Origin of the sequence: Streptomyces sp. NPDC050625 (assembly GCF_040654755.1) — a bacterium.
Classification (GTDB): domain Bacteria; phylum Actinomycetota; class Actinomycetes; order Streptomycetales; family Streptomycetaceae; genus Streptomyces.
The window spans coordinates 342,107-455,005 of record NZ_JBFAIQ010000004.1 but is presented as its reverse complement, the minus strand read 5'-3'; the positions used below and the strand labels follow the sequence as shown (position 1 = coordinate 455,005).

105 protein-coding genes and 6 pseudogenes (2 of these 111 only partly in view) are annotated in these 112,899 nt (G+C 69.6%); 63 read left to right on the top strand and 48 right to left on the bottom strand.

Annotation, left to right across the window (positions count from 1 at the left end; genetic code table 11):
• The 3 genes in view from AB0I54_RS12500 to AB0I54_RS12490 are tightly spaced (each overlapping or abutting the next) and all read right to left on the bottom strand, a layout consistent with a single transcriptional unit that may run on beyond the window.
• On the bottom strand, positions 1-629 hold the 5' portion of the coding sequence (locus AB0I54_RS12500) for a phosphatase PAP2 family protein (RefSeq protein ID WP_363295914.1). It extends 232 nt beyond the left edge of the window; 629 of the gene's 861 nt are visible here — the first part of the coding sequence; its start codon is at positions 627-629; its stop codon lies off the left edge, out of view.
• The gene (locus AB0I54_RS12495) at positions 626-1,432 is read right to left on the bottom strand and encodes a polyphosphate polymerase domain-containing protein (protein ID WP_363295913.1); all 807 of its coding nucleotides are present in this window, start codon (positions 1,430-1,432) and stop codon (positions 626-628) included. Before AB0I54_RS12495 ends, AB0I54_RS12500 begins: the two co-directional genes overlap by 4 nt.
• Complete coding sequence (locus AB0I54_RS12490; protein ID WP_363295912.1) at positions 1,429-1,881, bottom strand: DUF4956 domain-containing protein; 453 nt, start codon at positions 1,879-1,881, stop codon at positions 1,429-1,431. Before AB0I54_RS12490 ends, AB0I54_RS12495 begins: the two co-directional genes overlap by 4 nt.
• Between AB0I54_RS12490 and AB0I54_RS12485 the strand changes: the two are divergent.
• Positions 1,810-2,115: pseudogene (locus tag AB0I54_RS12485) on the top strand (NAD(P)H dehydrogenase); the annotation flags it as partial. The gene AB0I54_RS12490 and the pseudogene AB0I54_RS12485 overlap by 72 nt on opposite strands.
• A gap of 20 nt (positions 2,116-2,135) precedes the next feature.
• Here the strand turns inward: AB0I54_RS12485 and AB0I54_RS12480 are convergent.
• Complete coding sequence (locus tag AB0I54_RS12480) at positions 2,136-2,936, bottom strand: thioesterase family protein (RefSeq protein ID WP_363295911.1); 801 nt, start codon at positions 2,934-2,936, stop codon at positions 2,136-2,138.
• A gap of 55 nt (positions 2,937-2,991) precedes the next feature.
• A complete protein-coding gene (locus tag AB0I54_RS12475) occupies positions 2,992-4,251 on the bottom strand; it encodes a hypothetical protein (protein ID WP_363295910.1) in 1,260 nt (419 codons plus the stop codon).
• 122 nt (positions 4,252-4,373) lie between these two features.
• Between AB0I54_RS12475 and AB0I54_RS12470 the strand changes: the two genes are divergently transcribed.
• Positions 4,374-5,054: a rhomboid family intramembrane serine protease gene (locus AB0I54_RS12470; RefSeq protein WP_363295909.1), complete on the top strand. Its 681-nt coding sequence runs from the start codon at positions 4,374-4,376 to the stop codon at positions 5,052-5,054.
• Between the two features lie 102 nt (positions 5,055-5,156).
• On the opposite strand, the gene AB0I54_RS12465 is transcribed toward AB0I54_RS12470, so the two are convergent.
• The 6 genes from AB0I54_RS12465 to AB0I54_RS12440 form a co-directional block, all read right to left on the bottom strand.
• Positions 5,157-6,158 carry a zinc-dependent alcohol dehydrogenase family protein gene (locus AB0I54_RS12465; protein WP_363295908.1) on the bottom strand — a complete coding sequence of 334 codons (1,002 nt, stop codon included), beginning with the start codon at positions 6,156-6,158 and terminating at the stop codon, positions 5,157-5,159.
• Positions 6,155-7,030 carry a carbohydrate ABC transporter permease gene (locus AB0I54_RS12460; RefSeq protein ID WP_363295907.1) on the bottom strand — a complete coding sequence of 292 codons (876 nt, stop codon included), beginning with the start codon at positions 7,028-7,030 and terminating at the stop codon, positions 6,155-6,157. Before AB0I54_RS12460 ends, AB0I54_RS12465 begins: the two co-directional genes overlap by 4 nt.
• On the bottom strand, positions 7,027-7,980 hold the full coding sequence (locus tag AB0I54_RS12455; RefSeq protein WP_363296079.1) for a sugar ABC transporter permease: 954 nt from the start codon (positions 7,978-7,980) through the stop codon (positions 7,027-7,029). Before AB0I54_RS12455 ends, AB0I54_RS12460 begins: the two co-directional genes overlap by 4 nt.
• Before the next feature lie 94 nt (positions 7,981-8,074).
• Complete coding sequence (locus AB0I54_RS12450; RefSeq protein WP_363295906.1) at positions 8,075-9,442, bottom strand: sugar ABC transporter substrate-binding protein; 1,368 nt, start codon at positions 9,440-9,442, stop codon at positions 8,075-8,077.
• Between the two features lie 119 nt (positions 9,443-9,561).
• Positions 9,562-10,323, bottom strand: coding sequence for a DeoR/GlpR family DNA-binding transcription regulator (locus tag AB0I54_RS12445; RefSeq protein ID WP_363295905.1), 762 nt, complete (start codon positions 10,321-10,323; stop codon positions 9,562-9,564).
• Positions 10,324-10,873: 550 nt separating this feature from the next.
• Positions 10,874-11,437: an SMI1/KNR4 family protein gene (locus tag AB0I54_RS12440; RefSeq protein WP_363295904.1), complete on the bottom strand. Its 564-nt coding sequence runs from the start codon at positions 11,435-11,437 to the stop codon at positions 10,874-10,876.
• Between the two features lie 399 nt (positions 11,438-11,836).
• Here AB0I54_RS12440 and AB0I54_RS12435 point away from each other — a divergent pair, with 399 nt between their 5' ends.
• Positions 11,837-12,307, top strand: a complete 471-nt coding sequence (locus tag AB0I54_RS12435; RefSeq protein WP_363295903.1) for a VOC family protein — start codon at positions 11,837-11,839, stop codon at positions 12,305-12,307.
• A gap of 84 nt (positions 12,308-12,391) precedes the next feature.
• Here AB0I54_RS12435 and AB0I54_RS12430 read toward each other — a convergent pair whose 3' ends face one another.
• Positions 12,392-12,757: a hypothetical protein gene (locus tag AB0I54_RS12430; RefSeq protein WP_363295902.1), complete on the bottom strand. Its 366-nt coding sequence runs from the start codon at positions 12,755-12,757 to the stop codon at positions 12,392-12,394.
• A gap of 460 nt (positions 12,758-13,217) precedes the next feature.
• On the opposite strand from AB0I54_RS12430, the gene rox reads away from it, so the two are divergent.
• On the top strand, positions 13,218-14,645 hold the full coding sequence (gene rox, locus AB0I54_RS12425) for a rifampin monooxygenase (RefSeq protein ID WP_363295901.1): 1,428 nt from the start codon (positions 13,218-13,220) through the stop codon (positions 14,643-14,645).
• 30 nt (positions 14,646-14,675) lie between these two features.
• Here rox and AB0I54_RS12420 read toward each other — a convergent pair whose 3' ends face one another.
• Complete coding sequence (locus AB0I54_RS12420; protein WP_363295900.1) at positions 14,676-15,524, bottom strand: LysR family transcriptional regulator; 849 nt, start codon at positions 15,522-15,524, stop codon at positions 14,676-14,678.
• A gap of 106 nt (positions 15,525-15,630) precedes the next feature.
• Between AB0I54_RS12420 and AB0I54_RS12415 the strand changes: the two genes are divergently transcribed.
• The 5 genes from AB0I54_RS12415 to AB0I54_RS12395 all read left to right on the top strand — a co-directional run bounded on the left by AB0I54_RS12415 (position 15,631) and on the right by AB0I54_RS12395 (position 20,983).
• Positions 15,631-16,356, top strand: a complete 726-nt coding sequence (locus tag AB0I54_RS12415; RefSeq protein WP_363295899.1) for an SDR family oxidoreductase — start codon at positions 15,631-15,633, stop codon at positions 16,354-16,356.
• A gap of 164 nt (positions 16,357-16,520) precedes the next feature.
• Positions 16,521-17,606: a substrate-binding domain-containing protein gene (locus AB0I54_RS12410; protein ID WP_363295898.1), complete on the top strand. Its 1,086-nt coding sequence runs from the start codon at positions 16,521-16,523 to the stop codon at positions 17,604-17,606.
• Positions 17,603-18,826, top strand: a complete 1,224-nt coding sequence (locus AB0I54_RS12405; RefSeq protein WP_363295897.1) for a toxic anion resistance protein — start codon at positions 17,603-17,605, stop codon at positions 18,824-18,826. Before AB0I54_RS12410 ends, AB0I54_RS12405 begins: the two co-directional genes overlap by 4 nt.
• Entirely contained in the window at positions 18,823-20,370 is a 1,548-nt protein-coding gene (locus AB0I54_RS12400) for a VWA domain-containing protein (RefSeq protein WP_363295896.1), read from the top strand. The genes AB0I54_RS12405 and AB0I54_RS12400 overlap by 4 nt, the downstream gene beginning before the upstream one ends.
• Positions 20,357-20,983 carry a hypothetical protein gene (locus AB0I54_RS12395; protein ID WP_363295895.1) on the top strand — a complete coding sequence of 209 codons (627 nt, stop codon included), beginning with the start codon at positions 20,357-20,359 and terminating at the stop codon, positions 20,981-20,983. The genes AB0I54_RS12400 and AB0I54_RS12395 overlap by 14 nt, the downstream gene beginning before the upstream one ends.
• On the opposite strand, the gene AB0I54_RS12390 is transcribed toward AB0I54_RS12395, so the two are convergent.
• Positions 20,973-22,703, bottom strand: a complete 1,731-nt coding sequence (locus tag AB0I54_RS12390; RefSeq protein WP_363295894.1) for an Ig-like domain repeat protein — start codon at positions 22,701-22,703, stop codon at positions 20,973-20,975. The genes AB0I54_RS12395 and AB0I54_RS12390 overlap by 11 nt on opposite strands.
• A 213-nt stretch (positions 22,704-22,916) precedes the next feature.
• Here AB0I54_RS12390 and AB0I54_RS12385 point away from each other — a divergent pair, with 213 nt between their 5' ends.
• Together AB0I54_RS12385 and AB0I54_RS12380 are read left to right on the top strand one after the other, a co-directional pair.
• Positions 22,917-24,230 (top strand): cytochrome P450, encoded by a 1,314-nt coding sequence (locus AB0I54_RS12385; RefSeq protein WP_363295893.1) that lies wholly within the window; start codon positions 22,917-22,919, stop codon positions 24,228-24,230.
• A 76-nt stretch (positions 24,231-24,306) separates the two neighbouring features.
• On the top strand, positions 24,307-24,822 hold the full coding sequence (locus AB0I54_RS12380) for a hypothetical protein (protein WP_363295892.1): 516 nt from the start codon (positions 24,307-24,309) through the stop codon (positions 24,820-24,822).
• Positions 24,823-24,893: 71 nt separating this feature from the next.
• Here the strand turns inward: AB0I54_RS12380 and AB0I54_RS12375 are convergent, their stop codons facing one another.
• Together AB0I54_RS12375 and AB0I54_RS12370 are read right to left on the bottom strand one after the other, a co-directional pair.
• The gene (locus AB0I54_RS12375) at positions 24,894-25,088 is read right to left on the bottom strand and encodes a hypothetical protein (RefSeq protein ID WP_363295891.1); all 195 of its coding nucleotides are present in this window, start codon (positions 25,086-25,088) and stop codon (positions 24,894-24,896) included.
• A gap of 119 nt (positions 25,089-25,207) precedes the next feature.
• Complete coding sequence (locus tag AB0I54_RS12370; RefSeq protein WP_363295890.1) at positions 25,208-25,741, bottom strand: nucleoside-triphosphatase; 534 nt, start codon at positions 25,739-25,741, stop codon at positions 25,208-25,210.
• A gap of 70 nt (positions 25,742-25,811) precedes the next feature.
• Between AB0I54_RS12370 and AB0I54_RS12365 the strand changes: the two genes are divergently transcribed.
• Positions 25,812-26,264: a YbhB/YbcL family Raf kinase inhibitor-like protein gene (locus AB0I54_RS12365; protein ID WP_363295889.1), complete on the top strand. Its 453-nt coding sequence runs from the start codon at positions 25,812-25,814 to the stop codon at positions 26,262-26,264.
• Positions 26,265-26,349: 85 nt separating this feature from the next.
• Here the strand turns inward: AB0I54_RS12365 and sph are convergent, their stop codons facing one another.
• A complete protein-coding gene (gene sph / locus AB0I54_RS12360) occupies positions 26,350-27,333 on the bottom strand; it encodes a sphingomyelin phosphodiesterase (protein ID WP_363295888.1) in 984 nt (327 codons plus the stop codon).
• 658 nt (positions 27,334-27,991) lie between these two features.
• Between sph and AB0I54_RS12355 the strand changes: the two genes are divergently transcribed.
• The 8 genes from AB0I54_RS12355 to AB0I54_RS12320 all read left to right on the top strand — a co-directional run bounded on the left by AB0I54_RS12355 (position 27,992) and on the right by AB0I54_RS12320 (position 34,970).
• Positions 27,992-28,330: an antibiotic biosynthesis monooxygenase family protein gene (locus tag AB0I54_RS12355; protein ID WP_363295887.1), complete on the top strand. Its 339-nt coding sequence runs from the start codon at positions 27,992-27,994 to the stop codon at positions 28,328-28,330.
• Entirely contained in the window at positions 28,327-29,214 is an 888-nt protein-coding gene (locus AB0I54_RS12350) for an NAD(P)-dependent oxidoreductase (protein WP_363295886.1), read from the top strand. The genes AB0I54_RS12355 and AB0I54_RS12350 overlap by 4 nt, the downstream gene beginning before the upstream one ends.
• Complete coding sequence (locus tag AB0I54_RS12345) at positions 29,211-30,209, top strand: amidohydrolase family protein (protein WP_363295885.1); 999 nt, start codon at positions 29,211-29,213, stop codon at positions 30,207-30,209. The genes AB0I54_RS12350 and AB0I54_RS12345 overlap by 4 nt, the downstream gene beginning before the upstream one ends.
• A complete protein-coding gene (locus tag AB0I54_RS12340) occupies positions 30,206-31,447 on the top strand; it encodes a cytochrome P450 (RefSeq protein WP_363295884.1) in 1,242 nt (413 codons plus the stop codon). Before AB0I54_RS12345 ends, AB0I54_RS12340 begins: the two co-directional genes overlap by 4 nt.
• 218 nt (positions 31,448-31,665) lie before the next feature.
• Positions 31,666-32,805: an inorganic phosphate transporter gene (locus AB0I54_RS12335; protein WP_363295883.1), complete on the top strand. Its 1,140-nt coding sequence runs from the start codon at positions 31,666-31,668 to the stop codon at positions 32,803-32,805.
• Positions 32,806-32,849: 44 nt separating this feature from the next.
• A complete protein-coding gene (locus AB0I54_RS12330; protein ID WP_363295882.1) occupies positions 32,850-33,080 on the top strand; it encodes a hypothetical protein in 231 nt (76 codons plus the stop codon).
• A gap of 317 nt (positions 33,081-33,397) precedes the next feature.
• Entirely contained in the window at positions 33,398-33,634 is a 237-nt protein-coding gene (locus tag AB0I54_RS12325) for a hypothetical protein (RefSeq protein WP_363295881.1), read from the top strand.
• Positions 33,635-33,905: 271 nt separating this feature from the next.
• The gene (locus tag AB0I54_RS12320) at positions 33,906-34,970 is read left to right on the top strand and encodes an IS110 family transposase (protein WP_363295880.1); all 1,065 of its coding nucleotides are present in this window, start codon (positions 33,906-33,908) and stop codon (positions 34,968-34,970) included.
• A gap of 24 nt (positions 34,971-34,994) precedes the next feature.
• Here AB0I54_RS12320 and tnpA read toward each other — a convergent pair.
• Positions 34,995-35,412: pseudogene (tnpA, locus tag AB0I54_RS12315) on the bottom strand (IS200/IS605 family transposase).
• A 27-nt stretch (positions 35,413-35,439) separates the two neighbouring features.
• Between tnpA and AB0I54_RS12310 the strand changes: the two are divergent.
• Positions 35,440-36,684 carry an RNA-guided endonuclease TnpB family protein gene (locus AB0I54_RS12310; RefSeq protein WP_363295879.1) on the top strand — a complete coding sequence of 415 codons (1,245 nt, stop codon included), beginning with the start codon at positions 35,440-35,442 and terminating at the stop codon, positions 36,682-36,684.
• A 121-nt stretch (positions 36,685-36,805) separates the two neighbouring features.
• Positions 36,806-37,243: a hypothetical protein gene (locus AB0I54_RS12305; RefSeq protein ID WP_363295878.1), complete on the top strand. Its 438-nt coding sequence runs from the start codon at positions 36,806-36,808 to the stop codon at positions 37,241-37,243.
• Here AB0I54_RS12305 and AB0I54_RS12300 read toward each other — a convergent pair.
• Positions 37,224-38,183 (bottom strand): LysR family transcriptional regulator, encoded by a 960-nt coding sequence (locus tag AB0I54_RS12300; protein WP_363295877.1) that lies wholly within the window; start codon positions 38,181-38,183, stop codon positions 37,224-37,226. The genes AB0I54_RS12305 and AB0I54_RS12300 overlap by 20 nt on opposite strands.
• Before the next feature lie 115 nt (positions 38,184-38,298).
• On the opposite strand from AB0I54_RS12300, the gene AB0I54_RS12295 reads away from it, so the two are divergent.
• From AB0I54_RS12295 to AB0I54_RS12270, 6 genes are read left to right on the top strand one after another with little or no spacing between them, the layout of a single operon-like run.
• Complete coding sequence (locus tag AB0I54_RS12295; RefSeq protein ID WP_363295876.1) at positions 38,299-39,171, top strand: xanthine dehydrogenase family protein subunit M; 873 nt, start codon at positions 38,299-38,301, stop codon at positions 39,169-39,171.
• A gap of 1 nt (position 39,172) precedes the next feature.
• Positions 39,173-39,715 (top strand): (2Fe-2S)-binding protein, encoded by a 543-nt coding sequence (locus AB0I54_RS12290; protein ID WP_363295875.1) that lies wholly within the window; start codon positions 39,173-39,175, stop codon positions 39,713-39,715.
• On the top strand, positions 39,712-42,084 hold the full coding sequence (locus tag AB0I54_RS12285) for an aerobic carbon-monoxide dehydrogenase large subunit (protein WP_363295874.1): 2,373 nt from the start codon (positions 39,712-39,714) through the stop codon (positions 42,082-42,084). The genes AB0I54_RS12290 and AB0I54_RS12285 overlap by 4 nt, the downstream gene beginning before the upstream one ends.
• Positions 42,085-42,094: 10 nt before the next feature.
• A complete protein-coding gene (locus tag AB0I54_RS12280; RefSeq protein ID WP_363295873.1) occupies positions 42,095-43,021 on the top strand; it encodes an XdhC family protein in 927 nt (308 codons plus the stop codon).
• Positions 43,014-43,922 (top strand): MoxR family ATPase, encoded by a 909-nt coding sequence (locus AB0I54_RS12275; RefSeq protein ID WP_363295872.1) that lies wholly within the window; start codon positions 43,014-43,016, stop codon positions 43,920-43,922. Before AB0I54_RS12280 ends, AB0I54_RS12275 begins: the two co-directional genes overlap by 8 nt.
• Positions 43,915-45,159: a VWA domain-containing protein gene (locus AB0I54_RS12270; RefSeq protein WP_363295871.1), complete on the top strand. Its 1,245-nt coding sequence runs from the start codon at positions 43,915-43,917 to the stop codon at positions 45,157-45,159. Before AB0I54_RS12275 ends, AB0I54_RS12270 begins: the two co-directional genes overlap by 8 nt.
• A 626-nt stretch (positions 45,160-45,785) precedes the next feature.
• Here the strand turns inward: AB0I54_RS12270 and AB0I54_RS12265 are convergent.
• A complete protein-coding gene (locus AB0I54_RS12265; protein WP_363295870.1) occupies positions 45,786-46,034 on the bottom strand; it encodes a PQQ-binding-like beta-propeller repeat protein in 249 nt (82 codons plus the stop codon).
• Positions 46,035-46,291: 257 nt separating this feature from the next.
• Between AB0I54_RS12265 and AB0I54_RS12260 the strand changes: the two genes are divergently transcribed.
• Together AB0I54_RS12260 and helR are read left to right on the top strand one after the other, a co-directional pair.
• The gene (locus tag AB0I54_RS12260) at positions 46,292-47,524 is read left to right on the top strand and encodes a glycosyltransferase (RefSeq protein ID WP_363296078.1); all 1,233 of its coding nucleotides are present in this window, start codon (positions 46,292-46,294) and stop codon (positions 47,522-47,524) included.
• A 120-nt stretch (positions 47,525-47,644) separates the two neighbouring features.
• Positions 47,645-49,822 carry an RNA polymerase recycling motor ATPase HelR gene (gene helR / locus AB0I54_RS12255; RefSeq protein WP_363295869.1) on the top strand — a complete coding sequence of 726 codons (2,178 nt, stop codon included), beginning with the start codon at positions 47,645-47,647 and terminating at the stop codon, positions 49,820-49,822.
• On the opposite strand, the gene AB0I54_RS12250 is transcribed toward helR, so the two are convergent.
• Both AB0I54_RS12250 and AB0I54_RS12245 read right to left on the bottom strand, forming a co-directional pair.
• Positions 49,809-50,564: a 1,4-alpha-glucan branching protein gene (locus tag AB0I54_RS12250; protein ID WP_363295868.1), complete on the bottom strand. Its 756-nt coding sequence runs from the start codon at positions 50,562-50,564 to the stop codon at positions 49,809-49,811. The genes helR and AB0I54_RS12250 overlap by 14 nt on opposite strands.
• Before the next feature lie 68 nt (positions 50,565-50,632).
• Positions 50,633-51,067, bottom strand: coding sequence for a VOC family protein (locus AB0I54_RS12245; RefSeq protein WP_363295867.1), 435 nt, complete (start codon positions 51,065-51,067; stop codon positions 50,633-50,635).
• 183 nt (positions 51,068-51,250) lie between these two features.
• On the opposite strand from AB0I54_RS12245, the gene AB0I54_RS12240 reads away from it, so the two are divergent.
• Positions 51,251-53,905, top strand: a complete 2,655-nt coding sequence (locus tag AB0I54_RS12240; protein WP_363295866.1) for an NACHT domain-containing protein — start codon at positions 51,251-51,253, stop codon at positions 53,903-53,905.
• Between the two features lie 57 nt (positions 53,906-53,962).
• Here the strand turns inward: AB0I54_RS12240 and AB0I54_RS12235 are convergent, their stop codons facing one another.
• Entirely contained in the window at positions 53,963-54,412 is a 450-nt protein-coding gene (locus AB0I54_RS12235) for an SRPBCC family protein (RefSeq protein ID WP_363295865.1), read from the bottom strand.
• A 134-nt stretch (positions 54,413-54,546) separates the two neighbouring features.
• Positions 54,547-55,230 carry a methyltransferase domain-containing protein gene (locus tag AB0I54_RS12230; protein ID WP_363295864.1) on the bottom strand — a complete coding sequence of 228 codons (684 nt, stop codon included), beginning with the start codon at positions 55,228-55,230 and terminating at the stop codon, positions 54,547-54,549.
• A 93-nt stretch (positions 55,231-55,323) separates the two neighbouring features.
• Between AB0I54_RS12230 and AB0I54_RS12225 the strand changes: the two genes are divergently transcribed.
• Both AB0I54_RS12225 and AB0I54_RS12220 read left to right on the top strand, forming a co-directional pair.
• A complete protein-coding gene (locus AB0I54_RS12225; RefSeq protein ID WP_363295863.1) occupies positions 55,324-55,962 on the top strand; it encodes a TetR/AcrR family transcriptional regulator in 639 nt (212 codons plus the stop codon).
• 169 nt (positions 55,963-56,131) lie between these two features.
• Positions 56,132-58,255, top strand: coding sequence for a SpoIIE family protein phosphatase (locus AB0I54_RS12220; RefSeq protein ID WP_363295862.1), 2,124 nt, complete (start codon positions 56,132-56,134; stop codon positions 58,253-58,255).
• Between the two features lie 128 nt (positions 58,256-58,383).
• On the opposite strand, the gene AB0I54_RS12215 is transcribed toward AB0I54_RS12220, so the two are convergent.
• The gene (locus AB0I54_RS12215; protein WP_363295861.1) at positions 58,384-58,974 is read right to left on the bottom strand and encodes a TetR/AcrR family transcriptional regulator; all 591 of its coding nucleotides are present in this window, start codon (positions 58,972-58,974) and stop codon (positions 58,384-58,386) included.
• 158 nt (positions 58,975-59,132) lie between these two features.
• On the opposite strand from AB0I54_RS12215, the gene AB0I54_RS12210 reads away from it, so the two are divergent.
• Positions 59,133-60,152, top strand: coding sequence for an aldo/keto reductase (locus AB0I54_RS12210; RefSeq protein WP_363295860.1), 1,020 nt, complete (start codon positions 59,133-59,135; stop codon positions 60,150-60,152).
• Between the two features lie 56 nt (positions 60,153-60,208).
• A pseudogene (locus AB0I54_RS12205) lies at positions 60,209-60,761 on the top strand (LLM class flavin-dependent oxidoreductase); the annotation flags it as partial.
• Positions 60,762-60,776: 15 nt separating this feature from the next.
• On the opposite strand, the gene AB0I54_RS12200 reads toward AB0I54_RS12205, so the two are convergent.
• Both AB0I54_RS12200 and AB0I54_RS12195 read right to left on the bottom strand, forming a co-directional pair.
• Positions 60,777-62,657, bottom strand: coding sequence for a propionyl-CoA synthetase (locus AB0I54_RS12200; RefSeq protein WP_363295859.1), 1,881 nt, complete (start codon positions 62,655-62,657; stop codon positions 60,777-60,779).
• A gap of 145 nt (positions 62,658-62,802) precedes the next feature.
• On the bottom strand, positions 62,803-63,411 hold the full coding sequence (locus AB0I54_RS12195; protein ID WP_363295858.1) for a helix-turn-helix domain-containing protein: 609 nt from the start codon (positions 63,409-63,411) through the stop codon (positions 62,803-62,805).
• Between the two features lie 81 nt (positions 63,412-63,492).
• Here AB0I54_RS12195 and AB0I54_RS12190 point away from each other — a divergent pair, with 81 nt between their 5' ends.
• From AB0I54_RS12190 to AB0I54_RS12175, 4 genes and pseudogenes are all read left to right on the top strand, one after another.
• The gene (locus AB0I54_RS12190) at positions 63,493-63,918 is read left to right on the top strand and encodes a DUF4345 domain-containing protein (RefSeq protein ID WP_363295857.1); all 426 of its coding nucleotides are present in this window, start codon (positions 63,493-63,495) and stop codon (positions 63,916-63,918) included.
• Between the two features lie 196 nt (positions 63,919-64,114).
• Positions 64,115-65,749: pseudogene (locus AB0I54_RS12185) on the top strand (NPCBM/NEW2 domain-containing protein); the annotation flags it as partial.
• Between the two features lie 33 nt (positions 65,750-65,782).
• A pseudogene (locus tag AB0I54_RS12180) lies at positions 65,783-66,208 on the top strand (NPCBM/NEW2 domain-containing protein); the annotation flags it as partial.
• 101 nt (positions 66,209-66,309) lie between these two features.
• Positions 66,310-67,782, top strand: coding sequence for a phosphatidylinositol-specific phospholipase C domain-containing protein (locus AB0I54_RS12175; RefSeq protein ID WP_363295856.1), 1,473 nt, complete (start codon positions 66,310-66,312; stop codon positions 67,780-67,782).
• A 22-nt stretch (positions 67,783-67,804) separates the two neighbouring features.
• Here the strand turns inward: AB0I54_RS12175 and sbnB are convergent, their stop codons facing one another.
• Genes sbnB through AB0I54_RS12155 form a run of 4 tightly spaced genes read right to left on the bottom strand, consistent with a single transcriptional unit; the run spans position 67,805 to position 74,906 of the window.
• Positions 67,805-68,875, bottom strand: a complete 1,071-nt coding sequence (sbnB, locus tag AB0I54_RS12170; RefSeq protein WP_363295855.1) for a 2,3-diaminopropionate biosynthesis protein SbnB — start codon at positions 68,873-68,875, stop codon at positions 67,805-67,807.
• Positions 68,872-69,876, bottom strand: coding sequence for a TauD/TfdA family dioxygenase (locus AB0I54_RS12165; protein WP_363295854.1), 1,005 nt, complete (start codon positions 69,874-69,876; stop codon positions 68,872-68,874). Before AB0I54_RS12165 ends, sbnB begins: the two co-directional genes overlap by 4 nt.
• 38 nt (positions 69,877-69,914) lie before the next feature.
• Positions 69,915-72,443 (bottom strand): amino acid adenylation domain-containing protein, encoded by a 2,529-nt coding sequence (locus AB0I54_RS12160; protein ID WP_363295853.1) that lies wholly within the window; start codon positions 72,441-72,443, stop codon positions 69,915-69,917.
• A gap of 42 nt (positions 72,444-72,485) precedes the next feature.
• The gene (locus tag AB0I54_RS12155; RefSeq protein WP_363296077.1) at positions 72,486-74,906 is read right to left on the bottom strand and encodes a Pls/PosA family non-ribosomal peptide synthetase; all 2,421 of its coding nucleotides are present in this window, start codon (positions 74,904-74,906) and stop codon (positions 72,486-72,488) included.
• Positions 74,907-75,240: 334 nt separating this feature from the next.
• Between AB0I54_RS12155 and sbnA the strand changes: the two genes are divergently transcribed.
• The 3 genes from sbnA (at position 75,241) to AB0I54_RS12140 (ending at position 79,291) form a co-directional block, all read left to right on the top strand.
• Positions 75,241-76,227 carry a 2,3-diaminopropionate biosynthesis protein SbnA gene (gene sbnA / locus AB0I54_RS12150; protein ID WP_363295852.1) on the top strand — a complete coding sequence of 329 codons (987 nt, stop codon included), beginning with the start codon at positions 75,241-75,243 and terminating at the stop codon, positions 76,225-76,227.
• 608 nt (positions 76,228-76,835) lie between these two features.
• Complete coding sequence (locus tag AB0I54_RS12145) at positions 76,836-78,479, top strand: serine/threonine-protein kinase (protein ID WP_363295851.1); 1,644 nt, start codon at positions 76,836-76,838, stop codon at positions 78,477-78,479.
• On the top strand, positions 78,476-79,291 hold the full coding sequence (locus tag AB0I54_RS12140; protein ID WP_363295850.1) for a hypothetical protein: 816 nt from the start codon (positions 78,476-78,478) through the stop codon (positions 79,289-79,291). The genes AB0I54_RS12145 and AB0I54_RS12140 overlap by 4 nt, the downstream gene beginning before the upstream one ends.
• Here the strand turns inward: AB0I54_RS12140 and AB0I54_RS12135 are convergent.
• Positions 79,272-80,036: a helix-turn-helix domain-containing protein gene (locus tag AB0I54_RS12135; RefSeq protein WP_363295849.1), complete on the bottom strand. Its 765-nt coding sequence runs from the start codon at positions 80,034-80,036 to the stop codon at positions 79,272-79,274. The genes AB0I54_RS12140 and AB0I54_RS12135 overlap by 20 nt on opposite strands.
• Positions 80,037-80,158: 122 nt before the next feature.
• On the opposite strand from AB0I54_RS12135, the gene AB0I54_RS12130 reads away from it, so the two are divergent.
• From AB0I54_RS12130 to AB0I54_RS12110, 5 genes are all read left to right on the top strand, one after another.
• A complete protein-coding gene (locus tag AB0I54_RS12130) occupies positions 80,159-80,701 on the top strand; it encodes a DUF2231 domain-containing protein (protein ID WP_363295848.1) in 543 nt (180 codons plus the stop codon).
• 31 nt (positions 80,702-80,732) lie between these two features.
• Positions 80,733-81,191: a hypothetical protein gene (locus AB0I54_RS12125; RefSeq protein ID WP_363295847.1), complete on the top strand. Its 459-nt coding sequence runs from the start codon at positions 80,733-80,735 to the stop codon at positions 81,189-81,191.
• Positions 81,192-81,324: 133 nt separating this feature from the next.
• Positions 81,325-81,669 (top strand): hypothetical protein, encoded by a 345-nt coding sequence (locus tag AB0I54_RS12120; RefSeq protein ID WP_363295846.1) that lies wholly within the window; start codon positions 81,325-81,327, stop codon positions 81,667-81,669.
• Positions 81,666-82,112 (top strand): MerR family transcriptional regulator, encoded by a 447-nt coding sequence (locus tag AB0I54_RS12115; RefSeq protein ID WP_363295845.1) that lies wholly within the window; start codon positions 81,666-81,668, stop codon positions 82,110-82,112. The genes AB0I54_RS12120 and AB0I54_RS12115 overlap by 4 nt, the downstream gene beginning before the upstream one ends.
• A complete protein-coding gene (locus AB0I54_RS12110; protein ID WP_363295844.1) occupies positions 82,093-82,407 on the top strand; it encodes a hypothetical protein in 315 nt (104 codons plus the stop codon). The genes AB0I54_RS12115 and AB0I54_RS12110 overlap by 20 nt, the downstream gene beginning before the upstream one ends.
• Before the next feature lie 20 nt (positions 82,408-82,427).
• Here AB0I54_RS12110 and AB0I54_RS12105 read toward each other — a convergent pair whose 3' ends face one another.
• Positions 82,428-83,024, bottom strand: coding sequence for an NAD(P)H-dependent oxidoreductase (locus tag AB0I54_RS12105; RefSeq protein ID WP_363295843.1), 597 nt, complete (start codon positions 83,022-83,024; stop codon positions 82,428-82,430).
• Positions 83,025-83,137: 113 nt separating this feature from the next.
• On the opposite strand from AB0I54_RS12105, the gene AB0I54_RS12100 reads away from it, so the two are divergent.
• The 3 genes from AB0I54_RS12100 (at position 83,138) to AB0I54_RS12090 (ending at position 86,489) form a co-directional block, all read left to right on the top strand.
• Positions 83,138-83,974, top strand: a complete 837-nt coding sequence (locus AB0I54_RS12100) for a helix-turn-helix transcriptional regulator (RefSeq protein WP_363295842.1) — start codon at positions 83,138-83,140, stop codon at positions 83,972-83,974.
• Between the two features lie 88 nt (positions 83,975-84,062).
• Complete coding sequence (locus tag AB0I54_RS12095; protein ID WP_363295841.1) at positions 84,063-84,716, top strand: maleylpyruvate isomerase N-terminal domain-containing protein; 654 nt, start codon at positions 84,063-84,065, stop codon at positions 84,714-84,716.
• Between the two features lie 150 nt (positions 84,717-84,866).
• Entirely contained in the window at positions 84,867-86,489 is a 1,623-nt protein-coding gene (locus AB0I54_RS12090) for an alpha/beta hydrolase (RefSeq protein ID WP_363295840.1), read from the top strand.
• On the opposite strand, the gene AB0I54_RS12085 is transcribed toward AB0I54_RS12090, so the two are convergent.
• Both AB0I54_RS12085 and AB0I54_RS12080 read right to left on the bottom strand, forming a co-directional pair.
• Positions 86,490-88,106: a cation acetate symporter gene (locus tag AB0I54_RS12085; RefSeq protein ID WP_363295839.1), complete on the bottom strand. Its 1,617-nt coding sequence runs from the start codon at positions 88,104-88,106 to the stop codon at positions 86,490-86,492.
• Positions 88,103-88,639: a DUF485 domain-containing protein gene (locus AB0I54_RS12080; protein WP_363295838.1), complete on the bottom strand. Its 537-nt coding sequence runs from the start codon at positions 88,637-88,639 to the stop codon at positions 88,103-88,105. The genes AB0I54_RS12085 and AB0I54_RS12080 overlap by 4 nt, the downstream gene beginning before the upstream one ends.
• Positions 88,640-88,882: 243 nt before the next feature.
• Here AB0I54_RS12080 and AB0I54_RS12075 point away from each other — a divergent pair, with 243 nt between their 5' ends.
• The 4 genes from AB0I54_RS12075 to AB0I54_RS12060 all read left to right on the top strand — a co-directional run bounded on the left by AB0I54_RS12075 (position 88,883) and on the right by AB0I54_RS12060 (position 93,317).
• Entirely contained in the window at positions 88,883-89,890 is a 1,008-nt protein-coding gene (locus tag AB0I54_RS12075; protein ID WP_363296076.1) for an NADP-dependent oxidoreductase, read from the top strand.
• Positions 89,887-90,702: an SDR family NAD(P)-dependent oxidoreductase gene (locus tag AB0I54_RS12070; RefSeq protein WP_363295837.1), complete on the top strand. Its 816-nt coding sequence runs from the start codon at positions 89,887-89,889 to the stop codon at positions 90,700-90,702. Before AB0I54_RS12075 ends, AB0I54_RS12070 begins: the two co-directional genes overlap by 4 nt.
• Positions 90,703-90,954: 252 nt before the next feature.
• Positions 90,955-92,523 carry a carbohydrate-binding protein gene (locus tag AB0I54_RS12065; RefSeq protein ID WP_363295836.1) on the top strand — a complete coding sequence of 523 codons (1,569 nt, stop codon included), beginning with the start codon at positions 90,955-90,957 and terminating at the stop codon, positions 92,521-92,523.
• Between the two features lie 443 nt (positions 92,524-92,966).
• Positions 92,967-93,317: a hypothetical protein gene (locus AB0I54_RS12060; protein WP_363295835.1), complete on the top strand. Its 351-nt coding sequence runs from the start codon at positions 92,967-92,969 to the stop codon at positions 93,315-93,317.
• Between the two features lie 42 nt (positions 93,318-93,359).
• Here the strand turns inward: AB0I54_RS12060 and AB0I54_RS12055 are convergent, their stop codons facing one another.
• Together AB0I54_RS12055 and AB0I54_RS12050 are read right to left on the bottom strand one after the other, a co-directional pair.
• Complete coding sequence (locus tag AB0I54_RS12055) at positions 93,360-93,812, bottom strand: DUF5707 domain-containing protein (protein ID WP_363295834.1); 453 nt, start codon at positions 93,810-93,812, stop codon at positions 93,360-93,362.
• Between the two features lie 301 nt (positions 93,813-94,113).
• The gene (locus AB0I54_RS12050; protein WP_363295833.1) at positions 94,114-94,452 is read right to left on the bottom strand and encodes a hypothetical protein; all 339 of its coding nucleotides are present in this window, start codon (positions 94,450-94,452) and stop codon (positions 94,114-94,116) included.
• Between the two features lie 207 nt (positions 94,453-94,659).
• Here AB0I54_RS12050 and AB0I54_RS12045 point away from each other — a divergent pair, with 207 nt between their 5' ends.
• Positions 94,660-95,121, top strand: coding sequence for an HD domain-containing protein (locus tag AB0I54_RS12045; RefSeq protein WP_363295832.1), 462 nt, complete (start codon positions 94,660-94,662; stop codon positions 95,119-95,121).
• A gap of 88 nt (positions 95,122-95,209) precedes the next feature.
• Here the strand turns inward: AB0I54_RS12045 and AB0I54_RS12040 are convergent, their stop codons facing one another.
• On the bottom strand, positions 95,210-97,261 hold the full coding sequence (locus AB0I54_RS12040) for a TerD family protein (protein ID WP_363295831.1): 2,052 nt from the start codon (positions 97,259-97,261) through the stop codon (positions 95,210-95,212).
• 202 nt (positions 97,262-97,463) lie between these two features.
• On the opposite strand from AB0I54_RS12040, the gene AB0I54_RS12035 reads away from it, so the two are divergent.
• Positions 97,464-98,102 (top strand): hypothetical protein, encoded by a 639-nt coding sequence (locus tag AB0I54_RS12035; RefSeq protein ID WP_363295830.1) that lies wholly within the window; start codon positions 97,464-97,466, stop codon positions 98,100-98,102.
• Here the strand turns inward: AB0I54_RS12035 and AB0I54_RS12030 are convergent.
• The gene (locus AB0I54_RS12030; RefSeq protein ID WP_363295829.1) at positions 98,090-98,383 is read right to left on the bottom strand and encodes a hypothetical protein; all 294 of its coding nucleotides are present in this window, start codon (positions 98,381-98,383) and stop codon (positions 98,090-98,092) included. The two genes, AB0I54_RS12035 and AB0I54_RS12030, sit on opposite strands and share 13 nt — an antisense overlap.
• A 232-nt stretch (positions 98,384-98,615) precedes the next feature.
• Here AB0I54_RS12030 and AB0I54_RS12025 point away from each other — a divergent pair, with 232 nt between their 5' ends.
• The 3 genes from AB0I54_RS12025 to AB0I54_RS12015 are packed head-to-tail and all read left to right on the top strand — an operon-like array spanning position 98,616 to position 101,476.
• A complete protein-coding gene (locus AB0I54_RS12025) occupies positions 98,616-99,725 on the top strand; it encodes an aliphatic sulfonate ABC transporter substrate-binding protein (RefSeq protein ID WP_363295828.1) in 1,110 nt (369 codons plus the stop codon).
• 40 nt (positions 99,726-99,765) lie between these two features.
• Entirely contained in the window at positions 99,766-100,563 is a 798-nt protein-coding gene (locus AB0I54_RS12020; RefSeq protein WP_363296075.1) for an ABC transporter ATP-binding protein, read from the top strand.
• Positions 100,550-101,476 carry an ABC transporter permease gene (locus AB0I54_RS12015; protein ID WP_363295827.1) on the top strand — a complete coding sequence of 309 codons (927 nt, stop codon included), beginning with the start codon at positions 100,550-100,552 and terminating at the stop codon, positions 101,474-101,476. The genes AB0I54_RS12020 and AB0I54_RS12015 overlap by 14 nt, the downstream gene beginning before the upstream one ends.
• A 156-nt stretch (positions 101,477-101,632) precedes the next feature.
• Here the strand turns inward: AB0I54_RS12015 and AB0I54_RS12010 are convergent, their stop codons facing one another.
• The 4 genes and pseudogenes from AB0I54_RS12010 to AB0I54_RS11995 form a co-directional block, all read right to left on the bottom strand.
• On the bottom strand, positions 101,633-102,766 hold the full coding sequence (locus AB0I54_RS12010) for an IS630 family transposase (RefSeq protein ID WP_363295826.1): 1,134 nt from the start codon (positions 102,764-102,766) through the stop codon (positions 101,633-101,635).
• A gap of 27 nt (positions 102,767-102,793) precedes the next feature.
• Entirely contained in the window at positions 102,794-103,552 is a 759-nt protein-coding gene (locus AB0I54_RS12005; protein ID WP_363295825.1) for a hypothetical protein, read from the bottom strand.
• A 40-nt stretch (positions 103,553-103,592) separates the two neighbouring features.
• Positions 103,593-104,003 carry a hypothetical protein gene (locus AB0I54_RS12000; protein WP_363295824.1) on the bottom strand — a complete coding sequence of 137 codons (411 nt, stop codon included), beginning with the start codon at positions 104,001-104,003 and terminating at the stop codon, positions 103,593-103,595.
• Between the two features lie 46 nt (positions 104,004-104,049).
• Positions 104,050-105,040, bottom strand: a pseudogene (locus AB0I54_RS11995) (IS5 family transposase).
• 1,411 nt (positions 105,041-106,451) lie between these two features.
• On the opposite strand from AB0I54_RS11995, the gene AB0I54_RS11990 reads away from it, so the two are divergent.
• Positions 106,452-106,631: a hypothetical protein gene (locus tag AB0I54_RS11990; protein WP_363295823.1), complete on the top strand. Its 180-nt coding sequence runs from the start codon at positions 106,452-106,454 to the stop codon at positions 106,629-106,631.
• Positions 106,632-106,649: 18 nt separating this feature from the next.
• On the opposite strand, the gene AB0I54_RS11985 is transcribed toward AB0I54_RS11990, so the two are convergent.
• Together AB0I54_RS11985 and AB0I54_RS11980 are read right to left on the bottom strand one after the other, a co-directional pair.
• Entirely contained in the window at positions 106,650-107,762 is a 1,113-nt protein-coding gene (locus tag AB0I54_RS11985; protein WP_363295822.1) for a histidine kinase, read from the bottom strand.
• Positions 107,759-108,424 (bottom strand): response regulator transcription factor, encoded by a 666-nt coding sequence (locus AB0I54_RS11980; RefSeq protein ID WP_363296074.1) that lies wholly within the window; start codon positions 108,422-108,424, stop codon positions 107,759-107,761. Before AB0I54_RS11980 ends, AB0I54_RS11985 begins: the two co-directional genes overlap by 4 nt.
• A 217-nt stretch (positions 108,425-108,641) precedes the next feature.
• Between AB0I54_RS11980 and AB0I54_RS11975 the strand changes: the two genes are divergently transcribed.
• Positions 108,642-109,916: a DUF418 domain-containing protein gene (locus AB0I54_RS11975; protein WP_363295821.1), complete on the top strand. Its 1,275-nt coding sequence runs from the start codon at positions 108,642-108,644 to the stop codon at positions 109,914-109,916.
• Between the two features lie 72 nt (positions 109,917-109,988).
• Here AB0I54_RS11975 and AB0I54_RS11970 read toward each other — a convergent pair whose 3' ends face one another.
• The 3 genes from AB0I54_RS11970 to AB0I54_RS11960 all read right to left on the bottom strand — a co-directional run bounded on the left by AB0I54_RS11970 (position 109,989) and on the right by AB0I54_RS11960 (position 112,135).
• Complete coding sequence (locus tag AB0I54_RS11970) at positions 109,989-110,543, bottom strand: DUF4262 domain-containing protein (RefSeq protein WP_363295819.1); 555 nt, start codon at positions 110,541-110,543, stop codon at positions 109,989-109,991.
• A gap of 92 nt (positions 110,544-110,635) precedes the next feature.
• Positions 110,636-111,577: a TIGR01777 family oxidoreductase gene (locus tag AB0I54_RS11965; protein WP_363295818.1), complete on the bottom strand. Its 942-nt coding sequence runs from the start codon at positions 111,575-111,577 to the stop codon at positions 110,636-110,638.
• Between the two features lie 69 nt (positions 111,578-111,646).
• Positions 111,647-112,135, bottom strand: coding sequence for an N-acetyltransferase family protein (locus AB0I54_RS11960; protein ID WP_363295817.1), 489 nt, complete (start codon positions 112,133-112,135; stop codon positions 111,647-111,649).
• A gap of 31 nt (positions 112,136-112,166) precedes the next feature.
• Between AB0I54_RS11960 and AB0I54_RS11955 the strand changes: the two genes are divergently transcribed.
• Positions 112,167-112,775, top strand: coding sequence for an XRE family transcriptional regulator (locus AB0I54_RS11955; RefSeq protein WP_363295815.1), 609 nt, complete (start codon positions 112,167-112,169; stop codon positions 112,773-112,775).
• Positions 112,772-112,899 carry the 5' end (the start) of an MFS transporter gene (locus AB0I54_RS11950; RefSeq protein ID WP_363295814.1) on the top strand. It continues 1,066 nt past the right edge of the window, so the window shows 128 of its 1,194 coding nt (coding positions 1-128); it begins with the start codon at positions 112,772-112,774; its stop codon lies off the right edge, out of view. The genes AB0I54_RS11955 and AB0I54_RS11950 overlap by 4 nt, the downstream gene beginning before the upstream one ends.

The window sequence follows — 112,899 nt, the reverse complement described above, 5'->3', positions numbered from 1 at the left end:
GGCTTGATGTGCTTGTCGGGGCGCAGGCTGGGGTCGAGGACGAAGGGCGCGGGCTGCTTGTCCTTGGCGGCGAGCTGGTCGCTGATCGTCTTGGCCAGCTTCAGTGCCGACTTCAGCTCGGCCTTCTCCGCGGTGCCCTGCTGGGCGGGGATGAGCTCGCGCTGGTCGTGGAGGTAGAGCTTCCAGATGTCCTTCTTGCCGTAGAGCTCCAGCCAGGTGGCGGCCTTCTTGCCGGCGGCGGTGCGGGTCTTGCCGAGCTGCTGGACCTCGCGCAGTTCGGTGGCGCGCTCGGCGGCGGTGGGCGGGGCGGGGACCTGCTGGGCGGCCCAGGCGGCGAACGCCTTGTCGTCGCGGGCGGTGCCGTGCTCGGCCTTCCACTGGGCGAAGACGGCGTCGGCCTTCTTGCGCTGGGCGGCGGCCTGCTTGCCGATCGGGGCGATGGCGGCGTCGGTGAAGAGCTTCGGGGGCGGGTTCTGCTTGATGCGTTCGGTGGCTCCGGGCTTCTTCTTCGCGGTGGTGGACGCGGCGGCCGGGCTGGTCTGGGGCCGGAGCACGCCGAAGGCGGCGGCTGCGACGGCGAGGAGGGCGATGACGGCGTACGGCCATGGGATGCGGCGCGGGGCGTTCATGCGGCACGGGTCCTTTCGAGGTGCGGGACCGTCTGGAAGTGGGTGCGAAGGACGCGGCGGACGTCGTTGTCGGGCAGGCCGGGGGTGAGCAGGGACTGGCCGACGATGTACTTGCTGAGGGAGACCGGGCGGGCGCCCAGGCGCAGGAGCAGCCGGTCGGCGGGGGCGGGGCGGATGCCGCCCTTGGTCTCGACGAGGACCGTCTGCGGGTCGAGGAGGGCCGTGCGGTGTCCGTGGTGGCAGGTGAGGGTGCCGTCGAGGGTGACGCGGCTGCCGTGGTGGAGGTCGGCGAGGGCGGCGCGGACGTAGCGGATCTCGGCCGCGGGTCCCAGGTCGGCCGTGGTGACCGGAACGGCGGCCTGGTGCAGCACGTCGTCGATGAACTCGGCGGCTTCGGTGCCGAGTCGGCCGTACGTGTGCGGCTCGGTCTTCAGGGCGTGCTTGACCGTGGCGCCGCGTCCGTCCTTGGTCTTGACCTCCACCCGGCACAGCCCGTCCTCCGCGTACAGGCGGGTGCGGACCTTCCAGCGTCGCCGCCGGCGCTGGATGTGAGCGTGCCAGGCGCCCAGCTGCGGGGTGTCGAAGTAGGTGCTGAGGTAGCTGGTCGTACGCCGTCCGTCGAGGTCGAGGACGTGGTGGCTGTCCGCCAGCCGGTCCACGAAGGCGCGGGCGCGGTCGAGCGGGAGCAGGTACTTGCGGTCGGTGCGGTGCTGGAGGGCGGCGACCGCGTCGACCTCGGCGAGCGTGGCACCGCGCAGGGCGGGCAGGCCCAGTCGGGCCTCGAAGGCGGACGCGGCGGTCATGGAACCACCACCGGCTCGTGCGGTTCGGCGTCCACGGCGGTTGCGGGCTCGTCGGGCCCGGCGGGGTAGCGGGCGGAGACGCGCGTGGTCTCGCGTACGTAGTCCACCTCGTCCACCTCCACGGACACCGGAGCCTGCCCGAAGCGGAACGCCACGTCCTGGGCGATGAGCGCGGGCTCGGGGTAGATCCGGTCGAGGGTCAGCTTCACGGTCCGGGTCGGCGGCTCGTACCTGCCGGGGTCGTCGACCAGCAGCACGGCCACCAGAACCGCCACGCCCAGCACGGCGACGAGCCAGATCTGGCGCTGCGGCAGCCCGGCGCACAGGGCGATGACCAGGGTGACGAAGGTGTAGGCGACGTCGCGTAGGGTGAACGCGGCCCGCTGTGGTTCCAAGGCAAGCTCGCGGACAAGGTGTACTCGGCCTTCACCGCGTCCAACACCGCCCACGGCGGGCAGGAATCGACCCTCCTGGCGCTGGCGAACACGTTCTGCCACTGGGGCGGCATCATCGTGCCTCCTGGCTACACCGACCCCATCCAGTTCAAGTCGGGCAACCCCTACGGCACTTCCCATGTGGCTGGCGACGGCCCGCCCGGTGAAGTGACCCTGCAGGCGGCACGCCACCAGGCTCGCCGTGTCGTCGACACCGCGGCCGCGCTCAAGGCCGGCCGCGCCGCCTGATCGAGGAGGCCCTGCTCGGCTCAGGTGCGCTCGGCCACGTACAGGCTCTGCGTACTGCGGCCGAGCGGGCCCTTCTCGTCGTGCAGGGCGGACTCGGCGAGGCCGATGCCCGCGCCGTCCACCATCGTCCGGGCGTCCAGGCAGACCCATTCGCCCTCGGGCTGGCGGTGCAGATTGACGCTGAGGTCGGCGTTGATGAACACATAGCGGTGGAAGTCGAGTGCGGCACTGACACCGTTGCCCGAGTCGGCGGCCGTCAGCACCCTGCTGAGCGGTGTGATCTCCTCTCCGGCGACCAGGGGAACCCGCATCCGCATCCACGCCGTGGCCGGTCCGGGCTCCAGGAACGAGCCGCCCGCGAAACGTATCTCCATGGCCGTGTGGTAGCCCTGGTCCCAGGGGACCGGGAAGAACGCCTTTTCGGATACGGTCCCGGGCCCGGGCACCTGCCGGCCCGGCGACACCTGCGGCACCGAGTCCGGCGCCGTCTTCATCAGCAACGCCGTCGCCCGCATCACTTCCTGGCCGCCGTCGGGTGTCAGAGCCACCTCCACGAGCTCGACACTGCGCCCGGCACGCAGCAGGCGCGTGGTCACGGTCAGCGGCCGTATCGGAACCGGGCGCATGATGTCATAGGTGAGCCGGGCGACCCGCATGTCCGGGCGTCCGCCCGGCCGTTCCTCGACGGCCAGGGCGAGCAGGGCGGCCGGCGGCCCTGCGTGCTGGGAGTCGGCGTCCCAGGGGCCCCGGGTACAGGCGCTGGGAAGGAACCGGTCGTCGGCCTCCCGCTCGTAGAAGGCCTCGACTTGCGACATCGACATGACTGTCCCTCCCTGCCAGATGGACTACCCGCAGACCATCTTACTAAGCGCTTGCTCACTCCGCTCCGCAGTCTGCCGCAGGGAGCCCGATGTACGCGCGCAGCCCTGCATGAGTGGCCGGAAGCCCATATGTGGTCAGGTTCTCGCCGATGTCACCCGCCGAGTTCCACCATCCTTCGCCGAGGTCGGCGAGGGCATACAAAAGCTGCTGCTGGGGACGGGTGAGGCTCGCGTACACAGGGCGGGGATCGGGCAGGGGGCCTGGGAACAGGTCCGGCAGGACCGCCTTCGCCTTGAACGCCCTCTGCCACGGGCTGACGGACGGCAGACAGGCGGCGACCGCGGCGCGCGAGGTGGGGGAAGGCGGGAGGGCCAGCAGAATGTCGGCGGTGTGCCCGTGGAAGTCGCCCAGGTTGTAGTCGGTCGCGGGTACGGGCGTGGGGGCCGCCGCCGCGGCCGCGAGTTCGGCCACGGCCCGGTCGAGGAGCGGGCCGTCGAGTTCCGCGTCGGCGCTTCGGGCGGTCTGGGCGACAGCAACGGCCGCCGCCCAGCGTACGAGGCTGTCCTCGGCGTCGAGATCGGCGGCGAGGGTCTCCGCGACAGCGGTCGTGCCGAGGATGCCGACAGCTACGAGCGAGGTGGCCTTGGCGACCGCATCGCGCTCGTGTGCGGCAAGGTCGAGCAGGAGCGGCAGAGTGGTGTCCGCCCGTTCGGGAAACCAGGCCAGCAGATAGGCGGTCCGGGTCCGGACCCGGGGGTCGTCGTCGTCGAGGAGGGTCAGCAGGGCGGGAAGCTCGGCGAGGACGGCGTCGTACGAACGCATCGTAGAGTCACGGGCGTCGATCGGATTGCCGGCCGCCACCCAGTCCCGGATGTCTTGCAGGTTCCGGCGTCGCCGCTCGTCCTGCTCGGTGGCCAGAGCCTCCTCGTACAGAGGGAGGAGGTTGTCGGAGGAGTTCTCGGCGGCCTCCGCGCGCCAAGCGGAGATGTCGGCCCCGTCGATGATCTCGCGCTCCTCGTCCCAGTTGACCGCGAGGCCGGTCAGGAGCTGCACCACGTGCTCACGCGCCGGCCTCGGGCCGGCCAGAGCGATCCGGGCAAGGAACGGCACCGCGTGCGGAGACGCCTGGCAGCGGGTGCCCTGGTGCACGAGATGATCGAACAGACTGGCGAGGGCCTTCTGCTGTGCCGACTCGTCGTCTCCGCACAGGGCGCGCAGTTGGCCGGGGACATCGTCGGCCGTCCCGTAGGCGTGGTTGAGGTTCGCCCAGTCCACTTCGTCCAGGCCGGCCAGCAGGTTGTCCGCGGTGATCACGGCCGCATGATGTCAGAGCCATAGAATTCGCAGCATGCGGATACGGATCCGCCGGGGAGGGGGCTGCCATGGGTGGGGCGGATCAGGATCGGGCGGGCAGAGGGCCGGTCGGGCCTGAGCAGATGATCGCGGAGGCGCGGAAGGCGTTCTTCGTGATGTTCGGGTTCCTTTTGGCCGTCTGGCTGGTGCAGTTGATCAACTATGCCGACCACTACTCCCTCTCACGGGACTACGGCGTGATGTCCGGCGACCTGGGCACGCTGCCCGACATACTCATCGCGCCCTTCCTGCATTGGAGTTGGGCACACATCGAGAGCAACTCCGGGCCTCTGTTCGTCTTCGGATTCCTCGCCGCCTACCGAGGCGTGGTCCGCTTCCTCGGGTTGAGTCTGCTGGTGGCGGTGACCAGTGGGCTCATGGTGTGGTTCCTCGAAGGAAGCGGTGTGGAGACGGTCGGTGCCAGCGGTCTGATCTTCGGGTACTTCGGCTACGTCGTGGTCCGCGGGCTCTTCGACCGGCATCTGATCGACACGTTGATCGGTGTCGTCATGGGGGCGTCCTTCGCCTACATGCTCACCGTTGCCGTACCCGGGACACCGGGAGTGAGCTGGCTCGGACACCTCGGAGGACTGATCGGCGGTCTGGCCGGAGCCTGGCTTTTCCGGGATCGCCGCGCACGGCCCCGCCCGACCGCCCACTCCGACGGCACCCCTGGGACGGCCGCTGTCCGCGCCCCACAGGTACACGCCGACAATCCCCGCGCGGACCTGCACAAGGAACTCGGCGATCTCGGCCTCCTCTAGCCCAGCGCGCCCCTGCCGCGGGTGGGTGGTTGGGCGAATGCCGCCACTGCCCGGTTGAGCGAGTGGGCGTGGCGGCCTCGTGTGTTCTGTCTGCCGGGGTGATCAGACGCCCAGGCCCGGCTGCACCTGTATCTTGCGGCCCTCGCCCGCCTGGAATCGCTTGAGTGCTTCGCTGTAGGAGGCGAGCGGCAGGCGGTCGCTGATGAAGATCTCCGGGTCCAGCACGCCGGCGGCGAAAAGCTCTGCGGCGCGTTCGAAGCTGTGCAGAACCGCCATCGAACCGGTGATGGTGATCTCCTGGTTGTAGATGCGGTAGGGCTCGATCGTCGCCCGGGCGGCGTAGTCGGAGACGCCGAACTGCAGATAGGTGCCGCCCTTGCCGACCCTGCCCAGGGCGTCCTGGATCGCGTTCTCGTTCCCCGTGGCGTCGATGACGAGATCCCAGCCGCGGGGCATGTCGATCTGGTCCGCGGATGTCACGGCGTTGCCGCAGCCCAGCGTCCGCGCCGTCTCCAGGCGTGCGGGGTTGATGTCGATGACGTCGACACTGGCCGCACCGGTGCGCTTGGCCAGCTCCAGCATCATCAGGCCCATCGTGCCCGAGCCGTAGATGAGCACGTGGTTGGCGAGATTGCTGCGCAGGACGTCGTACCCGCGTATCGCGCAGGCCAGCGGTTCGATCAGGGCAGCGTCGTGGGTGGAGACGTGGTCGGGCAGGACGACGCAGTTGGCGACCGGTGCTACGGCGTATTCCGCCGCACCGCCCGCGGTCGTGACCCCGATGGCCGCCCAGCGCTCACACAGGTTGTTCCTGCCGAGGCGGCAGTAGTAGCACTCGTTGCAGCTCAGTGAGGGGTCGACGGCGACGCGGGCACCCACGGCCAGTTCGGTGACGTCGCGGCCGACGGCCACCACCTCACCGGCGAACTCGTGGCCGGGAACGATGGGCAGTTCGGGGGCGAATTCGCCTTGCTGGATGTGCAGGTCCGTGCCGCACAGGCCGCAGGCGGCCACGGCCACGACGACCTCTCGGGGGCCGGGAGTGGGATCCTCCACGGTGACCATCTCGATGGTCCCCTGCTCGGTGATGAGTGCGGCCTTCATTTGACGGCTCCCATGGTCAGACCCTGGACCAGGCGGTCCTGAGCGGCGAATCCGGCGATGAGAACCGGGATGGACACAGCGACGGCCGCGGCACAGACCTTGGCCAGGAACAGACCTTGGCTGGTGACGAAGCTGGTCAGGAAGACCGGCCCGGTCGAAGCCTGGACCCCGGTGAGGACCTGGGCGAACAGCATCTCGTTCCAGCTGAAGATGAAGCAGATCAGTGAGGTGGCGGCGATACCGGGCGCCGCCATCGGGATGATGATCCTGCGGAAGACGGTCGGCAGGCCGGCGCCGTCGATCGCGGCGGCCTCCAGGATCGCCACGGGGATCTCCGCGAGGAAGGACCGCATCATCCATACGGCGATCGGCAGGTTCATGGTCGTGTAGAGGATGACCAGGAGCCAGATGTTGTCCAGCAGCCCGAGGTTCTGGGCGGCCAGGTAGATCGGGAGCAGGCCCGCGACTGCGGGGAGCATCTTGGTGGACAGGAAGAAGAACATCACGTCGGACCACTTGCGCACCGGTTTGATCGACAGTGCGTAGGCCGCGGGGATGGACAGCGCGAGGACGAGCAGGGTCGAAAACACGCTTGCGGTCGCGGAGTTGATCAGAGCGGGCCAGGGGCTGGCCCCTGTCGAGGCGCCGAAGAACTCGCGATACCCGTGCAGGGTCAGATGCGCGGCGAGGGAGGGCGGATTGGTGGCGGCGTCCGTCTCACTGTGGAAGGAGGTCAGGACCATCCACGCGAACGGCGCGAAGAAGAGCAGGCCTACGGTCCAGCCGGCCAGTCCGATGACGGCCTTGGTGTGGTGCCTGAGGAAGGGGTCGCGCTGCCGGCGGGGCCGGGGACGGGCAAGGGTGGTGCTCATGAGGTCTTCTCCTCCCGCAGGAGCGTCGACACCGTGCGCAGTGCGAAGGTGGCCACCACGATGGTGCCCAGCACGACGATGACGCCGGCGGCGGAGGCACGACCGTAGTCATGTGCCTGATAGAAGGTCTGGTAGATGGTGTAGGGAAGGTTCGCGGTGCCGAGCCCGCCCGATGTGATGGTGAAGACCGCGTCGAAGTTCTGCACGATGTAGATGGACCCGAGCAGGGCCGCCAGCTCCATGTACCGGCGCAGGTGCGGCAGCGTCAGATGGCGGAATATCTGGAAGGCGTTGGCACCGTCCACCCGGGCGGCCTCGATGATCTCCAGTGGGCGGCTCTGCAGTCCGGCGAGCAGGATCAGCATCATGAAGGGCGTCCACTGCCAGATCAGGGAGACGGCAACGGCGGCCAGGGGTGAGGAGCTGATCCAGTCGGGCTGTGGCGGGTTGTCCGAGCCGAACAGCGACCAGATCCAGGTCAGGGCGCCGTTGAGGAGACCGTACTCAGGGTTGTAGAGCGCATGCTTCCACAGCAGTGCGGCCGCGACGGGCACGACGAGGAACGGGGCGATCATCATGGTCCGCACCGCTCCGCGCCCGCGGAACTTGTGGTCGAGCAGGAGCGCCACACCCAGGCCGAGCAGCAGGCTCAGCAGCACCACACCGGCGGTGAGCCACACCGTAGTGATCACCGAGGCGCGCATGTCCGGGTCGTTGAACACCAGTTTGTAGTTGGCGAACCCGGCCCAGCCGCGCTCCTCGGGCCGCAGCGCGTCCCAGTTCATGAAGGAGATCACCAGTGTGGCGGCGAACGGCAGCTGGGTGACGATCACCATGTACACCAGCGCCGGCATCATCGGGGCGCGCCTGGCCCATGCCCTTGCGCGGCCCGACCGTTGACGAGAAACCGCGGCCGCATGTGGCCCGGCGGGACGTCTTGATTTCTGCATCAGGGCACTACTCACTTGTGTCTCTCCGCTCCGTGGGGCCCCCTTGCCCCTGTGCGAGGGGAAGAGGGCCGCACAAGGGGCATGGGGATTGCGGTCAGTTGTTCTGGTACTTGGAGGCGACCTGCTCGGCCAGCTTCTGGCCCTTGTCGAGGGCCTGCTTGACCGACTGGCGTCCGGCGATCGCGGCGGACACTTCCTGGGTGACCTTGGTGCCCAGGTCCTGGAACTCGGGAATGGTCACGTACTGCACGCCGACCGTGGGACGAGGCTGTGTCCCGGGGTTCTTCGGGTCGGCCTCGCTGATGGCGGTCAAAGTGGCCTGGTAGAAGGGCGCCGCGGCCTTCTGGTAGTCCGGGTTGTCGTAGGTCGACTTCCGCTTGCCGGCCGGGACCCGGGACCAACCGAGCTTCTCACCGACGAGCTTCTCGTAGTCCTGGCTCGCGGCCCACTGGACGAACTGGGCGCCGGCATCCTGGTGCTTGCCCGCCTTCGGCTGCGCAAGGGCCCAGGTCCACAGCCATCCGGAGGCCTTGGTGTCGGTCACCGGTGCCTGCGCGTAGCCGACCTTGCCGGCGACGGGCGAACTGGGGTCCTCCAGGAGGCCCGCTGCCGATGTGGCGTCCATCCACATGGCGGTCTTGGACTGCGTGAAGTTGTTGAGGCACTCGGCGAATCCGGCCTGCGGGGCGCCGGCCTCGCCGTGCTTGCGGACGAGATCGACGTAGTCCTCGGTCGCCTTGGTGAAGCCTTCGCCGTTGACCTGGGCCTTCCAGTCCTTGGTGAACCAGGTGCCGCCCTCGGTGTTGACCACGGTGGTCAGGGCGGCTCCGAGCTCACCCCAACCCGGCTTGCCCCGCAGGCAGATGCCCTTCATGCCCTTCTGGGCGCCGTCCGCCTTGGCGGCCAGGTCGGCGACCTGCTTCCAGGTCGGACGGTCCGGCATGGTCAGGTGCTTGGCGTCGAAGATGTCCTTGCGATACATCAGGAAGGAGGACTCGCCGTAGAAGGGCTCGGCGTAGAGCTTGCCGTCCGCGCCGCGCAGCCCGTCCGTCATGGACGCGAAGACATCGTCCTGCTTGAAGGAGGGGTCCTTGGCGACGGTGTTGTCCAGCGGTGACAGCCAGCCGTTCTTGGCCCACAGCGGGACCTCATAGGCGCCGACCGTGACCACGTCATAGCCGCCCGCCTGTGTTGCGACATCCTGCGTGATCTTGTCCCGCACCTCGTTCTCCGGCAGGACGGTGAAGTTGACCTTGATGCCGGTCTTCTTGGTGAACTGATCCTTGGTCAGCTTCTGGAGGTCGAGCATCTGAGGGTTGTTGACCATGAGTACGTTCACGGTCTTGTCGCCGTCGCCCCCGCCACTGCCTCCCGCACCGGCGCAGCCGGCGAGCAGGGCGGTACAGGTGAGGCCGGTCAGGGCCGCCGTCGTCAGTCTGGCCCTGGTGGGTCCGTAGCGCATGGGAGCACCTTTCTTGGGGGAACAGCGAGCTGGGAACGGGGTCTTACGCCGAGGAATGACGGCGTGCTTGAAAGAGCCGGCGAGGAAAAGACCTCGGGCTTGGCGGCTCGGGCAGGAACTCAGACCCGGATGACGTTGGGTCCGTGCAGGGAGTAGCGATGAGCTTCGGCAACCGGCAGGCCGGTGTCGGTGATGATGGTTTCGAAGTCGCCGATCTTGGCGAATCGGCAGAAGCTCTGCGCTCCGAATTTCGTGTGGATTCCGACGAGTATCCGGCGATGGGAACTGCGGATCGCCTGGGCTTTGACGTCGGCCACCACCGGGTCGGGTGTGGTGAGGCCGGCGTCGCGGGAAATGCCGTTGGCTCCCAGGATCGCCAGGTCGATGACGAAGCTGGACAGCATCTGGTTGGTCCAGGATCCGACGGTGGCCAGGGTGCGGCCGCGGACCTTGCCGCCGAGCAGCAACACCGTGGCCTGGGAGGCTTCCGCCACCGCCGCGGCGGTGGGCAGGGAGGCGGTGACCACGGTCAGATTCCGGTCGGAGGGCAGCAGGTCGGCGATGAGGCGGTGGGTGTAGCCCTCGTCGATGAACACCGTCTCCGCCTCGCCGAACAGGTGCACGGCAGCGGCGGCGATACGGCGCTTGTCCTCCACATGGTGAGTCTCACGCTGGGCCAGCGAGGTCTCGAACCCGGCGCTTTCCACCGGGTAGGCACCGCCGTGGCTCCTGCGGACCAGACCGCCTCGCGCGAGTTCGTTCAGATCCCTGCGGATCGTCTCCGGCGCCACCCGGAAGTCGGCGGCCAGGGCGGACACCTCCACTCTTCCGCTGCGGCGGGCGAGAGCCAGGATCCGATGCTGTCGCTCTTCGGCTTTCACGCGCAAGCACCTCCCTGGTTTTCCCGTTCGGGCGAACATTGCCCGTCTGTTTCGGCCATGGATTTATATCGCCGTACTTCACCGGGTGAGACGCCCGTTCCTTCATGGATATTGCCCGATTGGGTGTGCGCGCCGGACGGGATTTCTGCAGGTCATCGGATTGCAAGTGGCATGATCGCCGTCCCCTGCCAACCGAATCGGGTGGCAGCGATGCCCGAATCCACGACAGCCACGAGCCGGACGACGCTCGTCCGGGTCGCCCGGGTCGTCCGAGGCGGTAGTCGGCGACGGCGGTATCGATGACGATGCCGGTGGCGGCCTGCTCGGCTCCGTCGGCCGAATGGATCACCGTGGGAATGCGGCGCAGCTGGTCGAAGTGATGGTGATCGACCGTTCGGTCACTTCTGGGCCGACGACCCGGCCGTGGTCCGACAGCTCCACGGGGAGCGCTCCGTCAGGGCAGCGTCCGCATCGTCTCCGTCAACTGCGGCACGTGGTCCTCCGCCCTGCAGCAAACTGCCGAGGTCCGCCGGCAGCGGCGGGCAAGGGGTCAGCGAACCCAAGAACCGGGGAGGTCTGCACGGATGACCTCAAGGTCGGCAACCGCGCATCCGCATGCGTGGATCCAGCAGTGGTCCTGCAGGCCGTCCCGGCGCAGCAATCGGCCAGGGGCCGCGTACCAGCGTACGGGTGAGTCCTCCTCGCTCGCCCACATCGCGTAGTCAGGCAGTTCGACCCGGGCGTATCGAGCGTGGAGGCGCGGCGCCAGCGCGTCCGGTAGCTCGCAGGAGCCCTGGTGCGATTCCACCACCCCCGGAGGATCGTCCTGCTCGATCTGAGCGAGGGGAATCGCCCACGACGCGCAATCCTGGTTCTCGCGGCGGAAGACCAGGACGCCTCCCTGGGCGTCGTCGACATAGAGCCCGGCCTGGGGTACCAAGGGGTCCTGCTGTCGGGTCAGGTCGTCTCGGCGACCCAGAAGTGCGCATACCTCCCGCAAGTTGGCGGGGAGTTCGAAGCCGAGGTCGCTCTCCGCGGCTCTCAACTCGTCCACAGAGCAGCCGTCTTCGGACTGCAGAGGGCTGCCGATCCACTCACCAGCGAACCAGCGCACGAAGTCCTAAGCCTCCGAGCGGCCGGTCAGCCGAGGAGGCTATGCTCGCCGGACCCGGAACCTCACCTCGGAGCCAGTGTGAGGAGGTGGGGGGTGGGGAAACGGCAAGACATCTCCAGTCCCGAGCCGGCTGCCGGGGCCTGTACGACCCACCCCCCATGGCCGCGAGTCCCTCACGATCTCCGTCCGGCCCATCGCACCGCACCGTATCCCCCACCACTGACAACACAGCCAGTCTGGCGACGGCCTTGCCTTGGAGGCCAACTCGACGCGGTGGGCGGAGATATCCAAGCGAAGGCGTCTGCTGTTCGGACAGCCAGCGACGATTCACCGATGAGTTCCGCCGCCCGGGCCGGTCTACCGGACGTACGCCATCGAGACGCCGACTGGAGACCCACCATGACCAATCCCGCACACCCCGGCCGCATGCTGTTCGTGAACATCCCCGTAGCGGACCTCGAGCGCAGCAAGGCGTTCTTCGCCAAGCTCGGGTTCGGTTTCAACCCGAAGTTCACCGACGAGACCGCCGCCTGCATGCTGGTCGGCGAGCACGCCTTCGTCATGCTGCTCAGCCGCGAGAAGTTCGCGGAGTTCTCGAAGCTGCCGATGGCCGATCCCACCACGCACACGCTGGCGTTGTACTGCTTCAGCGTGTCGTCCCGCGATGAGGTCGATGCGGTCAGCGCCGCTGCGCTCGCGGCGGGCGGCTCCGAGGCGGATGGCGCCGAGGACTACGGCTTCATGTACTCACGCAGCTTCTTCGACCTCGACGGCCATGGCTGGCAGGTCATGTGGATGGACCCGGCGGCGGCGGAGCAGGGCCCCGAGGCGTTCTCGGCCTCCACGCAGGACACCGACACCCCGGCCTGACCCATCGCCGCACAAGGCACGTGCGCCGTTGAAGTGCCGTACGGGCCGCAGTGAGTCGCATCGGCAAAATCATCGGGTGCCGCTTCAGGAGGGCGGGCAGCCGAACCAGTGCACCGTGCCGTTGTCGGAGGTGTAGCCCATGCACCTGACGGTGCTGTCGTGCACGGTCTCGGTCCGGGCTACGCCTTCGTCCAGATGCTCCGACTTGTAGTAGGTCTCCACGAGGGTGTCGATCTCGATGGTGTACCAGCGGCGCTTGTTGTTCGGGATGCTGCAGTTGTGGCCGATCACGTCGGTGCCGGGCCCCTCGTGCCACATGTCCCGTTCGGCGCGGTCGCAGTACGCCCTGCCGGTGGCGTTGGCGGTGCCGGCACCGGTGCCGAGCAGGGCCGTGGTGCCCATGGCCACCGCCGCAGCAGCGCCGAACAGGCGCTTCAGAGTGAGATTCATCGATTGGTCCTCCTGCCAGCCGTGGTGACGGTCGGGAGTCCCCACGTCACCTTAAGGTGATGATCACACTCATCCGGGACATCCGGCCCGGCAGCCGACGGCGCAGTCCCCCGACCCGGTGATGTCGGTAATGCCAATGCAGCAGGCCGCGGTCGCGCCCTCGGCCGGTCTCCAGGCGGAGGTGAGCGGCTGGTGGTCCTGCCTGGAGGGTCAGACCCGCCAAGAGGTCGACTCGGGTAGACCCACGGGGGGTTCCGGCCGGGAACAAGCCCCAGGGCAAAAGCAAAGGCAAGGAGGTCAGCCACTCCTTGCCACTCTCAACGTATAGCGCACAGGGGGCCTTGCGGCAAGGCCCCGGTCGTGCTGCACAATCTCCGGCCGAAGCCAGAACCTGCGGAAATCGGGGCTCCGCGATGCGCTTGCGGGCACACGCCGCAGGGCCTTTTGAATGGGGGACTTGATGATCGACGTGATCATTGCCGGTGGCGGACCGACCGGCTTGATGCTGGCCGCAGAACTGCGGCTGCACGGCGTGCAGGTGCTCTTGCTGGAGAAGGATGCGGAACCGGCCCCGTACGTCCGGGCGCTGGGCCTGCACGTGCGCAGCATCGAGGTGATGGATCAGCGCGGTCTGCTGGAGCGGTTCCTCGCGCACGGCAAGCAGTACGGGGTCGGCGGCTTCTTCGCCGGTATGGCCAAACCCGCGCCCGAACGGCTGGACACCCGGCACGGCTACGTCCTCGGCATCCCGCAGACTGTCACCGATCGCCTGCTGGCCGAGCACGCCGTCGCCGTCGGCGCCGAGATCAGGCGCGGCTGCGAGCTGGTCGGGCTGAGCCAGAACGAGGACGGGGTGAGTGTCGAGCTGGCCGACGGCACGCGGCTGCGCTCGCGCTACCTCGTCGGCTGCGACGGCGGCCGCAGCACGGTGCGCAAGCTGCTCGGCGTCGGCTTCCCCGGTGAGCCGACCAGGGTCGAGACGCTGCTGGGCGAGATGGAGGTGGCCGTACCAGCGGAGGAGGTCGCCGCCGTGGTGGCCGAGGTCCGCGAGACTCACAAGCGCTTCGGTCTCGGGCCCTTCGGGGAGGGCGTGTACCGCGTCGTCGTACCCGCCGACGGGCTGGCCGAGGACCGCTCGGTCCCGCCGACCCTCGACGAGTTCAAGCAACAGCTGCGGGTGTTCGCGGGCACCGACTTCGGGGTGCACTCACCGCGCTGGCTGTCCCGCTTCGGTGACGCCACCCGGCTGGCCGAGCGCTACCGGGTCGGCCGGGTGCTGCTGGCCGGCGACGCGGCGCACATCCACCCGCCGACCGGCGGGCAGGGGCTCAACCTCGGCATCCAGGACGCGTTCAACCTCGGCTGGAAACTGGCCGCCGAGGTGAGCGGCTGGGCACCGGAGGGGCTGCTGGACAGCTACCACACCGAACGGCACCCGGTGGCCGCCGACGTGCTGGCCAACACCCGCGCGCAGATGGAGCTGCTGTCCCCCGAGCCGGGTCCCCGGGCAGTGCGCCGACTGCTGTCGGAACTGATGGACTTCGAGGAGGTGAACCGGTACCTGATCGAGAAGATCACTGCGATCGGGGTCCGCTACGACTTCGGCGAGGGCCATGACCTGCTCGGCCGGCGGATGCGGGACGTGGAGCTGAAGCGGGGGCGCCTGTACGCGCTGATGCACGACGGCCGGGGACTGCTGCTGGACCAGACCGGGCGGCTCTCGGTGGCGGGCTGGGCGGATCGTGTCGACCACGTCGTCGACGTCAGCGAGGACCTGGACGTGCCGGCGGTACTGCTCCGGCCGGACGGCCACGTGGCGTGGGTCGGCGAGGATCAGCAGGATCTGCTCGGCCGGCTGCCCAAGTGGTTCGGCGCCGCCGTCCGCTGAGCGCGTGCATGTGTCCGGCGGCATTGCCCGTCAAAGACGTGACGCGGTCCGGACGAGGCCGGCCACCGCTCTCGACCGGCTGTGCGGTGGCCATGCGATCACCGTCGTGACCGTCGGCGCGTCCAGTACCGGCACGGCCGCGATGTCGCCCCGCAGGTGGGCCCGTGACGACTCCGGCGCGATCACGCAGGCACGGCCGAGCGCGACCAGCTGGAGCAACTGCGTGTGGTCGCGAACTTGGGGGCCGGGGCCGTCCGGGTACGTACCGTCGAGGCGGGGCCAGCGCGGCAGGGGCAGGCCGGGCAGCTCGGCGACGTCGGCCATGCGCAGGTCTGTCCGGCCGGTGAGGGGATGCCCGGCCGGCAGGACCACGACCTGTCCCTCCGTGCACAGCTCCTCGGTGTCGAACCCGGTCGTCGAGTCGAACGGCCGGTGCAGCACCGCCACGTCGGCCCGGCCGTCGCGCAGCAGCCGTTCCTGCTCGCCGGGCCCGCACAGGAGCACATCGACGGTGACGGCGTCGGGTTCGGCGGCGTAGGCGTCGAGCAGTTTCGCCAGTAGTTCGCTGGACGCGCCGGCCTTCATGGCAAGGACCACTTCGGCGTGGCCGGTCGCGGCGAGGGCAGCGCGGCGGGTGCGACGTTCGGCGGCCTCGACGGCGTCCAGCGCCGCCCGGGCCTCGCGAAGGAGCACCAGCCCGGCCGCGGTCAGGGTGACCGCGCGGCTGGTGCGTTCGAGCAGCGTCGCCCCGAGGCGCCGCTCCAGCTGGCGGATCGCCCGCGACAGCGGGGGCTGCGCGATCCCGAGCCGCTGCGCGGCCCTCCCGAAGTGCAGCTCCTCAGCGACGGCGACGAAGTACCGCAATTCCCGCGTCTCCACGCCGCCATGCTATCCGCCCGCCGACCGGGATCGATACCCGTGCGGTATCGCCGCCCACCCAATGGGTGTTGGACCGCTCCGGCGGGGCCCGGAAACGATGGGACGTATGACTGAACAGACGATCGCGCTGGTGACCGGCGCGAACAAGGGCATCGGGTACGAGATCGCGGCCGGTCTGGGCGCTCTCGGCTGGGCCGTCGGTGTCGGCGCCCGGAACGAGGAGCGTCGCGAGGCCGCTGTGGCCAAGCTGCGTGCGGCCGGCGTCGACGCGTTCGGCGTACCGCTCGACGTGACCGACGACGCGAGTGTGACCGCCGCGGCCGCACTGATCGAGGACCGGGCCGGACGCCTCGACGTACTCGTCAACAACGCCGCGATCACCGGCGGCGCACCGCAGATGCCCACCACGGTCGACCTCGCGAGGGTGCGGGCGGCCGTGGAGACCAATGTGGTCGGCGTCATCCGCGTCACCAACGCGATGCTGCCGTTGCTGCGCCGCTCGGCGTCGCCGCGCATCGTGAACATGTCCAGCAGCGTCGGCTCCCTCACCCTGCAGAGCACTCCCGGCGCCGAGACGGGCCCGATCGCCGTCGCCTACGCGCCGTCGAAGACGTTCCTCAACGCCGTCACGGTCCAGTACGCCAAGGAACTGCACGACACGAACATCCTCATCAACTCCGCCTGCCCCGGCTTCACGGCGACCGACCTCAACAACTTCCGCGGCGTCCGCACCCCGGAACAGGGCGCGGCGATCGCGATCCGACTCGCGACCCTGCCCGACGACGGCCCGACCGGCCGCTTCTTCGACGACGCGGGGGAGGTGCCTTGGTGACCGCTCGACGCGCCTCCCACTGACGGTGCCCGGCAGCGCCAGCCACTGCTCCGTCGCCCAACCGCCGGAGGCACCCCCTCCGGTTGCATACCGGGAACGGTCGGTCACCTTCTGTTCACCCGAGGAACCGGGGAACGTGTGATTCCGGGAGCACGCTCCCCGGCGTGAGACGAATCGCGGGAATAGTCCTCGCGGTCCTGCTGATCGGTGGCGTGGTGGCCGCCGTCGTCGCGGGGCGGCATGGTGAGGACAAGGGCACGGCAACGAAGACCGTGCGTGGAGTGATCGGATCGGAGAAGGCCGAGTTCTTCGCCGATCCCGACGTGGTGAAGGCCCTCGCCGCCAAGGGCTTCACCGTGAAGACGGAGGCGTCCGGGTCCTGGGCCATGGAGGGCCTGAACCTCAAGGGGTACGACTTCGCGTTCCCCTCCAGCAAGGCGCCCGCCGACCAACTGGCCGCCAAGTACCACGTGCAGGAGCCGCTGCCCCGGCCGTTCTACTCGCCCCTCGTGGTCGTGGCCCATCGCAGCGCGGCCGACGTGCTCGCGGCCAACGGCCTCGCCGTGCTCGACGGGAAGAGCCGGGGCACCCTGAACATGGGCGCGTATCTCGATGCCGCCCGGCACAACCGCACCTGGCAGCAGCTCAAGGGGGCGTCCGCCCATGGCGAGTTGACCGGGACGCTGTACATCGCGAGCACCGACCCGGAGTCCTCCAACTCCGGTGCGCTGTACCTCGCGGCCGCGTCCTATGTGGCGAACGGCGGCAAGGTGGCCGCGGGCAAGGCGGACGTAGACCGCACCGCACCGCTGCTGCACCAACTGGTCAGCGTTCAGGGCGCCCAGCAGTCCAGCTCGGACGCGGTCTTCCGGGACTTCATCAGCGGCGCCGGAAACCCGCTGGTGCTCGTGTACGAGTCGCAGGTCGCCTCGCTGCTCGCCGAACAGCAGCCCGGCCCGGACGCAGATGACCTTGTGGTGCTCTACCCGGACACCACGGTCAACAGCGACCACACCGTCGTACCGCTCGACGCGAACGGCCGGGCGCTCGGGGAGCTCCTGAGCACCGACCCGGCCCTGCGCAAGCTCGCCGTACGGCATGGATTCCGGCCGCAGGGCGACGCCGCCGAGTTCGTCGCGGCCACCGCAAGCCGCACCGCCTACCTCAACCAGAAGCTGACCGGCGTCCGGCAGGCGCCCGTGCCCACCTCCGCGGTGCTGCACGAGATGGCCCGCCGGGCGCGCGGATGACGGGGGATCTGCAAGTGACCAGCAGGGACAACGAGTTCACGCTCACACCGCCCAGCGACAGCGAGTTCACCCTCACCCCGCCCGAGGCCGTCACGCCCGTGCCGCGGGACAGGGCCGGCGGACTCGTGCCCGTGGACGACAGCGTCCGTACGGACATGGCACGCAAGGCCACCGCCTACGTAGAGGGCCTCGCCCAACTCGACGCCCGCTCCCCCGAGTTCGCGGGCAAGGTCGGGGAGATCACCGCTCTTGGCTCCGGTGAGATGCGCACCGCCACCGCCCAGTCCAACCGTATGCTGGAGCGGGCCGTGCGCAGCCTGCCCGACAAGGGCGGGGACGCCCAGTCGAAGGTCGCCGGCTCGCTGGTGGAACTGCGCCGGGTCGTCGAGGACCTGGATCCGCGTGACCTGCCCGCGAGCAAGGGTCGCAAGTTCCTCTCCAAACTGCCCGGCGGCAACAAGCTGCGCGACCATGTCGCCAAGTACGCCTCCGCACAGGGCACCCTCAACAAGATCGTGGGCTCACTGCGCGGCGGGCAGGACGAACTGCGCCGGGACAACGCCGCGTTGCAGACCGAGCGGGTCCGGCTGTGGGAGACCATGGGCAAGCTCCAGGAGTACGTGGTCCTCACCCAGGCCCTCGACACGGCCGTCGAGCAGCACATCTCCGGCGTCGGGACGGGCGACCCCGAGGCCGCCGACACGCTCCGCGCCGATGTGCTCTTCCCGGTCCGGCAGAAGCACCAGGACCTGCTCACCCAGCTCGCCGTGTGCGCACAGGGCTACCTCGCGATGGATGTCGTACGCCGCAACAACGACGAGCTGATCAAGGGCGTCGAGCGGGCCGCCACGACCACCGTCTCGGCCCTGCGCATCTCCGTGATGCTGGCCTCCGCGCTCGACAACCAGAAAAAAGTCGTCGAGCAGGTCAACGCCCTTCGCGGCACGACCGAGGACCTCATCCGGGGCAACGCGGAGATGCTCGCCACGCAGAGCGGTGAGATCCAGCGAATCGCCGCCGACCCGGCCGTGGGCGCGGAGACGCTGCGCTCGGCGTTCCAGCAGATCTATCGCACCCTCGACGCCATCGACACCTACAAGGTGCAGGCGACGGAGGCGATGGCCTCGACGGTCCAGTCGCTGACGGACGAGTTGCAGAACGCGAGCGCGTACCTGGAGCGCAGCCGGTCGCAGGGCGCGCTGGAGGGCGGACTCGCATGACGAGACGGACCACCCGCGCACTCGCGGTGCTCGCCACGACAGCCGCTCTCCTGACCGCCTGCACGGCCGAGGAGCACGGCCAGGACGACTCCACCGCGCCCAGGCCCGGCACGCTGCGCATCCTCGCCTCCAGCGAACTCAGCGACATGACCGCCGTCTTCGACCGTGTCCGCAAGGACACCGGCGTCACCATCCGGCCCACCTACATGGGCACCCTGGACGCCGTCGACCTGGTCGCCAAGGGCAAGGCCGACGGGGCGTACGACGCGCTGTGGCTGTCCTCCGACGACTATCTGCGGCTGCGCCCCGACGCGGCGAAGAAGGTGGTCTCCGAGACGCCGGTCATGTCCAGCCCGGTCGCCATCGGCGTCAAGAACGCCACCGTCCAGGCCCTCGGCTGGAAGCCCGAGCAGGTCACCTGGTCCCAGATCGAGCAGGCCGTGCAGGACGGGAAGCTGACCTACGGCATGACCGACCCGGCCCGCTCCAACTCCGGCTTCTCCACCCTCGTCTCGGTCGCGTCGGCCCTGTCCGGCGCCCAGTCCGCGCTGACGGACGCGGACGTCGCCAAGGCCACGCCGAGGCTGAAGAAGTTCTTCCAGGGCCAGAAGCTGACGTCGGGTTCGTCGGGCTGGCTGGCCACGGCGTACAAGCGGCGCGGCAACGTCGACGCCCTGCTCAACTACGAGTCCGTCCTCAAGGGCATTCCGGGCCTGACGGTGATCCGCCCCAAAGACGGCGTCGTGACCGCCGACTACCCGCTGTCCTCACTCACCGCGAGCGACGCCCGCACCCGCGAGGACGTCCGCAGGGTGGCGGACGACCTGCGCACAGCCGCCGTGCAGAAGCTCATCACCGACACCACCCACCGCCGCCCGGTCGTCGCCTCGGTGGCGCCCGCGTCCGGCCTGGACACCGGCCGACGGCGCGAACTGCCCTTCCCCGGCAGCCGTTCCGTCGCCGACGGCCTCCTCGACTCCTACGAGAACGAGCTGCGCCGCCCCTCGCGCACGGTGTACGTCCTCGACACCTCCGGCTCGATGGAGGGCGACCGGCTCGCGGCGCTGAAGAAGGCGCTGACCGACCTCACCGGCGACTTCCACGACCGCGAGGAGGTCACGCTGATGCCGTTCGGCTCGGACGTGAAGAGCGTACGGACGCATGTCGTGGACCCCAAGGACCCGAAGGCCGGCCTCGACGCCATCCGGCGCGACACCGACGCTCTCGACGCCGACGGCGACACCGCGATCTACACCTCGCTGGAGAAGGCCTACGACCATCTCGGCGCCGACCGCGACACGTTCACCTCGATCGTGCTGATGACCGACGGCGAGAACACCACCGGCGCCAAGGCAGGGGACTTCGACGGCTTCTACCGCCGGCTCACCGGCACCCGGCGGGACATCCCCGTCTTCCCGATCGTCTTCGGCGACTCCGACCGCTCCGAGCTGGCCCATATCGCCGACCTGACCGGCGGCCGCCTCTTCGACGCCCAAAAGGGCTCGCTGGACGGCGCCTTCGAGGAGATCCGTGGCTACCAGTAAGGTCCTCGGCTATCTCGAATCCAGCAAGAACCTCGCGGGCGGCGCCTGCGGCCTGCTCGGCCTGGTGCTGACCTTCACCGGGGTCGCGGGCCCGTACTGGCCCGTCGTGGTGGCCGGGCTCTACGGCGCGGGCGCGCTGATCGCCCCGCCGGAGCGGCCGGCCCTGCCCGACTTCCCGAGCCCGTCGGCACAACTGGACGCGGTGCGCGAGGACTTCGCGAAGCTCGGCGGCTATCTCACCGATGTCGACCTGCCACCGGCACTGCGCACCCGGCTCACCGAACTGACCGATGTGCTGGGCGCGCTGCTGGAGCCGGGCTGGGTCGCCGAGGTGCTCGCCCAGGACCCCGAGGCCGTGCACGCCCTGTCCCGGGCCGTACGGCAGGACGTCCCCGAGGCCGTCGACACCTTCGTACGCACCCGGTGGTGGACCCGGCTGGCCCCGGGCGCCGAACCGCCCGAGCGGCATCTGGAGCGGCAGCTGGATCTGCTGCGGCAGGAGGCCGAGCGGCTGGCGGCGGAGCTCGGGGAGACCGAGGCCCGCCGCCAGGAGTCCCACACCCGGTACCTGGAGGACCGGGGCGGGAACCGCAACGGCGAACTCAGCGCGTGACGTTGACGGTCGCCGACGCCGTCGAGCCGGTGTGCAGGTCGTCGCCCGGCCAGCTGACGGTGTAGGTCACCGAACGCCGGGTGCGCGGCAGGTCGTCGATGGTGAACGTGCCGTCGGCGGCGACGGTCACCGACGACAGGGTGCCCGTGCCGAGCCGGTCCGTGCGCCGGACGGTGAGCGTGGCCCGCTCGGGGAGTGCCTTGCCCTGGGCGGTGAACGTGCCGGTGATGTGGACGCCGCCGCTCATCGTGGCCTCCGCGGGAGCGGTCAGGGCGATCGTGCCGGCCGCCTTGCCGACCGTCACGGTGTGGGTGAGGTCGCCGGCGGGGCGGTGGGTCGGGTCACCGAGGAAGGAGACGGTGTACGTGGCCTCCCCGACCAGGTCGGGCTCGTCGAGGACGGTGAAGGTGCCATCGTCCTTGACGGTGGCGGTGCCGAGCTGGTGGGTGCCGGTGGCGTCCTTGCGTACGGCGGTCACCTTCAGCGGCTCGGCGGGCGCGGGTCCGTCCCACTCCAGTCGGCCGCGCACGGCCAGCGGCTCGCCCGCGACCGCCTGGGCGGGGCTGTGGGTGAGGTCGCCGGTGAAGAGGGTGTCGTACTGGGCGGCCGGGGGCTGGATGACGTGCAGCCAGTACTCGGTGCCGCCGGCGCTCTGGGTGATCGCGAAGAGCCGCGCGCCGTCCTGGGACCAGGCCAGGCCCCGCGGGGTGACCGAGCCGCCGTCGAGGCTGCCCTCGAAGGCGAACTCCAGCGGCGGCGTGGCGTCGGTCGGGTCGGCGCTCTGCACCAGCAGGTCGGGGGTGCTGCCGGTGGCCTGGGCGCCACGGGCGAGGTACTTCCCGTCACCGCTGAAGGCGACCGCGGTGGCGTTGGCGCCGTCGGGCAGCGCCTGGTACTGGTCCGGCGCGTTCGACAGGTCTCCGGCGTTCAGCAGCCGGGTACCGGCGGTGGCGTCGGCCACGGCGACCTTGCTGCCGTCGGCGTTCGCCGCCATGTCCTTCAGGTCGAGGGCGCCCTTGCCGTCGGTGTCCGCGAACCGGCGGGAGGCGTTCCGTACCGGGGTGGTGCCGCTGACGTCGAACGAGGCGAGGAACGGGTCCGCCGCGCCGCTCTCCTTGGGCTGGCCCATGAGGAGACGGTTCTGCCCACGGGCGCTGGGGGCCAGCTGGAGCCTGCCGACGTCGTTCCAGCCGGTCCGGGCGACCGTGCCGTTCGTGAGCGTGTCGAGGCCTGTCGAGGCCGTGGCGCACTGGTAGGGCTGGAAGACGTAGGCGTCCGTGCTCCACACCGTGCCGCCGGCGAAGGCGAGTTGGCGACCGCAGGTGTCGTAGGCGGCGCTGTACGCACCGTTCTGCTGGAGCGTGTCGGTGTCGTACGTGACGACGCGGCCGCGCTCGCCGACGTACAGCGTCATGGAGTCCTCGCTGAGGGCCAGGCCCGAGACCGTGTTCTCGTGCTGGAACGAGGTGACCTTCTGGCCCTGGAAGTTGTAGACCAGCACGGTGCCGACGTACTGGCCTTCGTGCTGGTCGGCGATGTAGACGCGCTGGTGCACGGAGTCGACGGCCAGCCCCGAGTACGACGAGATCGGCAGCTTGGCCACGGCCTCCTCGGCCGCCGCGTGTGCCGCGGGCGCCGCCGCGACGCTCAGGCCGGTCCCGGCGAGTACGGCGGTGAGCAGCGTCGCCGCGAGCCGTCTGGATCGGTGTGCTGTATTCAACTGTGCCCCCCACAGGCTTGGTTGGGCACCTCACCGGTGTCGGTGAGACGCCCGTGACGACCATGGAACCGGGGTGAAGATCCAGCGGGCAAGGGGGCGCGCGGCACGGGCCCGCGCCTCGGCGAAGCGGAACCAGCCGGACAATACCGATGCATATAGCATCAAGATTGTGCAAATGTTGCGACCAGGTCGCAGCGCAGCCCGGGAGGCATCATGAGTCAGCAGCCAGTCCCTCTGCCCTACACCGACCCGGCCTTCGTCGCGGACCCCTTTCCGTTCTACCGGCAGCTGCGCGAGGAGGGTCCGGTGCGGTGCGCCGTCCTCGCCGGCGGCCTGGAGGCCTGGCTGGTCACGCGCTACGAAGACGGCCTCGCCGCGCTGTCGGACCCGCGGCTGAGCAGCGACGTCCGCGACGCGTCGGACCCACGTCTCGTGCAGCAGCTGCCCACGGCAGAGCGCGAGTCCTTCATGCGCAACATGCTCCGCGCCGACCCACCCGATCACACCCGGCTGCGCCGCCTGGTCTCGAAGGCGTTCACCGCGCGCAGGGTGGCCGAGCTGCGGCCCCGCGTTCAGGCGATCGCCGACGGCCTGCTCGACACGGTCGTACCGACAGGCCACGCGGACCTCATCGGGGACTTCGCACTGCCGCTTCCGGTCACGGTGATCAGTGAGCTCCTCGGGGTGCCCGTGGCGGACCGGCACGACTTCCAGCGCTGGACCGACGACATGACCAGGCGTGCCGTGGAGCCGCCGGACCCGGCCGTGGTGGACGGAGCCTGGCGGCACATGCGCTCGTACCTCACCAAGCTCCTGGAGGCCAAACGAGCCCGGCCGGGCGACGACCTGCTCAGCGCGTTGATCGTCGCCCGTGACGAGGAGCAGCGGCTGGACGAGGACGAGCTCATCGCCATGGCGTTCCTGCTGCTGGTGGCGGGATACATCACCACGGTCAACCTGATCGGCGGCGGCATCACCGCACTGCTCGCCCACCCCGACCAACTGCGGATGCTGCGCGACGACCCGGCCCTGCTGCCGGACGCGATCGAGGAGTTCCTCCGCTACGACGGGCCGGTCAACCCCGGCATCGCCCGGTTCGCACGCGAGGACGTCGAGATCGCGGGCGTGACGATCCCGCGGGGAGCGACCGTACTGATCGCCTCCGCCATCGCCGACCGCGATCCGGAGCGGTTCCCCGATCCCGATCGCCTGGACATCGGCCGCCGGGACAACGGGCACCTCGCGTTCGGGCACGGCATCCACTACTGCCTGGGGGCACCGCTGGCCCGGCTGGAGGGGCAGGTCGCCATCGCCACCGTCCTGCGCCGTCTCCCCCATCTGGAGTTGGCCGTGCCACCCGGCGAACTCCGCTGGCGGCCCGGCGGCCTGCGCGGCCCCGAGCACCTGCCCGTCACCTTCACCCCCGGCGGCCCGGCTCCGGCCTCCACGACCCCTGCGCCCCCTCCGGGAACGACCGTCGACACGACCACCCCACAACCCGTGCCGCCCTCTGGCGGACACGCGTAGACCTCGGGCACCATCTCCCTGCACCGCCTGCACAGCCGCTCCAGAGGAAGCACGGCCAACCGCAGGAAGGGTTCCCATGAAGGCCACCCGGATCACGAAAACCCGCGCCGCCCTGACCGCACTCGCCCTCGTCGTAGCGCCCGGCGTCGCCGTCCTCGGCACCGCCACCGATGCCTTCGCCGTCACCAAGATCAGCCACGCCACCGCCACCGACATGTTCCGCCAGGTCGGCATCACATGGTCGTCCTCCGGCAACTGCTCCGACCGCAACAACCCGACGTGTACGTCCTTCGAGCAGCTCAACCTCGCCACCGCCCAGGGCGCCCAGACCCTCAAGCGCGCCAGCGGCTGCGCCCTCAACATCACCGGCGGCACGGAAACCGGTCACGCCTCCGGCACGTACTCCCACTGGAACGGCTACAAGCTCGACTACAGCAAGTACACCTGCGTCGGGAACTACATCAAGAACAACTTCACCTACATCGGCCTGCGCGGCGACGGCGCGCCGCAGTGGCGCTCCGGTTCCGGCAACATCTACGCCGACGAGGGCAACCACTGGGACGTCCTCTACTACAACTGCGGCGGCTGCTGACCGGCCCGTGCCCACTGCCGGTCGCCCCTGCCATGGCAGGGACGACCGGCACGGCGGTGGCATCGGCAGGCCTACAGGTCATGCGACGGAACACGGGCGGACAGCTCCGCCGCGAAATGCCGGGCCTGCGCGCCCCAGTCATGGTCCATCGTGCCGAAATGCTGCAGCACCTCGACCAGTTGGTACGCCTCGGACTCAGTCAGCAAGGGCAGACGGGGCTCGACGCGATCCGGCAGGTCGGAGACATCAGCCAGTAGTTCATCCATACCCCACTCAACCGGCCATCCGAGCAGGGGTTACGGGCTGACACGGCAGACACGACAGACATGGCAAACATGGCAGACACGGCAGACATGGAAATCCCGGCCGCCGTGGTGGGCCCGCGTCATGGCCCTTCAAGCCGTGCTGCCAGTTCCCCGGGGAGGGCGTCCCGATTGGACCGGGTCACCTGGACGAGTGCGATGTCAGGGCGCCGTTTGAGGGCGTCGGTGAACGGGTCGCTGTGCGCGTGCACCGTGGCGACGACGTCGAGATCGGACTCGAACAGGACCCCGACCGTGTCCCGGAACGCGTCGCACGACAGCTCCATTCGCCCGAGCTCGTCGATCAGCACAAGATCTCCAGGAGCAGGATCCGATGCCGCTGACCTGAGCGGCGGCACCGCGAGCCGCTCCAGGACGCCCAGATCGACGCCGTACCGCCCCACCCGCGGTGGTCCCGGGAAGTCGACGTGGGCCAACACGGCTCGCAGACCGCCCTCCAGCGTTTCCAGCGCGAAGCCGCTCCTGGTACCGCCGTACCGGATCTCCTCCGTGGTGAAGCCGACGGCCCTACGGGTGCGCAATAGCGCGGCCAACCGGCGGACAACGGTCGTCTTGCCCGTGCCCGGGCGTCCCTCAAGCAGGATTCTCGTCGGCATACTAGGCCAATGGGGTGTTTGGCCTGCCCGGGCTGTTGCCGGCCAAGCTGTTGCGGGTAGGGCCGCGCGCATGACTGGAATCGAGTTCACGAGCGCGGCATTCGGCGACCGTACGGCAATCCCTCGCCACCACAGCGGGGAAGGTGACGACGTGTCGCCACCATTGACCTGGTCGGGGGTACCAGAGGGAACATCGGAGTTGGTCCTGCTCTGCGAGGACCCTGACGCCCCGAGCGGCACGTTCCTGCACTGGCTGGTCACCGGTATCGATCCGCGGAGTACGGGTACGGCGGAGGGGGAGCCGCCTCCCGGCGGCCAGGAGTGGCCCAACGGTTTCGGCCGGATGGGCTGGGGCGGTCCGATGCCTCCGCCCGGGCACGGAGCGCACCGGTACTTCTTCCGCCTGTGGGCCCTGTCGGAGGCACTCCCCCTGCACGGCCGGCCGACAGCCGACGCGGTACATCACGCCGTGAAGGGCAGAGAGCTGGCGAGCGGCACGCTGATGGGCACATACCAACGCTGACCGCCGCCGCCAGCATGCCTCTCGGCACTCGGCTCGACCGTGCGCGGGGCCACGAGCTCGCCGGCGGCAGCGCTCCTACGGACTCTTATCCGGCGTACGCCCGCAGCGGGTAGTGGTCCGAGAGGTTCGTGTACGTGTACGACGTCCCCCAGCTCGTGACCGTCCAGGGCGCCGACTGCTCCTTGACGACCTCGTTGTGCCAGCCTGCCGGGCGGGCATGACCGGCGCGGTTCAGCACGTAGTCGAGGTCCTCACGCGGGTCGTCCGGGTAGCGGTAGCGGGCGATGGAGTTGTCCTGCGTGTCGAAGGAGTACGCGTGCCCGGTGCGCGCGTCGGCACCGACGAGGCCGGCGTCGTTGAGCAGCGACGTGTACTCGGCGCTGTACGAGTCGACGTTGAGGTCACCGGCGACCAGCACCTCTTCGTCGGCGGGGATGTTCTTCGCGTCCAGGAAGGCGTCGATGGCCTTGAACTGGCGGCTGCGCATCGTCGCCGCTTCGCCCGCGCCACATCCGGGATCCGTGGACTGCGCGTGCGTGCCGACCAGGTGCACCTTGGTGCCGTTCACGTTCAGGACGACATATGCGAAGCCCTTGTTGGACCACCAGTCCGCACCGCAGGCGTCCTTGTAGACGTACTGCTCCTTGTGCAGGATCGGCCACTTGCTCAGCACGGTGACTCCGCCGTCCTCGGGCGTGACGGCCGAGTACGCCCCGCCGGTCGCGTCCCAGCCACTCTTGCTGCGGCCCACCACCGGTGTCTGGTACGGGTATTCCGTCGCGGCGGCGCTCTTCAGCGCGTCGGACGAGGAGTTGTCGAAGGCCTCCTGGAGGACGACCACGTCGTTGCCGTGGAAGAAGGAGGTCTTCGGGATCTCGGCGGCCCGGTGGTCCTGTCCCCAGTTCGGGTACAGGTTCTTGCTCATGAGGAAGACGTTGTACGTCAGAACCTTCAGCGCCGGCGCCGGTCCGGCTGCCGCCGCCGGTGCGGAACCCGCGAGTGCCGCCGCGGGCAGCGCGAGGGCGAGCACGGCTGCCCCGAGGGCACGGCGGGGTACGAATCGCGTCACTGGATCTCCCTGTGGATGAAGGGGGTTGAGTGGCGCCGCACATCAAACCATCTGGGATTACCCACGGGTAACAGTCACGCAGGCAACAGATGACTCACAGCCGAGGAGGCAGAGAGTCCGGTTTCGGGGGCCTGCCTAGCCCCCTACCCCGCTTCTGGCCCGAAGCCACGGGAGAAGCGGCGCGCTCGTGGGCCCTCGACGAGAAGATTCTGACGAGGTCCAAGGTCATCCCGGCCGAGAGCCGGGACGTGCCATGGTGGCGAGGTCACCTTTAGGAACGGGAGAGGGGGGCCGCCTCACGTGTGCGGCGGGAAGACCGGAGGCGCCGCGCTTCAAGCAGCTTCGCGACCGCTCCGGCCGGCCACTCCCAACTACGGTCTTCTCCGGCTCGACCACATGCTCCCCGACTCGTTTGCCACGGGGAAACACGTCGGCCAGCAGATCCCGGCCGCTGACGATCGGGCACCCATTCGGATGCGGCCATCCGCGTCTGGCGAACGGGAAGTTCGGAACACCTCGTCACTCACCCGAACGGCCCTACTGCGGAGCGTAAACCCCTTGTCCCAACTGGCATGTCCCCCATTCGGAGTTGCGTCCGCACGGGGGACATGAGTCCGTGGGAGTCGTGTCCCACCGGATCTCACCGTCAGGAGGAGACATGGACACCAAGCAGAAGGACCACTCGGCCGACAAACTGTGCGTCGTTTTCACGGTCCGTGTGATCGAGGGCGGCGAGCAGGGCTTCCTGGATCTGTACGACCAGATCCGCAAGTCCGTGGCCGGCACCCCCGGCCACATCGTCGAGAGGCTGGGAGCACCCGTCGACGACTCCCGTCAGTGGGTCATCACCAGCGAGTGGAAGACCGCCGAGGACTTCTTCAAGTGGCAGCAGAGCGAGGAGCACCGCGAGCTGGTGGCTCCGCTGCGCCAGTGGGTCGACTCGACGCAGTCGCTGCGGTTCCGGGTCGTCAAGGAGACCAAGGGAGCGATGTCATGACGCGGATCACCAACGGCCCCGTCGCCGTCCTCGGTCTCGGCACGATGGGTTCCGGCCTCGCCACCCGCCTCCTCGAACAGGGCATACAGGTCCGGGTCTGGAACCGTACCGCCGAGCGGGCCGGACCGCTCGCCAAGGCGGGCGCCCACGTCGCCGTCCACCCCGCCGACGCCATCGAGGGTACGACCGTGGCCATCTGCGCCGTCGCCGACGGCGAAGCCCTAGGCACCGTGCTGCACGGTCCGGACGGCGTGCTGGCCGAGGGGCCCTACCCCGGTGTCCTGATCTGCACCAGCACCGTCGCGCCCGAAGAGATCGTCCAGATCGCCGGGGACATCCCCTCGGTTCTGGACGTCGGCATGCTCGGCAACGCCGACCACGCCCGCGACGGAGAGCTGCGGCTGTTCGTCGGCGGCGAGGAGAGCACGTACGAGGCCTGCCGCCCGCTGCTGAAGATGCTGGGCAAGGAGGTCGTCCATCTGGGCGAACTCGGGTCCGGCATGCGGATGAAACTGTGCCTCAACCTGCTCATGGGCATTGAGGTGCAGGCCCTGGCCGAGGCCACCGAACTGGCGGCGGCCTCCGGGCTCGACCGGCAGCTGGTCCTCAAGACGATCGCGGGCAGCGGTTTCGCCTCGCCGGTCATGGCGTTCAAGTCCCGGCGCCTGGTCTCCGGTCGCTTCGAGGAGCCGGACTTCCGGCTGCGGCTGATGGCGAAAGACCTCATGCTCGCTTCCAAGCAGGCAGCAGCAGCCGGCCTGAGCCTGCCGCTGGTGACCGCCGCGGCAGAGACCCACGTCCGCGCCGCCGAGCAAGGACTGGGCGACCAGGACTGTGCCGCGGTCACCCGCGCACTCACACCGAAACCGGGACACGAAACGTGATCATTGACATCCATGGGCATCTCTCCCCACCGGAGGCGGCCAAACGCTTCCCCATGCCCCCGAGCCTGACCGACGTCGACGGCATGCTCGCCGCTCGTGCCGAGGCCGGGATCGACCTCACCATCATCGGCAGCCCTGTCGGCGCCGGAGCGATGGCGCGGGTGCCGGGCGTGGACAACTACGCGCAACCACGAGACCGGCTGCGCAGTTTCCACGCCTGGATGTCGGGGCTGATCGCCAGGTTCCCGGACCAGTTGCGCGGCTACGTGTACGCCAACCCGTTCGGTGACGACGATCACCTCGAAGGGGTGCGGGAGACGCTCGCGGACCCGGCCTTCGTCGGCCTGATCACCACGTCCAGCGTCCGCGGAGAGCTGCTCGGCTCCCCGCGTGCCGACTCCTTCTTCGCGCTGGCCGCGGAGGCGGGAGTGCCGGTCCTGGTCCATGCCCCGGCCGAACCGGTCGGCACGGAACGGGTCGACGAGATCGGCTTCGTCGAGCAGATCGGCCGGTTCGGCGACGTCACCGTCGGCATGGCCATGATCGCGTTCGCGGGGTGGCTGGACAAGTACCCGGACCTACGGCTGATCGGCGCGACCGGCGGCGGCGCGATGGCGCTGCTGCCGGAGCGTCTGCACACGGCGGCGCGTCCCCGGCACTGGGCCGGGGGTGCGCCGCCCTCCGGGCGCCCCGATGCCGCCACCGCTTCGCCGGCGGCGAAGGGGCCGGCGGCCCAGGAGCCGTCGGCCGATCCAGCCGGGGCGCTGCACCGCATGTACGTCGACACGAGCCCGTTCAGTTCCGCGCATCTGAGCCTGAACGCGGAGGTGCTGGGGCCCGAGCGGATGCTGTTCGGCACCGACTCACCGCCGTTGGCCGCGCCGCTGGAGGAGCTCATCCGCATGATCGAGAAGCTGCCGGTCGACAAGGCGTCGCAGCAGCTCATCCTCGGTGGCAACGCCGAGGCTCTCTTCGACCTCAGGAGCCGTCCGTGACCACCACGCAAGAGGCCGTCACCGCGGCCGAACGCTGTACCCCGGAGTTCCGGCGCGATCCTCATTCGGTGTACGCCCAGCTGCGTGACACGGCGCCGGTCTGCCCCATGCGACCGCCGCACGGCAACGAGACGTACCTGATCACCCGGTACGAGGACGCGCGGGCCGCCCTGTCGGATCCGCGGTTGAGCAAGGACATGTACGGGGCCATGGACGCCTATCGGAGGATCTTCGGGGACTCGTCCATCGCACTGGACGACAACATGCTCAACTCCGACGCACCCAAGCACACGCGGCTGCGGCGACTGGTCAACTCCGCGTTTACCCCGCGGCGCGTGGAGGCTCTTCGACCGAAGATCCGGGAGATCGTCGGAAGTCTGCTCGACGGCTGCCCGGCCACGAAGCCCTTCGATCTGCTGCCGGCGTTCGCGTTTCCGCTGCCGATCATCGTGATCTGCGATCTGCTGGGTGTGCCGCCGCAGGAGCGGGCACGGATGCAGAATCTGTCCTCCACGGTGGCGCAGAGCGGATTCGACGAGGAGGCCAAGCGGGCCCAGCAGAAGGCCGAGGAGGATCTGCACGCGTACTTCACGGAACTCATCGCCGCCAAGCGCAGCCGCCCGGGTGACGACCTGCTGAGTGCGCTCATCGCCGCCCGGGACGACGACGGCGGGCTCACCGAGAGCGAGCTGGTCTCCACGGCGTTCCTGCTGATGTTCGCGGGTCACAAGACGACCGCGTACCTGATCGGCAACTCGGTCCACCACCTTCTGTCCCACCCCGACCAGCTCCGCGCCGTACGGGAGAACCCGGATCTGATCCGGGCGGCGGTCGAGGAACTGGTGCGCTACGACGGCTCGGTGGAGACCGCGACGTTCCGGTACGCGACCGAGGACGTGGAGTACGGCGAGACGCGCATCCCGAAGGGCGCCCTGGTGCAGATCGCGCTCAGTTCGGCCAACCGCGATCCGCTGAAGTTCGACGCCCCGGACAGGCTGGATGTGGTGCGGCCGGGAAACGCGCAGGACGCCCATCTGGGGTTCGGGCACGGCAGCCACTACTGCCTGGGAGCCCCGCTGGCCCGGCTGGAGACGCAGCTGGCTCTGACCATCCTGTTCGACCGGTTCCCCGGCATGAGGGCGGCCGAACCCCGCGGCGAGGCACGGTGGTTGGAGGTTCCCTTCCCGGCCTTCCGTGGCCTCGCGGAGCTGCCGGTCGTACTCGAACCTGCTGGGTGACCGACGCCGAGGGCAGGGCCGTCCCGTCGGGGCGGCCCTGCCCTCCCTCTTCACCCCATGAGCCGAGCCCCGGGCTTCACAGCATGAGCTGAACCCCAGGCCTGAGCTGCCGCTCACGGTCGCGGGCCGGTAGGACGCCGCTTAGCGTGGAAGACACGACGCGTCCGAGCTGAGACGGCAGGCGGGCGCGGGCCCAGCCTGCCTCGGGAGGTCTCCCAGTGGGTACCGTCTCGTTTCTCCTCGTCGTAGTCATTCTGACGGCTCTGGCCTTCGACTTCACCAACGGCTTCCACGACACGGCCAACTCGATGGCGACGTCGATCGCCACCGGGGCGCTGCGACCCCGTATGGCCGTCATCGTCGCGGGGGTGCTCAATCTGGCGGGCGCGTTCCTGTCCACGGAAGTCGCCAAGACCATCTCCGGCGGCATCGTGGACGACGCGAAGGTGTCCCTGGTGATGATCTTCGCCGGACTCGTCGGCGCGGTCCTGTGGAACCTGATGACCTGGCTCGCCGGGCTGCCGTCGAGTTCGTCGCACGCGCTGTTCGGGGGGCTGATCGGTGCCGTGTGGGTGGGCGCCGGGGGGTCCGCGGTGCAGTTCGGGGCGATCATCGAGAAGATCGTGATCCCTGCCGTCCTGTCGCCGATCGTCGCCTGCGTCGTGGCAGTGCTGGCGACCTACCTCGCCTACGTCATCACCCGGCGCACGGCTCCCGGTCAGGCGCGCAGCGGATTCCGCAGGGGCCAGATCGGTTCGGCGTCGCTGGTCGCGCTGGCACACGGCACCAATGACGCGCAGAAGACCATGGGGGTCATCACCCTGGCCCTCATCTCCGCCGGGGTGCTCACCCACGGTTCCGGGCCGCCCTGGTGGGTGGTGCTCACCTCCGGACTGGCGATCGCCCTCGGCACGTACACGGGCGGCTGGCGGATCATCCGCACCATGGGCAAGGGGCTCACCGACATCGAGGCACCTCAGGGCTTCGCGGCCGAAACCAGCGCGACGACCGTGATTCTGGCCTCGTCCCACATGGGATTCCCCCTGTCGACCACGCAGGTGTGCACCGGCAGCATCCTGGGTGCCGGCCTGGGTCGCAAACTGGCCCAGGTGCGGTGGGGCGTGGCCGGGCGCATCGCAGTGTCCTGGCTGCTCACGCTGCCCTCGGCGGCGGCCATCGGTGGTGTGGCCGCCTGGATCGCCGACCACGGCACGGCGGGCGTGGCCCTGGTGGCCGCCGCCGCGGCGGCCGCGGCGGCCGGGTTCTGGGCCCTGTCGCGCCGTCGCGCCGTGACCCCGGACAACGTCAATGAACTGCCCGCTCGACTGTCCGAGCACGCGGAGCAGACCGCGGCGTGAGAGCCGGGCGGCCGGCCCGTCCATCAGCGAAAGGAAGCAGGGCGATGAACATCGACTGGGGCGCCTTCGGCGGCGTGTTCGCTGTGAGCCTCGGTATCACGCTGCTCACGGTCGTACTGTTCTCCCTCGGCATCGCTGCCTGGCCCCATGACGACGGCGGGGGCGGAGCACACGCCCGCGCCGTCCGGACAGCCGCCACCGCGGCCGCGGTGCTGTGCTTCGCGGCGTGCCTGGCGGTCGCGGGCTTCGGGCTCGCCCTGATCATCGGCGTGTGACGCCATCGGCGGCGCCCCGGACACAAGAGTGCCGGCGTCGCGCCCCCTCCTGTGTGGCCAGAAGTGGACTTAGATCCGCCCAACCCGCCCCCGGCACGAATCGGCAGGCAAACCACGGCTGAGGGCGCGAGTCGCGAGAACGTCCCCCGTTGATACATTCGCTTGATCATTCGTGGGCCTGACCTGCGGCTCGGCAGACAGACGACGTCTGGTGCCCCGAACCTGCCGGCGCCCGCGCAGCGCCATGACATTTCGACAAGGACTCAGACTTTGGCTCGCACCCGGCTCCGTCGCCGTTTAGACCATCTCGTTACTGCATGGCGTCGTTGGAGGGCGACGTCCGCCCGGGGCTCGCGAAGGGGGATGCTCCGGTGATGGTAGTGGGCGGCCTCGGAGTCGGCATCAAGAACGCCGACCCGTCGTCCTCGTTCCGGCCGGCTCTGCCCACCGCTGCCGACACCAAGTGCCTGGTCGGCGTGCACGATTACTGGCGATCTTGCGTGAAAGCCCCGGTGTTCACGCCGGGGATGAAACGCATCTCAAGACTGCTCTGACAGTGAGAATTGATCGTGGCATCGCCCGGAGGTCTGACAGTGAGAATTGATCGTGGCATCGCCCGGAGGTCTGACTCGTGCTCTGACTGACGCTCAGGTTGTCCTTCGCAGGAACTGTCGGCCTGCCGGGCGATGCCGCGTGGCGTGTGGCCGGCCGGGTGACTGTGACCTAATAGGAGCCTGGCCAGAGGTCCCATCACTGTCTTGTCCGTCTGCCCGACCGGCTCGCGCCCTCCCACTGGTGAGCGTTGGAAGGGCAGCACACAGCAGCATGGCAGACGAGATAGCGGTGGTCGGAGGAATCGACACCCACACCGACCTCCACCAGGCCGCGGTCATCGACGGCATCGGCCGGCACCTGGCCACCGAGCAGTTCGAGACCACCCCGGAGGGCTACCAGCGGCTGCTGGACTGGCTCCGGTCCCACGGCGAGGTCCTCGCCGTCGGGGTTGAGGGGACCGGTGCCTACGGTGCCGAGATCGCCCGCTTCCTTACCGCGAACCAGGTCACGGTGGTCGAGGTGGACCGGCCGGACCGCAAGGCGAGGCGGGACAACGGCAAGTCCGATCCCATTGACGCCTACGGGGCCGCGACCGCGGTCCTGTCCGGCCGGGCTGGCGGAACACCGAAGTCGAGGGACGGGATCGTTGAGGCGATCCGGGCCCTGCGGGTGGTCCGCAAGAGTGCCGTCAAGGCCCGCACCCAGGCCATCAACCAGATCCGGACTCTCATCGTCACGGCTCCGTCCGCGGTGCGGGACAAGCTGCGGGGACTGTCCACGCGGGAGTTGGTCGACACCCTGACCCGTTCCCGTCCCGCAGGCGCACTCGACGACCCCGTCTGCGCAGTGAAGATCGCCCTGCGACGGCTCGCCCGCCGCTACCAGCAGCTCGACGAGGAGATCAAGGACGCGGACAAGGAGATCGGGCCGCTGGTCACCCAGGCCGCCCCCAGGCTGATCGCCTTGCCCGGCGTCGGTCCCGAGACCGCTGGCCAACTGTTGGCGAGCGCAGGCGACAACCCCGGCCGGCTCCGCTCGGAGGCCTCCTTCGCACACCTCTGCGGGGCCGCCCCGGTCCCGGCCTCCTCCGGCCGCACCCACCGCCACCGCCTCAACCGCGGCGGCGACCGGGCCGCCAACAACGCGCTCCACACCATCGTGTTGGTCCGCATGAACTACGACCAGCGCACCCGGGAATACGTCGCCCGGCGAACCGCTGAAGGCATGGCCAAGAAGGACATCGTCCGCTGCCTGAAACGGTTCGTCGCCCGCGAGATCTACAAGCACCTACCCCACATGACCCGCAGCACCACCCCGCTTCCACAGACCACTTGACCATCTATAGGAGCTTCCCGCAGGCTAGAGCGGACGTTTTTGCTGCTCGATGTACTGGCGGACGATCGCCAGTGGTGCTCCGCCGCACGACGCGGAGAAGTACGAGGGCGACCACAGATGCCCGTGCATGACGGCGGGGTTGATCCGGCCGGTGAACTCCTGCCGTATCCGGCGAGCGGAGACGCCCTTGAGGCTGTTGACCAGCTTCGAGACGGCGACCTTCGGCGGGTAGTGCACCAGCAGATGGACATGATCACGCTCGCCGTTGAACTCCCTCAGCTCCGCCTCGAAGTCCTCGCACACCTTGCGCATGATCGCTTCGCAACGCGTCAGCATCTCGTCGTTGAACACTCCGCGCCGGTACCTCGTCACAAAGACCAAGTGCACAATGCATCGCCGAAACAACGTGCCTGCCACGCCTGTAGTCATTCTGACCGTCCATGAGACCAATCGGACTAGGATCTTGGGCGTGCAGCTGCGCTACAACTACCGGGCCTACCCGGACGCTCCGCAGCGTCGTGCGCTGGCCCAGGCGTTCGGGTGCGCCCGCGTGGTGTGGAACGACTGCCTGCGCGACCGCAAGGAAGCGCACGCGGCAGGGCTGCCGTACGTGACGTCTGCGGAGTTGTCCCGGCTTCGCATCACCCAGGCCAAGTGCACTGAGGAACGCGCCTGGCTCGCCGACGTCTCAGCGGTCGTCCTGCAACAGTCCCTTCGGGACCTGGACACCGCCTACAAGAACTTCTTCGACTCGGTCAGGGGCAAGCGGCAGGGCCGCAAGGTCGGCCCTCCCCGCTACAAGTCGAAGAAGCACACCCGGCAGTCGATCCGCCTCAACACCAACGCCTTCTCCCTCCAGGACGACGCCACGGTGTACGTGGCCAAGGTCGGCAACCTCAAGGTCACGTGGTCCCGCCGCCTTCCGGCCGCACCCACGTCCCTGACCGTCACCAAGGACAGCTCCGGCCGGTACTTCCTCAGCTTCGTCGTCGACACCGAGCCGGACATCCTCCCCGACCTTCAGACCGACACCGGTCTCGACCTCGGCCTGTCCGCCTTCGCCGTCCTGTCCGACGGGCGGAAGATCGACAGCCCCCGCTTCCTGCGCCGGGCCGAGAAGAAGCTCAGGCGTCTCCAGCGGGAGCTGTCCCGCAAGCAGAAGGGTTCGAAGAACCGGGCCAAGGCCCGGATCAAGATCGCACGCCAGCACGCCCGCGTGGCGGACCGGCGCCGGGACTGGCACCACAAGGCCTCCACGCAGATCATCCGCGACAACCAAGCGGTGTATGTGGAAGACCTCGCGGTGTCCGGCCTCGGGCGTACCCGGCTTGCCAAGTCCGTGCACGACGCGGGATGGTCCGCGTTCGTCGGCATGCTGGAGTACAAGGCGGCCAGGCACGGGCGTACCTTCGCCAAGGTGGACCGGGCCTTCCCGTCCTCGCAGGTCTGCTCGGCCTGCGGATTCCGCGACGGACCCAAGCCCCTGCACGTCCGGCAGTGGACGTGCGGCGCATGCGGCACCCGGCACGACCGCGACCACAACGCAGCACGCAACGTCCTGTTCGAAGGACGCCGTATCGTCGCCGCCGGACGGGCGGAGAGACTACGCGCCTGTGGAGCGTCGGTAAGACGGGCACCCGTGCCCGCACAGCGCGGTGAAGCAGGAAGCCCCCGGAAGGGTCACACGACCCAGGCCGGAATCCCTGGACTTTAAGCCAGGGAGCACGTCAAACCAATGCCGACCGCGACTACTACGACACGGTGAACCCCGAGGAGAGCGCCTGCGCACGCTCATCGGCAGCGCCAAGGACCATGTCGAAATCTCCCAGCAGGACATGAACGCCACCTGTCCGCCGCTGCCGCGCTACGACATCCGCCTGTACGACACGCTCGCGGCGAAGTTGGCCGACGGCGTGAAGGTCCGCATCGTGGTCAGCGACCCCACCAACCGTGGAGCCATCGGCAGCGGGGGCTACTCCCAGATCAAGTCGCTGAACGAAATCAGCGACGTGCTCCGCAAGCGGCTCGAACTCGTCACCGCGCCGCACAGCTCAAAGCGAAGCTGCTCGACCCCCAGTGGACATACTCCCGGGCAACAGCCACGTACGACTACACGCGCGGCAGCTGCCAGGGTTGACGCCGTTGGAGTCCTGGGCGGTCGGCGACGCCTCCCGCTGAGCCGATCGGCGCCGTCGCCGGGGCAGGACAACCACGGCGGCGAGGTGCGGGGCAATCGTGATCGGTGGTCTCCCCTCACCCGCCCCACAACGTGACGTACACCGGCGGCCGGAACCGGGACGGTGGGACGCCTGCGCCGGGTGCGCGCATGATGCGGGTTGCCGCGGGGGTGTGCAGGAAGTGCAGGAACGCGTCGGTGGCCGGGGAGCGGTGCTCGGGCGGCAGGACGGTGGCGTGCCAGGTGGCGTCCCAGGGCGTGGCCGGGGTCTCCAGGATGCGCAGGTCGTCGCGACGGATGCGGGGCGACACCAGATGGGCCGGCGCGGGCGCGACGCCCGCGCCCTCCGCGGCGGCTGCCCAGGTCGCGGCCTGGTTGGGGAACACCCACACATGCCCCTCGGCCACACCGAGCCGGCGCAGCAGCCGCCCGGAATCCGCGTCCGGGTCGGTTCCGGAGGAGTCGACCAGCCACGACCACTGCGGGGGTGAACCGGCCGGGCGTGGCGACCTGGCGCCGGTCACCACGACCAGCTGGGTGCGGAACAGCGGCTCGCTGACCAGTTCGCCCCTGCGGACGGCGCCGAGATACGGCCCGAGCGCGACGTCGGCCAGCCGGTTCTCCACCAGCACGCGGATCTCGTTGCCTGCGGCCACCCCGAACGAGGTCTCGGTCCTGCGCCCGGAGCGGTCGGCGAAGGCCTCCACGAGCGAGGGGAGGACGAATTCCGCGAGCGTGCTCGTGGCCACGACCCGTAGCTCGTCGGGCGCGCCCCGCGCCGCCCGCACCGCCGTTTCGGCATCCGCGCTCAGCGCAACCATCCGGGACGCGACCGGCAGCAGCCGCGCCCCCGCCGGTGTCAGACGCATTCCACCGCCGCCGGTGCGCTGGATGAGCGGATCGCCGAAGTGGGTGCGCAACGCGGTGAGCGCCTGTGACACCGCGGACTCGCTCACGTCCAGCGTGCGTGCCGCGGCGCTCACCGAACCGAGCCGGGCAACCAGCACGAAGGTGCTGAGCTGGGTGACGGTCACCATCCGATTTTCCCGCGTTTGGCAGGATAAGTGAATGCTTATCGACCCATTGCATGGCGGGTGCGGAAGAGCGCAGCATCGCTGCACGGCGGAGGGCACAACGTTCCAGGAGGGCCCGATGCAGGTTCCGGCTGCTTTCCAGTACGAGACGGCCTCCAGCGTCGAGCATGCGATCGAGCTGCTCACACGCTACGGCAGCGAGGCCCGGGTGGTGGCGGGTGGACACAGCCTGCTGCCGATGATGAAGCTGCGGCTGGCCCAGCCCGAAGCCCTGATCGACATCAACGGCCTCGGCGAGCTGGCGCGGATCCGGGTGGACGGGCACGACCTGTCGGTCGGGGCGATGGTCCGCCACGCCGAGCTGCTCGCCTCGCCGGTCGTCGGCGAGCACTTCCCCATCCTGCGGGACGCGGAACGGGTCATCGCCGATCCGCTCGTACGCAACCGCGGCACCGTGGGCGGCTCCCTGTGCCAGGCCGATCCGTCGGAGGACCTGTCCGCGGCGTTCTCGGCGCTGCGCGCGGCCCTTGTCGCCCAGGGCCCCCGCGGCAGGCGCACCATCGGGATCAGGGAGTTCTTCCTCGGGCCGTACGAGACGGCGCTGGACGAGGCGGAGCTCCTGGTGGAGGTCCGGGTGCCCATCCGTTCGCACGCCAGTGCCTACCGCAAGGTCGAGCGCCGGGTCGGCGACTGGGCGGTCGTGGCCGCGGGCGCGGTGCTGGAGATCTCCGAGGGGGTCATCACCGAGGCCGGTATCGGCCTGACGGCGGTGGGTGCGCCGCGGTTCGTGGCCGAGCAGGCCGAGGACTTCCTGCGCGGCGGACGGCCGGACGACGAGGCGTTCGCCGAGGCGGGCCGGATCGCCTCGCAGGAGTGCCGGCCGACGGCGGACCAGCGCGGCCCCGCCGACTACAAGCGGCATCTGGCCGCTGAGCTCACCACCCGGGCGCTGCGCGCCGCCGCCGCACGCGCCCAGGGGCAGGAGGCGTGACATGCGGATCACCGTGACCGTGAACGGCGAGCAGCACACGAGGGACGTCGAGCCCAGGCTGCTCCTCGTCCACTTCCTGCGTGACGAACTCGGGCTCACCGGCACCCACTGGGGCTGCGACACCTCCAACTGCGGGGTGTGCGCCGTATGGCTGGACGGAACGCCGGTCAAGTCGTGCACCGTGCTCGCGGTCATGGCCGACGGCCATGAGGTGCGCACCGTCGAGGGCCTGGCGCACGGGATCCAACTCGACCCGGTGCAGCAGGGATTCATCGCCTGCCACGGGTTGCAGTGCGGCTTCTGCACGCCGGGGATGATGATGACCGCCCGCTGGCTGCTCGACCACAACGCGGATCCGTCCGAGGAGGACATCCGCGAGGCGATCTCCGGACAGATGTGCCGCTGCACCGGTTACGAGAACATCGTGCGCTCCATCCGCTGGGCCGCCGAGCACGGCGGCGGGGCGCGGACCGCGGACACGGGCACCGAGCCGGCGCCCGCTCGTGAAGAGCCGGCGCACGGCCGCGAGGGGGTGCGGGCATGACGACCACCGAGGAACGGCCGGTCGGCTTCGGACGGTTGACCCGCAAGGAGGACGCGCGGTTCGTCCGCGGCCACGGAACCTACGTCGACGACGTCCGGCTGCCCGGCATGCTGCACGGCGCCATTCTGCGCAGTCCGCTGGCGCACGCCCGGATCGTGTCGCTCGACACCAGCGCCGCCGAGGCGCACCCCAAGGTCAAGGCCGTGATCACCGGCGAGACCCTGGCCGGTCTCGGCCTGGCCTGGATGCCTACGATCTCGTACGACACTCAGGCGGTGCTGGCCACCGACAAGGTGCGCTTCCAGGGCCAGGAGGTCGCCTTCGTCGTCGCCGAGGACCGCTACGCCGCGCGGGACGCTCTTGAGCTGATCGATGTGGAGTACGAGCCGCTGCCGCCGGTCGTCGACGCCCTGCGGGCGATGGAGCCGGACGCACCGGTGATCCGCGACGACAAGGAGGGCCAGCGCGACAACCACATCTTCGACTGGTCGGCGGGGGACGAGGAGCGCACCGACGAGGTGTTCGCGGGCGCCGAGGTCGTGGTGGCGCAGGACATGCTGTATCCGCGGGTGCACCCGGCGCCGCTGGAGACCTGCGGCACCGTCGCGGACATGGACGCCATCACCGGCAAGCTGACGGTGTGGTCCACCACGCAGGCCCCGCACGCCCACCGCACGCTGTACGCGATGGTGGCCGGCATCCCGGAGCACAAGATACGCATCATCTCCCCGGACATCGGAGGCGGTTTCGGCAACAAGGTCGGCATCTACCCGGGCTATGTGTGCGCGGTCGTCGGTTCGATCGTCACCGGCAAGCCGGTCAAGTGGGTGGAGGACCGCTCGGAGAACCTGATGAGCACGTCCTTCGCCCGCGACTACCACATGCACGGTGAGATCGCGGCGACGAAGGACGGGAAGATCCTGGGCCTGCGCGTCCGTGTGATCGCCGATCACGGCGCGTTCAACGCCACCGCACAGCCGACGCAGTTCCCGGCCGGTTTCTTCGGCGTGTTCACCGGCTCGTACGACCTGGCCGCCGCGCACTGCGCCGTGACCGGCGTCTACACCAACAAGGCCCCTGGCGGCGTCGCCTACGCCTGCTCGTTCCGCGTCACCGAGGCGGTGTACCTGGTCGAGCGCATGGTCGACGTACTGGCCACCGAACTCGGCCTGGACCCGGCCGAGTTGCGGATGCGCAATCTGCTGCGGCCCGGGCAGTTCCCGTACCGGACGCAGACCGGGTGGGAGTACGACTCCGGTGACTACCCGCGCGCCCTGCGACTGGCGATGGACATCGCGCACTACGAGGACCTGCGCCGGGAGCAGGCCGACAGGCGCGAGCGCGGGGAGCTGATGGGCATCGGGGTCAGCTTCTTCACCGAGGCGGTCGGCGCGGGCCCCCGCAAGCACATGGACATCCTGGGACTGGGCATGGCCGACGGTGCCGAACTGCGCGTCCACCCGACCGGCAAGGCCGTACTGCGGATCTCCGTGCAGACCCAGGGCCAGGGTCATGAGACGACCTTCGCGCAGATCGTGGCGCAGGAGCTGGGCATCCCGCCCGAGGACGTCGAGGTGGTGCACGGCGACACCGACCAGACTCCGTTCGGGCTGGGCACCTACGGGTCGCGCTCGACGCCGGTGTCCGGCGCGGCGGCCGCGATGGTCGCCCGCAAGGTGCGCGAACGCGCGAAGATCGTCGCCTCGGCGATGCTCGAAGTGAGCCCGGACGACCTCGAATGGGAGAAGGGCCGCTGGTTCGTCACGGGTGATCCCGACCAGGGACGGACCATGGCCGAGATCGCGCTGGCCGCACACTCCAACCTGGAACTGCCCGAGGGCGTCGAAGGCCACCTGGACGCCACCTGCGTCTACAACCCGCCGAACCTCACCTTCCCCTTCGGCGCATACATCTGCGTCGCCGACGTGGACGCGAACACCGGCCAGGTGAAGGTCCGCCGGTTCATCGCCGTGGACGACTGCGGCAACCGGATCAACCCCATGATCGTCGAGGGTCAGGTGCACGGCGGACTCGCCGACGGCCTCGGCATGGCGCTCATGCAGGTGATCGCCTTCGATGAGGACGGCAACTGCCTCGGCGGATCGTTCATGGACTATCTCCTGCCCACCTCGGTCGAGTGCCCGTCCTGGGAACTCGGCGAGACCGTCACCCCCTCCCCGCACCACCCCATCGGAGCCAAGGGCGTCGGCGAGTCCGCCACGGTGGGCTCACCCGCCGCGGTGGTCAACGCCGTGGTCGACGCGCTGAAGCCGCTGGGCGTACGCCATGTCGACATGCCGCTGACGCCCGCCGCGGTGTGGCGGGCCGCGCAGGGCCGGCCGCTGCGCACGGACCTGGCGATCACCTGAGGCGCCCGCGATGACGAACACCGAACTGCTGACCCGGGCGGACGTGCTCCGGCACGGCCGGACGCCGTTCGTCCTGGCCACCGTCGTCCATGCGGAACGGCCCACGAGCGCCAAGCCCGGGGACAGCGCTCTGGTGCTGCCCGACGGCACCATCGAGGGCTTCGTGGGCGGCACATGCGCCGAGACGACGGTGCAACGGCAGGGCCTGCGGGTGCTGCAGACCGGCGAGTCGCTACTCCTGAGGATCACGCCCACCGCGGACAGGGGGCCCGAAGGCGCGCAGGAGTCCGGCGAAGGCCTGGTCACGGTGGCCAATCCCTGTCTGTCGGGCGGCACGCTCGACATCTTCCTCGAAGCCAACCTCCCCCCTGCGTTGGCGTACGTCTACGGACACGCCCCCATCGCCCGCGCTCTGCTCGACGTCGGCCGTGTCCTCGGCCTCGACGCCCGGCCCGCCTCGCCCGGGGAGCCGCTGCCACCCGATCTGGACGTCGTCGTCATCGCCACGCACGGCCGCGACGAGGAGACCGTACTGATCGAGGCCGCGCGCGCCGGAGTCCCGTACATCGGGCTGGTGGCCAGTCCGAAGCGGGGCGCGGCGGTGCTCGCCGGGCTGGATCTCGGCGAGGAACAACGCGCGCGCGTCCGCACCCCGGCCGGCCTGGACATCGGCGCCCGTACCCCGGCGGAGATCGCACTGTCCGTGTACGCCGAGATCATCGCCCTGCGGCCGCAGACGGCCCGCGCCGCGCACGCCGGAACCGACGCCGCCGCACCGCAGGCCGTGGCCGAGGACGTGGACCCCGTGTGCGGCATGACAGTACCGATCACGCCCGCCACCCTGTCACTGGACCGGGCCGGCACCCCGGTGTACTTCTGCGGGCCCGGGTGCCAGCACGCCTTCGCCGACGACCCCTCCCGGTACGCGCATGCCTGACCTCGACGCTCTCGTACCCGATGTCTCCGCCCTGCGCTCCCGGCTGGACACCGTCGGTTATCTGGCCGACGACGCCCTGGCCACGGCGCTGCTGCTGGCCGTGCGCATGCGGCAGCCGATCCTGCTGGAGGGCGAACCCGGCGTCGGCAAGACCGAGGCGGCCCGCGCGCTCGCCACCGTGCTCGACACCCCGCTGATCCGGCTCCAGTGCTACGAGGGGCTGTCCTCGGCCGAAGCCCTCTACGAGTGGAACTATCCACGCCAGCTCCTGGCCATCAGGCTGGCCGAGTCCCGCGGGGAGCCCCTGCGGGACGCCGATCTGTTCACCGAGGACTATCTGCTGCCGCGGCCGCTGCTCGCCGCGATCTGCCACCCGGGACCGCGGCCCGCGGTGCTGCTCATCGACGAGGTGGACCGTGCCGACGACGAATTCGAGGCGTTCCTGCTGGAGTTGCTCGCCGATGCCGCGGTCACCATCCCCGAACTGGGCACCCGGACGGCCGCGGTGCCTCCGGTGGCCGTGCTGACCTCCAACCGCACCCGGGATCTGCACGACGCGCTCAAACGCCGCTGCCTCTACCACTGGATCGACTACCCGGACACCGCACGAGTCGCCGCGATCATCCGCAGACGGGTACCGGAGTCGGCCGAGTGGCTGGCCCCGCGCGTGGCCCGCGGGGTGGCCCGGCTGCGCGCCCGGCAGGAGCTCACCAAGCCGCCCGGCATCGCCGAGGCGATCGACTGGGCCGGCGCGCTGCACACCCTGGGCCTGTCCGTCCTCGACGCCGACGCCGCCGACCGCACCCTGGGCGCGGTACTCAAGTACGCCGAGGATCTGGCGGCCGTGCGCCGGGCCGGACTGGCGGAACTGATCGACGCGGAGGCAGGCTCCGATGCCTGACCTGCCGGAACTGGCCGCGTCGTTCACCGCCGCCCTGCGCGACGCGGGAATCCCCGTGGGCCCCGACCGTACCCGGAGCTTCGCTCACGCGCTCACCGTGCTGGCCCCGGCGACGACACGCGAGCTACGGCACTGTGCGCTCGCCACCCTGGTGTCCGACCGCGAGCAGATCGGGCCGTTCGACGCGGTCTTCCGCGAGGTCTTCGGCGGCCCGGGCGACCGCGGAGTGCAGCGCGGGCAACCCGGTGACCCGGCCCGATCGCTCCCGAACACCGTTCCTGGCCGCGTCCCCGGCGCTCGGCGGGCCCTCGCGGACAGACCCGGCCGGGAGGCCGACGCACAGTCGAAGAAGGCTCCCGTCCCCCTCGCCGCCAGTCCGCTCGACCGTCTCACCGACCGCGACTTCGCGGACCTGTCCGCCGAGGAACTGGCGCGGCTCGCCGACATGATGCGCAGCATGGTGCTCCGCACCCCGACCCGGCCCTCCCGCCGACGCCGGACCGCGCACCACGGTGCGCGCATCGACGTGCGCCGCACCCTGTCCGACAGCCGGCGCACCGGCGGGTACCCGCTGCGGCTGCGCCGCTTCGTGCCACGCACCCGCCCCCGCGACCTCGTCGTGCTCTGCGACATCTCCGGATCGATGGAGCCGTATGCCCGCGCGATGCTGCAACTGCTCTACTGTGCCGCCCGCGCCACCCACGCCGAGGTCTTCACCTTCGCCACCCGCCTCACCCGCCTGACGCCCGTCCTGCGACGGGCCGGGCCGGACGACGCCCTCGCACGGGCCGGACGGGCGGCACCGGACTGGTCCGGGGGCACCCGGATCGCGGAGTGCCTGGCGGAGTTCAACGAACGGTTCGGCCGGCGCGGCATGGCGCACGGCGCCGTGGTCGCCATCATCTCCGACGGCTGGGACACCGGCACGCCCACCGACCTCGCCACCCACATGGCGCGGCTGTCCCGGGTCGCCCACCGCGTCGTATGGGTCAACCCGCGCACCGCAAGCCCTCGTTACCGTCCGCTCGTGGCCGGCATGGCCGCGGCGCTGCCCTACTGCGACGCCGTCGTCAGCGCCCACAACCTGGCGGCCCTGGACGACTTCACCGCCGCGCTGTCCGCCGCGTCAAAGAAGGCGACGCCCCGTCGCCGCGTCCGCACAGTGCAGCCGGACCTCCATCCGGTCCCGGCTTCGGGAGCGGAACAGCACGCGGTCGGTGCCGAGCGGCACCGGTGACCCGTCGTACGGGAGCGTCGCCGCCGCCCAGAGCACTCGGCCGTCGCGGACCGCCGCGACGGTGTCGCCGTCGGCAACGAACAAGTGTTCCGATCCGGCGGCGATCTCCGTCGGCCTCCGCACGGCCCGGCCGTCCGGGGCGGTCACCCTCAGCCGCCGCAGGCCACGCCGCCCGCCGATCTCGGCCGCGTGGAGCCGGTTGCGCCAGGTGCCGCGTACACCCAGTCGCCGACGCAGACCGGCCGGTCCCTGAAGGAGGTGAAGCGCCATCGGCCGAGCCGCCGACTGCACAGTGATTCGGCCCGTTCCCGACCGCCATGGGCGAAGATCCGCACGCGGCGCTCGAAAGCCCTGCCGAACACCACCCGAACACCACCCGGCCACCGTCGGCCGGTGCGGGCGGCCCGAAGAAATGCTTCAGCGCCCGCTTCGGGAAGCGGGTCGTGGTCAGTTGTCTGCCGGTGTCGGAGGAGCGCAGGGACAGCTCGGGGTAGAAGCTGTCATTCCAGCTCTGGAAGAACTCCGCGTCACCCGTCACGCCCTGGCCGAGAAGGGTGCCGTACCCCTGATGCCAGAGTTCCTCGCCGGTGCGGGCTTCCAGGGCGCGGTGGCCCCGGCGTCCAGGATCACCCGGTCCCCGCGCACCAGCAGACCCCGGATCCGCTCGAACTCGTCTTCCACAAGGGCTCACCGGTGAGCGCGTCGAAACCGGCGATCTTCCCTCGGTCGTCGCTGGCGTCGTTCCAGAGCAGCACGGTCGACCCGACGGCGGCAACCCGGTGCAGCCCGGACTTGCGACGGGTCCAGCGCACCTTGCCGGTCGCCGCGTCCAGGGCGGTGAATCCGCTGCGGTCGGACTCCCGTCGTACGGGCACCACGACCACCTCGTCCGCGGGCCAGCCCGGCCGGCTCAGCTTCGGCGAGCGCCTCGGTGCGCTCTGTCATCGGAGACCACAGCAGGCTCTTTCGGGCGAGGGAATTGCTGATGGCACAAGGAAAGGCAAGGGAGGTCGCCCTCTCCTTGCCATGTTCAACGTATAGCGCACTGGGGGGCTTGCGGCAAGCCCCGGGTCGTGGCGCAGAATCGCCGGCCGAGGCCACAAGCTGCGGAAATCGGAGTCGCTGAGTGCGTGTGTTGTTGGTGACGTATGGGTCGCGCGGAGACGTCGAGCCGTTGGTGGGACTCGCGGTGCGGTTGCGGGAACTCGGCGCGGAGGTGCGGGTGTGCGCTCCTCCGGACGAGGACTTCGCGCGGCGGCTGGCCGGTGTCGGCGTGCCGATGGTGCCGTTCGGCCGGTCGGCGCGCGCACTGACGACCGGGGCGCCGCCGTCGCCGGCGGATCTGCCGCGGCGCGCCGCCGAGTTGATCGCCGATCAGCTCGGCGCGGTCACCGCGGCGGCCGAGGGTTGTGACGTACTGGTGGCGACCGGTGTGCTGCCTGCGGCGGCCGGCGCGCGGTCGGTTGCCGAGAAACTGGGCATCCGCTGTGTGTACGCGACCTTCCAGCAACTCACCTTGCCGTCGCCGCACCACGCGCCTTTGGCGTATCCGGGGCGGCCGTTCCCGCCGGAGGTCACCGACAACCGGATGCTGTGGGACTTGGACGCCCAGCACATCAACGCGCTGTTCGGTGAGGCGCTCAACACCCAACGGGCGTCGATCGGCCTGCCGCCGGTGGACAACGTCCGCGACTACGTCATCGGCGACCGGCCGTGGCTGGCGACGGACCCGGCCCTGGACCCCTGGCAGGAAGGTGCGGAGCTCGGCATCGTGCACACCGGCGCGTGGATCCTGCCCGACGAACGCCCGCTCCCGCCCGAATTGACGGCGTTCCTGGACGCCGGGACACAACCGGTGTACGTGGGCTTCGGCAGCATGCCCATGCGGGCATCGACGGATGTCGCCCGGGTGTCGATCGAGGCGATCCGTGCGCAGGGCCGACGTGCTGTCGTGTCCCGAGGCTGGGCCGATCTGTCTCCGATCGACGACCAGGACGACTGCTTCGTCGTCGGCGAGGTCAACCAGCAGGCACTCTTCGCCCGGATGGCCGCCGTCATCCACCACGGCGGCGCGGGCACCACGACGGCAGCCGCGCGGGCCGGCGCGCCTCAGGTGGTGGTCCCGCAGCTGGCGGACCAGCCGTACTGGGCAGGCCGGGTGGCCGACTTGGGCATCGGCACGGCACACGACGGCCCGACCCCGACCTTCGAGTCCCTGTCGGCCGCGCTCAAGGCGGCCCTGACCCCCGAGACACGTGCACGAGCGAGCGCCGTGGCCGGCAGGATCCGCACCGACGGAGCGACGGTGGCCGCGAAGCTGCTGCTGGACGAGATCAGCCAAGAAAGGCCGCCCGTGCCCACGTGAACGGCCACGAGGCCCACGCCGGCGGAGCGTCACCCGTCATGGCCGCCGGATTCGTCACGCCGGTCCGCACGCCTTGGCGCACGCCAAGGTCACCGACGACCTCAAAACGGAGCTGATCACGTGAACCCCCTGACCACCAGCGCATTCGACCTTCCCGAGCGCCTCTCCGCCAAGGCCGACCCGGCACTGATCTCCTCCGACGAACAGCACTTCGCGGCGATCGGGGAGTGCCTCGCGCAGTCGATCGCCGAGCTGTCCGACCGCCTCGAAGCAGAGCTCAAGGCGCCCGGCGGCGCGGGCCGGCAGGCGATGGACCGGGACGCGGAGATCCATCGGCTGACCGCCCGCCTGCGCGCACTGCGTCGCTTCGGTCTTGACCTGTGCCTCGGACACATGGTCAGCGCGGACCAACCCGAGCCCGTGTACGTCGGACGACTCGGCCTCACGGACAGTACGGGTCGTCGGCTGCTGCTCGACTGGCGCTCCCCCGCGGCCGAGCCGTTCTTCGGAGCCACCCATGCCAATCCGATGGGGCTGGCGAGCCGCCGCAGGTATCGCTGGGCCCGAGGCCGGATCAGCGACTACTGGGACGAGGTGTTCGCACCGGACGGGATTGCCGGGCACGCCGCGCTGGACGATCAGTCCGCCTTCATCGCCAGCCTGGGCAGCGACCGGTCGCCACGGATGCGAGACGTGCTCGGCACCATCCAGGCCGACCAGGACGCCATCATCCGGGCGGGATCCCGCGGCGCCCTCGTCGTCGACGGCGGTCCGGGTACGGGAAAGACCGTCGTCGCTCTGCACCGCTCCGCCTACCTCCTCCACTCCGACCCTCGCCTCGGTCACCGCCGGGGCGGCGTACTGTTCGTCGGTCCCCACCAGCCCTACCTGGGCTACGTCGCCGACGTCCTGCCCAGCCTCGGAGAGGAGGGCGTGCAGACCTGCACCCTGCGCGACCTCGTCGCCGAGGGAGCCGGGGCGGTGAGCGAGGCCGACCCGGGCGTGGCCCGCCTGAAGTCGTCCGCGACCATGGTGAAGGCGATCGAAACGGCCGTCAGGTTCTACGAGGAGCCGCCTGCCAAGGGGATGACGGTCACCACCCACTGGTCCGACATCTGGCTGAGCGCCGACGACTGGGCTGGGGCGTTCGATGCGGCAGAACCCGGCACTCCGCACAACGAGGCACGCGACCAGGTCTGGGAGGAACTGCTCACGATCCTGGTCGACAAGCACGACGGCGATGTCCCGCCCGACCTGCTGCGGAGGTCACTGCTGCGGGACAGGGAGCTGCTGACCACCTTCAACCGCGCCTGGCCACTGCTCGAAGCGGCCGACCTCGTCGGCGACCTGTGGTCGGTACCGGCCTACCTGCGGATGTGCGCTCCCTGGCTCACCCGCGACGAGGTTCAGCGGCTGCAGCGCGTGGAGGCCCAGGCCTGGACGGTGTCCGACCTGCCGCTCCTGGACGCGGCCCGGCAGCGGCTCGGCGACCCGGACGCCTCGCGACGCAAGCGCCGGCACGAGGCCTCCGTCGCCGCGGAGCGTGAGCGCATGGCGGCCGTCATCGACAACGTCCTCGCCGCCGACGACGACGGTGAGGGTGTGGTGACGATGCTGCGCGGACAGGACCTGCGGGACAGCCTGGTCGACGAGACCGCCCTGCCCGACGCCGACCCGCACCGTCCCCCACTGCCCTATGGCGTGGGGGGACCCCCAGCCGGGCCGTTCGCGCACATCGTCGTGGACGAGGCCCAGGAACTGACCGACGCGGAGTGGCAGATGCTGCTGCTGCGCTGCCCGTCCCGGAGCTTCACCATCGTCGGGGACCGTGCCCAGGCCAGGCACGGCTTCACGGAGTCGTGGCAGGAACGGCTCGCGCGGATCGGGCTCGACCGGATCGACCTGGCCTCGCTGAGCATCAACTACCGGACACCGGAAGAGATCATGGCGGAAGCGGAGCCGGTCATCCGCGCCGTACTCCCGGACGCCAACGTGCCGACCTCGATCCGCAGCAACGGCATCCCCGTCGTACACGGATCCGCTTCGGACCTGGACTCGATCCTCGACACCTGGCTCGCCTCCCATGCCGACGGGATCGCCTGCGTCATCGGCGATCCCGCATTCCGGGCGAGGTCCCGTGTCCAGTCGCTGACCCCGGAGCTGTCGAAGGGACTCGAATTCGACTTGGTCGTCCTCGTCGCCCCGGAGGGGTTCGGCGAGGGCATCGAAGGAGCGGTCGACCGCTATGTCGCGATGACCCGGGCGACCCGACAACTCGTCGTCCTCACGAGTGCCTGACGCCGGCCGCGGGCTCCTCGTCCGGCTCCGGTCGTGACCGCGGGCGTGGCGGCTGAGCCCGGTGGCCGGTGTGCAGGACGGCGAACAGCCCCCGGGCGCGGGTGCCGTCCGGCGTGAGCCAGGAGCCGGCGACGTGGCCGGTCGCTCGAAGCGGAGGCAGAGACGGGCTTTCAGGGGCAGGCCGCAGGACCCGCTGCAGGCGGAGGGTCGTGCCCTGCGGCGCGGGCAGTCTCAGTTCGGTGCCTTCCTGATCGTCAGTGGCGGTGGTGGTGCTGCCGCCGGTGCTGGTGAAGTCTGTGGAGAGGGAGCCTTCACCGGTGAAAGAGGCGATCACCTCAAGGTCGGGGACGTCGCTGATGTTCTGGTCCTGGGCCTGGACCCTGCCCTCGACGAGAGCCAGCAACTGGGCCACCAGCACCGCGTCGCGGCAGCCGTCGTAGGCCCAACGCCGGCCCAGCACTCCGTGCTCCATGGTGCCGACCATGGCGTGCTCTACCCCGTCGAGCGGAGCACCGCGATAGGTGAGCGGCACCAGGTAGGTGGTCGGGTGAGGGCCGCAGGCGTCGGCGACCACGATGAACTCGATCCCGACCTCGCCCTGGGGATCGTCCAGCCGGAAGCCGCCGGCCTTGGCCAACTTCGGTTCGGCCGAGCCACCGCGGTACCACGGACGGGAGGGCAGCCAGGAGGTGAGCAGCTCCAGCTTGGTGGGCTTGAGCTCGGTGTGATGGATGACAGCCATGCCGAAGGTCGCCTTTCCCAGTCGTCGCGGTCGGCGGGTACCGGGGCACCGGCCTGGTCGGAGGATGCTCAGTCGAGACAGAACTCGTTGCCCTCGATGTCCTGCATCACGATGCACGACTCGTTCTCGTCATCGGCAAGCAGCAGTTGCACGCGTACCGCGCCGAGCGCGATCAGCCGTGCGCACTCGGCCTCAAGCGTGGCGAGGCGCTCTTCACCCACGAGCCCGGTGCCGACCCGCACGTCAAGATGCACCCGGTTCTTGACGACCTTGCCTTCGGGAACGCGCTGGAAGTACAGCCGTGGGCCCACGCCTGAGGGATCACTGCAGGCGAACGCCGAACCCTGCCGCTCGGGCGGCAGCGAGCGATCGAAATCGTCCCACGTGGCGAACCCCTCCGGTGGCGGCGGTACGACGTACCCCAACACCTCGCACCAAAAGCGAGCGACGCGCTCAGGTTCCGCGCAGTCGAAGGTGACCTGGAACTTCTTGATCGATGACATCGGCGCACCATAGCAGGGGGGCGCGCTGGGCGCAGTTCCCGGACGCTCGCGGCGAAGTCCCGGATGGACGGCGCCCGTTGGGGCAAGAATCAGCTGAGTGAACTGGGGAACGTGCGGCTGTCTGGGGGGACGATGGATGCTGGTGCGATCGCGACTCGCCTCGCCTCTGGTGTCATCACCCCCTTGGTCAAGAAGCTGTTCGTCAGCGAAGGTCCGGGGGCCGGCCTGGTCGACCGGCCTGTGCGGATCTCCTCGCTGGTGTCGTTCACCGGTGAGAAGCGCCGGCTGACGGACGCGGACCTGCACAAGCTCACCCGGGCCCTGCTCCGCAGTGCGGTGGGGTCCGCCCCCCTCGGTGAGCGGCCCGTCGCACCGGACGAGGAGGAGGCGGTCGCCCTGGCGCTGGCCCGGACCCTGACGCATCTCGGCGAGCTGGAGATGGACGACGTACAGGCCGTTCAGATGGGCCCGCAGGCACTGCTCCAGGCACTGAAGGCCGCAGGACCGGACGCCACGCGCGACCTGTCCGCCGACGCCGCCCAACTCCACGACGCCCTCTTGGCAACGGCGTGCGTGCACATTCTCCACTTCTTCACCCAGCGCTCGACATTTGTCGCCCGTACCCTCGTCGAGCACAGCAACCGGCTCGCGGAAGTGATCGCCAAGACGGACCTGCTGCTGGCGCGAAACCCCTCGCCCGTCACGAAGGACACCCTCTTCGAGGAGCGGTACGCCGCGCACATCGCCCAGAAGCACGGGATGCTCACCATCTACGGGATCGACCTTTCCCGGTCGCCCGAACAATGGCCGCTCGGGACCGCGTACTTGAGTCTGGAGGCGGACCTCGACCGGGACACCCGCCATGCCATGATCCGGGCGGAGCATGCGTTCAACGGACGTGATCGCGTGCTGCTCCGTGGAGTCGCGGGCTCCGGCAAGACGACGCTGGTGCAGTGGCTGGCGGTGACCACGGCCCAGCAGGATCTGACCGTCCTGGACAGCGAGGCCCCGTTGGCGACACTCATCGGGCGGGTGCCGTTCGTGCTGCCCATGCGTACGCTGACACGTCAGCACGACGACCTCCCGGCCCCGGACGAGTTTCTGCATCGCACCCGTTCTCCGCTGGCCGGGGCGCAGCCGGCCGGATGGGCGGACCGAGTGCTGGCCGCGGGCCGGGGGCTGCTTCTGATCGATGGAATCGACGAGGTGCCGAAGCAGATTCGCGAGCGCACTCGCCGTTGGCTGCAGGATCTGCTCGCGACCTACGACAGGAACGTCTGGCTCGTCACCTCTCGCCCCTCGGCCGTGCGCGACCGATGGCTCGCGACGGAGAAGTTCACCGAGTTGTCGCTCGCCCCGATGAGCCGGCACGACGTCACCTCGTTCATCCACCGATGGCACAACGCCGCCCGTAGCGTCAGCGAGCAGGAGGAGCGCAACCTCCTCGACGCGTACGAGGCCTCCCTGGTCACCGCCGTCCGCACCAAACAGGATCTCGCCCGGCTCGCCACCAACCCGCTGATGTGCGGCCTGATTTGCGCGCTGCACTGCGACCGGCGCGGCTATCTGCCCAGCGGCCGCAAGGAGTTGTACGACGCCGCGCTGTCGATGCTGCTGGCACGGCGCGACCGGGAACGCGACATGGACGCGCCGGACGGGATCGAACTCACCGAGGAGCCGAAGGTCCGGCTGCTGCAACGCCTGGCCTACAAGTTCATCCTCAACGGAAAGTCCGAACTCGACCGCAGCCACGCCGAACGCATCATCGCGGACACTCTGCCCAGCGTGCCGGTCGCGGCGGCCCAGGGAGACGCCGCGGCGATCTTCCAACACCTTCTGCTCCGCAGCGGACTGCTGCGCGAGCCGGCCGTCGGCACCATCGACTTCATCCACCGGACGTTCCAGGACTACCTGGGTGCGAAGGCCGCCGTCGAGGAGGGCGACATGGCCCTGCTCGTCCTGCGCGCGGTCGAGTCCCAGTGGGAGGACGTCATCCGCATGGCAGTGGCGCATGCCCGTCCCAGGGAGGGCGCGGAGCTCCTGATGGACCTGCTCAGACGCGGAGACGGCTCGACGTCCGGCTACCGCAGAGCCCAGTTGCACCTGCTCGCCACCGCGGCCGTCGAACATGCCACCGAGCTGGAGCCCCGTGTGCGGGCCGCGATCAGCGATCGCGCGAGCGCCCTCATTCCGCCCCGCAGCGCCTCCGAAGCCTACGAACTCGCCAGCATCGGCTCCGTCGCGCTGGAACTCCTGCCGGGGCCCGACCGGCTGTCGGACGAAGAAGCGCTCTTGACGGCACACACGGCCGTCCTCATCGGCGGTGACGCCGCCATCCCCCTGCTCAGCCGCTATCAGGACCATCCGGACCCGCCGGTACGACAGCTGCTGTGCAGTGCCTGGCATCGCTTCGACACCGCGTCCTACGCCGAGGGTGTACTGGCCGACCTGCCCGAGCAAGACGTCTATTTCGAGGTCACCACGCCCGAGGAGCTGGCGGTCTTCAGCACCTTGGGAGGCCGCTCGCATGTGCGTGTGTCGGAGGGCTTCGACGCGATCGATCTGATCCACGCCCTGCACCCCGACCGGGTCACCCATCTGTGGCTCCCGGCCGAGCAATCCGTCACCTGGTACTGGCTGGCGGCCTTCCCGCGCCTCGACACCCTCACCCTGGACACGGCCGCCGAGGCCGTGGACGTGTCCTCGCTGGCCGCCCACCCCAGCCTGCGCCAACTGCGCGTTCCGTCGCACCAGCCGATCACGGGCCAGGAGTCGCTCCACGGCAGGGTGCAACTCGCGTCGTACCTACCGGATCCGGGGACGGGCCCCGGCGTGTGAGCTCGACGCGCCGCCGGTCGCGGCTCCCGGCCCGGCGCACCAGCGAATTTGTGCTGCTCAGCGTTTGCCTTCGACGAAGTCCTTGAACTGTTCGAGATCCTGCTGGATCAGATGCTGGATCCTGTCGGACTGGGCGAACCCCTTGGGGCCGCCGAAGGTCTCGCGGGTCTTCTCCGGGTCGTACTCGACGCGGAGCTGTATCTGTGTGTGCTCGTCATCGATCGCCCGAACGGTGAACGCGCCCTTGAGGTCGGCGCCCTCACCCTTCGCGGTGTGCCACATCATCACGCTGCCCTGCGCACCGCCCTTGGCACGGTCGGTGAACTCGGCATCGAGTTCTCGCGGTCCTGCCGCCGATTCCAGGGCCAGATGTGCTCGGCGCTTGCCCTCTGGTCGCGCTTCGCGGACGCCGTCCACGAACCGCGGAAGGCTCTCCACGCTGTGCAGGTGGTCCCAGGCCACCTCGGCGGGTACAGCAACGTCGATCTGGTTCTCGATCGTGGACATGTGCGACACCTCCGTGATCATCCGCACAGGTAACGGGCCAGGCCTCACCTCCACCATCGGCCGTCCGGGGGATGCCCGCACCCGGAAGACGCCCACGACGACGTGGGCAGCCGCGAAATGCGGTTCGTCGTCCGTCATGCCTCCGTGGACTCGGATCGTGTCGGCCGCACCGCCTGCACATGGCGCAGCCACGGCCGTATGTCGCCGCTGCCACGCACCTCGAAGCCCGCGTCCGTGACCAGTCCCTCCAGCAGGTCCACGCGGTGGTGTGCCATGGCGTGGCTCACCCCGCCATGGACGAGGTGGCGGCCGAGCCTGGACTTCGGCGGGCGGAACTCTACGACCAGCAGACGCCCGCCGGGCCGCACAACCCGGTACATCTCACGAAGTGCCGCAGGCCGGAGCTCCTCCGGCAGGTGGTGCAGCATCAGGCTGGTGACGACCGTGTCGAAGGCGGCATCGGGCAGGTCGAGGGACTCGGCGATGCCCTCCCGGTAAGTGCAGGCGGCGCTGCCCGGCCGTGGCTTGCGCCGGCGGGCGTAGTCGAGGACCGGCGGTGACGCGTCGACACCGGTCACCGCGCCCTCGGGGCCGACACGCGTGGCCATGTGCCGGGTGAGGTAGCCGGTGCCGCAGCCCACGTCCAGGACGCGGTCACCGGGCTCGGCTCCGCTGAGCTCGGCGAGCCGGGTGAAGGCACGGTGGCGGCGACCGGCGAAACAGAGGGCGCCGACGACTTCGTACGCGCGCGGGGTGGAGATCGTCACGCCTGGTGTGTCCGGGCGCGGCTTGCCTTGCATGAGGTGACCGAGGGACATGGGCCCTCCTCCATAACTTAGTCGGGACTAAGTACTGTCTATAACTTAGTCCTGACTAAGAGAAACGGCAAGGGGCGGCATAGGATGACGGGCGTGACCGAGCCCCGAGCCCGTACCCGGACGCGCCTGCCCGCGGCTCAGCGCCGCGCGTCCATCATCACGGCCGCCACGGAGGTCTTCTCCGAGACCGGCTACCAGCGGGGCAAGGTCTCCGACATCGCCAGGCGCGTCGGTGTCACCGAGCCGGTGGTGTTCCAGAACTTCGGGTCCAAGGCCGCGCTGTACCGGGCGGCCCTCGACCACGCCACCTCCGCCGTGTCCGAGCTGCTCAACCGGGCCGCCGACGCCGGACGCCCGGTCCCCGAGGTGCTGGCGGCCTTTCTCGATCCGGCCCATATGGACCGCTTCCACCAACCCGGATCCCATGGGTTCCTCTTCGCCGACGCCACGGCCGTCTCCCACGACCCGGAACTCGGCGACGCCCTCCGCCAGGTCCACCAGCACTTCGCCGACATGCTCGCCGACCTGCTCCGCCGCGGCCAGGACGCGGGCGACATCCGCCACGACATCGACCCGCACACCGCAGCCTGGTGGCTCATGTCTCTCTTGGCAGGCCGTTCCTTCCGCGCGGCAATGGTCTCCGACCGGGACACTGTCGAGGCCGAGGTGACGGCCATGGCACTGCGGTCATTGCGGCCGGAGAAGCACCAAGAGCCGGACAGCCCCAGCTGAAGGGCTACGACGGTCGGCAGCAAGACCTACCGAGGTGCCCCGGCCCGCTGCCGGGAGAGACCATGGAGGCGGGGTACCTGGAGGCGGGGGTACGTGCGTTCGCGGCCGGGTTTCGGACCGGTCCCGCGAGCGGGTCGTAGGACACCGGCGGCTGGAAGGAGGGCCGGTGATGAGCGCAAGCTCGACCGGGCAACCTCCTGCCGACCTCGGACTGGAGAACAGCGGCCGGCGGGAGGACCAGGCGTCGACGCCGCAGGGGCTGATGGACCTGCTCGGTGTCGCGGCCGTACTGCTGGACGCCGAGGGCCGCATCGTCCTGTGGAGTCCGCAGGCCGAGGAGCTCTACGGCTACACCGCCGAGCAAGCGCTCGGCCAGTTCGCGGCCCAGCTGCTCGTGCACGAAGACAACTGGGACTGGGTCCTCAAGACATTCGCCGAGGTCATGGAGACGGGTCAGCCCTGGGCCGGCACGTTCCCCATCCGTTGCGCGGACGGCAGCACACGCCTGGTGGAACTGCGCAACATGCGCCTGCTCAACGACCACGGCGACTTCTACGCCCTTGGCCTGGGGGCCGACTCCCCCACGCTGCGCGAGCTCGAAAAGAACGTCGCCCTGTCCACGCGGCTGGTCTCCCAGTCCCCCATCGGCGTGGCGATCCTGGACACCGACCTGCGGTACGTGACCGTCAACCCCGCTCTGGAGCGCATGCACGGACTTGCCGAGAAGCACCATCTCGGGCGCCACTACCGCGAAGTCATGAAGTCCTCGGAGTTCGAGGCGGCCGAGACGGCGATGCGGCAGGTCCTGGAGACCGGGATCCCCATGCTGGAGGAGTCGACCGTCGTCGGCCGTATACCTTCCGACCCCGGGCGCAGGCATGCGTGGTCGATCTCCGTGTACCGGCTGGAGGACGCCAGGGGCCAGGTCCTCGGGGTGGCCGAGTGGGTGGTCGACGTCACCGAGCGCTACGAATCCGCGCTGGCGGCCACCGAGACACGCCGGCGTCTGGCTCTCATCGCCGCCGGTTCCATTCGTATCGGCACGACCTTGGAGGTCGACGAGACGGCCCGGGAGCTGGCCGACGTCACCGTGCCCGACTTCGCCGACCTGGTCGCCGTCGACGTACTCGACTCGGTCCTGGACGAGCACCGCCCCCGGTCCTTCACCGGCCCGGAGCTCTTCCGTGCCCTGGCGGTGAAGGCGGCCTATCCGACCGATGCCCAGCGGGCCGCCGACCCACCCGGCGAGCTCGCGGCGTACGGTGCCGACCGGCTGGCCACGCAGTGTGTGCGCACGGGCCGCCCCATACTGGTCAGTCACGCCGAGGGAAGTGACCTCAGGCGCATGGCCCGTGACGATCATGCGGCCACCCTGCTGGCCCGCGCCGGGGTGCACTCGTACCTCGCCGTTCCGCTCACCGCTCGCGGCAGCACCCTTGGCTTCCTGGGTCTCACCCGCGCCCGCGACCCACGCCCCTTCGACGAGGACGACCTCGCCATCGCCTGCGAACTCGCCTCCCGCACGGGGATGTGCATCGACAACGCGCGCACGCACCAGAGCGTGCGCAGCGCGGCCGAGACCCTGCAGCGCAGTCTGCTCCCCGACCTGCCGACGGATCTTCCCGGTCTGCAGGTCGCCGCGCGCTACCGGCCCGCGCAGGCCGCCTACGAGATCGGCGGTGACTGGTACGACGTCCTGCCGCTGCAGAGTGCCAGGACGGCGCTCGTCGTGGGCGACGTCATGGGCAGCGGCATCGACGCCGCCGCCACGATGGGCCGCCTGCGCACCGCCACCGCGGCCTACGCCGACCTGGACCTCGAACCCGCCCAGGTCCTGCAGCACCTCGACACGATCACCGGGCGGCTGGAGCAGTACATCGCCACGTGCCTCTACGCCGTCTACGACCCCCACCGCGGCGAGTGCCGCATCGCCAACGCCGGCCATCTGCCCCCCGTCCTCGTACGCGTCGGTCGACGCCCCGTGCTCCTCGACCTGCCCACCGGCGCTCCCCTGGGCGTGGGCGGCGTCCCGTTCGAGAGCACCGTCATCGAACTCGCCCCCTACGACAAGCTGGTGCTGTACACCGATGGGCTGGTCGAGACCCGCGACTACCCCATCGACGAGCGCCTCGACACCCTCCTGCACCTCCTTGAGGAACTCGGCCCGCTGGAGGACACCTGCGACCGCCTCCTCCACCGCCTCCGCCACCCCGGCGCCCCCGACGACGTAGCCCTCCTCATCGCCTGCGCACACCCTCTCGGTCCGGATGACCCCGGGCAGGACGGCCGGTGATTCGGGGTCCGGCACCGGCCTTCTTTTCTCACACCCGCTCGTCCGCCGAGGCTTCGTCGTCGCTCATTGCGTCGACCAGGTTTGCCGGCGCGGCAGTTGCGCTCCTGCGTCAGCTGCCTTGCCGATGGTCAGTGGGACTGGCGCAGCCCCGCGATGAGGAGGGCGACCAGTCGGCGGGCGTCGTAGCGGGGATCGCTCTCCGCGCCGATGCAGAGGTTTCCGACGCCGCGCATGAGCTCGTAGGCCTCCAGGTCGGAGCGGATCTCACCGGCGGCGGCAGCTGCTTCGAGCAGTTGGGTGCACACGGGCAGGAGGCGGTCGAGGAAGTAGGCGTGCAGCGCGTCGAAGCCGGCGTTGTCGGACTGCAGCACGGCGGCGAGTCCGTGCTTGGTGACCAGGAAGTCGACGAAGCGGTTGATCCATTGCCCCAGTGCGGCGTACGGAGTCGCGCTGGTCGCCAGCAGAGCGGGGCCCGCCTCGGCGCAGGCGTCGACCTGGTGCCGGTAGACGGCGATGATGAGATCCGCTCGCGTCGGGAAGTGCCGGTAGATCGTGCCCAGCCCGACGCCCGCCTCGGCCGCGATGTCGCGTACCGGCGCTTCCACGCCTGAGGCGACGAAGACCGCGGCCGCCGCGTCCAGCAGGGTCTCCTTGTTGCGCCGAGCGTCCTTCCGCTTGGCCGGGGCCGCGTGCCCTGCGCCCTCGTCGCCGTCGTTCATCGCGCCACGCCTCCGTCGTCGAGCTTGCAAAAACGGAACGGTGTTCCGTAGCGTTGAAGCGGAACAAGGTTCCGCTTGCTCATGATGCCAGAGCGTCGGGCCCGGAACCCACTTCACGCATTGTCGCCACGTTGCACCCTCAATGGAGGAACACGGTCATGCAGTACCGCACCTTGGGCCGCACCGGTGTGCAGGTCAGCCCCCTCGCGCTCGGCGCGATGAATTTCGGCAGGATCGGGCGCACCACGCAGGACGAGGCCACCGCGATCGTCGATGCCGCCCTGGAAGCCGGCATCAACGTCATCGACACCGCCGACATGTACGGCCAGGGCGAGTCGGAAGAGATGGTCGGCAAGGCCATCGCAGGACGCCGCGACGACCTCGTGCTGGCCACGAAGGCTTCCATGCCCATGGACGACGAGCGCAACCACCGGGGCAGCTCGCGCCGTTGGCTGATCACCGAGCTGGACAACAGCTTGCGCCGTCTCGGTGTCGACCACGTCGACCTCTACCAGATCCACCGGTGGGACCCGAGCACCAGCGACGAGGAGACGCTGTCGGCCCTGACCGACCTGCAACGCGCGGGAAAGATCCGCTACTTCGGCTCGTCGACCTTCCCGGCGTACCGCATCGTGCAGGCCCAGTGGGCGGCCCGCGAACATCACCTGAGCCGCTACGTCACGGAACAGCCCGGCTACTCGATCCTGCAGCGCGGCATCGAGACCCATGTGCTGCCGGTGGCCGAGGAGTACGGCCTCGGTGTGCTGGTGTGGAGCCCGCTGGCCGCGGGCTGGCTGTCGGGCGCGATCCGCGCGGGACAGGAAATCACCACCAACCGCTCGACGTTCATGCCCGAACGCTTCGACATCACCAGCCCCACCAACCGGGTCAGGCTCGACGCGGTCGAGCGGCTGGCCGAAGTCGCCGACGAGGCCGGTCTCACGATGATCCAGCTCGCGCTCGGATTCGTGACCGCGCACCCCGCTGTGACCAGCGCGCTCATCGGTCCCCGCACGCAGGCCCACCTGCACTCCCAACTCGCCGCCGCAGACACCGTGCTCTCCGCCGACGTACTCGACGCGATCGACGCCGTCGTCGCCCCCGGCACCGACCTGGCCCCGCAGGAGAAGCACGACACCCCGCCCGCGCTGCTCGACCCGTCACTGCGACGCCGCTGATCGGCCCATGAGCTTCGAGAGGACCAGCGACTCCCGGACGGACCGACCTACGAGGACTGCGGCTCGGCGTGCCGGTGACCAGCAACCCGTTCCGGCCGCCCGCGATGCTGGCCAAGATCGCCACGACCGTCGACATCGTCTCCGGCGGACGGCTCGACTTCGGCATCGGCGTCGGCTCACGCCCCGGCCACCCCCTGGCCCGGCGTGACTACGAGGCCCATGGCCTGCCGTTCCACGATTCCGCGCATGCCGTCGGAAGCCTCGCCGAGGCCTGCACGGTGATCCGGCGCCTGTGGACCGAGGAGGAGCCGTTCGACTTCCACGGGACCCATCCCCGCCTCACCGGAGCGTTCGGCAACCCCAGACCGACGACGCCGTCCGCCGCGGCGCGCTGCTGGACCGCTACCGCGCCGAGATCGGCCGCGATCCCGCTTCGGTCACCCGGTCCATCCACCTGCCCGTCTCCTACGACCGGCCCGCCGTCACCCGGGACGCGATCGGCGAGGCCACGGGCGCCGGCTTCCGGCAATCGTCCTCGGGCTGCCTGCTCCCTACCCCGCCGACGTCGCACGGTGGGTTGCCGACGAGCTGATCGGCCCGTCGGCCTGAGCACCCGTCTTCCGTCTACCGCGGCCGCAGAATCGGCCGGAGGTCGTCCAGCGCCCCGGGGTCCTCGATGGTGGAGGGCATCGGCACGTCCCGGCCGTCGGCGATGCCACGCATCGCCTTGCGGAGGATCTTGCCGGAGCGGGTCTTGGGCAGGGCGTCGACCACGGTCACGTCACGGAAGGCCGCCACCGGTCCGATGTCCCTGCGTACCGCGGCGACGAGCTCTTCGCGGAGAGTGGCCTCGTCCGGATGCATACCGGACTTGAGCACGACCAGTCCGCGTGGAAGCTGTCCCTTCACCTCGTCGTGGACACCGATCACCGCGCATTCGGCGACTGCGGGATGCGCCGCGAGTACGGCTTCGATCGCGCCGGTGGACAAGCGGTGCCCGGCGACATTGATGACGTCGTCGGTGCGGCCCATCACGAAGAGATAGCCGTCCTCGTCGAAGAAACCGGAGTCGCCGGTGGTGTAGTAGCCGTCGTGCTCGGCCAGGTAGGCGTCGATGTACCGCTGGTCGTCGCCCCAGAGCGTGGGCAGCGAGCCGGGCGGCAGGGGAAGCCGGACGGCGATCGCTCCTTCCTGGCCCCTGGGCATCCGCTCGCTCGTGGCCGGGTCCAGGATCTGGACGTCGAATCCGGGTACGGGCACGGTGGCCGACCCGGGCTTGGCGGGCATCAGTTCGAGTCCGCGCAGATTGGCCGCGATGGGCCAGCCCGTCTCGGTCTGCCACCAGTGGTCGATGACGGGCACGCCCAGGGTGTCGTGGGCCCAGCGGTAGGTGTCCGGGTCGAGGCGTTCTCCGGCGAGGAAGAGGGCGTCGAACGCGGAGAGGTCGTAGCGCGACAGCTCGGTGGCATCCGGGTCCGCCTTGCGGATGGCCCGCAGCGCGGTCGGTGCGGTGAACAGTGCTTTCACTCCGTACTCGGAGATCACTCGCCAGAAGGCGCCGGCGTCCGGTGTCCCGATGGGTTTGCCTTCGTACAGCACCGTGGTGGCACCGATCAGCAGCGGTGCGTAGACGATGTAGGAGTGGCCGACGACCCAGCCGACGTCCGAGGCCGCCCACCAGGTGTCGCCGGGACCGATGCCGTAGATGTTGCTCATCGACCAGGCCAGGGCGACGGCGTGACCGCCGTTGTCGCGCAGTACGCCCTTGGGCCTGCCGGTGGTTCCGGACGTGTAGAGGATGTAGAGGGGGTCGGTTGCCGCAACCGGCACGGGATCGACCGGCTTCGCGGTGGCGACCAGCTCGTGCCAGTCGAGGTCGCGATGGTTCAACTCGGCGCGTGCGGCGTCGCGTTGCAGTATCACGATGTGTTCCGGCTGGTGCCGGGTGGTCTGCAGCGCCTCGTCGATGATCGCCTTGTAGTCGATGACGCGGGTCGGTTCGATTCCGCAGGACGCCGCCACGACCACCTTGGGCTGGGCGTCCTCGATGCGGGCGGCGAGTTCCTTGGGGGCGAATCCGCCGAACACGACCGAGTGAACGGCGCCGATGCGCGCGCAGGCGAGCATGGCGATGATGGCTTCCGGCACCATCGGCATATAGATGATCACCCGGTCGCCCTTGGTGACGCCGAGCGCGGACAGCGCCCCGGCGAAGACGGCCACGGCATCGCGCAGTTCGGCGTAGGTGTACGAGGTCTTCGTGCCGGTCACCGGGGAGTCGTGGACGAGTGCCGTCTGCCCGCCGCGCCCCGAAGTCACATGCCGGTCCAGGGCGTTGTGGGCCGTGTTCAGCTCACCGTCGGGGAACCAGCCGTACAAGGGCGCCCGAGAGGCGTCCAGGGCTCTGGTCGGTTTGCGGGACCATTCGATGGCCTCGGCCGCCTCCAGCCAGAACCCCTCCGGGTCGGCCAGGCTTCGGCGGTGGACATCCGTGTACTTCCCCATCAGGCAGCTCCTCGTCGAATCGCCTCGGCACCACGTCTGCTCCGCGCCCGGCCGCACGGTCACCTCGTCGGAACGTTTCCGCCCTGTCTGATCAGCATGCCACTCCGCGGGTGTCCCGCACCGGCGGAGCATCGACAAGTCGATGTCAGCGGGGCCAGTCCGGCGCGGGGTCCTCGTCCAGGAGGGGCCGGATGGCGCCCACCGCGGCGCCGACGCACACGTCACGCAGTTCGGTACGGGTACAGGTCTCCTCGGTGAGCCAGTCCACGCACAGCACCTGGACGAACACCAGCCAGCTCTTCAGGACGCCCGACACGGCATCCCGGGTGCTGTCGTCGGCGAGCGGGAGCACGCCGAGCAGGCGCTCCCGCAGGGCATCGAGTTCATTCGTCATGATCGTCTGGATCAGGCGGTCACCGGCCAGCACGCGATTGGCCGCCAGGACGGTGTTGCGGTTCTCCGCGAAGTACTCGATGTGCGCGTCCAGGCCCTGGGTGAGCTGTTCGACCAGGGTGGCGGTGGGGTCGAGCCGGGTCTTGGCGAGCAGTTCGTCGGCGACCTGCTGGTAGAGCGCGGCGAACAGGTCCCGCTTGCTCGGAAAGTGCCGGTAGAGCAGCGCGCGGGAGACACCGGCGCGCTCGGCGACGTCCTCCATCAGCACCTCGTCGTACGGCTGCGCGGCGAAGAGGCGCGCGGCGACCGTGAGGAGTTGGGCGCGGCGTTCGGCGGGGCTGAGCCGCTGACGGGGAGGCACGACCGCATCTTACTTGACACATGTCTACTAAGGGGCTCTAGCCTAGTAGACACACGTCTACTAGCTGGGGGCGCTGACGTCATGACCAAAGCCAAGGCACTCCGGGTACTCGTCGTCACCATGGGGTACGCCTGCGTGGCGATCGGGTTCTTCCATGTACTGCTCGGCAACGCGGCGATCCCGGGCGAGCGGTCGGCCGGGCCGACGATCGACAGTCTGGGCCGGTTCTTCGGTGCGATCTTCGCCGGGTACGGTCTTGCCTGGCTATGGGCGGCCCGGCACTCCCCGATACCGGCCGCGGCGGTGCGATGGCTGGCCGGTGTGTTCCTGCTGGGCGCCTTCGGGCGACTGCTCTCGCTCGCCACGCACGGGTGGCCGCATGCGTTCCAGGTGACGCTGGGAGTCATCGAACTGGTCCTGTCGCCGGTGCTCCTCCGGCTGGCGGACGCCGAGGAGAAGGCGCTTCCCGTCCTGGCCCAGGGTGAAGCCGCGCAACGGCGCACATGAGGAGAAAGCGCATCCGAACCCTGCGGCACAGCAGCGGACTCAGCCAAGGGGACATAGGTATTGACATGCTCCAGACAGGACGCTGGGATGTGGTGACTTTCGTTCGCCCGCGTTTGATCGTGTGCACCACTCACCCCCCTGGGAGCCGCACGTGTCTGCCGAACGACGCCTTCGCAGAAAGCAGTTCGCCGTGGCCATGGCCGCCCTGTGCCTGGCCGTCCCGGCCCTCGTCGCGGCCGGGCCCGCGTCGGGCACGGTGACGATGCCGGTCGCGGGCCCCGCCGTGGACAACGGCCTCGCCCGCACCCCGCCCATGGGCTTCAACAACTGGAACTCGACGCACTGCCGGGCCGAGTTCAACGAGGACATGGTCAAGGGCATCGCCGACGCCTTCGTCTCCCTGGGACTCAAGGACGCGGGCTATACGTACGTCAACATCGACGACTGCTGGGCGCTGCCGAACCGGGACACGAACGGCAACCTCGTGCCCGACCCGGTCCGCTTCCCCCACGGGATCAAGGCCGTTGCGGACTACGTCCACTCCAAGGGCCTCAAGTTCGGGCTCTACTCCAGCGCCGGCACCAAGACCTGCGACACACAGGGCTTTCCCGGCGGGCTCGGACACGAGCAGCAGGACGCCGACCTGTGGGCGTCCTGGGGTGTGGACTACCTCAAGTACGACAACTGCAACAACAACGCCGTGGATGCCAAGCAGCGGTACAAGGCCATGGGAGACGCGCTCAAGGCCACCGGCCGCCCGATCCTCTACAGCATCTGCGAGTGGGGCGAGAACCAGCCCTGGAACTGGGCGGCGCAGTACGGGAATTCATGGCGTACGACCGGGGACATCTCCGACTCCTGGTCCAGCATGATCGGCATCGCCCACAAGAACCAGTCCCTGGCCCCGTACGCCGGGCCGGGCGGCTGGAACGACCCCGACATGCTGGAGGTCGGCAACGGCGGCATGACCGACACCGAGTACCGCACCCACTTCAGCCTCTGGGCGCAGATGGCGGCGCCGCTCCTGATCGGCACGGATCTGCGCGGAGTGTCGTCGGCCTCGCTGGACATCCTGAAGAACACCGACGTCATAGGCGTCGACCAGGACCCGCTCGGCCGGCAGGGCACGGTGGTGTCCTCGTCCGGCGGTCTCGTCGTGATGTCCAAACCTCTTGCCGACGGCGGCCGGTCGGTGACGCTGACCAACGAGAACACGACCGCGCGAACGGTGTCGACGACGGCGGAGGCCATCGGCCTGGGCGGTTCGACGTCGTACTCCCTCAAGGACCTCTGGTCCAAGCAGCAGTCCACCACGACGGGTGCGATCAGCGCGTCCGTGCCCGCGCACGGCACGGTGATGTACCGCGTCACGCCCGGCACGCCGGTCCCGCCGCCGACGGGCATCCATCAGCTGAGCGACCTGCCGTGGACCTCGGCGGTGAACGGCTGGGGTCCGGTCGAACGCGACCGCAGCAACGGCGAACAGGCAGCAGGAGACGGCCGCACCCTCACCGTCAACGGCACCACCTACACCAAGGGCCTCGGCACCCACGCGAGCAGCGACATCACGTACCACCTGGGCGGCAGCTGCAAGTCCCTGCGGGTGGACGTCGGTGTCGACGACGAGTCGACCGCGGGCGGGTCCGTCGCCTTCCGGATCTACCGGGACGACACGCTCGTCGCGGACAGCGGCGTACGGACGGCCGCCGATCCGCCGCTGCGCCTCACGGCGGATCTGACCGGCGGGACGACGCTGCGACTCGTCGTGACCGACGGCGGCGACGGGATCGACTACGACCACGCGGACTGGGCCGATGCCCGGCTCGCGTGCGGCAGCGGCCCGACGGCCGGCACGCACGCGCTCAGCGATCTGACGTGGGCCTCGGCGACCAACGGCTGGGGTCCGGTCGAGCGCGACCGCAGCAACGGCGAGAAGGCCGCCGGCGACGGCCACACCCTCACCGTCAACGGCACCACCTACACCAAGGGCCTCGGCACCCACGCGGCCGGCGACGTGACGTACTACCTCGGCCGTGCCTGCTCACGCCTGACCGTGAACGTGGGCGTGGACGACGAGGCCGGCGGGAGCAACGGGTCCGTCGTCTTCCGCCTCTACCGGGACGACACGCTCGTCGCGGACAGCGGCCGCATGACGGGCGCGGACGCGGCCAGGACGCTCTCCGCGGACCTCACCGGAGGACTGGAGCTCCGCCTCTCCGTCACCGACTCCGGAGACGGCGTCAACTACGACCACGCCGACTGGGCGGCACCGCAACTGACCTGCGCCTGATCAAGAACGGGCGCCGGGCCCCCGGCACCACGGGTGCCGGGGGCCAGACTCACCGCTCCCTGGTCTGGACCTGTTCGAGAATCCGGCCCTATATTGCTGGCATGTTCCGGTCAACGCGCTCCGCACGGCTTCTCCGCCGCGCCGCCCTCGCCGCTGCCCTCGCCCTGACGGGCGCCGCGTTCGGCGTGCTGACTCCCGGCTCCGCCGCGGCGCAGCCGTCCACTTCGACGGACGCCTTCAACAGCCTGACCTCGCAGAGCCATCCGGACTGGATGGGCCGAGTGAACGGCGCACTGGCTCTGGGCAGCCTGTCGATCCCCGGCACCCACGACACCCTGGCCATTCACGGCGGTTGGCTCTACCCGTCGGCGTACGAAACCCAGGAGAACCAGGGCGACAGCGCCGCGACCCTCAGCGCACAACTCGACGCCGGCATCCGGGCGATCGACATCCGGGTACGGGTCGTGGGCGGTGCGTTCGCCATCCACCACACCAACGTCTACCAGAACGCCAACTTCGACGACGTACTGTCCAGGGCCCGCGACTTCCTCACCGCGCACCCCACCGAAACGGTCCTGATGAACCTGCACGGTGAATGCGACGGAGACACCACCGAGGGCGGCAGTGGCAGCACGTCGATCGGGCACTGCGCCGACGACCCGTCCGACACCACCGCCGCGGACCGCATGCGCATCTTCGGGGACTACCTGGCCCGCTACCCCGGGCTGTTCTACGCGCCGACGGTCACCGGTACCTCCACCGCCGCCATGCCCACCCTCGACCAGGCACGCGGCCACATCGTGCTGACCCGGTTCACCGGGCCCCGCGGGCAGACCTACTCCGGCTACGGGCTCACCCAGCTGACGAGCGGAGACTGGGGCCACTACATCACCGACGACTGGAGCCAGTGCGATCTCGGCGCCAAGTGGAACGGGGTCAGGGACAACCTGACCGAGGCGGCGTCCGATCCGTCGGGCGCGATGTACGTGTCGTACACCTCGGCCAACTGTGCGCCGACCGGGGCGACTCCGGCCGACATGGCCGGCGGCTACGGCGGCGGCACCGGGCTGAACCAACGCACGCTGGACTTCCTCGGCGGAGGCTATTCCGCCCGCACCGGCGTCGTCATGACCGACTTCCCGGGACACGCCCTCGTCGCGGCGCTCATCCGCCACCAGCCCGGCGGCCTGTCCGGTCACCTCTCCTCCGGGCTGTCCGGCAAGTGCCTGGACGCCTACGGCGCTTCGGCGGCCAACGGCACCAAGGCCGACCTGTGGACGTGCAATTCCAGCGCCGCCCAGTACTGGACCGCCGCCCCCAACAGCACCCTGCGGCTGGGCGGTGCCTGCCTGGACGTGACCGGCGGCAACACCGCCGACGGCACCCCGGTGGAACTGTGGACCTGCACCGGCGGCTCGAACCAGCGCTGGACCCAGGGCGCCGGAGGCCGCCTGGTCTCGGAGCAGTCCGGCAAGTGCCTCGACGTTCCGGGGTCGTCCACGACGGACGGGACCCAACTGGTCATCTGGCCCTGTAACGGCGGCACCAACCAGCAGTGGTTCCTGCGCTCCTAGGTCACGGCGGTGTCGGAAGCCTTCACCCGTGTCGGCGCAGGTCGTGGAAGAAGTCCTCGACGACATGGAGTTGTCCGGAGCGCGCCGTCTCGTCGTACACGTATTTGCCGACGGCGAGGTCGAGTACGCCGAGGCCGAACGGCGAGAACACCAGGGGCCGGTCGGTGGGGGGCGTCACTCGTCCGGTCATGACGTCGGCGAGTGTGCCGTGCAGGAAGTCGCGGTTGCCGCTGAGTTGTTCGGCCAGGTGCGGGGAGGTGTCGGCCTTGAGGCAGTGGTCGACGTCGTCGACGATGTTGGTCGAGGCGAGGATGATCCGGGGCGCCAGGTCACGCAGGGACACATGCAGAACCAGCGGGTTGTGGTCGAACCAGGCCGGATCGCCGACGTGTGGCTCGCCCGCGACGGTGGCGAACACGACGAGGTCGCTGGAGCGGATGAGCTCCTCCGGGTCGTCGTGCACGGTGATCCGTCCGGCGCTGCCGGTCTGTCGGAGGTAGTCGCTGAAGCCCGCGGCGCTCTGCTCGGACAGGTCATGGACGCCGGTCTCGTCGAAGGACCAGCCCACGGCGGTCAGGAAGGTGTGGATGTAGCGGGCGATCAGACCCGTGCCGAAGAACCCGATACGCGTGGGCCGTTGCCGGTTGCGGGTGAGGTGGTCGGCGGCCAGTGCCGCGGACGCGGCGGTTCTGGTGGCGCTGATGATGGAGCTTTCCAGGCAGGCGAAGGGATAGCCGGTGTCGTGATCGTTGAGGATCAGGACGGCGGAGGCCCTGGGGATGCCCGCCTGGACGTTGTCGGGGAAGCTGGAGATCCATTTGAGGCCGTCCACCCGGTCCTGCCCGCCGATCGAGGCGGGCAGCGCGATGATCCGGGAGGTGGGCCGGTCGGGGAACCGCAGGAAGTAGGACGGCGGGTTGACCGACTCTCCGGCGGCGTGCAGCAGATAGGTGGCCTCGATGAGGTCCACGATCTGCGCTTCCCGGCCCTGCAGCGCGTGCTGGACCTGTGCGCCGGCGATCACTGCGAACGACGGCACGGTGTACGGCTGGGACATGGCTGGCTCCATTGCCGTGGAAGGGGCGTTGGTCATCGGCTGCTCGTCTCGGCGGGCGGCGCGCACGGGGCCGGCGCGAGCGGCTCGGCCATGGCGACGAGTACGTCACGTGGTCCTTGGTATGCCTCCCTGCTGTGTGCCGTGCGCACATTGTCGACGAGCATGAGGTCCCCGGGCCGCCACGGCGCGCGGGCGGTGTGGGCCGCGTAGGTGTCGTTGAGGAGCCGGACGACGTCCGGACCGATGGGGTCGCCGCCTCCGAAGCGGGTGTTGAACGGCAGCGAGTCGGCGCCGTGGACGTCGACGAGGTAGTCGCGGATCTCGGGTTCGATCGTCCATTCGTTGAGGAAGGCGATCTGGTTGAACCAGCAGCGGCGGCCGGTGACCGGGTGGACCGTCACGGCGGCGCGGCGCTGCCGGGTGCGCAGACTGCCGTCGGGCTGCCAGGCGAACGCGATGCCGGCGGTGCGGCAGTAGTCCTCGACGGCTCGGCGGTCATCGGTGCCGAAGGCCTCGCTGTAGGGGGCGCCGATCTCGTCGTTGTAGGTACGGGAGAGCAGCCAGCCCTCCCGCTCGAAGCGCTCGACCAGTTCCCTCGGCAGCGCCTCCAGGACGGCGGAGGCGTCGGCGACGGCGGTGGCTCCGCCGGTGGCGGGCGCGGTCAGGCAGGCGAACAGCATCAGGCCGGGTGGCCGGAGCAGGTAGCTGAGTTCGTGGTGCATGCACATCGGCTGGGTCGGTGGCCAGGCCGAGGAGGAGTACACACCCGGGGCGTACGTCCTGCGGGGAGCAAACGATTCCCTCTCGGTCATCAGGGCCGGGGCCAGACGGCGGAGGACGGCGCCGGCCTGGGCCGCGTCGCGCAGATGCAGGCCACGGACGAGGACCGCGCCGTGTTCGGTGACCAGGGTGCGCAGGGCGTGACGGTGGTCGGCCGCCCACGACGGGGCATCACCGGGGGTGTCCACGTGCAGGATCGGGGGCTTGGCGGGGTTCAGGTCCACCTTGAGGAGGGACGCCGGAGTCGCGTAGGACATGGTGGCTTTCCTTTCGATGTGGTTCGGCGCGATGTGGTTCAGCTCGATGTGGTTCGGCAGGACGTCATGGGTTCGGGCGCGTGGTGCTCGGGGCGCTGGTCGACCAGGGCGGCGAGGTCGGTGAGGACCGGGTGTGCCGTGACGTCCTTGAGGGACACGGTGCGGTCCAGGGCTATGGCGAGCTTCACCGCCGAGAGGGAGTTGCCGCCGCGGTCGAAGAAGTGGTCGCGGCGTCCGATACGGTCCTGCGGCACGCCGAGGACACGGCCCCAGGCGGCCGCCAGCCGCTGCTCGGTCGGTGTGGCCGGGGGCTCGTGACCGTCCTCGCTGCCGGCCTGATCGGTGGCCAGCAGCGTCAGCGCCTTCTTGTCGATCTTGCTGTTGGCGGTCAGCGGCAGGCTTTCGCACCAGTGGAAGGCGGCCGGGACCATGTAGGCAGGCAGCGAGGCACCCAGCCGGTCGGCGAGGTTCCCGGCGTCGACGGGGTTCTGCGCGGAGTAGAAGGCGACCAGGTGCTTGCTGCGATCGGCGCGCTCGGTGACCACCACCGCGCCGTCGCGGACACCGGGAAGGCGCAGCAGGGCGTTCTCGATCTCGCCGATCTCGATCCGGAACCCGCGGATCTTGACCTGCGCGTCACGTCGGCCGAGGAACTCCAGCTTGCCCGAAGGATGCCAGCGGCCGTAGTCGCCGCCGAGATAGAGGCGTGTGCCGGCCCGGTGCGGATCGTCGAGATAGGCCGCTCGGGTGCGTGCGGGATCGTTGATGTAGCCGCGGCCGACGCACACTCCGGAGAACGCGATCAGGCCCGGGGCACCGAGCGGCACCGGTGCGAGGTGTTCGTCGACGACGTAGATGTGCACGTTGTTGACCGCACGGCCGAGCATGATGCGTTCCGGCGCCCGGTGCATGACCTCGTGGTTGGTGTCGTCCGAGGTCTCGGTGAGCCCGTAGGCGTTTACCAGCCCGATCCGGGGCTGGGCGGTGAACCAGCGCTCGGCGAGCTCCTTCTTGAGCGCCTCCCCGGTGACCGACACGTACCGCAGGTCGGGCAGCGCGCGGGGGCGCTGTTCGAGCTCGGTCAGGACGGCTTCGAGGTAGGAGGGCACGACCTGTACGACGGTGGCCCCGCCCTCGGTGACGGTGTCGAGGAATCGGGGGACGTCGAGGATGGCGTCCTGTTCGACCAGCAGGGTTCGCCCACCGGTCAGGAGGGCGCAGAGCAGTTGCCACAGGGAGATGTCGAAGCACTGCGGAGCGGTCTGGGCGACCACCTGTCCGTCACCGATCTCGAGGTCGTCGATCTTGGCGTAGAGGTGGTTGAGCAGGCCGGCGTGTTCGCACATGGCGCCTTTCGGCTCACCGGTGGAGCCGGAGGTGAAGTAGATGTAGGCCAGTTGGTCGGGCGTGACGTGGATGCCGAGGTCGTCGTCCGGCTGGTCTTCTTCGTACGCCGCCTCGACGAAGAGCCTCTCGACTCCGGGCAGCGAATCGAGGGCCCGGTCGAGGGTGGTGGTGCTGCCGGGTTCGGTCAGCGCCAGGGTGCAGTCGGCGCGGGAGAGCACGGCAGCGATGCGCTCGGCCGGGAAGTGCGGCTCGACAGGCAGGTAGACGCCTCCGGACTTGAAGACCGCGAGGACCGCGGCCAGCCAGTCCAGGTTGCGTTCGGTCACCACCGCGACGACGTTCTCGCGGGTCGACCCGCGGGCGGCAAGGGCGCGGGCCACCCGGTTTGCCCGGGCGTTCAGCTCCGCATAGGTCCATTGCCGGCCGGCGTGCACGGCGGCGACGGCATCCGGATGCGTCCGCACCCGCTCCTCGAACAGCTCATGCACCCGCGCGTTCGGCAACTCTCGTTCGGGACCGGCGAGTTGTTCCAGCTGGAAGCGCTTCTCCGCGGCGGACAGCAGGCTCTGGCGGGCGTGTTCGGCATCGGGGTCGGCGGTCATCAGCGCGAGCGCGGTCAGGTGATACCCGGCGATACGGGCGGCGCTTGCGGCGTCGAGCATGTCGGTGCGGTAACGCAGCCGCAGCATGAGCCGGCCGCCCCGGTGCCGGATGCCCACTCGCAGCGCGGTGCCCTCGGTGAGGTCCCCGTCGATCGCGGTGAGATCGAGGACGGTCTCGAACACCGGCCCGGTCAGGCCGAGTTCGCGCCGGAGCCGGTCGAAGTCCTCGGCCGGAACGGCCTGGTGCGCCCGCAGTTCGGCGACCGTCCGACGGCTGGTGTGCACGAGTTCCCACCAAGAGGCGGGCGCGGTGGTGAGCCGGCACGGCAGTGGGCGGCCGTTCTCGGTGACGTACCCGGTGGTGATCTCGCGCTCCGCGGACAGTGCCGCGAGGACCTTGGCGTGCGCCGCCAGCAGAAGCGCATCGATCGGTACCGCCAGTTCGTCCGCCAGTCGGCGCAGCCGGGCCATGGTGCCGTCGGGGGCATGTGCCTCGTACTGGCCCACGCCGGGCGTCGGGTGGAGGGTCCAGCGTGGTGCGGCGGTGAATCCGCCGGCTGTCAGCACGCCGCGCCAGTACTCCAGGCCGTTTCGGGTGTGGTTCGGATACGTTGCCACGGGTCGTTTCCTCTGCTTGTCGCCGGTGCTGGGGTCGCGGGCTCAGTTGCCGGGCATCTCCCGGGCCGGGTTGCCGGCCCACTGGGTGTGCGGGGAGACTTCCTCGCCCTTCAGCAGGAAGGAGTCAGGGGCCAGTGCGGCGCCGTCGCCGATCGTCACGCCGTAGTGGACGAAGGCACCGACCCCGAGGGTGCAGCCGCTGCCGAGGGTGCTGCGGTCGGACTTGAAGGCGCCGTCCTCCTGCGAGTGGCACTGGACCACGGTCCCGGCGTTCAGCGTGGTGTCGTCGCCGATGGTGACGAGGGTGCGTTCCGGGAAGAAGCAGCCGTCGTCGAAGACCCGCTTGCCGATCCGGGCCCCCAGGAGCCGCCAGATCATGCCCTTGAAGGGGGTGCCGTCGAACATCTGGATGTAGTCGACCGAGGCCAGCTTCCAGAAGCGTTCGTGGTGCCAGAAGGGGGGCTCGTAGATCGAGCAGTACAGCGGCTTCTGCGCCCTGAATCCGGTGGAGGCACGTTCGATCAGTGCGAAGTAGACGACGGTGAACGTGAGCGTGAGGACGCCGGCCAAGGCGATGGCTGGTGCGCCGAGCGAGGGAAAGAGGGCGGCCGCACCCATGGTGATGAGGGTGATCACGAAGAGATGGAGGAACCGCGCCGAGAGGTAGAGGCCGGCGGTTGCGGCATTGTGCCTGTTCTTGGCGGCCAGGCGGCGGCGCAGTTGGTCGCCGGTCTCCAGGTGGTTGAACCTGTTGTCGCGCATCACTGTGCGCGGGATCTCGAAGCTGGGTGAGCCCAGCAGGCCCACGCCCTCACGTACCGGGCCGTCGATCGGGACCATGACCTTCGTGGCGAGCAGACAGTTGTCGCCGGTCCTGCCCTGAGAGGGGTAGGCGATGCGGTTCCCGAGGAAGTTCCGGGGGCCGATCGACGTGCGGGACACGCGGAAGGACGTGCTGGAGAACTCGGTGTTCATGAGGGACAGTCCGTCGGCGATCATGGTGCCGGTGCCGACCGAGCTCAGGTAGGGGTTGTCCTGCTGTATCTCGGTGCCGAAGTTCGACCCGGTCTGCTCGATACGCGACAGGTCGTATCCGAGGTAGCGCAGGTAGTGCACGATGGCGGAGCTGTCGCCGAAGAGCGCGGTGAAGAACTTCCTGTTGGTCATCAGCGCGATCGCCCGCTGGATGCCGTAGTGGAAGCCGTACAGGGGGTAGACCTTGCCGGGCTCGATGGCCCGGTTGAGGACGCGCGGCACGGTACCCACGACGAGGAGACCGGCGAGGAGGGAGCCGAGGAAGAGCACCAGGGACGCGGTCAGCGCTTCGACGTAGAACGCCGCGCTGCCCACCGGCCGGGGCTCCAGGAACGCGTGCAGTTGCGGGACGCCGGACAGCAGGGCACTCGCGCCACCCAGCGTCAGCGGCAGCCACACCAGCAGCAGGCTCAGCAACTGCGCAGCGCCGTATGCGGTCCTCTTGCGGGTGGGGCAGTCGGCGGGGCGGACGGTCCGGTAGTCCACGTCGGTCGGCTGTGCCGGGGAGCCGTGCCAGCGCCGGCCGACGGGAACGGCCTGGCCGGCGTGCAGCGAGGAGGCGTGGCCCAGCTGGGAGTCGTCGCCCATCGAGGTGTCGATGTCGAGGACCGTGTGCTCGCTGACGAGCACATTGCTGCCGAGCGTGACCCGACCGGTCTGGATCAGGCCGCCGTGGGCGCGGTAGCAGGACAGCAGCACGTCCTTGCGGATGACCGTGCCGTCCCCGACGGTGAGCAGATCAGTGCAGACCGGGGCCGTGCGCGTGAGGATCGTGACGCCTCTGCCGATTCGCGCGCCGAGCGCCCTGAGGTAGAGCACATAGAGCGGTGAACCGACGAACAGGCGCATGGGGCTGGTGCGGATCAGGGTCTTGACGATCCAGAAGCGCAGATAGGCCATGCCCCACAGGGGGAACGCGCCGCATCGCCAGCGGCCGACGAGTGTCCACTTCGCCACGATCGGGAAGGTGCACAGGCCGAGAAAGCCCGCGGCCGCGAACAGGACCGACCTCAGGTAGCGGTCGAGCAGGCCCGAACCTGCGGAGATCCAGTCATAGCCTTCGGCGACAGCGAAGGCGGCGAGGCAGGAATAGGCCAGGAAGACCAGGAACTGCAACATTCCGCAGACGAGGTATCGCCGGGTGGCGACCGCTGTCCCCGCGTCGGCCGACGGACGCGCCGATGCCGGTTCCTCCGCTGCTGAGGACGGGGACGGGATGGGCGCGGCGTCGGAAAGTGCGATGGCAAGGCTCCGGATGGTCGGGTACCGGTAGATGTCCTTCATCGACACCGTAGGCAGATCCTCCCGCTTCCTCACTCGCGCGCAGAACTGCGCCATCACCAAGGAATCGGCACCCAGGTCGTCGAAGAAGTGACTGTGGGCAGATACCTGCTCGACTCGTACGACGCCGGCCAGCACCTCGGCCATAAGGCCCGCTGTTTTGTCCAGCACGATTGCTCCTCGAAGACGATGCGGTGAGTGTCGGTCGGTGCGTACGGATTCGTAACGCCCGCCTCTTCAGTAGGCCCGAGTGGAGAATTCCTGTCCCGTCCCTGAATTTCGGGTCTTGACACCGAACGCCGGTCTTGATAGCCGACCGCTCGCCTCCCCGCCCGGTGGGGCCGCCTATGCGCACACGGGGCGCATGTCAAGCCCCGAATTTCGGTGGCATGACACGGGCGCTCCGAATTGGCGTACTGGAGACGTTCCGGCGGGTCGAAACTCGCCGCCGAATTCCTCTCCCCCGATCGAGGAGACGAGCATGCCTGTCATATCCGCCCCCCAGGCCTTCAACCAGGACGACCTCTACGTCGACCTGGAGGGAATCTTCGAGCACCCCTTGTTCCTCAAATGCGAGGGATTCAATTTCGCAGGCTCGATCAAACTGAAGGCCGCCACCGAAATGGTCGAGGCAGCCGAACGCGACGGCCGGCTGACACCGGACTCGATTCTGGTGGAGTCGTCCTCGGGCAATCTGGGCGTGGCGTTGAGCATGATCGCGGCCAACAAGGGATACCGGTTCGTGTGCGTGACCGACTCCCGCTGCAACCTGGCGACCCGGATGATGATGGAGGCCCTGGGCGGCCAGGTCCACATCATCACCGAACCCGACCCGGTCGGCGGCCTGCTCGGCGCACGCATCCGGCACGTCCACGCACTGTGCGATTCCGACGACCGGTATGTGTGGCTCAACCAGTACGCCAACCCCAGCAACGGCATGGCCCACTACCGAAGGACGGCCCCGGCCATCGCCCGGCAGTTCCCTGACCTGGATGTGCTGTTCGTCGGGGCCGGAACCACCGGGACACTGATGGGCTGCGCACGCTACTTCCGCGAGTGGCACCGGCCGGTGCGCGTCGTGGCCGTCGACGCCATCGGCTCGGTGACCTTCGGCGGCGCACCTGGCCGGCGGATGATTCCCGGTCTGGGCACCAGCAGGCGCCCGCCGCTGCTGGACGAGTCGTATGTCGACGATGTGGTGCGCGTGGCGGAGGCCGACACCATTCGGGCCTGTCACCGGCTGGCCGGGCGCGGGTTTCTGTTCGGGGGTTCCACCGGCACCGTGGTCAGCGGCGCGATGGACTGGCTGGCTCGTCGGGACGAGCGGGAGCTGACCGCGGTGGCCATCGCGCCGGATCTGGGTGAGCGGTATCTGGAGACCGTCTACCAGTCCGCGTGGGTGGCGGACCTGTACGGCGATGAGGTGCTCGACTCCCGGCAGCTCAGCATCCCGTCCCGGGCAGCCTGACCACCGGGTGGGACCGACGCGCCCACGACAGTCGGCGACCGGCCCCACCCGCCATGCCTCACCCGGCGTGCACGGTTCCCGCGTAACGCTGGACGAAGCAGGTGCCGGTGCCCGCGGTGACGGTGACGTCGTACCGCCGCCGTCGTTGCGCAGTTCCAGTTCCAGCGACGCGCTCTCCGGGCGCCCTGAGTGCCGCAGCCGCGCGGTGACCGCCGGCACCGCCACGTCGTCCTGGCCCTCACGGACGACGGTGCCGGAGAAGCGGCGGACGAACCCGTCGGCACCGTGCACGGAGAAGTCGTAGCGGCCGTCGGTCGCCGCGGCGTCCGCGCCGAGGGGGCCGTATCCACCCCCAACGCCCCCTCTGGGCAGCGGTGTTCGAGGTCAGCTGGTCTTCGCGGCGGTCCGTGGCAGCGGAGAACGCAACACCCTCCCGAGCGACGGTACGGACGCCAGGTGACCCTCGGGTCCCTGCCGTCCGCGATGGCGAAGCCGTGACGGTCCCGGCATCGCATCGCAACCGTGGTGGCCGAAAATATGTCTCTCAACGCGTGCCCGAAGCCTTGGAGCGAATGGGATTCCGGTGGCACGCGGATCGGGGGGACGGAATGAACGCATGGGCAGTGCCCGGATACACCGAGTCGCTGGAGCTCGGGTCGGGGGCGAGCGGACGGGTCGTACTGGCCGTGCACCAGGAGACCGGCGTTCCGGTCGCGGTGAAGTACCTCAGCGACTCACTGCGCACCCGGCCGGGCTTCGTGCACGAGTTCAGGGCTGAGGCGCGACTGCTCGGCGGACTGGAAAGCCCGTACGTCGCCGAACTGTATGAATACGTCGAGAGCCCGGACGGCGCCGCCATCGTGATGGAGCTGGTGGACGGAGTCTCGTTGCGGACCCTGTTGACCCGGGAGGGTCCGCTGGAGCCCGAGGCCGCGCTCGTCGTCCTCAAGGGCTCGCTGCTCGGCCTGGCCGACGCGCACCGCGTCGGCGTCGTGCACCGCGACTACAAGCCCGAGAACGTCCTGGTCGTGACGGACGGTTCGTCCAAGCTCGTCGACTTCGGGATCGCCGTGGACACCGGCACGAGCGTCGGCATCGCGGGCACCCCCTCCTACATGGCTCCGGAGCAGTGGACCGGCGCCCCCGCCTCGCCCACCGCCGATGTGTACGCGGCCACGGCCACGTTCTTCGAGTGCCTGACGGGCCACAAGCCGTATGCGGGTGACAACCTCGCCGAACTCGCGCTGCGGCACGTGGACGCGCCCATCCCCACGGACGAGGTCCCCGAGGGGGTGCGGGAGTTGGTGCGGCGCGGACTGGCCAAGGACCCGGAGGAACGGCCCACCCACGCCGAGGCGTTCGTCTCGGACCTGGAGGCGGCCGCCGGTGCCGCCTACGGGCCGGACTGGGAGGAACGCGGCCGCGGCCGGCTCGCCGCGCTGGTGGCACTGCTGCCGCTGCTGCTGCACTCCGCGCGCCACGCCCCGCAGACCACCACGGACATCGCACGCACGGTCCTGGGCCAGGAGACGGGCCACGGCCGGATCGGGTCGTGGCTCCCCGGCCGGCCCGGGATGCTGGTGACCGCTGCGGCCCTGCTCCTGGGCATCCTCCTGGCCTACGGCGTCCAGCACACTCCGGCACCGGCTCCGCAGCAGGCCGCACAGGCCCTGGCCACCACCAGCGCCCAGCCCGGCGTGACATCGCCCGGGCCCACCGCACCGACTTCGTCGGCCGACCCGTCCGCGTCCCCGACGCCCACCACGTCCTCCAGTTCGTCACCCTCGGGCACGGAGACCTCGGGGACTCCCGGCACCGACGACCCCTCGGCGTCCGCCACCACGGCTCCGTCCGAGTCGACGACGACCGGCGGGACGACCACCGACCCGACGCCGACGACCAGTTCCCCCGCACCACCGGCCGCTCCCGCCGTCAAGGACGTCACCGTGTCGGCCTTCCGGCAGACCGGTCCGTCCACCGCCACGGCGACGATCGACATCACCACGGACGGCACCGGGCCGGTCTCCCTCACCGTCTCGTGGTTCACGAGCAATGTCCCAGGCGTGCTCGGCACCCCGGACGGCGGGTCCCAGACCTTCCGGCGCAACGGCGCCACCCACTACACGATCCCCGTCGACCACACCTTCCAGAGCACGGACTGCTACTGGGCGGTACAGGCCATGACGACCCCGGCCTCCGCCGACGGCGGCGCCTCCCAGCAGCTACTGACCAGGCAGTGTGAGCTCCGATGACCACGCACGACGACAGCACCCCCGCGCCGGCCGGGGACAGCGAGCCCACACGTGTGCTCGGCTCCGGCGACGAGCACGCCCCGACCGTCCACCTCCCCGCCACCGGGGAACGCCCCCCGGCCGACGAACCGGGCCCGGCGGACGCCGAGTACAGCGCCACCGTGCTCGGCAGCCACTGGATCCAGCGGCCCGAGCACGACGACACCAAGAACCTCACCGAGAACACCGACACCCTCGTGGCACCCAACGCCACGAAGATCGCGCCGAACGTCACGCATATGGCTGCGCCGACCACACCGACACAGCCGGACCGTGTCGAAGGCACCGTGCTGCGCTTCGGCCCGGGAGTGACGGCCGCAGTCGCCCACCGCACGCACAGCACGCTGCCCGTCGTGCCACAGGCCCCGACGCCGCCCCGGCACCGCCGCCTACGCAGACACGCCCTGCCGACGCTGGTACTGATCTGCGTCATCGCGTTCCTGCTCTGGCAGCGCCTCGGTCCGTCGGTGGAGGTGCGCACGGTGGCGGTCACCGCCCGGCCGACGGCCGTCGGGTGCGACGACACCGCGGACGTCGTCGGCGTCGTCACGACGAACGGCCGACCCGGCAAGCTCTCCTACCGCTGGATCCGCAGCGACGGCACCACCTCGGACGTCCTGCGCGAAACGGTGACCCGAGGCCAGAAGCGCGCACGACTGCACCTCCTGTGGACCTTCCAGGGCAAGGGCCACTACCAGGCACAGGCCGAACTGCGCATCCTCTCCCCCACCCACCGCACGGTCGCCACCCACCTCACATACGACTGCCCCTGACTTCGGGTGCCTGGTCATCGTCGGCGCTGCCGCTGGGGCCGAGCCGGACGCAGCACTCGCCCTGCTCAGGGGCCGCCACGGCTTGGACTCCGTTGACCTCAAGGCCGTTCAGGTAGCCGCTGAGGAAGGCCTGGTTCATGCCGCACACCAGGTCGGGGGCCTTGGCGGCCAGTGGGTGGAAGGGGCAGTTGCGCAGTCGGAGGTGGGTCGGGCTTTCACGAACGGGCTCGTAGCCGTACCCGTCCAGCAGGCGCTCGCACACGGTCAGCCCGCGTTCCGGACCGAGACGCCCCGGGCGGGTCTCCTCCCGCGCGGCCTCGCCCATCCGCCGGCCCCGCTGCTCGGCGGTCCGTACCGCTGCCTGCGCGGCGCTTTCGTCCGCACGCTCGGTCAGCACGGCATCGAGGAGAAGGTCCGCCAGGAGTTCATGGCGCCGCTCGGGGATGCTGACGCTGATCTGGGCGTCCGTGGATTCGTACACCTTCGGCTGTCTGCCGACCTTGCGGATCCCGCCCGGAGTTCCGTACCCCGCGCGCAGCAGCCCCGCTTCGACCAGCTTGTCGAGGTGGAAGGCCGCGAGCTTGCGCGAGATGCCGACGCTGGCGGCGGCCTCGTCGCGGGTGACGGCGCGGCCGGCGCGCCGGATGAACGTGAACATGCGCCGCCGTGAGTCCTCGCTCAGGACGCTGACGGAGTCTATGGCGGCGCTGGCCGCGCCGGCCTGCGGAGTCGAGTCAGGAGTCACGAGAACACGGTAACTCCAGCTTGCATGGGCACAACCATTCATTCTGGTCTTCTGGCCTGCATGCCTTGACGCCCGTCATCAATAAGTCCAAGAATTGTTGGTGAAACCGGTGGGAGGTTGCAATGGCCACTGAGTCTCAGCTCCAGGCGAAGCGACCGGTCACTGCCGCGCTCGCCGGACCGTACGGCCACCCGTTCCACCCGATCCTGGTGACGGTGCCGATCGGTGCGTGGGTGGCCAGTCTGGTCTTCGACATCGCTTCCCGTTTCGTCCACCGTCCGGGGTTCCTGACCCAGGGCTCGGAATGGTTGATCGCGGTGGGGGTGATCGGTGCCCTGCTCGCGGCCATGGTCGGGTTCCTCGACCTGTTCGCGATTCCCGCCGGCAGCAGGGCCTTTCGTACGGCCTTGGTCCATATGACGCTGAACCTGCTGGTGACCGCCGCCTACGTCGTCAACTTCCTGTGGCGGTACAGCAACTACGCCGACGGCGGGAGTGTCGGCGTCGGCAGGCTCGTCCTGTCCGCAGTCAGCCTGGCAGTCCTGGGCGTCTCGGGATTTCTCGGCGGCAAGCTCGCCTACCGCTACGGCGTACGGGTCGCCGACGAGAGCACCCAGGCCGAGGGATATACGCGCGGCCCACGTCGCCCGACATGGGCCGGCTGAGATCGACCCCGTCCTCACTCGGGAGTTCCCCATGGACATCGCCGCACTGGTCGCCTGGGGGGTCACCGCCTCCGGCGGCTTCTACCTGCTCGGCACCTGGATCCAACGAGGCGGTATCCGGCAGCAGCAGTCCGGCACCAGTCGTATGCCCGCACCGGTCGTCTTCGGACACTTCGCCCTGGCCGCCGTCGGCCTGGTGGTGTGGATCATCTATGTCGTGGCCGACAAGAGCGCCCTGGCCTGGACCGCGTTCGGTCTGCTGGTACCGGTCGCCCTGCTGGGCTTCGTGATGCTGGCCCGTTGGATCCCCGTCTACCGGGACCGGGCAGCGGCAGGGGCGGCACCGGCCGCCGCGGCGGCTCACGGCGCCGAGGCGGCCGTCCCCGCCGAACGGCACTTCCCGCTGCCGGTGGTGCTGGCACATGGCCTGTTCGCCGTGGTGACCCTCGTTCTCGTCCTGCTCACCGCCGTGGGCGTCGGCGGCAGCTGAGTCGACCGGCCGGGTCGGGCACCAGCTTCGCCCGGCGCCGATGGGAGCTTGCATCCGGTACCTGGGTACAGGTTTACCGTCAGTGGTGTCCCGGGCTGCGGTGCTCGGGGACGCCATGACGGGAGTGAGCGCGATGACCGACCTGGGATGGGTGCCCCAGTCCTGCACCCTGCCGACGACACAGCGGCCCTTGCGGGTGGCGGAGTGGGACACGCTGTTCAGCGAGCGGCTGACGGACGTGTCCCGGCCTGAACCGTTGCTCCTGCGCCTGGAGCTGTCCGGCGGCGGCGCTGTTCAGGACCGGGTCCGCGACCTGGCCGAGCGGGAGAGCGGCTGCTGCTCGTTCTTCACCTTCACCGTTGCGGGCGAAGGCTCCCGAGTGCGCCTGGACATCGCGGTGGATCAGGCGCACGCACAAGTCCTGAACGCGCTCGCCGGCCGTGCTGGAGCCCTGGCCGGAGCGGGGGAACAGCCGTGAGTGAGGGGCTGCGCAGCGGTCAGGTCGCCGAGGCTGCGGGAGTGAACGTCCAGACCCTGCGCTACTACGAACGCCGTGGCCTGCTGGCCGAGCCGCTGCGCAGTCCCGGCGGTCACCGGCTGTACGGCGACGACGCGGTCACCGCACTGCGCGTGATCAAGGCGGCCCAGCGCCTCGGCTTCACCCTGGACGAGGTCGCCGAGTTGCTGGAGACCGGCCGCCACCGCCACGGCCGCCCCGTCGCCGGGCTGCAAGAGCGTGCGAGGGCGAAGCTCGCCGAGGTCGACGCGAAGATCGCGGACCTGACCACCATCCGCGCGGCCCTGGTCGCCGCTGTCGACGCGGGCTGCGACGACCTGACCGCGTGCGCCAGCAGCGCCTGCTGCCCCATCCCCTTCACCGACCTCGCCGCGGAGCACCGTCATGCCGGACCCTGCTGCTGACCCGCGTGTCCGCCGGATGCCGAAGGCGTTGGCGGGCCTCGCCGGACTGGCCTGCCTGGCCTGTTGTCTGCTGCCCGTCCTGATAACGGCGGGCGTCGTAGGCGCGGGAGCCTCCGCCTTCGTGGGCTGGCTTCCCGCCCTCGCCCTCGCTCTGGCCGCGCTGGCCGGGGCCACGTGGTGGTTCGGCCGGCGCCGCTCCTCATGCTCGTGCGGGTCCACGGCCATGAGCGAACACGGATGCGGCTGCAAGGCCGACAACGACCCGGTGAAGATCACCGGTCACGTCCGTAGGTAGGGCCGGCCGCGGCCGGGACTTCATGCCGGATAGGGAGCGGCTTGGCGCGCCGACCGGAGCGCACTCGCCCACCAGGCCAGCTGGTCGAGCAACGTCTTGGCGTACCCGGGGGCCTCGGGGTCGAGCGGGCGGCCGTCCTGCCACGCCGTGAAGTAGTTGGGGAAGGCGAGACCATCGCGAATCGTCACGGCGTGCAGTTCCGTCAGTACGTTCTCCAGGTGCAGCACGGCGTGCCGGCCACCCGCCGCGCCTCCGTAGCTGACGAAGGCGACGGGCTTGGCGGTCCACTGGGTGAAGTGCCAGTCGATGGCCGCCTTCAGCGAGGCAGGATAGCTGTGGTTGTACTCCGGCGTGACCACGATGAACGCATCGGCGCCCTCCAGAGCGGATGTCAGTGCCGCCATTCCGGCGGGGCGGGGGTAGTCGTCGCCGGCGAACTTCGGGGATGCGGCGGGCAGCGCGAGCGGAATGTCGATCTCGGCCAGATCGACCACGTCCACCTCGAAACCACCGTGTGTGTCTGCCTGTTGGGCGACCCACGAGGCAACGGCCGGGCCGAACCGTCCTTCCCGAACGCTTCCGACGATGACGACGAGCCTGGGCTTGTTGTTGTCCATGACCACCACGTTCAGGCCTCCCCCGTGACCGCAACCAGACCGCGCTCAGGCTGGCCCCCGCAGGGCCACCTTCAGCACTCCGCCGTCAGGGTGCGGCGCCGTATGCTCGCGGCATGGGTACGCCGTTGGGGGACTTCATCCGGGCCAAGCGCGACAGCACCCAGCCGGAATCGCTGGGGCTGCCGGATCACGGGCGTCGCCGGTCGCCCGGTCTACGACGCTCGGATCTGGCCGTGCGGGCGGGCATCAGCGTGGAATACCTGACCCGGCTGGAGCAGGGCCGGGACCGCAACCCCTCGGTGGCGGTGGTGAACGCGCTGGCCGACGCGCTCAGCCTCGACCCCTCGGAGCGCAACCACCTGCGCTATCTCGCGAAGATCACCGGCGGCGAGTGTTCCGCGCACAGCCAACCGGCACCACCGCGCCACGATGTTCGCCCCTCCGTCCGGGAGACACTCCGTCTCCTCGAACCGGGCATCGCCATGGTGACCAACCGGCTGGGCGACGTCCTCGACCGCACCAGCGGCTACGAGTTGGTGATGGACGGAAGCGGTCTGCTCGACGCGGCCGCCCCGAACCTCACCCGGTACGTCTTCACCCACCCTCGCGCCAGAACGTTCTTCGCCGACTGGGGTGACGTCGCGGACGAGCAGGCATTCGACCTGTGGCTCGGGCCGTCCGTCGAGATCTCGGAGTGGTTCACCGCGGAACTCGCACCCGTCGCCGGCCCCGACTTCACCCAGCGCCTGAATCGTCACGTGGTTCCGCAACGCGGAGTCCTCCGGCTCAACCACCCCTCCGGGTGCGAACTTCGGCTGCTCCGCGAAACGCTCGAGCTCTCCGCGGACGGCCAGCAACTGGTCGTCTTCCTCCCCGCGGACGACAGGACGGCCGAGGTCGTCGACCGACTCCGTGTCCCGCCCCAGGGCGTGCTCCGGGCCATCTCGTGACGCACTCGCCGATCCAGGACCACGGCCGAGCCGACCGACCGCCCGCGTCCGCTTGTCCACCGCTCCGGCCCTGAAATACCGTGCCGCGGTGGACCTCTTCTCACGCTCGTGGACGGCACTGCGAACGACGGTCGCCGACATCCCGGACGAGGACTTCGAGCAGCCCTCCGGCTGCGGTGGCTGGCTCGTGCGGGATCTGGTCTGTCACCTGCTCATCGGCGCCCAGGACGTGCTGATCACCCTGGTCACACCCGCCGACGCCGAACCGACCGTGGACGCGGTCACCTACTGGCAGCTCGTCGAACCGCCCACCGGTGAGGACCCGCTCGACGCGCTGATCCCCCGGCTGGCCGCCGCGTACGGCGAGCCGCGCTGGCTCAGGCACCACTTCGACGACGTCGGCTCCGCCGCGGGCCGCGCCGCCGAACTCGCCGATCCCGCCCGGCGTGTCAGCACCCGCGACCAGGTCCTGACCGTCGCCGACTACCTGTCCGCATACGTCGTCGAGTGGACCCTGCACCACCTCGACCTGATCGCGCACCTGCCCGCGGCCGCCCAGCCGCCCGCCGAGACCCTCGCCTCGGCACGCGCTTCGCTGGAGAGGATCGCCGGGAGCTCGTTTCCCGCCTCGTTCTCCGACAAGGACGCCCTGCTGATCGGCACCGGACGACGGACGCCGACCGACGCGGAGAAGGCCGCGCTCGGCGACCTCGCGGCGAAGCTCCCGCTCGTCCTGGGCTGAGGCTTGCTCCATTCGGCCGTCATGGGCTCGCGTACTGTGTCCGGCCACGGTGTCGTTGAAGCGGATGCGCACCGGCGCAAGAGGCGCTGGTGGCCTGAGGCGCCTGGCTGCGCGGGGGCGGAGCCGAGGGACAGAGCTGAAGGACTGAGCATGGCCATATCCGGCCCCACAGCTGTCCGAGCGCGTCGTGCCGCCGCCATCGCCACGGCGGTGAGCTGCTTGACGGTCGTGGGCACCGCGCAGAACGCCACCGCGGCCGACGGACCGGCGCCGTCGGTGCCTGCCCCGCAGTTGGAGTGGAAACCCTGCGCTCGGGGCCCTGAGTTCGACTGCGCCACCGTGAAGGTGCCACTGGACTACCGCAACCCCGGTCGTCGCACCATCGAGCTGGCGGTCGTCAAACGGAAGGCGACCGGCCCCGGACGGCGTATCGGCACCCTGTTCTTCAACCCCGGCGGTCCCGGCGGCCCCGGAACGGTGGAGATGCCGCAGAACTACCAGCTCTTCCCGCAGGAGATACGGGCTCGGTTCGACATCGTCAGCTGGGATCCACGCGGAGTCGGCAACAGCACCGCCGTGAACTGCTTCGCACGTCCCGAGGAAGCAAAGGCCTGGATGTCGGGCAGGCCGGCCGGCTTCCCCGTGGGCGAGCGGCAGCGGGCGGACTGGATCGCCGCGTACAAGGATCTGTCCCAGCGCTGCCGGCAGCACGACCCCGAGCTCCTGCGCCATGTGTCGACCGCGGACACCGCCCGCGACCTCGACCAGTTGCGCCGGGCGGTGGGCGAACCGCAACTGACCTACCTGGGCATCTCCTACGGCACGTTCCTCGGCGCCACCTATGCCAACCTCTTTCCCGGCAAGGTCCGCGCCATGGTTCTCGACAGCAACATCGATCCGCAGGCCTGGACGAACCACGCCTCCAGCAAGGAACCCGAACTGCCGGTGTTCCTGCGCATGGGTTCGGACCGCGGCGCGGCGGCAACCCTCGACCAGTTCCTCAGCCTGTGCGGATCGGCCCCCATCGACGCCTGCGCGTTCTCGGCCGGCAGCCCCGAAGCGACGCGGGACAAGTTCGACGAGCTGATGCGGCGTCTGCGGGCGCACCCGGTGGGCGCGTGGACCTATGGCCGGACGGTCGGTGACATGGTGAGCGCCCTCAACGTCGTCCACCCCGGCTGGACGGACCTCGCCGGCAGGCTGCAGAGCCTGTGGCAGGGGCGCGTACCGAAGCCGTCCGCACCCCTGCCCGCGCCGCCCGTACCGATCCCGTACCTGGGCGAGGAACAGGGTGGTGCCGTGCTGTGCTCCGACAGCCCCAACCCTCGCGACCCCGGTGTCTACCACGCTCTGGAGGAGGCCGCCGCCATCGGCGCGGGCGATGCAGGGCGCTTCTGGACCTGGGCGGCGGAGCCGTGTGCCACCTGGCCGGCAGTGGCCGCGAACCGCTATCGCGGCCCGTGGAACAAGCCGACGGCCCACCCCGTGCTGGTGGTCGGCACCAGATACGACCCCGCCACTCCCTACCGAGCGGCGCAGGCCATGGCCGAGGACCTGGCCGACGCCCGCCTTCTCACCAACGACGGGTACGGACACAGCGCCATGCTCAACCCCAGCGACTGCGTCGACGCGTACGAGAGCCGCTACCTCATCGACGGCACCCTCCCGCCGGCCGGAGCAACGTGCCGGCCGGACAGGGCCCCGTTCGCCGCACCCGAACCACGGGGCGGCATCGCCACGGGCGGCGGAGGGCTGGCGCTCGCCGCCTCTTGATCACTCCGCCGCGGCGAGCAGCCGTGCCTCGCTCTCCTCGTACAGCCGCCGGTTCTCCTGGCTTTCGGCGGCGTCGCGCCGGTGGTCCATCCGGCTGCCCAGCCAGCCCGCCAGATAGCCGACCGGGATGGAGACCAGGCCGGTGGACTGCATGGGGAACCAGCCGAAGTCCGCGTTCGGGAAGACCGAGGCCGGCGTGCCCGAAACGGCCTTGGAGAAGACCATCAGCACGAGCGCGCTGGCCGCGCCCGAGTAGAGACTCGCGAGCAGGCCGGTACGGGTGAATCCGCGCCAGAAGAGGGAGTAGGTCAACGCGGGGGCCACGGCGGACGCCCCGATGCAGATGGCCAGTGTCGTCAGCACGCCGACGTCCCAGTTCTGGACCAGGGTGGAGAGCGCGATGGCGGCGGCTCCCACGACCACGCTCGCCCATGCGGCCACCGTCATCTCCGTACGCGGCTCCGCCTGTCCCCGCCGCGCCGCGTGGGTGAACAGGTCGTGGGCGAGCGACGAGGCCGCGGCCAGGGTCATCCCCGCCACCGAGGACAGCAGGGTGATGAACACCGTGCCGGCCACGGCCGCGTAGAGGATCGTCGAGCCCGCGGAGCCGGGGCCGCCGCCGAGCATCCGGGACAGTATGAGCACCGATGTCCTGCCGTGCGGGTCGGCCGCGGTGATGTAGCGGGATCCCACCAGGGCCGCCGCACCGGTTCCCAGGATGATCACGATCAGGCAGAAGGTCGTGACCGTGCCGACCGCCCAGGACATGGAGCGGCGCACGGCGGGTACGTCGCGGGCGGAGTACAGGCGCATCGTGATGTGCGGCAGGCAGGCCGCGCCGAGGATCACGGTGATCTGGAGACTGGCGAAGTCCAGCCGGTCACCGGCGGAGGTGCCCAGTTGCAGGCCCTGCCGGAGGTAGGCGGAGCCGGCGCCGCTGCCGTGCTGGGCGGCCCGGAGGACGTCGCCGGGGTTCCAGTCGAAGCGGTTCAGGACCAGGGCGGCGACGACGAGACTGGTGCCCAGCAGGAGCACGATCTTGATCATCTGGATGAGGGCGGTGCCGCGCATGCCGCCGATCGCCGCATAAATGATCATCAGGCTGCCGACGAGGACGATGCATGTCGTCCTGGCGCCGGCCGAGTGCGGGATGCCCAGGATGAAGGTGAGCAGCGATCCGGCCCCGGAGAGCTGGACGACGAGGAAGGGGAGGGTCGCCGCCAGGGTCACCACGCAGGAGGCGATACGGACGGCACGCCCGGGCATGTTGCGGGCCAGGACGTCGCCCATGGTGAACTTGCCGGCGTTGCGCAGGGGTTCGGCCAGCAGGAACATCAGCAGCACCAGCGACATGGCGGTGCTGACCGCCAGGACATAGCCGTCGTATCCGGCGAGCGCGACGATGCCGGTGGTGCTCAGCACCGTGGCCGCGGAGATGTAGTCACCGGCGATCGCCAGGCCGTTCCTGAGCGGCGTGAGCGAGAGGTAGCCGGTGTAGAAGTTCGTCAGGTCGTCGCGGTCCGGTCCGGCCATCACACACATGAGGAGGGTGAGGGTGACCAGGGCGGTGAACAGGATCAGGACGGTGGCCTGCGTCCCGGCGCCGAAGTCGGTCATCGTGCCACCCCGGCGTTCCGGGCCGACGCGGTCGCCCGTTCCCTGACGAGCTGTGCCAGCGGGTCCACGGAGCGTCGTGCGCTGCGCCCGTACCAGAGGATCGCCGCGAAGGTGACGACGAGCTGGAAGACGCCGAGCGCCATGCCCAGGCTCACCTCACCGGCGATGGCGGATCCCATCAGGTCCGGCGCGAAGCAGGACAGCAGCACGTACAGCACGAAGGAGCCGAGCGCGGTCAGCGTGGAGACCCGGCGCAGCACGCGGTAGGCCGAGCGGAGGGCAACGAGGTCGGCGTTCTGGCGATCGGTCTCGCGTGCGTGCGGTTCCTGCCGGGGGGCTCGCCCGTACGGGTCGTACGGCAGGGCGTCGTATCCGTACGAGTCGTACCCGGGAACGTCGCGTCCGTACGAGTCCTGCCACGGATCCCGCGCGTACGACTCGTGCCGAGGGGTGTGGCCAGGGGACCGGCCCTGTGGCCGCGGCCATCCTGTCGGTGCTGGTGGCGGATGCCGGTGGTCGTCGGCGTATGTCATCGCATGGCCTTCCGGTGCGGCTCTGATCCGTGGGGGCGGGCAGGGGAACGGACGTGAGGGCGCACGTTACCGACCAGTCGGAATGCCTGATAACCCTGTTGGGCGTCACGTTTTCGGCTCGATCCGGCATCCGGGAGGGGCGCCCGAGGACAAGGTCACCGAGGTGCTGTGGCGAAGATCACGCATCGCCGCGTACCTACTGGTCGGTATGGTCACCAGGAGCCGTGAGCGACAGGAGGCATGATGTCTGCGACCAACCGTCAGATCCGTCTGGCAGCGCGTCCCGTGGGTGACGTGAAACCCGAAGACTGGGAGCACTGTTCCGGGCTCGTCGAGGAACCGGGCCCGGGACGGTTCGCGGGCCGGACGCGCGTCATCTCCCTGGACCCGGCGATGCGGGGGTGGCTGGACGACCGCCCCTCCTATCTGCCGCCCGTGGGCATCGGTGAGGTGATGCGCGCCGGATCGGTCATCGAGGTCACCGCGTCCAACCACCCCGACTACCAGCCGGGCGACCACGTGGTCGGCACGTTCGGCGTCCAGGAGTACGTGGTCTCCGACGGCCGGGGCGCCATGAAGGTCGACACCTCCCTCGCCCCGCCCTCCACCTATCTGGGGGCGCTGGGCATGCCCGGCATGACCGCCTATTTCGGCCTGTTGGACGTCGGGGCGCTGAAGGACGGCGAGACCGTGGTGGTGTCCGGGGCGGCCGGCGCGGTCGGGACCATCGCGGGTCAGATCGCGAAGGCCAGGGGCTGCCGGGTCGTGGGCATCGCCGGAGGGCAGGAGAAGTGCGCGCTGCTCACCGACGAGCTGGGATTCGACGCGGCGATCGACTACCGCGCCGAGGACGTCAGGAAGGCGCTGCGCCGGCACACCCCTGACGGCATCGACGTCTACTTCGACAACGTCGGAGGGGAGATCCTCGACGCGGCCCTCACCCGTCTGGCGATGCACGCGCGCGTCGTGGTCTGCGGCGCGATCAGCCAGTACAACAACGCCACACCGGTCCACGGCCCGTCCAACTACCTCTCGCTGCTGGTGCGTCGCGCCCGCATGGAGGGCTTCGTCGTCTTCGACTACGCCAAGCGCTACGCGGAGGCCGCACAGGAGATCTCCGCGCTGATCGGCGCCGGCCGCATCAAGGTCAAGGAACACGTGGTCAGGGGCACGCTCGACGACTTCCCCGAGACCCTGCAGATGCTCTTCCGCGGCGAGAACGTCGGCAAGCTCGTGCTGGAGCTGTCGTGACCGCGGGCGAGAGCGCGACCGTCGCCGCACGGAGCGAACAGGCGGGCGGCGGCCCGCTCCAGGGCAAGGTGGCCATCGTCACGGGCGGTGCCAGCGGACTGGGCCGGGCCTCGGCACTGACGCTGGCCGAGGCCGGGGCCGAGGTGGTCGTCGCCGACCTCGACGCACGGGGCGGCCGGGAGGTGGCCGAGCTGGTCGGCGGCCAGTTCCGCGCCTGTGACGTCTCCGACCTCGACGCCAACCGCGCCCTGGTCGACTTCGCCCACGAGCAGTACGGCGGTGTCGACATCGCGTTGCTCAACGCGGGGGTGGCGACCGGATGCGGGGTCGGTGAGGACTTCGACCCGGCGCGCTACCGCCGCGCGATGGGCGCCAACCTCGACGGCGTCGTCTTCGGCACCCACGCGGTGCTGCCGGCGCTTCGGGCACGCGGTGGCGGCTCGATCGTGGCGACCGCGTCCCTGGCGGGCCTGGCGGCAGTGCCGCTCGATCCCCTGTACGCGGCCAACAAGCACGCGGTCGTCGGACTCGCCCGCTCCCTGGGACCGGCTCTGGCACCGGACAACGTGCGCTTCAACGCGGTCTGCCCGGGGTTCGCCGAGTCGCGGATCATCGACCCGCTGCGCGACATGCTCTCCGAGCAGGGACTGCCGGTCATCCCGGCTCAGGTCGTGGCGGACACGGTGCTGCGGATCGTCACCGGTGAGGGCACCGGGGAGTGCTGGTTCATCCAGGCCGGCCGCGAACCGGAGCCGTTCCGCTTCCGCAACGTGCCCGGTCCCGGCGCCGGCAAGGTCGCCACCGGCAGCTGAGAGCGCACACGGCAGGCTCGACCGGGCGCGGGGTACTTCTGCCCCGCGCCCAGTGCTGCCGCTCGGCCGATGGCTCGACGCCGGAGGGATCGCTCCCGCCTCGGATTCATGGTCGTGAACAATGAACACGGAACCCAGTCTTGACGCGCCTATGACAGCTCTCTAACTTCACGAGAAAGCGCTTTCGGTACCTGTGCGTCGCACACAACCGTGACCACTGTTCACACAACCGAACAGAATCCGAGGCGAACGATGCACCTGAGACCAGTCATCGCATCCGTCGGCCTGCTGGCCGGCACGCTCGTCGCGCTCTCCGGCACCCCAGCGCAGGCCGCGACCACCCGTTACGAGGCCGAGAACTCCCCCGCGGTCTGCACCGGCACCATCGATTCCGACTGGACCCGCTACTCCGGCAGCGGATTCTGCAACGGCACCAACGCGGTCGGCGCCTACGATCAGTTCACCGTGAACGCCTCCACCGCGGGCACGGCGACGCTGCAGATCCGCTTCGCCAACGGAACCACCGCCGCACGAACCGCCGACGTCACGGTGAACGGCTCGACCACCACGTCGACGTCCTTCGAGAGCACAGGCGCATGGGGGACGTGGGCAACCAAGACGCTCACCGTGCCGGTCGGCGCGGGAAGCAACACCGTCCGCCTCGACCCGACCGCCTCCGCCGGCCTGCCCAACATCGACTACGTGGACGCCGAGGTCTCCACCGCGACGACGGGCACCGTGCTGTACGTGTCTCCGAACGGCAGCGACAGCGCGGCCGGAACACAGTCGGCCCCGACGACGCTCACCTCGGCGATCAGCCGCATCACGCCCGGCGGCACCATCTACCTGCGCGGCGGGACGTACAACTACTCCTCGACGGTCACCGTCCCGCAGGGCAACGACGGCACCTCCGGCGCCCGCACCACCCTGTCCGCCTACCCGGGCGAGACCCCCGTGCTGAACTTCTCCGCCCAGAGCGAGAGTTCGTCGAACCGCGGACTCCAGCTCAATGCCTCGTACTGGCGCGTCTACGGCATCACCGTCGAGCACGCCGGTGACAACGGGATCTACGTCGGCGGCAGCAACAACGTCATCGAGCGCGCGGTGACGCGCTACAACCGCGACACGGGACTGCAGCTCGGGCGGATCTCCTCCAGCACCCCGAGCAGCCAGTGGCCGTCCAACAACCTGATCCTGAGCTCCGAGTCGCACGACAACGCCGACTCCGACGGCGAGGACGCGGACGGCTTCGCCGCGAAGCTCACCACCGGCACCGGGAACGTCTTCCGCTACGACGTCTCCCACAACAACATCGACGACGGCTGGGACCTCTACACCAAGACCGACACGGGTGCCATCGGCCCGGTGACCATCGAGTACTCCCTCTCCTACAACAACGGCACGCTCAGCGACGGCACCGTCAACTCCAACGGCGACCGCAACGGCTACAAGCTCGGCGGCGACGACATCGCGGTCAACCACGTCGTCCAGCACAGCGTCGCCTACCACAACGGCCATCACGGATTCACGTACAACAGCAACCCCGGCAAGATGGCCATTTCGAACAACGCCAGCGTCGACAACGCGCAGCGCAACTTCTCGTTCGACGCCGGGACTTCGGTGTTCCGGAACAACACGTCGTGCCGGTTCGCCGTCAGCGGGTCGAACGACAAGACCGTCGGTGACGCCGACAGCTCCAACCAGTTCTGGACCGGCTCGAACGGGTCCCGGTGCTCCTCGTACTCCGGCGCCCTCGGCTGGTCCTTCGCCGCGAACGGCAGCCTCGTCGTCACCTTCGGCGGCAACGTGGTGTCGCCGTAACCGGCCACCCCGGCGATCAACCCCGGCGCCGGCGAGGGCACGCGACACCCTCGTCGGCGCCCCTTGCGTCGTTGGACGACCGCCACAGTGACACTGTCGGCGGGTGCTGCGCTGTACGGGGTGACCCCGCCACGGGGCACGGTGCCCCTTCGTACCTGACTTCCCGGAGGGGTATCACCCACCGCGGCAGGCAGGCGTACTCCTCCCCCCGTCGCCTGCCTGCCCCGGGCGTTCGGGCCCGATGGCCCGGATCGCTCTCGTATCCGTCCCACAAGGGACTCCGGCCCCACACGGGACTCCGGCCCCACACGGGACTCCGGCCCCACACGGGACTCCGCCGAACGGATGACGGAGAAACCTTCCCTTTCAAAGTCTCCGCGTACGAGGCCGGGTGAGAGGTAAAGGTGCGGTGGTCTTGGCGTCTTTCAGGAAACGAGAACTCCGTGCGTATCCGGCACTCCCTCTCCGCAGCAGTCGGTGCTCTTGCCCTCACCGCCGTCCTGGCCACACCCGCGCATGCCGCGACCGGCGACTTCAGCTACAAGTTCATCGGCCTCAACGGGAAGCCGTACCCGGCCACTGTCCACAACCCGTCGAGCGGTGAATGCCTCGTCATCCCGGAGGCCGCGGACCCTGGCGCCTCCGAACCCGCCTTCGCCCCGCACAACGACACGGACGAGATCGCGGTGGTATTCACCGAGCCCGACTGCACCGGCGCCTTCTGGATCCTGCGCCCACACGGTGCGCCGGCCACCGACCGCTTGAAGCTGCGCTCGGTCGTCTTCCTCCGGTGAGCGCCTCCATTTTTCTTCGCTTTCTCTTCGCTTTCTCTTCGCTCAGCGAGTCACGGTGAAGTCCGCCGCCTTGGGCACGAACACCGTGTCGCCGTCCTTCGCGGTGACAAGGACCGCGACGTGCCACGTCCCGCGCGGTGCCGTGGCGGCGTCCGTGCCGGAGACCTTCGCGGTGTACCGGCACGTGGCGGCTCCGTCCCCGGCCGCCGCCGTGCACATGGCGGACTCGACGGCGGACATCTCCTTGGCCGTCGGCGCCGGCTTCATGCTTCCCGGCCAGGCCAGAACCTTCACGCTGCGCACTCCCGAGTCGTCCGTGACACGGGTCGTGAAGGAGATCGAGCCGTCGTGGCCGGTGGCCGGCGCAACGTATTCGGCGGAGCTGTCCTTCACCGCCGGTCCGTCCTCGGAGGCCTGCGCCACGAAGGCGTAGGCACCGGCCGCTCCCAGCACGGCAACAGCGGCGAGCCCGGAAACAATGATGCGCCTGGACATGGAACAAACCCCCGTAGACAGGTCAACCACCTTGTGAGTCCACCGCGTTCGCGGCGTTGGCTTCATCCTCGTCCGGCAGCTGACCGTGCAGCATGAGCGCAACTACTCATGCCACGTACTCAGGTCACGCACGGGCTGCCGGCGCGACGTGAACCAGCGTCAAAAGGTGTCGCCGAAGCGCTCCGTCAGGGACCGCATGATCGCGGGGTCGATGGGGGTCTGCTGTGGACGCCTCGGTGCGGAACATGCATCTCTCCCGGGCCCTGTTCTCTCACCGCATGGCCTCGAAGATCCCTCCGCCTCAGCGGTCTCGAATACGCCACCACCACCATCGGCCCGCGGTCCACTCGGGCATCGGGCCCGGATCCGGAAGCGTCCGCCGCTCGAACTCCTCATCAATGCGGTGGACAAGGCGGCCAAGGTCGGCCCGTGCCCCCGAGGGAAGACGCCGTAGCACCTCTTCGAGGTCGTCACGGGCGTCCTCGATCTCCAGACCCGGCTCCCATGCCTCAGGCGCATTGAGGAATCGGCCCGGCTGCGCGAACGCCCTGTCAAACCTGGCAAGAGCCCGAGCCACGATGCCCGGTTGATCGAGTTCGTCCTCTACTCGCCGTACGGCCACGCGGGTGCGGGCGGACACGGTCGGGATCCGACGCACACGTACATGGCTGCGCGGCCGCCAGCGCTGCTCGCGCACGGCCTTCGGGCGCCTACGCGGCATCGCCCTTTCTGATCAGCACGACGGTCATCATGCCAGCCCGCCCACGATCAGTGCGGCCATTCCCCACCAGGATGCCGGTCGGCAGCCTCCGCCCCAGCACGTCACCTCACGTCAAACTTCCGTACCGTGGCGACGGTCCTCGCCGAGCGGCACCCGGACGACGAGGAGCTCCAAGTGGCCGGGCTCGTCCACGACATCGGCCACGGTCTGATGCCGGGGGACGAGGCCGGACACGGCGAACACGCCGCCGCGGCCGTCGCCGCGCTCCTCGGTCCGCGGACCGCGCGCCTCGTCGCTCTGCACATCCCCGCCAAGCGCTACCTCGCGGCGACCGACCCGCAGCTCGCGCTGTCCCCGGAAAGCACGCGTACCCTCGGCTGCCAGGGCGGGGCAATGACGGCGGAGGAGGCCGCCGAGGCCGCCGCCTTCGAGCAGGACCCCGGCTTCGAGGTGGCGGTGGCACTGCGACGCGCCGATGACCCGGGCAAGGTCGTCGGCCGACGGGTGCCGGGGCTGGCCCACTGGCGCCCGACGGTTGAACGCGTGGCTGCCTCCGCAACGGCCGACGGGGGTGGACTCGCTCCCTGACCTCCGTGGCCAGGGCCGCGGGCGGAGGCGGTGACGCCGGTGTCGACCTCACCGTCCTCGCCGTCAGCACGGGCGGCCGACCCACGTCTCAGCCCGCTGCCGCCCCTTCCTTCGACGGTGCTCGGCGGGGCGCGGCCCGATCCAGATGAACCACCACGGTGGTGTAGAAGCGGTGGACCGCGTCGTCGACGCTGCGGATGAAGCCGGACTCGGCGTTGCCGCGGCTGCTCCCCATCCCCTTGAGCAGGGACAGGCGGAAACCGGTGATGCGGGTGCCGCTGTCCTTGGGGAGCAAGTCGGCCGGCTCCGGCCGGAGTCGCTCCAGAGTGCCTCGCGGGCCGCCCGGCGCGCCCTCGACGAGCGTTTCGATGTGGAGGTCCGCGGGTGCCTCGCCCAGGCACCGGATGAGCCGTTTCACCCAAGTGAGGGGGTAGCCCTGGTCCGGTGACGGTACTTCGATGGAGGTACGCAGTCTGCCCGTACGCAGGTCCGCGCCGACCGACAGCACACCGGGTGTCCCTTCGATGCGCAGCTCCGCCTGCAGCCTTCCGTCGCGGCAGAGCTGATCGGCAAGGAGGCCCCGGCGCGCTCCCGGATCCGTGCCGCGCTTGGACCGCTGGACCGGCAGTACCTTCTGGCCCAGTTCGCCGCCGAGCCCGAGACTCACCTGACGGATGAGCCGTTCCCAGCTCTCGACCACCTCCAGTACGCGAGGGTCTCCCTGGCACAGGGTTTCGTCGTCGATGCCGTTGCGCACGGGTACCCAGGCCGGTCCCATGTTCTGGAAGCCGTGGCAGCCTGAGTTGTCGTGCTGCAAGTAGTGCAGGAGTTCCTGCAGGAGCCAGGCGTGCGCGGCATTGCCGACGCCCTCATGGCGGATCAACATCTGAGCCTGATGGGCGACTTCCGCCCACGAAAGGTGCCGTAGGGCCACCTTGTGTTTGCGCCGCCCGTCGATCTTGACGTCGACGAGCGGGCTGCCCTCCAGCGCGACGTCATTCGACAGTGTGATCACGGCCTCGTAGCCACGGCGCGCGGCGATGTCCATGTACGCCTGCACCTGATCGGCCTTGAGCACGTTGCCGTTGGTCTTCGTCTCGACCAGCGCCGTCCACAGTTTGCCGGCCCGCTCGACGCGGATCACCCCGTCGGGGCGTCGTGGCGTATCGCCGTGCGGCAGCGTGACCTCGGTGAAGGTTTCCATGCGACCGGCCGGCGCTCCGAACGCGGCGGTAAGTCTCCTGCCGAACTCCGGCACCTGCGCCATCACCGACAGCAGCACCGACGTGGCACGCGTCTCACGATCGCGGTCGCTCTTCAGCGCCGACACCGGAAAGAGGCGGGCCCCTTTCCAGGAATCGTTGTCCGCCAAGCTCTTCCTGGCCGCCTTGGGCAGGGTGATCTTCTTCTTTGCGGTACGGGGTCGTGTGGCCGACTTGCGCTGCTCACCGTCTTCGTCGGGCCGACGAGGAGCCGGGACGGCCGCCGGCGTGTCTTGTGGCTGCGGCTCGTCGACCGGGGCCGGGACGGCGGCTGCTTCGACCTCCCCGGTCTCTGCCTGATCGTCCGTCGCAGCGTCGTCCTGCGCTTCCACTGCCGCCGCGTCATCGTCGATGTCGACCCCGAAGTCCGTTGCCAGACCGGCGAGACCGGAGTCGTAGCCCTGGCCGATGGCGCGAAACTTCCATTCCTCCCCGCGTCGGTACAGCTCGCCGAAGATGATCGCACTCATCGAGTCGGCGTCGTCGATGGCAAAGCGAAGGAGGTCCTCACCCGCTCCGTCCGCCAACGACAGCCGCACCCCTTCGAGTTCACCGAAGCGCGCTCCTTCATACCGGCTGGCAGCCACGACCAACCGGTCCACATCGGAGGGGACCGCCGTCAAGTCGAAGCTGATCCGGTCTTCGTTCCCGTCCGCTGTCGGTGTCTTGCCCAGAAGCTGCACGCTTCCGTCGGCGGCAACAGGGTGGTTGTAGAAATAGAAGTCACTGTCACTGCGGACCTTGCCGTTCGCGTCCAGCAACAGGACGGACACGTCCGCGTCGCCCTCGCCGGTCGGACTCCCCCAGCCCAAACCGACGATGACGGAACCGACGTTCTCGCTCAGGGCTGACAGAGTCACATTCGAGCCCTTGATCATTTCATGCACAATGCCCCCAACTGACGCAGCCCGGGCATGAAGGCACCCCCACCCCGGCTGCCCGATACATGACGCGCTGTGACGCGTCGCACACGGACACCGTAGTGCCCACGAGGCGCAGCCGCAGGAATCATGCGGATGCTCGCAGCAACGACCCGACGGCAGCGCCCGTTTCGAGGTCGCTCCACGGCGCCCGCCGTCGTTGTCACTGAACGCCGATGACCTTGAGCGCCGTGCCCGCTGGTTGGAGGGTGTCCCGCCCGTCACCGTCCAGCTGCTCCTCGGCCACGGGTACTTGGCTGTAGTGCTGACGGCCGCCGAGGCCGGCGAGTGGTTCTGTGCGAAGGGTGCGGTGAAGGAACTGCTGCGCCGGAGCGAGCCGGAGGCGGCCTGGGAGGTCATCTCCCCCTACGCCGCGACTGACTGGTGGGGCGCCATCTCTGTGGCCGCCCGCGTCCTTGCGGACCGGGGACGTGTGGACGAGGCGGTCGGGCTGGTGCGGGCGCAGGCCGAGTCCGGGGAGCGTCTGGCGCTCGCCGAGCTGGCGGGGCTGCTGGCGCGGCACGGGCGGGTCGGCCAGGCGATCGATGTGCTCCGCCCCCACTTGGCGGACTGGTTCCTCCTCGAGGCACTGGCCGAGGCGACCGAGGGACACGGGCGTGATGCGGAGGTCGCCGACCTGGTCCGGCCCCTGGTCGAGAGCGAGACGGGCGCGGGGGCCGGGGAACGCCGCGATCGTGCCGAGTCGGACGCTGGAACGACAGGGTCGCGCCGACAAGGCCGTCGAGGTGCTGAGTGCCCATATCGATTCCGGCCACCGCAGAAACGTCAACACGCTTGAGGAGTTCGCCGCCCGGTGCTCGCCTCCATGGAGGCCGCGCACATCGCGGCCGACTGGTCGTACTGGCCAAGCACATCGATGTACGGGAGGACGGTGATGTCCTCGTGGAGCCCGCCGCACGGGAGGAACTCGTGCGGGTCGTCGATCAGTTCTCCGCCGCGCTCGGCGGACGTGTGGGTCTGTAGGCAGCAACGTGAGCAATCCCGAGCGTCCGGGAAGACCGCCGGAATGCTGGGCCGGTCGCCATCGATCCCGAATATTGAGACAGTCACGTCCATCATGTGAATACCCTCTTGGGGCGGGTGCCACCTTCTGTCACGATCCCTAGCAGTCAGGTAGGAAAACTAGGGATCAGGGGGTGGCCGTGGGAGCGCTCAGCTGCGCAGACCGGGTGCTGCCCGTGCTGACCTCGCGTCGTCACATCGACTTCGGCCATACGTCCAGTTCCATCTGTTGGCCGGTCTGAGACCTCAGCACGCCAGTCCACACCTCCTTCCCTGAGAGGACACCTCCGTGTCTGCCGCAAGACCGCTCACCACCCTCCGCACCATCGCCGTCATAGCGGCGCTCCCTCTCCTGCTGACCGCCTGCGGGTACGGCTCCGAGTCCACCGACGACGGGAAGAAGACCGCGGCTGCCGCGGCAGGCGCCAAGAAGCTCTCCGCCGACGAAGTGAAGATCGGCTACTTCCCCAACCTCACGCACGCCACCGCTCTCGTGGGCGTCCAGGAGGGCCTGTTCCAGAAGGAGCTCGGCGGCACCACCATCAAGGCCTCGACCTTCAGCGCCGGCCCCTCCGAGATCGAGGCGCTGAACGCCGGGTCCATCGACATCGGCTGGATCGGCCCCTCCCCCGCCATCAACGGCTACACCAAGTCGGGCGGCAAGAACCTGCGGATCATCGGCGGTTCCGCCTCCGGCGGCGTCAAGCTCGTCGTGAACCCGAAGAAGATCAAGTCCCTGAAGGACGTCAAGGGCAAGAAGATCGCCACGCCGCAGCTCGGCAACACCCAGGACGTCGCGTTCCTCAACTGGATCGCCGAGCAGGGCTGGAAGGTCGACGCCCAGAGCGGCAAGGGCGACGTCTCCGTCGTCCGCACCGACAACAAGATCACCCCGGACGCCTACAAGTCCGGCTCCATCGACGGCGCCTGGGTGCCGGAGCCGACCGCGTCCAAGCTGGTCGCCGAGGGCGGCAAGGTGCTGCTCGACGAGTCGACGCTGTGGCCCGACAAGAAGTTCGTGATCACGAACATCATCGTGTCGCAGAAGTTCCTCAAGGAGCACCCCGACGTCGTCGAGGCCGTACTGCGCGGCTCGGTGAAGACAAATGAGTGGATCAACGCCAACACGGAGAAGGCGAAGGCCGCCGCCAACACGGCGCTGAAGGAGCTGTCGGGCAAGGCGCTGCCCGCCGACGTCATCGACCCGGCCTGGAAGTCCATCACCTTCCTCGACGACCCTCTGGCCTCCACCCTCGACACCGAGGCGGAGCACGCGGTGACGGCCGGCCTGCTCGACAAGCCCGACCTGAAGGGCATCTACGACCTCACGCTGCTCGACAAGGTCCTCAAGACCGAGGGCAAGGACGAGGTCGACGACGCCGGTCTCGGCGCCGAGTAACCAGGAACCGGACCCGATGAGTTCCCAGGAGGTGACGACCATGGCCACCACGATCGCCGAGGCCACCGAGGACGCCACGGCGGTGACGTACGCCGCCCGTATCGAGCACGTCTCGAAGTCCTTCCCCGCGCCGGGTACGCCCGGCGGGCGGCAGCTCGTGCTGGACGACATCACGCTCGATGTCGCACCCGGCGAGTTCGTCACCCTCCTGGGAGCCTCCGGCTGCGGCAAGTCCACTCTGCTCAACCTGGTCGCGGGGCTGGACCTGCCGTCCGCGGGCTCGATCGAGACGGACGGCCGGCCCGCCCTGATGTTCCAGGAGCACGCCCTGTTCCCGTGGCTGACCGCGGGCAAGAACATCGAACTCGCCCTGAAGCTACGCGGGGTCGCGGGGCCGGAGCGCCGCGCCGAGGCGGAACGGCTGCTGGAACTCGTACGGCTGCAGGGCGCCCACCGCAAGCGGGTGCACGAGCTGTCGGGTGGCATGCGGCAGCGTGTCGCTCTGGCCCGGGCGCTGGCCCAGGACAGCCGATTGCTCCTGATGGACGAGCCGTTCGCGGCACTGGACGCCATCACCCGTGACGTCCTGCACGACGAACTGACCCGCATCTGGAGCGAGACGGGGCTGTCGGTGCTGTTCGTGACGCACAACGTGCGCGAGGCGGTACGGCTTGCCCAGCGGGTGGTGCTGCTCTCCTCCCGCCCGGGCCGCATCGCCCGGGAGTGGACCGTCGGCATTCCGCAGCCGCGCCGCATCGAGGACAGCGCGGTCGCCGAACTGTCCGTCGAGATCACCGAAGAACTGCGTGGGGAGATCCGCCGCCATGGCCAGCACTGACACCGGCGTCCACACCGAGAAGGACGGCTCCCCAGCAGCTGAGCAGACCCAGGACGCCTACGGTCTGGCGGTGCTGGAAGCAGGCCTCGACGCCCTGGATGCGGTGCAGGCCGACCGTACGCCGCTGCGCGAGACCCTGATACGCAAGGTCGTGCCCCCCGTCACCGCCGTGGCGCTGGTGCTGGTGGTCTGGCAGTTGCTGGTGTGGGCGGACCTCGCCCCCGACTACAAGCTGCCCGCGCCCTCCGACGTGTGGGGGGAGGTGCGCGATGCCTGGGTCCAGGGCACGCTGCTCGACTACATCTGGACCAGCGTCTCCCGCGGTCTGCTCGGCTTCCTGCTGGCGCTCGCCATCGGTACGCCGCTCGGCCTGCTGGTCGCCCGGGTGACATTCGTCCGGGCAGCCATCGGCCCCATCCTGTCCGGTCTGCAGTCGCTGCCGTCCGTGGCCTGGGTGCCCCCCGCCGTGATCTGGCTGGGCCTGAACGACAAGATGATGTACGCCGTCATCCTGCTCGGCGCCGTCCCGTCCGTCGCCAACGGCCTCGTCGCGGGCATCGACCAGATCCCGCCGCTGTTCCTCCGAGCCGGCCGGACGATGGGCGCGACCGGCCTGCGCGGGGCCTGGCACATCGTGATGCCGGGGGCGCTGCCCGGCTATCTGGCGGGGCTGAAGCAGGGCTGGGCGTTCTCCTGGCGTTCGCTGATGGCCGCCGAGATCATCGCCTCCTCGCCCGATCTGGGCGTCGGCCTCGGCCAGTTGCTGGAGAACGGCCGCAACAACTCCAGCATGCCGCAGGTGTTCCTGGCCATCTTCCTGATCCTCCTCGTCGGCATCGCCATCGACCTGCTGATCTTCAGCCCGCTGGAGCGGTGGGTGCTGCGCAGCCGTGGCCTCCTGGTCACCCGCTGAGCGAACGGATCCCGATCGACACGGAGTGTGCGCCCGAACCCCGTCAGCCACCGGCGCACCCACACACGGCACCGGCCCGTAGAAGCGTCATCGCCTCACAGCGGAGCCGGTGCTGTCATATCCGGAGGGGCGGGCCCTGCCCGCGCTAGTGCCGCATCAGGCAACGTTCGCCCTGTTGACCACCTCGCGGAGACGTTCGTCGGCGGCGTGCCTGTTCCGCCAGATGATGTAGCGGCGGATCATGCTGCCCTGCTCCTTGTGGCTGGCATGGTCGGTGCCGTCCAAGGCGAAGTAGCGCAGGGCGGTGAACTGGGCCTCGATGCGGTTCAGCCAGGAGCTGTTGGTCGGCGTGTAGGCAAACTCGACGTTGTTGGCTGCGGCCCAGTCGCCGACCCGGCTGTCCTTCTTCGTGGTCAGGTGCGGCGAGAAGTTGTCGAGCACGATCGCGATGCGGATCTTCGGCGGGTAGAGGCTGCGCAGATAGCGGCAGAACTCCAGGAACCGCGTCCGGTTCTTCTTCGGCTTGATGTGACCGTAGAGCTTGTCCATGCCCAGGTCGTAGGCGGCGAACAGGTGCCTGACCCCGTGCGGGCGGGTGTAGGTCGCCCGTCTGCGGGGCCGTGGCTCTCGGGCAGGATCCTTGTGCCGTCCTCCGCGCTCGGCCCACTGCTGGCCCGGGTGGGGCTGGAGGTTGAGCGGACCGAACTCGTCCAGGCACAAGATGACTTCAGGCTCGCCGTCCTCGGGTATGACCTCTCCGTCGGCAATCGCGTAGAGGTGCTCGACGCGGGCTTTCTTGGCGGCGTAGTCCGGGTCGCGGGAGGTCTTCCAGGTCTTTATGCGTTGAAACGAGACGCCCTCCTCGCGGAGCAGGACCCGAAGGCCCTCGTGGCTGATGTCGTCGACCACCCCCTCGGCGACCAGGAAGTCGGCCAGCTTGGCCAGGCTCCAGGTCGAAAACGGCAGGCCGTGCTCGGTCGGCCTGGACTTGACGATCTTCTTGATCTCCCGGCGCTCCGGGAGGCTGAAGGTCCTCGGTCGACCGCCCTTGTACTTCGGGTAGAGCGAGTCGAAGCCGTCGGCGTTGAAGTTGTGGATCACGTCCCGGACCCGGTCCGGGCTGGTGAACGTCACCTCGGCGATCTTTGCCACGGGCATGCCCTGCGCGGATAACAGCACGATCTGTGCCCGCCGCCAGGTCACCACCGAACCGGTGCCTCTACGGATGATCCGCAGCAGGCGCTGCCCCTCGCCGCCATCGATCTCGCGAACGCGTATCCGCTCTGCCATCCGCACATGATCTCGTTCAATGCACGATCATGCGGGCATCCCAGGCGGTGCGTAGTGGCGCAAGTAGTCACGCACCTGAGGCTCGAGTCCGGACAGATCATTGCCGTTCAGGGCATGCCAGAGACGGTTCTCGATCCAGAACCGATAGGCGAACTCCTCGAACGAAGGTGCACACCAGAGGATTGCGGCCCTTTGCTCCTCCGGATCGTTGAGATTGGTCTCCGTCTCTTCCCCATCCCGCCGTGCCTCGTACTCGTATTCGTAGTCGAGATAGGAGTGCACCACGAACGCCTCACCCGAAGGACGGAGGTAGAGGTACCAGATGACGCAGTCCTGTTGATCCCGCAGGAATCGCACGAGGAAGGCACCAGGCTCGACCGGACTGGGCAGGGGCTCTGAGATATCGGTCCAGCAGCAGGTCACCGAGACCTCATCCAGCGAGTAGTGCAGCTTCGAGTCGGCCTGGAAGGTGACGAAGTCCCGAGGCAGCGTCAAGCCCTTGGCCGCAACGTTTTCTGCCAAGCGATTGAGCGCCGTGACCTGTTCGGGAACAGGTTCGCCGGTACCACCGAGCCATTGAAAGGCGCCCGTGAACTCGGTGGAGTCGAGAGGTGGCAGGCTCTCGTAGGGGTAGTACTCATAGGTGTAGCGGCAGGGTCGGTATTCACCCAGGTCGGTGGCACACCAAGCAGCGTCAAAGCCGACCGAGGACAAGTCAGACCCTGATCGTTCACCAGGCATCGGCCCCCCATTGATCACCGTGAGCGGAGTTGTTGGCGTCAGCATCGCACTGCCTACTGACACTCCCTGCGACGAGTGGGGCAGGCTAGCTCTCCCTGGTGAGGAACCAAGCCAACACAGCCACGCCGATGGGTAACGCAACAAGGTAGCCGACGAGGATACCGACGCCCGGATCAGCCAGCGCAGGGAAGGCCCAGTTCATTGCTGCAGCCACGAGCAGTCTCACCGTTGCCAGCGCAAGGAGAGCGGCAACAACAGCAAGCCGACGCGGCGGGCCCGCCCCGCTGTACAACTCAGCCGCAGGCCCGATCGCGATCAGGCCCGTCACGAGGAGGACGAAACCAGTGTCGGGCAGCCACCCGAACGGCCACCCCACCAGAGCGACCAACCCGGAGAAGGCGAGGCCGCCCAGTTCCAGCGCGACGGTGGACACTACCGGGTGGTCCCACGAGGGGCGTCGGATCGAGCCGCTCCCACTGTCCTTTTCATCGGCCACGTCGTCAGAGTAGCCATCGGCAGGGCGAACGTTGCCTGATGCGGCACTAGGTCGTTTCTGATGGCTCTTGGACGGTGTCTCGGAGCCAGATGACGATCGCTGCAACGGCCAGGGTGCCGTTGAAGATGTAGTCGCGCTTGTCGTACCGGCTGGCCACTGCCCGGTACTGCTTCCACTTGCTGACGCACCGTTCGACGGCACTGCGGCGGCGGTACTGGGCCTTGTCGAAGGCTGGCGGACGTCCTCCGGCACGGCCCTTGCGCCGGCGGCTGACCCGCTGGTCATCGGGCTGGGCAATGGTCGCCTTGATCCCCCGCCGCCGCAGATAAGCGCGGTTGTCGCGGCTGGAATAGGCCTTGTCGCCGCGGACGCGATCAGGCCGCCTGCGGGGCCGCCCCGGTCCGCGCCGCCGGATCCGTAAGCCGTCCAGCACGGGAATGAACATGGGGCTGTCGCCCCGTTGCCCCGTTGCCCCGTTGCCCCGTTGCCCCGTTGCCCCGGCGAGGTCTGCCAGGTGAGCGGGCGCGCCCGGTCGTCGGACAGCAGGTGGATTTTGCTGGTCAGTCCGCCCCGTGAGCGCCCCAGCGCCTCCCGCCCATCGGCTTCCACACGTGCACCGCCCCCTTTTACGGGAAGTCGCACGGCGGCCGGCGGCGGGCACCGGCCGCGTGCTGATGCGCCCGGCAGGAGGTGGAGTCGATGTTCACCGCCCACTCCCGTCGACGCCGCGCGGTCTCCGCTTCTACCGCCTTCGCCAGGGCCCCGTCGGGATCGGCGGCGTCGGCCTCGATCTGTAACTCGGCCAGGATCTGCCGCCAGGTGCCATCCGCCGACCAGCGGCGATGCCGCTCGTAGACGGTCTGCCAGGGACCGTACCGCTCAGGCAGGTCCGGCCAGGGCACCCCCGTCCGGGCCCGGAACAGCACCCCGTTGATCACTCTGCGGTGATCGGCCCACCGCCCACCGGGCTTGCCGTTGGCGGGCAGCAACGACTCGATCCTCTGCCACTGCGCGTCCGTGAGCTCATGTCGCCGCACCATGAGGCGCACCTGCCCACCCGAAGTCCTGATCCACCCACCCCAGCAAGAGCCATCAGAAACGACCTAGGGCGCGTGGGGAAAATCAGCTTTGCGAAATCTCGCGCTGAACCCCTGGTTGGGCCTCGTGGGCCGTAGAGCCCGGTGCTGGCAGATCTTCCCGCCCGCCCTATGAGGGATCCCTCCCGGACAGATGGGCACACCAAGAGGTGCTGGGGGTGGGCGAGTTGGGTGAAGGGGCTGGTACTGCGCAGGACTGATCGACCGCACGCGGGAGGCCGGGCCGGCCGTAGGACAAATGAGTGGTCGCAGGGCAGCCGCTACAGCCGCGTTCTCAGCGACCGCGTCGGCGTGCGCGAACAGGCTCCCGGCCCATACGAGAAGGAGAGGAGACGGAGAGCCCTCAGGAGGTGGATACGACGATCCCGTGGGAAGGCATCGCAGTGCGGGTGGCGTTACACCGCCTCAGCCCGCGCGCACCGACTGCGCGGACCGGCTGCTGCCGGGGACCACTAGCCGGGTCAGCGACAACAAAACGCGCTGGAGACGTGCGCCAGATCGATGTGGCGCCGCCGAGTCAGGTCCACGCGCGGGTTCATGAACGGGAGTTCAGCAGACGCCCACCACGTTGGTCAATGCCTTCCCGGACAGGTCTTGCATTGCGGACACCGTGGTTCGCACGCCGGCCGGCGACCCTCGACACCGAGATCGCGACCGCCTGACCGGCCGTGCCGCTCGGCACCTACACCGGATGGAACGCGCGAGCGCCCGGCCAAGGTCACGGTGCGCTGTACGAGTTCAGCAGCTCCACGCTCCCTTCGCCGCCGCCACGGAGGACGAGCGGCTGATCACCGGGGAGCCGCGTCCCAGCGTCCGAAAACGCTACCGGGACTCGGCCGACTACGTCGCCAGGATCAGGGCCGCTGCCGAGGAACTCGTGGCACGGCAACGGACTGGTCGGCTCCACGTCACCGCTTGGAGCTGCCGTGACCACGCGCGCCCCCGTTGCGCTGTGTGGATCGACCAGCAGGTCGAGTCGACGCTCGGCCGGATTGCCGGTCTGTACGGCGTCCAACGTGAGCAGAGCGAGGGCGTCGCAGCCGTCCAGCGTCAGGGGGCGCAGCCGGCCCGGTCCAGTGCCGCGGCGGCGGACCTCGGCGTCGTACTCGCATCGCACAGGCACGTCCTCGGCCGCGCAGCGCCCCGCTCGCGCCCACGGATCCGTGGCGAGGTACGGCGGGTGTGAAGTTCGTACGCAAGGCCCCGGCAAGAGAGCCGAGTGACCGCGGACGAGTAAGGCGAGGCGCACCAGCAACACGGCGCGCACCACGGGCACCGACGAGGAGATCGTCCAGCTCGTGCGCAAGCCGGCGGGCAAAAGCCGGCCCCGGAGGTGTGGCCGTGGTGCGGGGTGCCTACCAGGGCGGTCGCCTGCGGCCTCGTCCGGCGCGATCCGGCCAGCGGCGCCCTTCCGCCGTCCGCACCGCTGATCATCGATAGGCAGATCGGCACTCTGACCAGCGTCGCCAACGGCGGCTCCGCCGGGATCACCTGCCCCCGGCGGCCGGGCGTGACCACCTGCCACCGCTGAGGGCGCGGGTTCCCTCGGTCATCGGTCCTGTTCGACGGGCAGTTCCAGGTGGAGTTCGTACCCACCGTCGGCCGTGGGACCGGAGGTGACGGAGCCACCGAGGAGTTCGGCGCGTTGGCGCAGGCCGGCGAGGCCGTGGTGGGCGCTGGGCAGGGCGAGTACGGGGCGGGTGGGGGCATCGTTGGTGATGAGGGTGTGGATGGTGCCGTCCTCTTGGCGGATCTCGACGGTTGCCGAGGCGCCGGGCGCGTGTTTGCGGACGTTGGTGAGGGCTTCCTGCACGGTGCGGTAGACGGCGCGCTGGACGGTGGGCGGAAGGGAGGTCGGCAGGTCGGTCTTCAGCTCTGTTTCGATGCCGCTGCTGTCGACGAGGCTCTGCAGGTCGGCGAGGGACGGCTGGGGGGTGAGTTCCGTGGGGCGGCTGCCGGAAGCGCGCAGCACGCTGACCATGTGCCGCAGTTCGTCGAGGGTGTGCACACTGAGCTGCCGGATCGTGGCCGCGGCCTTTCTGGTCTCCGCGTCCTGGCTGCCCACCTGAAGCGCTCCGGCCTGTACGGCGATCAGGCTGACCTGGTGGGAGACCACGTCGTGCATCTCGCGGGCCAGTTGGGCGCGTTCCTGGGCCAGGATGCTCTGCGCGGCCAGCTGCCGTTCCTGCTCGCGTGCCTCGGTGATCTCCGCGAGCCGCAGCGACAGGTCGCGTCGCGCCTGCACGAGCTGGCCGAGGAAGACGGGCGCCACCGCGGTGGCCAGTGTGTAACTGAGGTGCAGGAGGGTGTCGATCTGGTCGAGTTGGGCGGCCTCCAGGGACGACCAGGGCCAGGGCAGGAAGTCGATGACCGCGTAGGTCACGGAGCAGCCGACCAGCAGGACACGGTGGCGGCTGAGCGAGGAGAGCGTGTACAGCGCGACGATCGTGGCGAACACCGCGTCGGAGAGCATGGCCGTGGGCAGGGTGAGGACGAAGGTTGCCAGGGGCGCGCGGCGACGCAGGAACAGGGCGCCGGCGGCGAGCAACGCGCAGGCCATGGCCAACGGCGCCTGGACGCCGACGCGGACCCAGGCGTCCGCCAGCGCGACCAGCACGAGGACGCCGTCCACCAGTGGAGCCGGCACCCCTCGGCGGCTCACCCGGCGTCCTCGTCCTGCGACGGTGCCAGCAGACCCGCTCGCTCGGCGACCAGCACCGCCTGGACGCGGCTGCCGACGCGCAGTTTGCTGAGTACGGCGCTGACATGGCCCTTGACCGTGCCGGTACTCAGATGCAGCCGTTCGCCGATGTCGGTGTTGGCCAGGCCCTGGGCCATGAGAACGAGGACTGCGCGCTCGCGCTCGGTCAGCCGGGCCGTGAGGTGGACGGCGGGCTCGCGCACGTCCTTGTCGAGGTAGGCGTCCACCACCGTGCGGGTGACCTTGGACGACAGCACGGTCCCGCCCTCGGCGAGGGCGCGCACTAGGTAGGGCAGCTGCTCCGGGTCGGTGTCCTTGAGCAGAAAGCCGGCCGCGCCCGAGCGCAGGGCGGTCGCCACGTATTCGTCGGCGTCGAACGTGGTGAGCATGGCCACCACCGGGGGGTCCGGCATACGGCGCAGGTCGGCCAGGACGGAGAGCCCGTCGACGTCCGGCATGCGGATGTCCAGCAGAACGACGTCGGGGTGTGACTCGCGCACCGTTCGGACGGCCTCGCCGCCTTGGACGGCCGCCACGACCTCGATGTCGTCCGCCGCGTTGAGGATGTGGGTGAAGCCGCCGCGGACCAGGGCTTCGTCGTCGACCACCAGGACCCGGATCACGTGCGCTCCGCTCGTCGCATACTCCCGTTCGATCCGTACCACGGTGGGGGCCGTTCCTCGGCGGGCCGAAGGCGATTCCCGCCGATTGGCGGCGCCGCTCCGGCCGGTCGACCTGGGTGTCTTCGGCCGGTCGGCGGGGTGGTTCGGGCCGGTCGGGAGGGTGTTTTCGGATATGTGCCCTGTGAGCGGGGTCCGGGATTCGGCACACTCTGAAGGCATGACCCAGAACGCATCGCCGGACGTACCGGCGGCGGTGTCACGTCCGCTGAAGACGCAGAGCCCCTCCGCCCCGGCGGATGCGCCGTCGCGCGGGCGGCTGTCGCCCGGACGACTGATCGGCATAGACCTGGCCCGCGGCCTCGCGGTCTTCGGCATGTACTCCGCTCATGTCGGCCCGGACGTGTCGGTCGGCGGACCTCTGGGGTTCCTGCTGGAGACGGCGCGGGGCCGCTCGTCCGCGCTCTTCGCCCTGCTCGCGGGGTTCTCGCTGGTCATCATCACCGGACGGCCCCGCCCCCGGACCGGGCGCCCCGGCCGGCAGGCGGTGGGCCGAGTCGTGATCCGGGCTGTCGTCCTGCTGGTGCTCGGATACGCCCTGACCGCCCTGGGAACCGACGTCGACGTGATCCTCAGCTTCTACGGGCTGCTCTTTGTGACCGTCCTGCCGCTGTACCGGTTGCGGGCCGGGACACTGGCGCTCCTCGCTGCCGCGGGGGCGATGATCCTGCCCCAGGCGCTGCATGTGATCCGGAATTCGATCGAGGAGGGGAACTGGGCGGACACCGTCGCCGCCTGGGACCCTTTGGCCCGGATGACCGGCACCGACGGCATCACCGAACTGATGTTCACCGGGGCGTATCCGGTCCTCACCTGGATCCCGTTCCTGCTTGCCGGCATGGCAGTGGCCAAACTCGATCTCACCCGGCCCGGTGTCCGGGCCCGACTGGCGCTCACCAGTGCGGTGCTCGGCCTGCTCGGCTACGGCGGCTCCTGGCTGGCCCTGCGTCTGGTCCCGCACGCCCTGACGGCCGTCGCGAATGCCACGGGCGGTTCGGCGGCGTCGGCATGGTGGTCCGACACCGTGGGCGAACCCGACGGTCACGCCCCGCTCTCCTGGCTGCTGGTGGCCGCACCGCACAGCCAGACGACCTTCTCCATACTGGGCAACACCGGTGTCGCCCTGCTGGTCGTGGTCGTATGCCTGACCGTCGCGGACCGGATGCCACGGCTCACGCGTCTGGCCACACCCGTCTCGGCGGTCGGCATGATGGCGCTGACGGCCTACGTCCTGCACATCGTCGCCCTCTGGTTCTTCACCGACGTCTGGTACGTGGCCGCGGTCCAGGACGACACGATGGCCGCGCTTCCCGCACTTCTCGCTTTCATCGGCGCGGCCGCCCTCCTGGCAACCGTATGGACCCGTCTGTTCCGCCGAGGCCCCTTCGAACACCTGCTCCACCTCGCCACCCGTCCGGCGCAGCACATCAAGTAGCGCCGCCATCCAGGACCCCGCACACACCAAGACCATGCGCATGGCTCAGGAGTTCCGCGGCCGCACGGCCCGTCAACCGCTCACGAGCGTCGCCCAGACTCCTCGCGGATGCTCGGTCGGCTTCAGCCACGACTGGGGCTGGGACTGCCGGTAGTGCTCGTCGGCTCCCGGCTGCCAGAGGTACCGGCCCTCCGCGTCGGGCCACACCACCTGCAGGACCGGAAAGGGAGGCCGCCGGTAGAAGGAGATCGCCCGCCCGAAGAACTCCCGGTACCAGCGCAGATCCGTTTCCTTCAGGACAACCGGACGCGCCTCGACGACTTCGCGGTATTCCTGGCCGCTCTCCAGTACAGCCCCTTGTGCGGCCCTGCTCCCCAAGGTGTTGAGCAGTGCATGCATCGTCTGGATGTCCAGCCCGAACACAGCCAGTTCGGGCACCGCGTGGGTGTGCCAGAGCCCGATCGTGTACGCGAAGCCGGGCCCCTCGTCATCGGCCGGCACCATCATCACGCTCCAGCCGTGCTCCTGAACCTGCTCGACCGTCCGCAGGTCGAGGCGATCCGCCTCATCACGGTCGCCATAGTCATGGCAGATCACGCAGCGGCAGGCAGGACACTCGTGAGGCATGTCGGTGACAGTACCTCGCGCTTCCCGCGCCGCCTCGCGGACTCCGTTGCCCGATGAGAAGGAGGAGACACAGCTGTGCCCATGCCGGCCGGCTAATCGCGGCGAATCCGTCGGATCAGGTCCGTGGCGGCTTCCTCCCACCCGGGATGCGCAAAGCCGAACCCGGCCGCACTCAGCCGACCCGGTACCACCCGGCGGCTCTTGAGGAGCAGTTCCGTGTCCGTGCGCAGCGCGAATGCCCCCAGTTCCGCCATCCATCGCGTCGCCGGCAGGCCTACCGGCGCGCCCTGGGCCGCGCGTAGTACCCGCATGAACTCGCGGTGCGGAAGAGGGCCGGGTGAGCAGAGGTTCACGGGCCCTTCGAGGTCGTCCTGGGCGATCAGGAACTGCACCGCGCGTACGAAGTCCTCGTCATGGATCCAGGAGACGTACTGCGCACCGCCGGCGACCGGCCCGCCGAGCCCCAGCCGGACCAGCCACAGCAGTACGTCGAAGACCCCGCCCCGATCCGGGCTCATGACCATCGCCGAGCGCAGCGCCACCTTCCGTGTCGCCGGTGTCCGCGCCTCGGTCTGCGCCCGCTCCCAGTTCTTCGCGATCTCGACGCTGTACGCCCAGTAGTCCGGCACCCCGGCCTCCGAGCCGCCGATCACTCCCGTCGCCTCGTCGTGGGCCGCGTCGAAGCGATGGGCGTAGATCGTCGCGGTACTCATCTGCAGCCACACTCGCGGTGGCCGCGCGGCGGCGGCGATCGCCTCGCCCACCACCCGCGCCGACTCCACCCGCGAATCCATCATGGCCTGCAGGTTCTCGGCGGTGTAGCGGCAGGAGACGCTGCGTCCGGCCAGGTTGATCACGACGTCGCTGCCGTCGATCGCCTCGGCCCAGGGGCCCGGCGTGCGTCCGTCCCAGCCGATTTCACGCTCCCGCTCCGGGCGCCTGGTCAGCACCGCGACCTCATGACCGGCGGCCGTCAGCGCACGGTTCAGGATCGTGCCCACCTGCCCGGTTCCCCCGGGTAGCACTACCTTCATCGAGCCCCCTCAACTTCGGTGGGCACAAGCGTAGCCGCCAGATTTGAACGCGTTCAAATGGGGTGCGGTTCAGGTCAACGGCAGTTGCATGAGGGTCAGGTCCAGCCAGCGGCCGAACTTGGTGCCGACCTCCGGCATCGTTCCGACGTGGCGGAAGCCGAAGCCCTCGTGCAGGCGGATCGACGCGGTGTTGCCGGCCTCGATGCCCGCGATCATCACATGGTGGCCGGCCTGGCGCGCGGCGGCGATGAGGGCGGTCATCAGGGCGGAGCCGATGCCCAGGCCGTGGCAGCCCTCGCGAACGTAGACGGAGTTCTCCACGGTGTGGCGGTATCCGTCCAGTTCCCGCCACGGGCCGTAGACCGCGAACCCGGCGACCTCGCCGTCCACCTCGGCCACGAACGCCGAGCCGCGGGCCAGGTGAGCGGCAAGCCAGGCGGTACTTTCCGCGGGCGTCTGCAGTGTCCGCGTCCACAGGGCCGTCGAGTGCTCGATCGCATGGTTGCGGATGGCGCGCACGGCCTCGACGTCGTCTGGATGGGCGGGGCGGATCCGCACGGCACACTCCGGTTTCTCGTATATTGGATTCGTGTCCAATATAGTAGATCCACTGGTGGGCCAGATCGCCACCCGCATCCGCACCGAACGGGAACGGCGCCGATGGACCCTGGCCCAGCTCGCCGACGCCTCCGGTGTCTCCCGCGCCATGATCAACCGGATCGAGCGCGGCGAAAGCAGCCCCACCGCCGTGGTCCTGGGCAAGTTGTCCGCCGCCTTCCAGCTCAGCGTCTCCTCTCTGCTCGCGCTTGCCGAGGGCGCGGCCGACGACACCGCACCCCTCGATGGCGACGGCGAGACGGGGAGCGTGCGGCGTCGGGGCGATGCCCCGGAGTGGTCCGATCCCGCCACCGGGTACCGACGCCGCCAGATCACCGGGCCGCACTTCCCCGCGGAGATCGCCGAGGTCCGCCTGCCCGCCGGTGCCCGTGTGCCGTACCCGGCCGCGGCCTTCGCGTTCCTGCGGCAGGTCATCTGGGTGCTCGACGGGCATCTGACCTTCCACGAGGGCGATGTGGTGCATGAACTCGACGAGGGCGACACGATCGCGCTCGGCGAGCCCTGCCCGCGCGTCTTTGCGAACACCAGCGGAGCCGAGTGCCGCTATGCCGTCATCCTCGCCCGGGCCGAGCGGCCATGACCCTGCGCCCCGGCGGCACGTTCTTCCTCGCCTGCACAGCCGGCACCGCCATAGCGAACAACTACGCGATACAGCCCGCCCTCACCGACGTGGCCGCACGACTCGGCGTGCCGCTCTCCGTCAT

Bases quoted from the DNA above. Each gene is read 5' to 3' on its own strand.
- AB0I54_RS12495 (WP_363295913.1), bottom strand. From the start codon at position 1,432: ATGACCGCCGCGTCCGCCTTCGAGGCCCGACTGGGCCTGCCCGCCCTG.
- AB0I54_RS12480 (WP_363295911.1), bottom strand. From the start codon at position 2,936: ATGTCGATGTCGCAAGTCGAGGCCTTCTACGAGCGGGAGGCCGACGAC.
- AB0I54_RS12470 (WP_363295909.1), top strand. From the start codon at position 4,374: ATGATCGCGGAGGCGCGGAAGGCGTTCTTCGTGATGTTCGGGTTCCTT.
- AB0I54_RS12465 (WP_363295908.1), bottom strand. From the start codon at position 6,158: ATGAAGGCCGCACTCATCACCGAGCAGGGGACCATCGAGATGGTCACC.
- AB0I54_RS12460 (WP_363295907.1), bottom strand. From the start codon at position 7,030: ATGAGCACCACCCTTGCCCGTCCCCGGCCCCGCCGGCAGCGCGACCCC.
- AB0I54_RS12455 (WP_363296079.1), bottom strand. From the start codon at position 7,980: ATGCAGAAATCAAGACGTCCCGCCGGGCCACATGCGGCCGCGGTTTCT.
- AB0I54_RS12450 (WP_363295906.1), bottom strand. From the start codon at position 9,442: ATGCGCTACGGACCCACCAGGGCCAGACTGACGACGGCGGCCCTGACC.
- AB0I54_RS12435 (WP_363295903.1), top strand. From the start codon at position 11,837: ATGACCAATCCCGCACACCCCGGCCGCATGCTGTTCGTGAACATCCCC.
- AB0I54_RS12430 (WP_363295902.1), bottom strand. From the start codon at position 12,757: ATGAATCTCACTCTGAAGCGCCTGTTCGGCGCTGCTGCGGCGGTGGCC.
- rox (WP_363295901.1), top strand. From the start codon at position 13,218: ATGATCGACGTGATCATTGCCGGTGGCGGACCGACCGGCTTGATGCTG.
- AB0I54_RS12415 (WP_363295899.1), top strand. From the start codon at position 15,631: ATGACTGAACAGACGATCGCGCTGGTGACCGGCGCGAACAAGGGCATC.
- AB0I54_RS12405 (WP_363295897.1), top strand. From the start codon at position 17,603: ATGACGGGGGATCTGCAAGTGACCAGCAGGGACAACGAGTTCACGCTC.
- AB0I54_RS12400 (WP_363295896.1), top strand. From the start codon at position 18,823: ATGACGAGACGGACCACCCGCGCACTCGCGGTGCTCGCCACGACAGCC.
- AB0I54_RS12385 (WP_363295893.1), top strand. From the start codon at position 22,917: ATGAGTCAGCAGCCAGTCCCTCTGCCCTACACCGACCCGGCCTTCGTC.
- AB0I54_RS12380 (WP_363295892.1), top strand. From the start codon at position 24,307: ATGAAGGCCACCCGGATCACGAAAACCCGCGCCGCCCTGACCGCACTC.
- AB0I54_RS12375 (WP_363295891.1), bottom strand. From the start codon at position 25,088: ATGGATGAACTACTGGCTGATGTCTCCGACCTGCCGGATCGCGTCGAG.
- AB0I54_RS12370 (WP_363295890.1), bottom strand. From the start codon at position 25,741: ATGCCGACGAGAATCCTGCTTGAGGGACGCCCGGGCACGGGCAAGACG.
- AB0I54_RS12365 (WP_363295889.1), top strand. From the start codon at position 25,812: ATGACTGGAATCGAGTTCACGAGCGCGGCATTCGGCGACCGTACGGCA.
- AB0I54_RS12355 (WP_363295887.1), top strand. From the start codon at position 27,992: ATGGACACCAAGCAGAAGGACCACTCGGCCGACAAACTGTGCGTCGTT.
- AB0I54_RS12350 (WP_363295886.1), top strand. From the start codon at position 28,327: ATGACGCGGATCACCAACGGCCCCGTCGCCGTCCTCGGTCTCGGCACG.
- AB0I54_RS12330 (WP_363295882.1), top strand. From the start codon at position 32,850: ATGAACATCGACTGGGGCGCCTTCGGCGGCGTGTTCGCTGTGAGCCTC.
- AB0I54_RS12325 (WP_363295881.1), top strand. From the start codon at position 33,398: ATGGCGTCGTTGGAGGGCGACGTCCGCCCGGGGCTCGCGAAGGGGGAT.
- AB0I54_RS12320 (WP_363295880.1), top strand. From the start codon at position 33,906: ATGGCAGACGAGATAGCGGTGGTCGGAGGAATCGACACCCACACCGAC.
- AB0I54_RS12305 (WP_363295878.1), top strand. From the start codon at position 36,806: ATGAACGCCACCTGTCCGCCGCTGCCGCGCTACGACATCCGCCTGTAC.
- AB0I54_RS12300 (WP_363295877.1), bottom strand. From the start codon at position 38,183: ATGGTGACCGTCACCCAGCTCAGCACCTTCGTGCTGGTTGCCCGGCTC.
- AB0I54_RS12295 (WP_363295876.1), top strand. From the start codon at position 38,299: ATGCAGGTTCCGGCTGCTTTCCAGTACGAGACGGCCTCCAGCGTCGAG.
- AB0I54_RS12290 (WP_363295875.1), top strand. From the start codon at position 39,173: ATGCGGATCACCGTGACCGTGAACGGCGAGCAGCACACGAGGGACGTC.
- AB0I54_RS12285 (WP_363295874.1), top strand. From the start codon at position 39,712: ATGACGACCACCGAGGAACGGCCGGTCGGCTTCGGACGGTTGACCCGC.
- AB0I54_RS12280 (WP_363295873.1), top strand. From the start codon at position 42,095: ATGACGAACACCGAACTGCTGACCCGGGCGGACGTGCTCCGGCACGGC.
- AB0I54_RS12275 (WP_363295872.1), top strand. From the start codon at position 43,014: ATGCCTGACCTCGACGCTCTCGTACCCGATGTCTCCGCCCTGCGCTCC.
- AB0I54_RS12270 (WP_363295871.1), top strand. From the start codon at position 43,915: ATGCCTGACCTGCCGGAACTGGCCGCGTCGTTCACCGCCGCCCTGCGC.
- AB0I54_RS12250 (WP_363295868.1), bottom strand. From the start codon at position 50,564: ATGGCTGTCATCCATCACACCGAGCTCAAGCCCACCAAGCTGGAGCTG.
- AB0I54_RS12245 (WP_363295867.1), bottom strand. From the start codon at position 51,067: ATGTCATCGATCAAGAAGTTCCAGGTCACCTTCGACTGCGCGGAACCT.
- AB0I54_RS12235 (WP_363295865.1), bottom strand. From the start codon at position 54,412: ATGTCCACGATCGAGAACCAGATCGACGTTGCTGTACCCGCCGAGGTG.
- AB0I54_RS12230 (WP_363295864.1), bottom strand. From the start codon at position 55,230: ATGTCCCTCGGTCACCTCATGCAAGGCAAGCCGCGCCCGGACACACCA.
- AB0I54_RS12220 (WP_363295862.1), top strand. From the start codon at position 56,132: ATGAGCGCAAGCTCGACCGGGCAACCTCCTGCCGACCTCGGACTGGAG.
- AB0I54_RS12215 (WP_363295861.1), bottom strand. From the start codon at position 58,974: ATGAACGACGGCGACGAGGGCGCAGGGCACGCGGCCCCGGCCAAGCGG.
- AB0I54_RS12210 (WP_363295860.1), top strand. From the start codon at position 59,133: ATGCAGTACCGCACCTTGGGCCGCACCGGTGTGCAGGTCAGCCCCCTC.
- AB0I54_RS12200 (WP_363295859.1), bottom strand. From the start codon at position 62,657: ATGGGGAAGTACACGGATGTCCACCGCCGAAGCCTGGCCGACCCGGAG.
- AB0I54_RS12190 (WP_363295857.1), top strand. From the start codon at position 63,493: ATGACCAAAGCCAAGGCACTCCGGGTACTCGTCGTCACCATGGGGTAC.
- AB0I54_RS12175 (WP_363295856.1), top strand. From the start codon at position 66,310: ATGTTCCGGTCAACGCGCTCCGCACGGCTTCTCCGCCGCGCCGCCCTC.
- sbnB (WP_363295855.1), bottom strand. From the start codon at position 68,875: ATGACCAACGCCCCTTCCACGGCAATGGAGCCAGCCATGTCCCAGCCG.
- AB0I54_RS12165 (WP_363295854.1), bottom strand. From the start codon at position 69,876: ATGTCCTACGCGACTCCGGCGTCCCTCCTCAAGGTGGACCTGAACCCC.
- AB0I54_RS12155 (WP_363296077.1), bottom strand. From the start codon at position 74,906: ATGGCCGAGGTGCTGGCCGGCGTCGTACGAGTCGAGCAGGTATCTGCC.
- sbnA (WP_363295852.1), top strand. From the start codon at position 75,241: ATGCCTGTCATATCCGCCCCCCAGGCCTTCAACCAGGACGACCTCTAC.
- AB0I54_RS12145 (WP_363295851.1), top strand. From the start codon at position 76,836: ATGAACGCATGGGCAGTGCCCGGATACACCGAGTCGCTGGAGCTCGGG.
- AB0I54_RS12140 (WP_363295850.1), top strand. From the start codon at position 78,476: ATGACCACGCACGACGACAGCACCCCCGCGCCGGCCGGGGACAGCGAG.
- AB0I54_RS12130 (WP_363295848.1), top strand. From the start codon at position 80,159: ATGGCCACTGAGTCTCAGCTCCAGGCGAAGCGACCGGTCACTGCCGCG.
- AB0I54_RS12125 (WP_363295847.1), top strand. From the start codon at position 80,733: ATGGACATCGCCGCACTGGTCGCCTGGGGGGTCACCGCCTCCGGCGGC.
- AB0I54_RS12120 (WP_363295846.1), top strand. From the start codon at position 81,325: ATGACCGACCTGGGATGGGTGCCCCAGTCCTGCACCCTGCCGACGACA.
- AB0I54_RS12110 (WP_363295844.1), top strand. From the start codon at position 82,093: ATGCCGGACCCTGCTGCTGACCCGCGTGTCCGCCGGATGCCGAAGGCG.
- AB0I54_RS12105 (WP_363295843.1), bottom strand. From the start codon at position 83,024: ATGGACAACAACAAGCCCAGGCTCGTCGTCATCGTCGGAAGCGTTCGG.
- AB0I54_RS12100 (WP_363295842.1), top strand. From the start codon at position 83,138: ATGGGTACGCCGTTGGGGGACTTCATCCGGGCCAAGCGCGACAGCACC.
- AB0I54_RS12090 (WP_363295840.1), top strand. From the start codon at position 84,867: ATGGCCATATCCGGCCCCACAGCTGTCCGAGCGCGTCGTGCCGCCGCC.
- AB0I54_RS12085 (WP_363295839.1), bottom strand. From the start codon at position 88,106: ATGACCGACTTCGGCGCCGGGACGCAGGCCACCGTCCTGATCCTGTTC.
- AB0I54_RS12080 (WP_363295838.1), bottom strand. From the start codon at position 88,639: ATGACATACGCCGACGACCACCGGCATCCGCCACCAGCACCGACAGGA.
- AB0I54_RS12075 (WP_363296076.1), top strand. From the start codon at position 88,883: ATGTCTGCGACCAACCGTCAGATCCGTCTGGCAGCGCGTCCCGTGGGT.
- AB0I54_RS12065 (WP_363295836.1), top strand. From the start codon at position 90,955: ATGCACCTGAGACCAGTCATCGCATCCGTCGGCCTGCTGGCCGGCACG.
- AB0I54_RS12055 (WP_363295834.1), bottom strand. From the start codon at position 93,812: ATGTCCAGGCGCATCATTGTTTCCGGGCTCGCCGCTGTTGCCGTGCTG.
- AB0I54_RS12040 (WP_363295831.1), bottom strand. From the start codon at position 97,261: ATGATCAAGGGCTCGAATGTGACTCTGTCAGCCCTGAGCGAGAACGTC.
- AB0I54_RS12030 (WP_363295829.1), bottom strand. From the start codon at position 98,383: ATGATGGACGTGACTGTCTCAATATTCGGGATCGATGGCGACCGGCCC.
- AB0I54_RS12020 (WP_363296075.1), top strand. From the start codon at position 99,766: ATGGCCACCACGATCGCCGAGGCCACCGAGGACGCCACGGCGGTGACG.
- AB0I54_RS12015 (WP_363295827.1), top strand. From the start codon at position 100,550: ATGGCCAGCACTGACACCGGCGTCCACACCGAGAAGGACGGCTCCCCA.
- AB0I54_RS12010 (WP_363295826.1), bottom strand. From the start codon at position 102,766: ATGGCAGAGCGGATACGCGTTCGCGAGATCGATGGCGGCGAGGGGCAG.
- AB0I54_RS12005 (WP_363295825.1), bottom strand. From the start codon at position 103,552: ATGCTGACGCCAACAACTCCGCTCACGGTGATCAATGGGGGGCCGATG.
- AB0I54_RS11975 (WP_363295821.1), top strand. From the start codon at position 108,642: ATGACCCAGAACGCATCGCCGGACGTACCGGCGGCGGTGTCACGTCCG.
- AB0I54_RS11970 (WP_363295819.1), bottom strand. From the start codon at position 110,543: ATGCCTCACGAGTGTCCTGCCTGCCGCTGCGTGATCTGCCATGACTAT.
- AB0I54_RS11965 (WP_363295818.1), bottom strand. From the start codon at position 111,577: ATGAAGGTAGTGCTACCCGGGGGAACCGGGCAGGTGGGCACGATCCTG.